Source organism: Pseudomonas sp. GLN_2 (assembly GCF_043106005.1).
Classification (GTDB): domain Bacteria; phylum Pseudomonadota; class Gammaproteobacteria; order Pseudomonadales; family Pseudomonadaceae; genus Aquipseudomonas; species Aquipseudomonas alloputida.
Genome location: NZ_JBICMC010000084.1, coordinates 1 through 105238 on the forward strand (window position 1 = coordinate 1; position 105238 = coordinate 105238).

Genomic DNA, 105238 nt, shown 5'->3' on the forward strand with positions numbered 1-105238 from the left:
GTCGCCTGGACTACTGCGCGCCTTAGAAGCAAGATCAAAAGCGAGAAGCGAATTCGGTGATCGGCCGGCACCGCCGATGCATTCGGTGAGGTTCTGCCCGGTCATCTGGATAAGGATATCGCCGGCATGGCTGCCCTCGGCCTGGTGTACCAGGAAGAACGCTGTTGCTCTTGCTCTTGCTCTTGCTCCTGCTCTTGCTTTGGTTTTTGCTTCTAAGCGCGCGGTAGTTCAGGCGACGCAGATTGCGACTTCAGGAGGCAGAGCGCAGGGCTTGCGGAGGGGGGTGACGGGCATGGATGCCCGTCAAGCGCTGGGCCCCAGGATGGGGCCTGCAGCGCGGTCCTCCCGGGAGCAAGCCCGGAGCGAGGGGACCCCGGAGCGTAGCGTAGGGGCCGGATGATGGGAGCCGACGGTTTTGGTTACTTTGGCCACGACCAAAGTAACCCGCCGGAAGGGCGGAAAGGTGAATAGGCGCCTACATCGTGAATGAATGTCTACTTGATGTGAAAGCGCACAACCCAAAGGCCCAAAGGCTCAAAGGCTCAAAGGCTCAAAGGCTCAAAGGCTCAAAAGCTCAAAAGCTCAAAAGCTCAAAAGCTCAAAAGCTTAAGCGCTGGTTCTGATCGGGCGTACAGTCCGTTTGCGATGGCGACGCCGACTCACCTTTCCGCCCTTACGGCGGGTCCCTTTTTGTCGTGGCAAAAAGGGACCAAAAACCGTCGGCTCCCATCATCCGGCCCCTACGCTGCGCTCCGGGGTCCCCTCGCTCCGGCCTTGCTCCCGGGAGCACGCGCTGCAGGCCCCATCCATGGGGCCTCAGCGCTTGACGGGCATCCATGCCCGTCATCTCCCTCCGCAATGCCTCCACTCGGCCTCCTGAAGTCGCAATCTGCGTCGCCTGGACTACCGCGCGCTTAGAAGCAAGATCAAAAGCGAAAAGCGAAAAGCGAAAAGCGAAAAGCGAAAAGCGCTTAGCGCCGTACCTGCTTGAGGGTTTCGGCAATCAGGAATGCCAACTCCAGCGACTGATCAGCATTCATCCGCGGATCGCAATGGGTGTGATACCGGTCAGACAACGCATCCTCGGTGATCGGCCGGGCACCGCCAATGCATTCGGTGACGTTCTGCCCAGTCATCTCGATATGGATACCGCCAGCATGGCTGCCCTCGGCCTGGTGTACCTGGAAGAACTGCTTCACCTCATCCAGAATCTGCGCAAAATCGCGGGTCTTGTAACCGCTGCTGGCCTTGATGGTGTTGCCGTGCATCGGATCGGAACTCCACAGCACCTTGCGCCCCTCGCGCTCGACAGTGCGGATCAGCCCCGGCAAGTGGTCGCCAACCTTGCCCGCGCCCATGCGCACGATCAGGTTCAAACGCCCCGGGTCGTTGGCCGGGTTGAGCGTGTCGATCAGGCGGATCAGCTCTTCGGGGTTCATGCTCGGCCCAACCTTGACCCCAATCGGGTTGTGCACGCCACGCAGAAACTCCACATGGGCCCCATCGAGCTGGCGGGTGCGGTCACCGATCCACAGCATGTGCGCCGAGCAGTCGTAGTAGTCGCCAGTCAGGCTGTCCTGGCGTACGAAGGCTTCTTCATAGTTCAGCAGCAGCGCTTCGTGGGCCGTGAAGAAGCTTGTTTCGCGCAGCTGCGGCGCACTGTCCAGGCCACAGGCACGCATGAACGCCAGGGTTTCATCGATGCGATTGGCCAACTGGTGGTACTTGTCGGCCAGCGCCGAGTTGGCGATGAAGTCCAGGTTCCACTTGTGCACCTGATGCAGGTCGGCAAACCCGCCCTGGGCGAACGCACGCAGCAAGTTGAGGCTGGCGGTGGCCTGGTGGTAGGCCTGCAGCAGCCGCTCCGGGTCCGGAATGCGGCTTTTGGCGTCGAAACCGATGCCGTTGACGATGTCGCCACGGTAGGCGGGGAGGGTGACGTCGCCGATGGTTTCATCGCCAGATGAGCGCGGTTTGGCGAACTGACCGGCCATACGCCCCACTTTCACCACCGGGCAGCCGGCGGCAAAGGTCATGACAATGGCCATTTGCAGCAGCACCTTGAAGGTGTCACGGATTTTTGCAGCCGAGAACTCGGCGAAGCTCTCGGCGCAATCGCCGCCCTGAAGCAGGAAGGCACGGCCTTCGGTGACCTCGGCGAACTGCCGGCGCAGCTCGCGCGCCTCACCCGCGAACACCAGCGGCGGGTAGCTGGCCAGGGTCTGTTCAACCTTCAGCAGGTGCGCGGCATCGGGGTAGGTCGGTTGCTGCTGGATCGGCAGGGCACGCCAGCTGTCGGGGCTCCACGGTTGGTTCATCTTGGGCTCGGTCTTGTCGGTTGTAGGCTATGGGCCATGGTAACAGTTGGCGCTGCGCTTGTTGCATCAAGGGTGTTGGCGGACAATGCGCGTTTTTGCGCAGGCGGGTGGTGGACATGACGGCGGAACGGCAAGAGCGGCTGCTGGCACGGGTGGAAGATGCGTTTGGCGTCATCAGCGTGTACGAAGTAGACGACTACCGCTTTCTGGAATTCGGCGATGCGATCGAGCAAAGCTGTGTGTTCACCGCCGACCCCAGCTGGCTGGAGTACGACTACACCCGCGCCATGCTGGTGGGGGCGCTGTGCCACGAACTGCCTGAGAGTGCACTGTTTCTGGGCCTGGGCGCCGGCACGCTGACCCAGGCCTGCATGAAGTTCCTGCCGCTGGAAGACATCGAGGCCATCGAGCTGCGCCCGGATGTGCCGCGCCTGGCCATGGATTACCTGGGCCTGGACGACGACCCGCGGCTGTATGTGCGCATCGGCGATGCGCTGGAGCTGCTGCCCACGGCAGAAAAGGCCGACCTGCTGTTCGTTGACTTGTACACCGACCATGGTCCTGGGGTCGGGCACCTGGCGTGGAACTTTCTGGAGAACTGCCAGCAGCACCTGAACCCGGGCGGCTGGCTGGTGATCAACCAGTGGGCCACCGATGATGGCAGGCCGCTGGGCGCGGCGTTGTTGCGCGGGTTGTACCACCGGCATTACTGGGAACTGCCTGTGAAGGAGGGCAATGTGATCCTGCTGGTGCCGGCAGACCTGGAGCAGTCGCTGAACCTGGACGGTTTGAGAGCCAGGGCCGAGGCGCTGGCGCCACGTTTGGGGTACAGCCTCGATGGGCTGATCCGCGAGATTCGGCCGGCTACCTGAGTGGCTGACGCGCGCCGACACCGAGCGCGTAAGGCTTCAGGGGATTATCGATTCAGCCTGTCGTGCGCGATGGCCCGATACTGGCCCTGCCTCCATGAAAATTTTCCTCACGTACGCGACTATTTCAGGTATAGTACGCGCCGGTCTTTTAGCGGACCTCAAAATCAGGTGGTGCAAATCCTCCGAGTCCAGCTTCGGCTGCGCGTCCGCTAGGCGGACCTTCCCAAGTTTTCTTTTTCAATCGTTTTCGCAAATCCCCGCCGCCAAAGCTGCCTGGGTGACCTGACGGTCTTTCAAGGCATGTGCAGCTTTGGAGCATGGGTCTTTGCGGATGCACCTAGAGGCAGACCCATGACCCAGGAAACCGGCGGCTTCGCCGCTCTCGATCTTAACCCGAACATTGTTGCTGCCGTTGTGGCTACCGGCTACGAAGAGCCGTCCGCCATTCAGCAACAATCGATCCCGATCATCCTCGCCGGTCACGACATGATCGGCCAGGCGCAGACTGGCACCGGCAAAACCGCTGCCTTCGCCCTGCCGATCCTGAACAAGATCGATGTGAGCAAGCGCGAACCGCAAGCCCTGATCCTGGCGCCAACCCGTGAGTTGGCGCTGCAAGTTGCTACCGCTTTCGAAACCTACGCCAAGCAGATGCCGGGCGTGAACGTTGTCGCCGTCTACGGTGGTGCCCCGATGGGTCCACAGCTGCGTGCGATCCGCAACGGCGCGCAAATCGTCGTGGCCACCCCGGGCCGTCTGTGCGACCACCTGCGTCGTGACGAAAAAGTCTTGTCGACCGTACAGTACCTGGTACTGGACGAAGCCGACGAGATGCTGAAGCTGGGCTTCATGGACGACCTCGAAGTGATCTTCGACGCAATCCCGGCTACCCGTCAGACCGTACTGTTCTCCGCTACCCTGCCGTCGTCGATCCGTTCGATCGCCGAACGTCACCTGCGTGAACCCAAGCACGTCAAGATCCAGACCAAGACCCAGACCGTTACCGCGATCGAGCAGGCCCACCTGATGGTCCACGCGGACCAGAAGATCCCGGCTGTGCTGCGTCTGCTGGAAGTGGAAGAGTTCGACGCGCTGATCGCCTTCGTGCGTACCAAGCAAGCCACCCTGGACCTGGCCGCCGCGCTGGAAGCCAAAGGCTACAAGGCTGCTGCACTGAACGGCGATATCGCCCAGAACCAGCGTGAGCGCGTGATCGACTCGCTCAAGGATGGCCGCCTGGACATCGTCGTCGCCACCGACGTCGCTGCCCGTGGCCTGGACGTACCGCGCATCACTCACGTGTTCAACGTTGACATGCCGTACGACCCGGAATCCTACGTACACCGTATCGGCCGTACTGGCCGTGCCGGTCGCGATGGCCGTGCACTGTTGCTGGTTACCCCGCGTGAGCGCCGCATGCTGCAGGTGATCGAGCGTGTTACCGGGCAGAAGGTTGCCGAAGCGCGCCTGCCGAATGCCCAGGCCGTGCTGGATGCCCGCATTAAGAAGCTGACCTCGAGCCTGGCTCCGCTGGTAGCCGAAGCAGAAGCCACCCACGGCGAGCTGTTCGACCGCCTGACCACCGACCTGGGTTGCAGCGCGCGTGCTCTGGCTTCGGCCCTGCTCCGCAAGGCCACCAATGGCCAGGCGCTGGACCTGGCGGCGGTAGAGCGCGAGCAGCCACTGGTGCCGAGCTTCGCCCCGCGTGGTGAGCGTACCGAGCGCGGTGAGCGTGGCGAGCGTCCTGACCGTGGTGATCGTGAGCGCCGTGCACCGCTGCCGTTGGCCGAAGGCCGCGTGCGTTGCCGTACCGCCCTGGGTGCCCGTGATGGCATCGCTGCCAAGAACCTGCTGGGGGCGATCCTCAACGAAGGTGGCCTGGCGCGTGACGCTATCGGCCGCATCCAGGTGCGCGACAGCTTCAGCTTGGTCGAGCTGCCGGAAGACGGCCTCGAGAAGCTGCTGTCCAAGCTCAAGGACACCCGCGTGGCTGGCAAGCAGCTGAAGCTGCGTCGCTACCGCGAGGATTGATCCTGGCGTAACGAAAAAATCCCCGGCTTAGGTCGGGGATTTTTTTTGCCTGTACCGGCCCTTTCGCGGGCAAGCCCGCTCCTACAGGTACCCCACAGATTTCAGTACCTGTAGGAGCGGGCTTGCCCGCGAAGAGGCCCTTCAGTCGAACCGATAGATGTCCATCCCCAGCGCGCCCAGGGTAAACCCCTGATGCACCACGCCGAACTTGCTCCCGGCCCCGAGGGCAAAGAACAGCGGCAGCAAATGCTCATCACTGGGATGGTTGCGCACCGCAAACGGCGCCTGCTGCCGGTAATCCAGCAACGCCGCCTGGTCATCCTCCTGCAGCCGGTCTACCACCCAATCCCTGAACGCCAGCGCCCACGGCTCGATCACATCCGGCCCCGCATGCCAGTCCAGCTCACCCAGGTTGTGGGTAATGCTGCCCGACCCCATCAGCAGTACATCCTCGGCACGCAACCCCGCCAGTGCCTGGCCCACTTTTAGCTGCAGCGCCGGCCCCATGTGGCTGGGCAGCGAAACCTGCACCACGGGAATGCTCGCATCCGGGTACATCAGCGACAGCGGCACCCAGGCGCCATGGTCGAATGGGCGTTGCATGTCCAGCCGCGCGGGTAACCCCGCAGCCTTCAACCGCTCACTGACCTGGCCAGCAAGCCCGGGCTCGCCTGGCGCCGGGTACTGCACCGCATACAGGGCCGGTGGGAAGCCGTAGAAGTCATGCCAGGTTTCGGGCTGTGCGCTGCCGGTGACCAGCAGCTCGCGGCTTTCCCAGTGTGCCGACACCACCACGATCGCTTTCGGCCGGGGCAGCGCGTTGGCCAACCCGGACAGTGCCGGCCCGCTGGCGCCGGGTTGCAGGGCAAGCATGGGGGAACCATGGGAAATGAACAGGCTGGGCAGCATGGCGGGGTCCTGAAGGTTAAGATGCAACATCATCGATTAACTACAGATCGAAATCCAAACCAAGTTTTACCGACAAATCATCTAAAAATCGGGAGTAATCATGGAACCAGCGTTCTGGCAGCAGCGGTGGGCCGATAACCAGATCGGCTTTCACCAGGCGCAGGTGAACCCCTATCTGCAGACGTATTGGCCGCAGTTGCAGTTGGCGCCCGGCAGCAGGGTGCTAGTGCCGTTGTGTGGCAAGAGCCTGGACCTGGCCTGGCTGGCCGGCCAGGGCCATCGCGTATTGGGTGTGGAGCTGTCGCGGCGGGCGGTGGAGGATTTTTTCCGTGAGCACCGGCTTGAGGCCGAGGTGCGGCAGCAGGGCGCATTCGAGGTTTGGCGCGGTGGAGATGTGCAGCTGTGGTGTGGCGACTTCTTTGCCTTGCGGGCAGAGGATGTGGCTGACTGCGTGGGGCTGTATGACCGGGCGGCGGTGATTGCGCTGCCGGTGCAGATGCGTGCGCGGTATATGCAGCTGTTGTCGGGGGTGCTGCCGACAAGCTGCCGGGGGTTGGTGGTGACGCTGGACTATGACCAGTCATTGTTGGCGGGGCCGCCGTTTTCGGTCAGGGATGAAGAGCTGAGGCAGGGGTTTGCGGGGTGGCAGGTGGAGCAACTGGAGGCTGTGGAGGTGATTGAGGAGAGCCCGAAGTTTGTGCAGGCCGGGGCGTCGAGTTTGTTGGAGCGGGTGTACCGGCTCAGCCGGTAAGCAGGTAGGGCAGGCTGCCCCGGCCCATGTGGGAGCGGGCGTGCCCACGAACCAGGCGGCGCGATAGATGGCACCGGCTTTGCCGGTGTTCGCGGGCGCGCCCGCTCCCACAGAAGCTGCGTAAGGCCAGGAATAAAAAAGGGCGACCGAAGTCGCCCTTTGTTTTCTCAGGTGGATCAGCCGCGGCGGCGCAGGGCCTCAATGCGTTCTTCCAGCGGTGGGTGGCTCATCAGCAACCCGGCCAGGCCGTGCTTGAGGCCGCCATTGATGCCGAAAGCCTTCATGGTGTCAGGCATGTGCACTGGCAGACCTTGTTCCACGCGCAGGCGCTGCAGGGCGCCGATCATTGCCGCAGTACCGGCCAGGTGCGCACCGGCTTCGTCTGCGCGGAATTCGCGGCGGCGCGAGAACCACATCACGATCATGCTGGCCAGGATGCCAAGGATCAGCTCGGCAACGATGGTTGCTACATAGTAGGCAATGCCTTGGCCCTCTTCGTTCTTGAAGATCACCTTGTCGACGAAGTTGCCAATGATGCGGGCAAAGAACATCACGAAGGTGTTCACCACGCCCTGCACCAGCGCCAGGGTGACCATGTCGCCGTTGGCAACGTGGCCAATTTCGTGGGCCAGTACCGCACGCACTTCATCGGGCGAGAAGCGCTCCAGCAGGCCCTGGGACACTGCGACCAGCGCGTCGTTGCGGTTCCAGCCGGTGGCGAAGGCGTTGGCCTCGTAAGCCGGGAAGATACCCACTTCAGGCATTTTGATGCCCGCTTCGCGGGACAGCTCTTCGACCGTTTGCAGCAGCCACTGCTCGTGGCGGGTGCGCGGCTGGCTGATGATCTGGGTGCCGGTGGTCATCTTCGCCATCCACTTGGAGATGAACAGCGAGACGAGGGAGCCGGCAAAGCCGAACACGGCGCAGAACACCAGCAGGCTGCTGAGGTTCAGGTCGACCCCGTTGGCGGCCATGAACCCGTTGAAACCGAACAGGCTCAGGGTAATGCTTGCAACCAGCACCACCGCGAGGTTGGTGGCTACAAACAACAGAATGCGCATCATGGTTGTTACGTTCTCCTGACGGATGAGTTGTCGCTTACTGCGGGGTATATAAGGGGCCTGCCGCGCCGATTCAATCGGGGGACTATTTCAAACTGTGTACGGCGGAGTATGGCAGAGGATGGCGTGGGGGCTGTGGGATAGAGCGTTGCAGGATGTAAGAAACATTCGGCTTGGGGCTGCGTCAAGGCCGCTGGGTGTTTGCCGCAAGGGGTGTGGCGCCTGTGAGATCGAGCGCCGCGCGGGCGGCGCTCGATCTGCGCCCCACCACCACCCCCGCGTCGAACCTCTCGTGGCCCCCGGCGCCCCCCGTCGAACCCTACTGCGAATAACCCTTCAGGAAATTGCCGATCCGGCCAATGGCTGCTTCCAGGTCGTCCACCCGCGGCAAGGTCACCACGCGGAAGTGGTCCGGCCACGGCCAGTTGAACGCCGTTCCTTGTACGATCAGCAGCTTCTCCGACAGCAGCAGGTCAAGGGCGAACTTCTCGTCGTTGAGGATCGGGCAAACCTTTGGGTCGATCCGCGGGAACGCATACAGCGCGCCCATCGGCTTCACGCAGCTGACACCGGGGATATCGTTGAGCAGTTCGTAGGTGCGGTTGCGCTGCTCCAGCAGGCGCCCCGGTGGCAGCACCAGGTCGTTGATGCTCTGGTAGCCGCCCAGCGCGGTCTGGATGGCATGCTGGGCCGGCACGTTGGCGCACAGGCGCATGTTGGCCAGCATGTCGATGCCTTCGATGTAGCTGTGTGCGTGGTGCTTGGGCCCGGAAATGATCAGCCAGCCAGAGCGGAAGCCCGCCACCCGGTACGACTTGGACAAGCCGTTGAAGGTCAGGCACAGCAGGTCCGGGGCCAGCGAGGCGGTGCTGATGTGCACGGCTTCGTCGTACAGGATCTTGTCGTAGATCTCGTCGGAGAACACCACCAGGTTGTGCTGGCGCGCCAGCTCCAGCATGCCCAGCAGCAGCTCTTTGGAGTAGACGGCGCCGGTCGGGTTGTTCGGGTTGATGATCACCAGCGCCTTGGTGTTTGGGGTGATCTTGGCCTTGATGTCCTCAAGGTCAGGGAACCAGTCAGCCTGCTCGTCGCACAGGTAGTGCACCGGCTTGCCGCCGGCCAGGCTCACGGCGGCTGTCCACAGCGGGTAGTCGGGGGCCGGGATCAGCACTTCGTCGCCGTTGTTGAGCAGCGCCTGCATCGACATGACGATCAGCTCGGACACACCATTACCCAGGTAGATGTCCTCGATGGTGACGCCTTCGATTTCTTTCTGCTGGCAGTACTGCATCACCGCCTTGCGGGCACTGAACAGGCCTTTGGAGTCGCTATAGCCCTGTGCGGTGGACAGGTTGCGGATCACATCCTGAAGGATTTCATCAGGCGCCTCGAAGCCAAACGGCGCCGGGTTGCCGATGTTCAGCTTGAGGATGCGGTGGCCTTCCTCCTCCAGGCGTTTGGCGTGCTTGAGCACTGGGCCGCGAATGTCGTAGCAGACATTGGCGAGCTTGTTCGATTTGCTGAACTGCATGATGGGATCCCGATTGAGAAAACGCGCTACGCCCCGCCGAAAGGTTTGAAAGGGCAGGAAGCGGGTGCCAGACTGAACGCCTGGCACACGAAGCCAACTAATATACGTGCCACCCGCGCCCCGGAAAAGACGGTGTGGGGTGAAATTCAGCCTGCCGAGGTTTCTACATGAAAAAGATCGAAAAAACCCTGGACGAATGGCGGTCGATGCTCGACCCCGAGCAGTACCAGGTCTGCCGCCTCAAGGGCACCGAACGGCCATTCAGCGGCAAGTACAACAGCGAGCGCCGCGATGGCATCTACCATTGCATTTGCTGCGGCCTGGCGCTGTTCGATGCGCAGACCAAGTTCGACGCTGGCTGCGGTTGGCCAAGTTTCTACGCCCCGATCGAGGACAGCGCGATGATCGAGATTCGCGACACCTCCCACGGCATGATCCGCACCGAGGTCACCTGCGCCCGTTGCGATGCGCACCTGGGGCATGTGTTCCCTGACGGCCCGCCACCGACCGGCCTGCGCTACTGCATCAACTCGGTGTGCATCGACCTTCGTCCGCGCGACTGACCGGAGCCCGATCATGGCTGCAACGATGCTGAACATCCCCTGTGTGACCCTGGGTGGCGAGCACAAGACGCTGGGCGACTTCCCGGGCAAGGTGCTGTTGGTGGTCAATACCGCCAGCCAGTGCGGTTTTACCCCGCAGTACAAGGGCCTGGAGCAACTGTGGCAGGCCTACCGCGACCGTGGCCTGGTGGTACTGGGTTTCCCGTGCAACCAGTTCGGCAAGCAGGAACCTGGCGATGCGCGGGACATTGCGCAGTTCTGCGAGCGTAATTTCGGCGTGAGTTTTCCGCTGTTTCGCAAGGTTGAGGTCAACGGCCCAGGCGCTCACCCTCTGTTCGTCGAACTCAAGCAACGCGCCCCGGGTATTTTGGGTAGCCAGAAGATCAAGTGGAATTTCACCAAGTTTCTGGTCGACCCGGCCAGTGGCCAGGTCAAGCGCTATGCCCCCTCCACCAAGCCACAGGCCCTGGAGGCGGACATCGAGCGTTTGCTCAGCCGCTGAAGGGCACCCAATGGTCAACCAGGGCCATTAGCTCTTCGCGGCGGAATGGCTTGGCCAGGTAGTCGTTCATGCCCGCCGCCCGGCAGCGTTCGCGCTCTTCGGGCATGGCGTTGGCGGTGAGGGCGACGATCGGCAACTCGGGCCAGCGGCCGCTTTGGCGGATACGCCGGCTGGCCTCGTAGCCGTCCATCACCGGCATGTTGCAGTCCATCAGCACCAGGTCGAATTCCTCACGCGCCAGCAGCTCAAGGGCCTCCGCGCCCTGGGTGGCCAGTTGCACCTGGCAGCCGAGCTTGGCCAGCATGCCCTTGGCCACCAGCTGGTTCACCGGGTTGTCCTCAACCAGCAGTATCCTCGCACGGCCTTGCTCCTGGGTAATGGCCGGGATGGCCAGCGGGTGTTCGGGTTCATGGCCTTGCAAGGTGCGGCGCAGGGTCTGGTACAGGGCGTTGCGTGCCAATGGTCGGGCCAGCTGGTGCAGCGGGGCCAAGGCCAAGGACTGCTCGTTGGGCAGGAAATTGCCGTAGGCAGTCACCAGCAGGATCGGGGTTTTCAATGCCGGGCGCAGTTCGAACAGGTGCTCGACGTCGTCAGTGATCAACAGGTCGATCACTGCGGCATCCAGCGTGGCGCAACTGTCATGGCGCTGGTAGGTCAGGCCCCAGGCAGGCAGCAAGTGCTGCAACAGTTCATTGAGCCCGCTGCCGGCTGCGCTCAGTGCGGCCACGCGGCCATGCAAGGGTGCTGGCGGGATGGCTTCGGTGTGCACGGTCAGCGGCAATTCGGCGGTGAAACAGCTGCCAAAGCCCGGCTCGGAGCGAATGTGCAGGTGGCCCTGCATGGCCTTGCACAGGTTGCGCGTCAGCGCCAGCCCCAGGCCGGTGCCACCGTACTGGCGGGTGATGCCGGCACCGGCCTGGGTGAAGGGCTGGAAGATGCGCGCCTGGGCGTCTTCGGGGATGCCGATGCCGGTATCCCGTACCTCAAGACGTACACCACCGACAATGGCCATCAAGCGCACATCGACACGGCCGAAGCGGGTGAACTTCAGCGCGTTGGACAGCAGGTTGCTGACGATCTGCCGCACACGCGTGGGGTCGCCGAGTACGCTGCTGGGGAAGTCGCTGGCGATCAGGCAGGTCAGTTCCACGCTTTGCGCGGTGTTCTGCGACAGCAGGTTGGCGGTGTCTTCCACCATCGAGCCCATGTCGAACGCAATGCGTTCCAGTTCCAGCTGGCCGGCATCGAACTTGGACAAGTCGAGAATATCGTTCAGCAGCTCTACCAGCACCTTGCCCGAGTCGTGGGCGATAGCCAGTTGCTGGCGTTGCTCGCTGGGCAGCGGGTTGTCCAGCGCCAGGGCGATCATGCCCAGCATGCCGTTGAGCGGGGTGCGGATTTCATGGCTCATGTTGGCCAGGAAGGCGGCGCGAGCCTGGGCCATGTCCAGCGCTCGGCTGCGGGCTTGTTCCAGCTCCTGGTTGGACAGGCTCAGGCTGCTGTTGCTGGCCTTGAGCTCGTTGGTGCGCGCCGACACGATGTCTTCCAGCTCGTTCAGGTACTGGGTCAGACGGTTTTCCGCAGTGCGCCGCTGTTCGATCTCGGTGGCCATGCTGATGAACTGCTGGTTGGCGACCTTCACCAGCACGCCGATTTCGTCATGCTCGTGTCCGTGTGGGCATTCCAGGCGCGTTTGCCGGGGTTTGCGCGGGTCGCTGCCGCTGAGTGCGCCAATCACCGTCACCAGCGGCTTGGTCAGCATCATGTAGAACAGCGCCAACAGGAGGCCGGTGAGCACCAGGCTGCGGGCAAAGCCATTGAGCAGGGTGATGCCGGCACGGTCGAGAAAGCGGCTGCCGAAGGCGAAGGTGTCGATGTCCAGGTACAGGGTGCCCAGGTATTGCTCCGGCATGTGGGTCAGGTACAGGCGCTCCTTGAACTGGCGTTGCTCGCCGAACAGGAAGTCGCTGAGTGGCCGGGAGCGGTCTTGCAGTTTTGGCCGCTCGACATCGGCCAGCACCGTTTCGTTGTTGTCGATCAGTCGTGCGCGGATGACGGCCGGCGACTGCAGCAGGCCGCGGGTCAGCTCCAGCGCCAGTTCCGAGTCGATGTTGTAGGCGATGCGCGAGGCCGGGTTGTGGCTGATTTGCAGCAACGCGTTCACTTCACGGTTGATGGACGCGTCTTCGCTGGCATAATCGATGCCGATCTGGATGAGACTGAGCAATGTTCCCAGGATGAAGCCGACCAGGACTGTCAACCGGGCTTGCTTGTATGACAGGCGATTGGTGAACTTGATATCCATGAGTCCCGAGCCGGTTTCCCGTTCCTTGCGCTGCGCAAGCATAGCCGAATAGCCCCGGCTGCTGGTGGGTCTGTCTGTTCATTTCAGTTGATCGCCAAGCGGGGGCCGCTTGGCGCCCCTTCGCGGGCTTGTCCGCTCCCACAGGTACAGCTTAGCCCCAGGCTGAAGGCAAGCCCTGAGGGAGCGGGCAAGCCCGCGAAGGGGCGCGCAGCGGCCCCCAAAAAACTGAGATTGTTAGGAGTCGTCATGGACGCTCGCTTGATCGCTTTTCTGGACCGCGCCGAATCGGTACTGGCGCGCCTTGAACCCCTGTTGCCGGCACAACGCCCGCACATCGACTGGGGCACCACACTGGCCGCGCGCTGGCAGCGTGATGGTCGCAGCGGCTACCTGCTGCCGCTGGACGTCAGCCTGGACATCCGCCTGACCGACCTGATCGGCGTCGACAAACAGCGCGACCAGCTGGGCCGCAACACCCACCAGTTCATCAACGGCCTGCCAGCCAACCACGCGCTGCTGTGGGGCTCGCGCGGTACTGGCAAGTCGTCGCTGGTCCGTGCCTTGCTGGCCGAGCACGCCAGCGCCGGCCTGCGCCTGATCGAAATCGAACGTGACCACCTGGCCGACCTGCCGCGGGTGGTCGAGCAACTGCAGAAGTTGCCGCAACGCTTCATCCTGTTCTGCGACGACCTGTCGTTCGAAGCCGGGGAGGGCGACTACCGGGTGCTCAAGAGTGTGCTCGACGGCTCGCTGGAGCAGGCCCCGGACAACGTGCTGCTGTACGCCACCTCCAACCGCCGCCACCTGGTGCCCGAGAAGGAGAGCGACAACGAGAACTGGAAGCGTGTGGACGGCGAACTGCACCCCAGCGAAGCGGTGGAGGACAAGATTGCCCTGTCTGACCGTTTTGGCCTGTGGCTGTCGTTCTACCCGTTTACCCAGGATCACTTCCTGAACGTTGTCGAGCACTGGATTGGCCAGTTGGCACAACCTGCGGGCCTTGTGTGGCAGCGCACCGAAGCACTCGACATCCTCGCCGTGCGCTGGGCCACCGGCCGCGGCAACCGTAATGGCCGTTGTGCCTATCAGTTCGCCCGCTACTGGGTCGGGCTGCAATTGCTGGAGCAAAAGTAAATGATCGACCTCAATGCCAGTGGCGCCGGCCTCGACGGCTATAACCTGCTGGCGGCGCAAGTGCAGGCGCTGTTCGCCGACGAGCGTGACTTCATTGCCAACGCCGCGCAGTTTTCCGCGTTTCTGTATAACCAGGTGGACGACCTGAACTGGGCGGGGTTCTACCTCAACCGCAACGAAGAGCTGGTGCTGGGCCCGTTCCAGGGCCAGGTGGCGTGCGTGCGTATTCCGTTCGGTAAAGGTGTGTGCGGGGCCGCGGCGGCAACGCGGCAGACCCAGCGGGTCGAGGATGTACATGCATTCCCGGGTCACATTGCCTGTGACAGCGCCTCCAACAGCGAGCTGGTGATCCCGTTGGTGAAGGACGGCAGGTTGATTGGCGTGCTGGACCTGGACAGCCCGACGGTCGGGCGGTTCAGCGAGGCGGACCAGGTGGGGCTGGAGCGGTTGGCGGGGATCTTTCTGGCGTTGACTGACTGCTGATCGATGTTGCCTGTGCCGGCCTCTTCGCTTGTAGGAGCGGGTTTACCCGCGAAGAGGCCGGTACAGGTTAACCCATCAGTCGTAGATCACCTTCTTCTTCCAGGTTTCTTCCTCATCGGTCTTGAGCCCATCGGTCAATTCGTTGTGCTCGTCTTCTGCCGGTGCCATGCGGTCCAGCACCTGGGCATTGGCCCGGGCCAACAGTTTCTCAAGATACGTCAGCTGCTCTTCATACACCTTCGGCTCGGGCTGCTTGCGCAAATACTGCACGCCGCGCTCGAAGGCCAGGCGCGCCTGGCCGGGTTGGCCTTTTTGCAGGGCCTGTTGACCAAGGTTGTTGAAAAACTCGATGTGCAGCAGCACCAGGATATGGCGGATTTCCTTGACCCAATGCTTGGCCTCGACAGCGGGCAAGAAGCCCTCATGGGCAGCGCGGGTCACCTGATTGTGCAGCGCCTCCAGCAAGAAGCGTACGTCCTTGGCCTTGATCTCGGTGTGGATCGGGTTGGGTGGGTTGTTGACCGGGATCTTGTCGCCCAGGGCAATCAGCCCCTCCAGTTCGGCGATGCGCGCCTTGAATTCGGCATTGTGCTTGTCCACCGCCAGCAGGCGCTGGTTGAGGTTCAGCTCCAGGCGGGTCAGCAGCAATTTGAGGGCCGGGGTCATGAACTGGCCGGGGAATGTCTCGGTGATTTCGCCACAACGGCGCAGGCGGTCGGCCAGCTCGATCTTCGTCCGGGCGCGTTCTAGCTTGCCATTCTCGACCACGTTGTTGAGGTAGCCGATCACGATCAGCAACGCGATGCCCGCCACGATGAGCAGGGTGATCAGAAGTGGTGTCACCGTTAAAGCCTCATAATAGGTTTGCATGATTGAGTGTAGGAGCGAGCTTGCTCGCGAGAGGCCCTGACAGCCATTCTCTTTTTCTATCGGCAAACTGTGCCATGACTGGATGCTGGCACATTAATGCTGACTTGACGCCAGAAAATCAACGGCAACCCCCTGGAGGCTTGCCGAAACAGCGCTGTGTGTACCCGGAAGTCATTGATTTAAATAAATTTCTACAAAGGGGTTGACGCCTTCCCGAACCATCCATAGAATGCGCGCCACTTGCAGCGTAAAGCACACAGCGAAACGCAGCAGGGAGTGAAAGCAGGCAGTAATGCCAGCAGCGTGTCCCCTTCGTCTAGTGGCCTAGGACACCGCCCTTTCACGGCGGTAACAGGGGTTCGAGTCCCCTAGGGGACGCCAATGCGGGAATAGCTCAGTTGGTAGAGCACGACCTTGCCAAGGTCGGGGTCGCGAGTTCGAGTCTCGTTTCCCGCTCCAGTTTCTCCGGCACTGCTTAGCGGCGGGGCAGGAAAAGAAAATCCAGGCTGAATCGTGAGGTTCATGTTCTGGTGCACTGAAAAGTGTTGTGTGTCCCCTTCGTCTAGTGGCCTAGGACACCGCCCTTTCACGGCGGTAACAGGGGTTCGAGTCCCCTAGGGGACGCCAAATGCGGGAATAGCTCAGTTGGTAGAGCACGACCTTGCCAAGGTCGGGGTCGCGAGTTCGAGTCTCGTTTCCCGCTCCAGTTTAAATACTGTGGCGTCTATGCGGTGCAGTGGTGGTGAAGGCTGTAAAGGCGCTTCACGCCGAACGTGGTAAAGCTTCAAATTGCGGGAATAGCTCAGTTGGTAGAGCACGACCTTGCCAAGGTCGGGGTCGCGAGTTCGAGTCTCGTTTCCCGCTCCAAATCAAGATTTACAGCCCTCTGCGGAAGTCTGTAGATCCTCGAAAATAGACGCTTCGGCGTCTTTTTTCGTTTCAGTCAAAGCCATCGGGATCCATGGTCATCCCGACATTTGGCTTCAACTGCAAAAAACGCCACTCTTTCGGGTGGCGTTTTTTTTGCATCGGGCTACGGCTTGTCTTCCAGTTGGGCTGCCGCATCGGGAAATTTCAACCAGCTCAGCTTATCGTCGAACGACACTTCAACCGACACCCGGAACTGATAGTTGATTGCCAGCCTCAACAGTTCGGTTTTCGTGACGCTACCCAGCACCATCACGCCCGTTTCGCTGGGTACAGGCAGCGCGGTGGCAATCGGCAGCCTGATTTCCCGAGTGACGTTGCCGCTTTCCACCCCGTCGATCCAGGCGTTGACAAATTGCGACGTATGCCGGAACGGCCAGCTTTCCAGGGTAAAGGTGGTGCTTTCGCCCAGTGTGCGCAGGTTCAGTGCGCGGTTGCGGATATCACTGCACTGCACGATTGGCAGTCCTTCGATTTTCCGCACCGTGACATAGTGCGAAGGCGAGGGGGGCACGTCAGGCTTGTCGATTTGGTAATACAGTTCCACCCGGCCGCTCATGTGCGGCGGCACATATAGGCTGGGGATCAGGTATTCAAGTGCGCCTGGCGATATGGGCGTGTTGGTGGAGTAACCGCCGAGCGTCCCGGGTTGGCCCCAGAATACGGTGACAGTCTCATTCGGCCGGATTTCTGCCCCGTCGGGTATGACGAATGTGACGCCGTCGGATGCATTGCCAGGTTCCAGCGTGCTGAAGTAATCGCTGCCCTTCGCCTCCTTGATGTGTGGCGGTGGCAATTCGCGTGGTGCCAGGGAAAGGTCGGATTCCAACGTGACCGCTAGCGCACGCTGGGGGTATGTGCCAGCGCGGTCCTGCACTTCATAACGCACGTAACGCGTGCCGTTGCCAGACTGGCGAATGAAAGCGCCCGGGAAGGTCAGCTCGAGCGGTTTGCTGGTGCCTAGCGGGCTCAGTGTTTCGATGTGCTCCTGGGTCAGTGTCATCATGTCGACCATTTCCTGCCCGGCGCCGTCTTCGCTGTAAAACCACTTCACGACATCGCCTGGCTCCGCACCAATGTACGAGGGGACTGTGCAGACGAGCTTGTCGCCGTTGGCCGCGAGGTAGTCCTCGGTGACACCTTCGCGAATAACGTAGTCGGGAAGCACCAAGCGATCATCTGCGGGGAGCAGCGGCGCGGTCTTGTCGATGTAGATTTCCAGTGGCCGTGAAGACACATGGGTATCGCTGTACAGCGTGACTTCGTAGTGCAGGCGGTGCGGGCCTTCAATAAGCTTGTCGACCGGTACCAATATGAATAGCTCTTCAGGTTCGATAGGCTTGCTGAAGGTCTTCTTGTCGACCAGTACGTCATTCCAGTAGAGGAAAAGGTATTCCTCATCTATTTCCGGGTGCGAATTTGCCCACGGGTGAAACTCTACCCGCAGGGGGGAATAGGTTGCCCGGAACTCGACCGTGTTGGGTTTCCCCCCTTCAACATCGGGTACCACGCTTGGTACGGTTGGGGGGACAAGAGGGGCCGAGTCCAGTTCAGGGGTTGGAGTTCTGCGGTTACCGGAGCGCTTGTTCTGCGTCATCGTCCATCTCCATGTGTCACGCATGAATGCAAAAGGGAAGGCGCATTGGCCTTCCCACGTTTTTTCACCAGCTGTAACGGGCGCCGACGCTCACGCCCCATGGCTGTTCAAGCTTGCTGCCATGGCTGTAATCGAAGTCGGCGTGGGCCTGCCATTTTTCGCCCCAGGCGACCGCCACCCCTGCACCGAGTTCAGCACGCGAACCGGCCAGGTTGCTGCTGAAGCGGTTGTCGTTGACTTTCACCTGGTTGTCGTTGACGAACTCATGAACTGCTGCCACCCGCAGGTAGGGTTGCACGCTACGGCCTGTGCCCGCGCTGAAGGTGCGCCCGACCGAGGTACCCACTTTGCCCAGCAGCGAGTGGGTACTGTTGCTATTGGCGCGCATGCCGTTGTCCAGACTGTAGTCCTTGCCCTGGACCACGAGCCCGGACAGTTGAGCGAACGGTTCGAGGAACCAGTCGTCGGCCAGGTTCAGATGACGCCCCACCTCCAGCGAAACGCCAGCACCCAGGTTGCTGTAGTCACCCTTGGCCTTGCTGCCGTCACTCAGGCGCACGTCGGCCTGGTTGCGGAAACGGTTGATGCGCGCCACGGTGTCGATGTAATAGCCGCTTTCGGGATCGAGCCAGGTGGCGTAGGCACCGGCGTGGTAGCTGTCGACGCTGGCCGAAGAGCCGCGGGCAAGGTTCAGGTCGGAATTGCTGTAGCCGGCCGTGATCCCGACCAGCCAGTTGCCGTCGCCAGCTGCCAGGGGCGCATCTGCGCCGATCGACAGGCCTTGTTGCTGTTGCTGGTACGCCGCGCCAGACGTCGCCGAGACATTGAATTGGTTACCGTAGCTGCGTACCCAGCCACCGGCCTTGCCAGGGTTGCGGCGCACGTCGCCCATGCGGCTACGCAGCACGCCGAGCTCGCCGTACCAGATGGTCGGCACGACGTTGGCCAAGGCCATCACTGTTTGTGTCCCGGGGCTGACCGTACGGGTGGTCGCGTCCAGGTACCAGTCGTTGGCGCCGCGTTGCACCAGGTCGTAGGAATAGGCTCCCAGGTCCACAGAGCCACCTAGCAGTGAGAATTGTGAATCGCCAGCAGCGGTATGCACCACATGCAGGCTGTTGTCTGTCAGCGGATCGTTGCCGCTGGCGCTGATCAGCAACTGGTGGTTGCCGCTGGCGGTGCCCGTCACGTCGAGGAAGTCCGACTGCGAGGTGCTGAAATCGGCCTCCATGATGAAGGTGCCGTTGCCGGTGAGGTTTTCCACGGAAAGGGTAAAGAATTCGCCCGGCCCGCCGAAGCGCACGGCACCGTTATCCAGTGACAGGTCGGTCACCTGGCTGTTGTCGACCAGGGTCCATTCGCCACCGCTGCTGATTTCCAGGCTTGCAACGTTGTCCAGCCGGCCTTTGAGGGTGGCGAAGTTTTCCAGCAGCACGTTGGCGGTGCCGCCGCTGGCGGCGACGATATCGCCGACCAGGTGGCTGTTGTTGACCCGCAGGTTGGCGGCAGCATCCTCCGCCACCTGCAGCAGCATGCCGTTGCCACCCCTGAGGCTGGCACCGTTGATAACGTCGATCTGCGCCGATGCTGCAAAACCGGCCCCTCGGCCGACGGCAATCGCTGGCCCGTTGCGTCCCTCGATCAGGCTGTTGTCGACCACCAGCGTAGAGCCGCGGCCGTCGTCCTCAAGAATGCGCGCGCCATAATTGCCGCCGCTGATGGTGCTGCCGTCCCTGGCAATCAGGGTGCCGGCAACCAGGCGTGCGCCCTCGCTGCTGGCGCCCGTGCCGCGTAGTTCGCTGCGCTGCAGTTCGGCAGAACTGGCATTGAGGGTCGCGCCTTGTACGCCGCCTTCGATCACGCTGTCGTTGATCAAGGCGCGCGAGCCGTTACCCGCCCCTGCAGCACTCAGCGCCAGGCCACGGGCGTCACTGCGGATGGTCGAGCGGTGTACGGTGGCACTGGCACCATTGAGCGCCAGGCCATTGCCATTCGATTCAGCGGTGACCTGGCTATCCGACAGGTTCACGGTGGCGCCCGCCTGGCCGGCGATCTGCAACGTCGTCGCCCCGGTGGCTGTCAGAACGGCCGGGCCGATCACCCGGTAGCTGTCGAGTGTGCTGCCGGCATCCAGCTGAGTATCGGCATCTATGAGGGTTTCTGCCCAGCAGGCACTGGCGAAAAACAACGGGCCTGCCAGCACGAGATGAGCGGGTGTTGAACAGTGGCGAAGGGTGTGAAAAAGGCGGCTCGGCATTCAGGGAAAACCTCGAAGTGAACAAATTTTTGTAAGACCGTTCTGCTTTTCGTTGGAGAACAATCCGCATACCGCGAGGCTAAGCGCGTTAAGTCGCAAAAAATGTAAGGAAATTCCTACTCTTCAATGGAAAATTCCTATAAGTGGATCGGCAGCGGACGATTGCCAAAGCCGCTGCCGAGGCTTGCTCAAGGTTGGCTTACGTCACACGAGCTCCCGGTACCCTGATCGGCGACGCTGATCTTGTTGGCCGTGGTATTGGAGGTAATGGGTGGCTGCGTGTTGATGACGTAGCTCACCTCGGCCCGCCCGCCGGACGGCGCGGCGTCATAGATGGGCTTGATGTGCTGATCGTACGGCTCGACTCGCGTGACGAAGCCGTTCGCGATCTGCTCGGCGTTCAAGGTCACAGTCCAGGTTTTCTCAACGCCATCGATCAGGTTGCCATCCACAATTTGGTCATACACCACCCAGTTCAGTGTCATGGTGGTGTTTGGTGGCACATTGAAGCGGCTGCAGGGCGGTACCTGCACCCTGATCGCCGGGGCGGCGGAGAGGTCATCAGGGTCCCAGAGGGATTGGCAACTCAGCCAGAGCCGGTCCGTTAAACCCAGGAACTCGAGATCGTCGGCCGTCATGTCGATGGCCGATACCTCTACGAACTGTGGAAGCGACTCCTGTTCATTGAGCGCGTTTTCGTCGCCCCTCACGGTGTAATGCACAGGCAGCGCCAGCTTGTTACCAGCTGCCTCGATATAGCTCCACGGGATCGTGACGGACTTGTCGGCACCGGGTGCCTCATCGACAACCCAGCGTGCCGGGGTCACCTGCGTGCCGTCCCAGTAGAAGTCCACTACCTGGGGGGCTGCGGCGCCCTCGAATACCTTGAAGGTCAGCGTGGCGTCTCTGCCGCGGTCGGCCGGGGGAATGAGGTTCGTATCGCCGCTGAAACTGGTGATTGTGGGGGCGAGCATCTTGTCGTTGACCGGGTCCGGCCAGTCGGGGTCGGGGTCAGGGCGTTCCGGGCCAGCAACGGAAAAGTCGACAGCGAAGTCATCGGCCGCCGGTCCGTAGGCGGCGTGGCCACGTAGCACCTGATAGCTGACAGGGGTCGCTACCTCCCCCGAAGCCTTGCCGTATTCGTTTCGCAAGATATCGCTGGGTACGGATATCGATATAGGGAAGGGGCGTGAGCCCACCTGTTCGGCGATCAGGGGCGACGTGCCCCACTTGATCGCGATCTTGTCCTCTTTGCGGTAATTGGTGTAAGCCGGTATGTCCACCTGCACACCCGCCTGTGCATCTTTCAGGCTCAGTACGCCGTCATCTGCCGCTAGCGGCACCTCGGGTGGCAGCAGGTCCTTGGGCTCTGGTGTGAGCACCACATCGACCGTCGCCGGTAACCGGATGCGACTGCGGTTCTGGGCTTTGTCGAACAGGTAGTAGACGATATAGAACCTGCCATCGCCCAGGCTGCGTACCACATCTGCCGGAATGGTTATCTTGCGGTCGTCTGTGACGGTGCCATCGACGACAGGGTTATCGTAGTCCGCATTTTCTTCAGGCCATTCCTTCAGATAGAACGCCTGGTAGGTATCTTTGGATGTACGGTCCGGGTATTCAGGTATACCCAGTTCAATCCCGGCCTGGTGGTTGGTCAGGTAGGCTTCGTTGATGATGTCCGTAGGCGCGGTCAGCGGGGGAGCGGGCTCATCCCCCCAGGGCGGAACACTGTCGCAGATCAGCTCGATGGGATGTGAAACATATTGGTCGCCCTTGTGGTCGACCAGTTCGTAGCGAATCCACAGTTTGCCATTGCGTGGAATGGACGCCTGGGGAAAAGCCAGTGCTAACGGAAAGTCTCCTGGCACGAGGGGCGGGAGAAACTTTTCGACAGGGCCAATGGCCCTGAAGGTGTTTTCGGCGCCAGTCAAGGTGAACTGCAGTTGTAACGTCGAGTAGTCATTTGGATCATTGCCCGGTGGCAGGTCAGACCATGCGGGGATCTCGACGGTCAGGTCGGCTTTCAAGCGGTCTTTGTGCAGCGTGCCATCGTCACTGTCGATGATGCCTTGGACATTGGGGGCGGTCACCGGTAACGGCGCTGTCTTGTCAGGGGCATCTTGCAACTTCAGATACTTGCGCCGGGCTTTGGTGGTGCGGTCATGTTGCTGCGTGCTGAACGTTAGTGGTTTCATTGTTGTCTCCAACAAATATGCCTGCCTGAGGTGTTGAACTGCAGTGACGGGGTTTGTGTTTCGGTTTGTTATTTAGCGTCTGATTTCTGCATACGGTAAATATATTTTATGGCCGACTGGAATATCCTCGGCTATCGGGAAGAAATGCTTGGTTTTTAAGGCTGAGAGGGGGGCTTTGGGGTGGGGGATTTGCCTTGCCATTTTTATGTCGTAAAGGGTTTTCCCGCTGTTAATCAAAGGGTCGTCGGTGATCGATGTGACGGCATAACTGCCAGTGCGGACTGCAATATTTGTTATTCTTGAAAGCAACTGCAATGCGCCCACCGCAAGCCCAAAGATAGCTGCCGAGTAATTCAGGAGTGTCCCAATATTGTTCCGCGTTTCATGCCCCGAAAGTATCCCTTCCGTTTGTAGCGTCGTACCGCTGACTGACAACGTAGCTGTAGCCACCGTGGCCGCCAACTTGATGCCGGTGGCGAGCGATACGCTGGCAATCGCCCCGACGCCTGCCGAAAGTGCCGCACCCGTGCCACTGATGCCGCCACCGGCGGCTGACCAGGCAGCCGCCATTGCCGGCGCAGCTACGCCCCCCGTTATCACGACGGCGGCCACTGTGCCAATGGCGGCGAAGAGTATGCCCAGGCCCATCCCGATCCAGCCGATCGCACCCAAGGCCCTGCCTTGCCAGAGGCTGTAGCTCTTCAGGTCTGCCAGCGATCGGCTCTGCCCGCTATAGCCGATGCTGTAATGCCCGGTCGGGTCGCGGAAGGTTATCGGGTTGCCTTGGCAATAGCCGTAGTAGTTCAGCCCCCCCGCGCCGAAGGGGCTGAGTGCGTCGGGGCTGTGAAAGCGCATCAGCACCGGGTTGTAGGCGCGGTAGCCACTACCGAGCAGATACCAGCCGCTGTCGGGATCGAGCGCTTCGCCGTTGTAGCCCAGGGTGCCGAGCAGTGGATCGTCGGCGTGCCGCTCGCCATAGGCGGTATAACGGACGGCGCGCGTGCTGCCGGCCTGGCTCTCGGCGATCACGCTGTGGCTGGCACTGGTGTGCAGCAGCAGGGGCGATTGCGCACCAGTGCCTTTCTGCTGCTGGCCCAGCGCCTGCTCGTCATGATGCAGGTACAGGGTTTGCAGGCTGTCACGCACGGCCATGCGCAAACGCTGGCCGTCATGCAGCAGCAGCGTGCGCTCGCCGGCCTCGGGCCTGCTGACCAGCAAGCCGCCTGCGTCATAGCCATAGGTGTCCGGGGCGCCGCTGTCGTTAAGGCCCAGCAACCGGTTCTGGCTGTCGTAGCGAATCGGCCGGGCTTGCTCGTCTCGGGTCAGGTTGCCATTGGCATCGTAGCTGAACTCAGGATTGGGCTCGGTGCGCGGCGGTGTGTACTCGATACGCTGCAGCTGGCAGGGGTCGCGTTCGGCATGAATGAACGTGGCGCGTTCAGCGGCCGGCCCACCTGTGAAGGAAGTGACGGTCAACTCGATGTTGTTGTAGGCATCGAAGTTGAACACCTGCATGGCGATGCTGCGGCCCAGCGCATCGCGAGGTTGGTCCGGCCCTGTGCAGTTGTACATGTTCAGGCGTGCATGGCTGTCGTAACCGAACTTTTCGACCAGTCGCGATACTCCGCCGACCTGCAGGGTGCGGCTGAGCAGGAGGTCATCCTTGTCCCAGACGGTTTCCTGTGTACGTTCTGGCTGCCCGGGCTGACGCCAGGTGCGTTTGACTTCACGGTCCTGGTCGTCGTACTCAATCTCGGTTTCCAGGGCCTGTGCGCTGGCTCGGTCATGGCTTGTGATGAATTTGATACGGCCCAGATCATCGTATAGGAACTCGGCCTGCAGCTGCCCCTGAAGGGTTGAGATCAGGCGGCCCTTGGTGTTGTACTCGTGGGTGGTGTCTTCACCGTAGGGTTCGTGGGTGTTCTTCAGACGATCCTGCAAGGTGCTGCTATGAATGCGGCTCCAGGTCTTGCCGTCGCGCTTGTCCTCCCAGTGTTCGGCGGTCAGCTGGTTGGCTTTGTTGTATTCGAAGCGCCGCGCGCATTGCCGGTTGTCGTCGCTCAGCAATCGGGCGCTGACAGGGTCGTAGGCGAAGCTGGCGTGGTCCTCGGGCGCGGTGTTGCTGATCGGCTCATTGGTCAGCTGCAGGTTGTAGTCCAGCTCGATGGTCTCGCCAGCGGGGTTGATGCGTTGGCGCGGTATCGATTCACCGTCGCGGAACAGGAAGTACTCCGTCCGGTCACCGGTGGTGGTCCCTATCAGGCGGTCCAGGCCGTCGAAGTACTGCGCGCCGATCTGGCGGGCGGGCAACTGCACATTCGCCGGGGTCACCACCAGGCGGGTCGGCAGGTCTTCGGCAGAATGTTCGGCGTAGGTGCGGGTGAGCAGGGTTTTATTCGGTTGCTCGGTCGTGAGCATCCGGCCCCAGGCGTCGTAGCTGAATGCAGTGGTGTGGTTGCGCTCATCCGTTTCGGTGAGCGTGCGTCCGAGGCCGTCATAGCTGTAGCGGCGTTCGCCAATCAGCTCCCCCAACGCATCCAGGCGCTTGCGCAGCACCGGCTTGTTGAACAGGTTGAGCCAGGTCTCGGTCTTGCCGCTGATGGCCCGTGCCTGGTGGGTGAATCGGATGTTCCTGCCGTTGCGGTTCTGCACCTGGGACCGTGATCTCACTTTCCCGGCTTCGCGCCAGCTGTAGCGAATGGCGCCCTGGTGATTGGCGTCGCCGATCGGGTCCAGTACGTTGTGCTGCTCCACGTCGTCCGGGCCGATGGTGCAGCATTGCTCACCCCAGTCGTCGTACCGCGTTTTTGTTACCAGGTGCAGGTACTGCTGGGCTTCCAGCCAGTCGGTAACGCTTTCCTTCACCCGGTTGCCGTAGGCATCGTACTGGATGGCCAGGATTTCGTAGAAAGCGCCCGGCCTCGCCTCGAGCACGTTGTCACGGCTCTCCCGGGTCGGCCGTCCGAGGCCGTCCAGCTCGGTTTCGGTGGTGATGCCGCGAGCGTTGGTGACTCGGGCGCGGGCAATGTCGGCATCGCTGGCACAGAGTTGGTAGTCGTAGCGTTTTTTGGCCTCGAACGGTGTCTCTGGCGAAACCCTTTCCTCGGTGACCCGGCGCAGGGCGTCGTACGCCCATTGTGTGTGAACCCCGTTCTCGTTGAGTTCGTAGAGCTTCTCGCCATGCAGCAGCGAGCGCCGTTGAACGGTGGATCGTTGCGCGCCGTCGTAACCAAAGAGGGTCTTGCGGGTTTCCAGTACCTGATGGCCGCCCAGAGGGTCTAGCAGTGAATTGAACTGGTACTGGGTGGTGGTTTCCAGCTTGTTGCGTTTCACCACCTCCTGATAGCGGCGGCCATGCCGCAGGCTGGACTTGGGCGCGTCGAGGTAATAGTAAATTTTCTCTTCCAGGGGGGGCGCCGGATCGTGCGCATGCGTCAGGGTCTCACTGTGCTCGACAATCATGGGGTTGAGGGTGATGGCGTTGCCTGCCAGTGGCGCCAGCGCCTTGTAGCGGTAGTGCTGAGTGAGAACAGGGGCTTGCCCCCGGCCGCTGCTCGCCGGGGTGGTGGTTTTGCTCTTCAGGTGACGAACGAAACCATTGGCATCACCGGGGTAGCCATCTTCCGCTTGCGTGCCATACCACTCTTGGGTCTCGGTCACGCCGTTGGCGAGTTTGCGCCAGATGATGTTGCCCGATGTATCGTAGGTGGTTTCGACGGTTTCAAGTCGGCTGCGCGTGATGTTGTCCGCCAGCGACCAGCGTGTCTGCTCCCTGATCGGCATTTGCAGGGTCGACACCTGTTGATTGAAGGGGACGTCCTTGATGTTGTACTGCATGGTGACTTCATGTACGCAGTTGTTCTGCACGGTTCTGGTCGAGGTCAGCAGATGGAAGCGGTTGAAGGTGCGGGTGATGTCGCGCAGTGCCGTTCCGTCCTCGTCGCGCAAGGTTTCGACCGTTTGATACTCAAAGTCGTACCGTTTCGACTCGTACAGGTTGTCCAGCCCGTTGTCAGACCAACCGATCCCGGCGCCGTAACCCAGAAAGTTGTTCGAGCCCGGGTAGGTATAGGTTCGCTGGAACGCAGGTTGGCCACCGCCCGGTTCGATGACGTGCCGGGTCACGCGCGGCAGGGGGGGCCGGGCGTCACCGGGGAACAGATGGCCACGGTCCTGGTAGTAGAGATATTCACGGGCACCGGTCGGGGGCTCGATCTTGCTCACGCACAACAACCCGTTCACCAGGGCGTAATCCAGGCGCCAGCTGGCCAGCTCACGGGTTGGCAGCACGATTGATGCGACCCAGTCAGTATTGATCAGGTTCATCGCATAAAGGGCAACGGGCTGGCCGTTGTCGCCCTGATAAGGGCGCTCGCGCAATTCGATGCGGCCATCGTCGCGTTCGATTTGCAGCAGGATCTCCTTACGCTCGTCGCTGATCGAGTAGAGCATCATGTAAGACGAGTTGAACGGTTGGTACTCGAGGTCGATCCTGTGCCCCGTGGCCGCGTAGATCTCCACCGGCAGGGCGATACGCCCGTTCGCGCTGCCCATTTCTTCGAGGATCTCCACCAGGCCTGAACGGTGCACCACGCGATAGCGCGCGTTGCCGCCTGGCCCGGCAGGCTCGCGGTACAAGTGAAAGTGCGCCAGCCGTTGCTCCTGCATTTGCAAGCGTGAACCCGAACTACCGGTCACTTTGAATGATTCACCGCTGTATGTGGTGATGACCTGTGTAAGCGGTGCGAACTGCGTCAGTGACAGGTTCCATCCCCGCCCCCAACCCGAATCAATCATATTGAGCGGGTTGAAGTTCAGGCTGAGTTCAAGCTCGGGGCCGGAGAAGTAATTGGCGCCCAACTCGGGAAGTTTGATGGACAGTGTGTATTGTCCGGTGCGGCTATCGACACCGCTCTCCATGAAACTCATGAAGTTAAGGGCGTTGGAATGCAGTGAAGATTCCGTACTCATAATGAACGTTCTCACTCTGCTTGTCAGGGGGGCGGGCGCTGTAAGACAGGGGCTGCGCGTGCCGAATACGTGTCGACAGTAGTGGAAGTTTCGTGTGTTGACACCTATCAGTTTTGCCAGGTGTTCAGGTTCCGGTGCGGTGTTATATCTATGCCAACTCTCGAATCGGACATGTGCAAGGCGGAGATATTCATACATGGACATGCCAGACGTTTCACACCTTAATGAACGTATGAACTCTGTCGACCTGGACGCGCTTGGCAGTGCTGATCTGACGACTTGGATTAGCTATCCCGGCATTGCCGAGCACGACCTGGTATATATCAACTGGCGGGGGTGCAAGGCCGACAACAGTGCCGAGGACCTCTTTGGCGAACGCGAAGTATTGAGCCTGGATGCCGGCCGCGGGGAGATCCTGATCGATAACGCACTCGTCACTGCCTTGCGCGGTGGCCAGGTGTTCTATTCGTTCACGCGTCTGGACAACGCCGGCAATCCTGTGGGGCCTGAGTCCAAGCGTCGTTTCTTCTTCGTTGACCGGCCCGCTGAAGGCATATGGGCTTTGCCGGTTGCCCACTTTCAAGATGCCCATGAGGGGGTGATCGACGTCAACCTGCTCAATCCCGAAGGCATATTGCTGGCAACAGCGCCCTATGCCGCCATGGCCAAAGATGACAAGGTTTTCCTGAGTTGGGAGCCCTGGCTCAACGAGTCCTTGCCAGGTGTGCCGTTCGAGCAAGTACTGGAAGTGCAGGCGTCTGATCCTGGCCGACCACTGCTGTGGCACCTGGATATCGGCGTGGTCTTCATGTATATCGGCGGGTTCGCCTTTTTGCACTATCGCATCGAATTCGCCGATGGCACCAGCAGCCGGTCGCCAGTGCAGCGCTTCGACATCGTTTCGCCCGCCGCCGGCGACCCACCGCCGGCACCTTTGCTGGCGGCGCCACGTATCCCCGGGGCGACGGATGGCGCGCTAGATCCTGATGACGAAACCTATCGCGCAGGCCTTCTGGTGGAGGTGGACCCCTATCCGGAGCTGGAATTGGGCGATTCGCTGGTGCTCTATGCCGTAGGGCCGGAGGTGACGCTGCGCAGCCTGCGTGTGGATGCGAGTTCGGTGGACAGCAAACGCTTGACCTTCCACCTGGAGCGGGAGTGGCTGCAGAGCGAGGTCAACCGCGGCAAGCGGTTCGCGTTCAGCTATGAGTTTTCGCGTCAGGGCGTGCAGAGGCGCTCCCAAGTGCTGGATCTGGTCTTGCAGCGCAAGCTTTACCTGCCGTTACCGATAATCCCGGACGCCACGCAGGAAGACGGTGACGCGTCGTACCAGGGCGTGGTCCATCCAAGCAGGCTGGAGTGTGGCGCCGAAGTGCGCATCCCGGCAGAGGCCGAGCTGGGTGATGGCGCGGAGCCTGCGCCGACCGTCAACCTGCATTGGGAAGGGCACGGCAGCACGGGGGCAGCCATCGTTCCCCGGCCGCCGTCAGGTGACACACTCCTGTTCACGGTGCCGCGGTCGGCCATGGCCGCCAATCTGGGTAGACGTCTGTGGGTGTACTACACCGTCACCCGCGCCGGCGAAACGCCACGCACATCAGAAAAGTTCGAGCTGCGGGTAAGCGATTTCGATCAGCGCAGCTACCCGATAATTCAGGTCAAAGGTGCCGAGAACCGGGAATTGAAACTGCACGAAGTTCCAGTGAATGGCGCTTTGTGCACGCTGCCTTTTTGGACATTTATGGCAGAAGGGCAATTGCTGGGTATCGAGGCGCTAGGCCGTTCGATATCTGGCCAGGATGTCACGCATATTCTGCGTCCCCCCACCGAGGCGGTGACATACGACGAATATTCGGATGGCGTTATTGAAGCCTACCTGCCCAAACAATTTCTTGAAAACCTGGAATTGCGCAAAGATTTCAGGTTGACCGTATCTGCAAGTTTCGATGACGGCGAAACCTGGCGGGCATTTCCAATCGTTGATCTTAAGCTGGTTCCTTAAACAGACGCGCCTGCGTGTGTGTAAATGTGAGGTGATTTATGTCGAGCAATTCGAAACAGGATTTGCTGGAGTGGTTGCAGTCTGACTACCGGATGTTGGGGTGGAATACGATTTTCGCTATGCAGAAGGACAAGGCGGACACTTTGTTGACCCAGGAATATATACGGCGCTTCAAGACCAGCGCTTACCTTGACCCTATCAGCGGTGAGACGGCGCCGGACAATGGTTACAAGGTTTATATGCAGAACTTTGTTCTGGATCACCCGCGGTTGTCATTCGATAATGCCGATATCACCGGTTCGCGTGCCAGCCTGCGTATGAAAATACTCGGCGGCAACCAGGTAGGGCTGAAGCAGGTGGGGGCCCATTGGTACCCACAGCGGATCGATCGGATAGAACCACTGGTCGGGCCAGAGCTGCGCCTGCGTCTGGAACTGTCCGACGTGCCTGGCTATGTCGCTGACAACGGCGCATTGACGCTGGACTTGCACAACAGTGATGACTTTGTGGTGACCTTCTCGGATTCCAGGCGCGTTCGCGAGCTGGGGGGGGACTTCTTCAAGGAGCTGTTCCGCGGGTTGCCGGACCATCAACGTGTCTGGTCATTCGGCAGCATCGAACATGGCGAAAATGACCTGATGCGGCCCGAGTCGTTCATCCTGCGTACTCAGCGTAACCCCTCGGTCGCCCTGGCCCCGATGGAGAGCGATGACGCCGCTGACGTGGACGGTGCGCTCGTGGGGCTGGTCGCCATGGGGCCCAGTAACGGGCCGCAGAATATGCCTGGCCCGGAATACCGTTACTTGATTCCCGATGACAACGGTGATTACTCGGCGACGGTACTGCTTGATAAGGCCTGGGTTGCGTTGGCTACCGTGTTAAGCAAACTGCCATTGGAGTTTTTCACGAATGTTGAATTTAAATTTGAACGTGCAGAAAACGGTGATCTGACAGCGACTGCCATTGCAGGTGTAATACCCTCAGAGACAGCAAGTCATGTTGAGCCTTACCATGAGCAAAACTTGCGCGGTAGTGTTGATTGCCGGGCGTACATCGATTTAATTACCGATGAGCTGCCGCTCAAGGATGTGCTGAAGTTTCGTGTGTCAGGGGAGCGTGTGTCCATGGAACTGGTGACCGTTCATACAGCCACTGCGGATTTTACCCGCTATGAAGAAATCGTCGCCACCCCGCAGTCCTGGACGTGGGGGCACGCGTGCGTGGGGCTCTGGCATGCTGAAATCAATGTGGAAATAACAGCCAGTTGGCAGATACAAGACCTGCAAGGCGCTACGTTGAAACTTGAAGAGTATAAGCACAAAATATACCCCAAAGAGAACAGTTCGTATAAATTTGAAGGGGACCCCTACGAAGATCAGATCAGGGCGTTGAGCCTTTTTCATGTACTGTGGGGAGTTGCAGCGCCGAATGTTTCATTTGTCTCGCTGAGAACCGATCGCGGCCCCCTTGCCGCGGCAAGAGCCGCACTCGCCAAGGACCTTCGTTCAGACCTGTACATGGAGGAATTGATCGATAAGACCATCAAGCTGAACTTTGGTGGCGCGATACTCGCAGGCGAGCGGCACATGCCCCGCGACATTGCCTGTTTTGGCAGCGTCGCTCCACAGCTGACCACGTTCGCCGTCAATCCCCTGGAAAAAATCGTGACCCACGGCAGCACGTTGCAGCTTGCCACCGTCCCGGCGCAAGCCAACGTAACCTGGTCGGCCGAGTCGGTAGAGGGCTCCTCGGATGACCCGGGCCATTTCGACCAAGACACCCATGGCCTGTATCTGGCGCCCGGGGCCACGGGCATCGAAGGTGAATTTACCCGGGTGCGTGTCACTGCCACTGTTCCAGGCTCAAGCGTTGCCAGTTCGGCCCTGCTCACCGTGGTCAAGAACGCGCTGCAGGTCAGCCCATTGCTGTCGGTCTGCCAGGTGGGCGATGAGGGCGTCAGCCTCAAGGCGGACAGTGTCGCTGAAGGACCGCTGCAATGGCGCATCCTCGGCGCTTCACCCCATGGCAGGCTGGCGCAGGAATCGGGCACGGCCAATCGCTATATCCCCGGCGAGAACCTGCCCGACAAGTCATTCATCGTCGAAGAAGTCGAGGTCCGTAACAGCTTGACCGATGAGCACCGGACGCTGTGCATCGTTACCCAGATGACCCTGAAACGTCCCTCTGATGTGGTGGTGGACAAGCGCGATGAACAACACGCCAGGGTGTGGCTGTCGATCCATTTCAGCGAGGCGTCAGGTGTCGACCAGTTGACGGTGGTGCATGGCCCGGGGCAGATCGATATCGATGAAGACGGCAAGCCTTACTACCAGGCCGACGCCGCGAGCCCCGCACATTTCTGCGTGGTTGGTGCGGTCTGGAGGCTCTCCCCCGACTTACCCATCACGCTCGAGGGGTTCATCGTGCTGCCGCTGCCGCTGGGGCAGCACAGCCAAGCCTATCAGGCCCTTGAGCAGGCAGCGCAACGGGCAACGCGCAGGTAGTCAACCGGCGTTCACCTAAACCCATACCTTTCAGCACTCCAGTTGAGCGGGGCCACATCATGCCTACCAATTACCTCTCGGTCATCACGACCTGGATGAAGCATAACCACAAGCACCTGAACTGGGACCTGACGTTCGCCACGCGTCCCGAGGCCATCAACGACCTGCTCGCGTTGGCACATTGCAGCCAACCAGACAGTGCCTTGGGCGATATCGAAGGTGAGATCGCCATGCCCGATTCCGATGTCACCCACATTCTGACGGGCTACCGCATGGGGCCGCCCGCACTGGTGGATATGCAAGCGAACTACACGTCGCCCAAGGTCCGGCAAAGCCTGGCATTGGAAGGCGGCAGCCATCTGGTCATGGACAAGACCGACGGGTTGCTCAGCCTGTCGGTTCATGACCTCCTCGACCCGTTGCCGGTCACTCAGACAGTGCCACTGAGCGCCGATGCCCAGGGCGTGAGCGCCGACCTGCGTGAAGGCACGGACACCGAGCTGGACCTGGGCGGTGGTTTGCCACAGCGGCAGGCCGCCGGGCGATTCTTCAAGGAGGTGCTCAGCGGGTTGGGCAGCGCCCGGCAGGTCTATCCCTTGGCGGACTTCAAGGCGCTGTCTTGCAACCCCTACCTGGCGGTTCGGCACAGTGAAGTACGCACCCACGTCAGCAAAGCCGACGGCAAGTCCGCACTGGTGATATTCGCGGGTATCAACAATGGCTCTGTGGGCAACCTGCCCGGTGAGCAGTCCGATTACCCGTTCCTGCTCCCCGATGATCTTGCGCAACCGGTCGACAGCGCACTGTTGCTGACGTCGCGCTTCCTGCACCGTGCTGCGTACGCCACGGGCCTGGCGCAGATGCTCGAGGGTGGCGCGTTCGATGCCCGGTTCGATGAGGACAATAATTTGCAGCGGCTGGATGCCACGGCCGGCCTGTTGGAGGTGTACCCCAGCACTTACGAGAGCGACAAGTATCAGTTTGCCTGCGAGGGTTTCAAAATTGCCGTGGACGCAGGGGCCCCGGCCAGCGATCAGGCGCGGGCTGCCCTGGCGGATTTTCAGCCCCTTCTGAGTGTCACCTTCGAACACGATGAGGTCCGCCAGCACTGGAAGTCCCATTGCACGCTGACCTTCACCTACAAGCCCAAGCCAACAGGTCCCCTGTACAGCCGAACCGCAACGTTCCAGTTCGACCTGCAAACGGTGTTCACCCTGAATGCACCTGCATCACCTGAGGAAAGCGCTGGCTGTATGTTGCTAGGGCAGGTTTTGTGGCCGTGGCAGGCGGCCGAAGTGACGGAAGTCAGTGGCCTGCCCACCGACACGCCATCGGACCTGCGAGAGGAGATTTATGCGTTTGTCGCCTTCCTGGTCAAGCAGGCGGTACTTGAAGGGCTGGCCAGGGAGTTGACGGCGATGATCCCGGAACAGGTGATGGCCGGTCTGTCGCTGGCAGATGGCAAGCGCCTTGTACCGTTCGACTTCCAGTTACCCGATGGAATGGCCGTGTTCGCCAGCGGCTACGGCACGGCCGGCATGCGCATCGTCGATCGCCCCGTGACGCTGGCACCCGGGCAGCGGCATACGTTCAGCGTTGAACCGCCGCGTGAAGGGCTGACATGGTCCCTGGAGGCTTTGCCAGGCACTGTCGGTGATCTGGGGCGCATCGACCCCGCCAGCGGTGAATACCGGGCACCGCCTGCGCACGCCATGGCGGGGAAGCCCGTGCGGGTCCGGATCATCGCCACCGACCCGGGTAATAGCAAGCAGGCCATCAGCATGGCCTCTGTGGCGCCCGCGACATTGACGGTCAATCCACTGATCCGGGTCTGCTACTTCGACGACACACTGACCCTCACGGCGGGTGCGCAGACCGGAGACCTCGACTGGTCTGTGGTCGATGATGGCGAAGAAGGACGGGGCTCGGTCGTCGCTGAGGGCGATGGCAGGCGTTGCACCTATACCGCAGGCAGTAAGGTGGATGCCAACGTGGCCTACGTGCTCGATCAGGTCAGGGTACAGAACCGGGAGACCAGCGAGTCGCGTTCAATCTATGTGCTGGTACGCCAACGGCGGCCTGAACTGGTGATCGACGTCAAGCAGTTGCCCGATGGCGACCTGCAGTTGACAGGTATGTTCGATGGGGTAGGCCAGCCAGACACCCAGTGGGCATTGCCAATTGCAGGGACTGGCGAGATCGATGAGGCCACTGGCCGCTATTCCCCTGCAGCTGCCGACGCCGATGCGCGTTTCGCGCTGATTACCGCCAAATGGGCGATTCCAGGTTCTGTCTTCATCCTCGAAGGCCACCTCATTCTGCCGCTGCCCCTTTCCTTGCACTTCGACGCCGCACGGCGCGCTGCCAGCCCGACAGGCCAGCGTGTGGCCGCATCACCATCCATTGGAGGCTGAGACCATGTCCAATTCACTGCAAGAACTGCTCGAGCTCATGAAAAAGGGCTCAGTGACGCTAGGCTGGGGGGCGGTTGCTGTCTATAGCCGTGACCGGCTCAACCGCTTGCTGGAGCAGCAATACCTGACGCGCTTCAAGGAAAACCGCTACCTCCCGCCTTTCAGTCACACGTTCGCAGGCGTGGGGGTGAAGGAGGCCGTGAGCGTTGAGGCGCTGGAGTTCGGTACGCCCTTGCTGTCGTTCAGCAATGCGTCGACGAGCGATGCCAAAGCAACCCTGACCATGAACATCATCAAAGGTACGGTGAACAACAGTGGCAAGTTGGTCAGCAGCGTCGAGATCAACGAGGCGTCGGGGTACTGGCTGCAGATGGAGGTCGACCTTGAGACCGTGCGCGGTGAGGTTCACCCGTACGGCCTCGTTGCGCTCAACCTAGCCAAGGGGGGGCGGTTCACCAGCAACCTGTTCGAGGATAAACCCGACCTCGCTCAGCAACTGATCGACGCACTGCAAGCCTGGATGGGCGAGATGCCTGGCCGTTGCGCCAGGTTCGAGCTGGGCACCGTGGACTTTTCCGGTTATGGCCCGCTGACACCTACAGGCTTCATCCTGCGCACCCAGGCGGCACCTGGTGCGCGAGTACGCGATGCCGTCAACTACGGCGATGGCGCAGTGCTGGTGTTCATCCGTCTGCGCGATAGCCTGCTTGATGGTCAGCCGCCAGGTACAAGCTACCCGTATCTGTTGCCCGACGGCGATTACTCGGCGACGCTGGTGCTGAACAAGGACATGCTTGGCCATGCCTCCGACGACGGCCTGGAGCTGCTTGCCCGACTGCTGTTCCCTGAGCTCAATGCCTTTGTCAAGAAAGTGGACAGTACGCCGCTGGACCGCGTCATGTTCGGCAATATCGACCCGTTGCGCACGCAACTGACGGTGAAACCGACCATGGGCACCGTGGTGACGGCCGGCAAGACGCAGCAGTTCCGGTTGTACGACGGCAAGGATCAGCTGATCACTGCCAGCGCCTGGTCGGTGATCAACCCGCAAAGCCATGATGACGCAGGGCATGGTTCGATCGATGGAAATGGCCTTTTCACGGCCCCGTCACCGGAAGTGATCGGGCAAGAAGTGCAGACATTCATCATCAAAGCTGAATACAAGCAGGGTGAGGAGACTTACCATGCCGCCGCCCGCGCGCTGGTGATTTCCGAGCCAGTGCTGGCGATGCCTGCCTTCGGCGCCTATCGCCCGCAAGAGAGTGCGAACGGTATCGACCTGTGGAATGCAGGTAAAGGCAACGTCAGCTTTGAAATGCTCGGGCAGCCGCTGGGCCAGATAGCCAGCCTGGGCAATGGGCGCTCGCGCTTTGTGCCTGATCAGCAAGCCGGCCGGCGGATTCTGGGCGTGCAACGATTGCAGGCCGGTTCAACGGCAAAGGGCTACAACGCGCTTGTCCTGGTGAACAACCAGCCACTGGTTTCGGTTGACCCACCTTTCGTACCCAGGCTCGGCCACGGTGAGGCCACCCAGCTGAGCGAGGTGAACCGTATCATGCCCAACGAAGCGCGGCGTTGGCGGATGCTGGCAGGGCCGGGCAGCGTCTCGCCATCGGGCGATTTCCGGGCTTCTGAGCTTGCTGTTTCGCAACCCAACGTAGTGACCTGTGAAGTGGTGCGCAACGGTGTCGTGTTCGCGGCGGGCTACAGCGTGGTGAAAGAGACCGCGGTCAAAGCCATCAGCGGCTGGGTGGATCTGCAGCGCTTTGCCCTCACGGTCGGCAAGAGCCCTGACGGTGTGATCGGCACTGTGGGTTCCAATGGTTACCAGCAACTGGAACTCGAGGTCACCGTCGAAACCATGCAGGCGAATGGCCAGGACTACAAACTGAGTCTGGACGAGATAGCCTCCATCGCGCTGTTCGACAGGTCGGGGATGAAGATTCCTTTTCTGTGCGGGGATGGGATTGACTCGGGCTCTGGCAATGTCTGGCGCACAAACCTGAAGCCGAACGATTTCATCCGCGCCAATGAAAGTCTCATGGCGACTGAAGGGCAGGGGCCGCAGCCCGCAGCGCCACGAGGTGCGGAGGACCGAACCATCCGCCTGCAGATGTTCTTGCACCGCCGCGGAACCTCTACGTCGGAAGTTTTTTACGCCGGTTTCCAGGCAAGGACCGGGCGATGGTTCTACTCGAACGACACCCGTCATCAGAATGCCGAGATCGAGGTCAGGGTACACACGCCGGACGCCTACAAATCCACAGACTACACGTTAGTTCGCAGGCGAGTGGCGGGGGGCGGCACTAGCGAAGGGACACACCCGGAGCACGAAGATTTCGACCTGCACCCGGAGACCGACGATTACTGGATGTTGAGCTACAACCACGGGACCTTCTATACCGCCGAATTCGTCAAGGCCAAGGAAAGTGATAACGACAGGGATGTGAATACCTCGATGGTGCGCTGGGAAAGTTCTTATTCTTCTGAGTTCTACCGCAGTTATACAGGGTATGTTTTTCAGGAGTACAAAAAGCCAATGCCGGAGTTTGTTTCCTTTGATCCTGACTCGACACCATTGATCAATGGTGTCGGTCGTGAAGTGAGCTCGGTATACGAGCCCGGTCTTTTGGCAATTGTTAATTTCCGTCGACGGGACTTGCCATATTACAGTGCGACCATTAATCCGTCTGTACTTAATAAGCTCAGTAAGCCATTGCGTGTGCAGTTGCGCGATGCTCAAGGCAATTTGCATATTGTCCAGATCGATTATCTGTCCCCTGACACCATCGGTGATCGTAATATTCTGGTCCACACGGTTCCCTCGCGACCGACGGGCAGAGAGACTTCGATTATCCGTCTGAGCAATTACCATGAAGGAGAACGCGTATGAACCGTTATTGCATGGTGGCACTTTTGAGCGGTATATTTGTCGGCGTGGGTCAGGCAGCGCCTGCGCCAAGTAGTGCAGGCACGATTCAGCTCGCCGAGCTTATCGAACCCTCAGGACTGCCCGGTGGCAGGCAGTGTACGATCTCGGTGAAGCCGGGTGAAGTTAAAAACTTCAAAATGGCGGACACCAACTGTAAGAATGATACGATTACCTTCTTCAAATTCAATAATATACCCTCAACGTCAGGGGTAAAATTTAACTCCGAGGAAGACTGCGGAGCACAAGATGACTGGGTGTTTATCGTTAAAGCAATAAAGCAGCCGACCACCACGGGTTGGCTGAGTATCCCAGAACTTGATGGGCATCTCGAGGGCGACATCGTGGCGCCGGGATTGGAGCTTGTGAAACATCACTATGATCATGGCAATATTAAAGGCAAGCTATCTTGTGTGCAGCTTGGTACGCCCTCTCCTTAAATAGTCCTGATTCTTTGATGGAGCTAGGTAATGAGCACATCCACTTCAGTGCATTCCAACGCTTTTAACTTTTCTTCCTATGTTGAAAGCGGCGTTGATCCTCGCACCGGGCAATACACTGTGTCGATCAGGCTGCCCGAATTGCAAGGCAATGATTTGCAAGGCCCAGGTTTCGAACTGGCGTTGTTCTACAGCCCTTTGAATGGCGAGGATTCTGGATTCGGCAAGGGCTGGAACCTGCAACTGACACAAGTACGCAAGCACATCGTGACATTGAGCAGTGGTGAAGCGTACAGGATTACCGGTAAGTCATCGGTTACCGGGCGACTGGAAATGAAAGAACAGAAGCTGCGGCAGTTCGATCTGTATGAGGATCCCCCTGGGCCTGATGGTGCCGCACGTTTTCGCGTGGAGCACCGCTCAGGGTTGGTTGAGGTGTTGCAAGTGATGGGCTCGGAAGAGGGCGAGGTCGCCTTGCCCGTGGAGCTGCATTCACCGCTGGGGCACAGGTTGCACCTGAGTTACCTGCCCTTCGACAAGGGTCACATGCGCTTGAGCGAGGTCCAGGATGAAAGTGACGTGCTGCTGAGGCTGCATCGCAGCGACAACAGCCGTGTCGAACTGCTTTGCTACCCTTCCGGTGGTGATGATGGTGGCCCGCTGGCCCGGTATGCGATGACGTTGCGCGAAAGCGACAACCGGGTCAGTGAGATCATCCTACCCACGGCCAATCAGGCCCGCTGGCGCTTCACTTATGAGGACGTGTTGGGGTACTTGTGCGTACGTGAGTGCACAACACCCTATGGTGGGGTGGAGCGCGTGTTCTACGATGACGCCGGGCATGAGTTCCCACGCAGCGCAGCACGTGACAACAATCTGCCCAGGGTCACCCGCCATGAAATCGATCCACGCTTTGGTCAGGCGGCGAAAGTGGTGCGGTATGAATACCCCGGCACGCACAACTTCATCGGCGGTGGCAGCAGCATCCCGTGGTCTGATGAGGGCCTGGACAACCTCTATGAGGTGCCGGAGGACTATACCTACAAGTCGATTCAGATACAGGAAGTGCGGACTCAGCCGGCGCGTACGATCACGCGTACATTCAACCGCTTCCATTTGCTCACCGAGCAAGCCACCGCTCAGGGTGACAAGCTGTTGCAAGCCTTCACCCGTTACGCTGACAAGGCTGGCAACTTCGAGAGCCAGGAGCCTTATTTCCAGCTGCCCCATGACGAAACCCAGCGTTGGTCGCTGATCAGCAACCCCTCCCGGCAGCGAGAAGAGAAGCGAGTCACCCGCTATGATAGCCACGGCAACGTGTTGACTCGCCTTTTGCCGAATCAGGTACTGGAAACCAATGTCTGGTACTCGGCTGAGGAGGAGGGTGATGAGCATGGTTTCGTGCGCAACCTGAAGACCCGGACCGTGCAACCCGCAGCGACAGGACACGGGGCGGCGGCCACCTTGACCCAGGCGTACCAGTACCGGGCGCTGACCCCGTTGGGTAGCTACCTGAAGCAGCCCTGGCGCTTGCTGGAAAGCGAGACCCTGAGCGAATCAGGTAGCGCGCCTGGTACGTTCCTGGAAAAAATCAGCAAGCTTTACCAGGAGGATTCGGCCGAGCGCTTCAGCTATGGGCGAGTCAGGCAGCAAACCGTCAGTTACCCCGGTGTTGATGGGGGCAGCCCGTTCGACACCCTGACCCATTATGGCTACTCCCTGCCGGACGATGAGCGTGCACTGCAGACGGTGGAAAAGCTGGTGGGTGTTGACGGTGAGTCCAAGACCATCACCTTGCGACATGCCCTGGACACGGGCGAGCCGCTGCTCAACCTCGACGACAACGGTGTCGAAATCCGATACTACTACGACGCCTTGCGTCGGGTAACACGCGAGGTCGTGGCGCCAGGCAAGCCATTCGAGGCGGAGCGCAATTACCAGTACTTCCTCTGCGCATACGACAACGAGCAGGCCCAGCAATGGGCCTATGACGTGAAGCAAGTCGAGACGCACACGCTGCTCGACGGGCTCAGCCGACCCATCTTCGAAGAACGCGCAGACAAGGACAGCGCGACGTATGCTGGTGCTTTGCGGCCTATCTACCGCGCACGTTACGACGAACTGGACCAGCTGGTCGAGGAAACCGAAATCGACTGGCTGGGTGATGGTTTGCTGGAATTGACCAGCCACATCAGTTACGACGACTGGGGCCAGAGGTACGCTGTCCTGAATCCGGATCGCACGACTCAAGTCGAGGAAATCGACCAGGTGGCGAGCAAGGACGGTCCGGTGCATCGCGCCTGGCGTGAGGTGGAGCACTCACGGGTCAGCGGCATCACCGAGACGTGGTACAACCTGTTCGAGAAGCCGGTGCGGATCGAGCGATTTGCCCTGGATGGAAGCACCAGTATCAGCTTGCAGGTCAATGACTATGATGGGCTTGGCCGGCTGAGCAGGGAAGCTCAAGGAAGCGGTACAGGCCAGCGTGTGGTTGAGTATCGTTACGACGCTTTCGACCGTGTCCGCGAGGAACGGCTGGCAGATCGAGTCAATACGGTCTATCGCACCTATGCCGGGCACAGTCGCAATGACCTGCCGGTCAGCATCAAGGTGGGGAATACCGAAAGTGCCGCCGTGTTGTTGGGCGAACAGGTGTTCGATGGCCTTGAGCGGCGAACCGTGGCCAAAACCGGAGGGCGAGAGCAGACATTCGAATATGACCCAGGTGAGCGGCAACCGCATTGGGTGGAGGCGCCGGATGGTACCCGGATCGAGTACCAGTACCGGCCAGCGTTGGGTGAAGAGCCCGTTCTTCGGGTCCTCTCCGGCAAGGAAGCGAAATACCAGTATGACCTGAAAAATGCCAGGCTTACCCATTGCGAAGAACCCGGGGATGACGAGAATTCCGGTTACACATTGGACCGTAGCCATTTTCTGAGCAACGGCGAGGTCAAGCGCGAGTCGCGAACGGTGGATGGTGAAGCGTTCAGCATGACCTACGACTACAGTTTTCGCAGTCGCTTGCGTGCCTATGTGGATGTGCTGGGGCAGACACAGCTCTACGATTTCGACGATGTCGGGCGCCTGGAAAAAACCACGCTGCACGCGCCTGAGCCCAAAAGGACTCGCTACCGGCTGCAGCGTGCGCCAGCCAGGCAAGTGCTGCTGCTGGAGTCGACGTTCGGGTATGACCCCCAAGGACGCATGGCGTCCATTACCACCACCGATGCCAGCACCGGGCATGCTTTGGCAACTCTGCTCGAGTACGATGAATTCGACAGGGAGATCCTGCGGACCTTCGATTTTGGTGACACCGTGCAAACGTTGGCACAGGACTATGATGAGTTCGATTGTTTGAAGTCCCGCATTCTGAAAGAGCGCCCGAAGGGCAGCGACGAAAGCCAGGCCACGCTGTTGCGGCATGAGACTTACCAGTACGATCGGCGCGGGCGGCTGCAGATATACACCTGTGAGGGCCCTGAAGCGCCCGTGGACCCCTCCGGTCAAACCATTGCCAGGCAGATATTCGGCTTCGATGGCCTGGACAACATCCTCTCGGTGATCACCTACCGCCCGGACGGGTCGTGGCAGCGGACCTTGTACGAATTCAAGAATAGCGATCCGGCACAAATGAGCCGGATCATTCCACCTGAAGCGCTACTGGAGAACTATGACGTCGATCACGACCTGGAGGAGTTGTTCAAGATCGTCAAATACGATCCGCAGCTGGCTATCGATTTGCGTTACGACTGCAATGGCAACCTGACCAGGGATGAGCAGGGGCGGGTACTGACGTATGACGGGCTCAACCGTTTGCTCAGGGTCGAGACCCCTGACGGTGAACGCTGTCGCTACAACTATGACCCAGAGAACATTCTGTCCGGCACGGCCCCTGGCTAAGGGCACCGGGGGGGCGACGAGGCCGGTATAGGGACCGGCCTCGTCGCATTCAGCGGTAGCGAATGGTGAAGTTCAAGGCGCCCTTGGCCAAGCCCGGGCGCAGGTTGCTGTTGGGTTCTGTCTGGAAGAAGCGGGCCTGAAAATTCAAAGGCACGTCATCGCTCGTCAGGGGTACCAGGTCGATCTCTTTGTTCAGGGGCATCGATACCCCGTTGTACAGCATCTGAATACCTATGCCACCGGCTGCGGAGTCGTCGGTCAGGCTGAACACGTTTTCATCCGCAGGGCCAATCGGTCGAGAACCATTGATGCCATCGAGTTCGATGGTAGCGAGGGTTTCGTTACCCGGGTCAGGGTCCACCTGGCAGTTGCTCAAACGGACCTGGAATGCTGCAGGGGGCGTGGTGAAGCCTGGGCCGGTGAAGTCGTTGACGCTCCATTCGCCAAGGTCCACCGGGTTGGCACTGACGTCTGCTGAAGCATCGCACTGGGTCTGGATGACCATTGCCCTGAGGGTGTATTCCAGAACTTTGCCAAAGCCTCCCCAGTCCAGATGGCCGGTCACCAGTAAGCCATCCAACTGATGCTCGCCGGGCGGCAGATCGCCGGTCTTGACCAGCGTGATCTTGTGCCTGAACGTGGCTAGCGTGGCCGGGCCCAACTGGGTCTGCTCGTAATAGGCCGTGAACGGCACCCTGGGTGGCCTGCTGTCGGGGATGAACTGGTCGGTGCCACCGAGAAAGGGGTGCAGCAACTCTACGATCGCTCCGATGCCTGGAATGTTGGTCCTGAGGACGGGGGCGTCGAGGAAGCGCCCATCAACCGCAGGCAGGGGAGGATGTACCCCGCGGGCCGCCTGGAAGTTGAAATTTATCCGCTCGCCGTAGGTCCGGCACAGGAGGGCAAGGTTGTTCTGGTCGAGAGTGGCTTCGAACAGCTCTGGGGTGCCGATCGTTGTGCCGATCCGCGCATCGCGTGGCACATAAAGGGTGTTCAGGTCGCGGACATGGACCTTGAGGTTTGCGCTGGCCAGCTGTTGGAACTCGCAGCGGGTCTGGTCTACCGGCATGGCCATGGCGTTTGCAGCCGGCCATGCCAGGGTGGCGAGCAGCGCCTGGAAAAGGGTCTTGTTGATGTTTTTCATGGGGGTCCTGAAAGACGCGGTACGGCCGTGGGTGAGGCGGCACCGCGTGAAGGTTGCTAGATACAGGTCAGGGTTTGCTGGCGATAGCCGTCGACGACGGGAGCGTCCAGTTCATCGAGATGCACCTGGCAGCCGGCGTTGGGCTGTTCGCCCCAACTCACCTGCAGCGGTTGCTCCCGGCTGGGGTTGGTGAGCATTACCAGGCCCGCCTGCCCGACCATGCCGAGTCGGGTACCGTTCTCGGCCAGCACCTGGGCCCCAAAGGGCAGCGGTTGACCCTGGGTATCGTGCAGGGTCAGTACAAGGCGTGAAACGCGGCGTGCCTCGAAGCGGTGCTTGACCACTGCACCCTGGCGAGGCACTACCTGGGCGATGCCGTTGTCGATTTCCACATCAGGATCGAGACGGTCGGTTTCCAGGACGACCGAATTGGTCCGGTACGGTTGCAGGTAGGGCAAAAGGGCATAACCGCGTGAATTGGTGCGCGTACCCGTTGCGTTTTGCAGGCCCACATTGGCCACGCCAGGGACTTCGATCAAGGCCGCGGTATCTCCCAGGTATCGGCCGAACTCCAGCCCGTCAGCATGCAGCAGCACCGCGCCACTGGCATTCAATGACAGGCTGCGGTAGTTGTCGGCTTCGGTATAGCCAGCACTCACGCTGGCATAGGGCGCCTGATGGCCGAGTGACAGTGCCGCTGTTTTGCGGGCGTGTTCGTCACGGCTCAGGCTGGTGCTGTAGCTCAGCGCGCGCGCGCTGTCACTGCCGCTGAGCGTGGCACGCTGGCTGTAGCCGTTGGCATTGTGCTGCAGGTCGAAGGTCGCATTGGCGCGGTGACCGAAATGCAAGGGTACCGTCACGCTCAGGCCGAACTGACGATCACTGCCGTAACGGTCGGTCAACGATTGTGAGGCGAACAGGTTGTAGCCTACACCCCGATGATGGGTATTGAAGTTGAACTGGTATTGCCGTTGGATGGCATTGCTGCGCCAGTAGTCCTGTTGCGACAGCGTCAGGGTCAGCGAGCTGGTCCTGCCCAGGCTCTGGTGGACCGAGGCCTCCAGGCGGCTGCGGCGACTGCCGCTGAACGTAGTGTCTTGGCTGCGCTGGCGCACCACTTCATCGAAGTCACGGTAGCCTTGGGTCGAATAGCGATATCCGGCAAAGCGCAGGTTGGTTTGGGTGGTGAAGGCCTTGGCATACTTGAGGGCGTAACTGGAACCCTGCACCTCGCGCTCATGGGCATTGTCGATTGCGCTGGACGCCTGCGTTACATCGAAGGCCACTGCGCCCAAGTGGCCCAGGTCCTTGCTAAACCCCAGGTTGCCCGCGCGGTAGAATTCGCTGGCCATCAAGCCGCCGTAAACCGTGGTGTCCCAGTAGGAGCCTACGGCCAGCGTGCCTTGCCAGAGCAGAGGGGTCTCGAGGTCGCTGGAGGGGTTGTAGCGCCCGACCGTGGCACTGTAACGCCATACGCCTGGGCGCAGCAGATTGCTCATGGTCGAGTACGGCTGGATGAAGCGGCGGACCTGGCCATCGGCCTCGGTCACGACGACTTCCAGCTCGCCGCTGCCTGCGGTACTCAGGTCGTCGATGGCGTAGGGGCCGGCGCTGACGTACGTCGAGTAGATCGGATAACCATGCTGCCAGATCTCGACTTTCGCCCGGCTCTGGGCCACGCCGCGAATGATCGGGGCATAACCGCGCTGGTTGTCGGCCAGCATGCCCATGTCCGAGGCCACGCGCACGCCTGATATCGGCACCGAACGGAACACGTCCCTGTCCGTGAAGGTTTCGCCGATCGTCAGATTGGCGAGGGTACCCGGTATATCGCGCTGTGCGTAGGTCTGTGCCCGGGTCCATTCAGTCTTGCCCTGGCTGTACTGGCGCCAGGACTGAGTACTGCGCAGGCGCCATTCGCCCAGGTTGATACCGCTGTTCAGGTACAGGTCGTTGCTGGTGTAACGGCCAGAGGAGCGATTGCGGCCGTTCAGGGTGGAGGCCTGATAGTTGATGAAAGCGGCATTGATACCACTGTCCCAGCGGGAAGGGTCGACCTGGTTAGCGGTGTTCCGGCGCATGGCGATCTGCGGAATCGAGATGGCCAGGTGCAGCTCCGCAGGGGTGAAGACGATTTGTGCACCAGGAACGACGGCCAGCAAGTCCAGGCAGGCACTCGCCTGATCCTCTGGATTGGCCAGTGCGTCCAGGCGCATTCCCCATTCGCCAAGCAGCCTGGCTGGCAGGCAAGGCTGCAGCTCGCCATCCGGGCCTGGCTGGAAGTCCAGCTCATGCTGGCCGGCAGGTTCAAGATTGACCTGTACCTCTACCCGGTAGCGGCCAGGCGCGAGACCCTGATCGCTGGTCAACATGCTCAGCGACCAGGCACTCGCTGCTTGCGGTTGGCCAGGCACCTGGCGCAGGAAGCCGCTCTGGAACCCGGAGTCTGCCTGGGAATAGGGCGCTGAGAGCAAGGTGGAGCTACCCAGCAGGCACAGCAATGCGCTGCGCTGGCGGCGCATAATGCGCCAGCGTAGTGGGGGGAGGACCATGATGACGATTCCTGTTTGCGTGCGAGGCAGGCCCTAGTTGGCCAGTTGAATAGGCGCGCTCAGCGGTTCGGTGAAGCCACCGTAGTCATTGACGATGGAAAAACGGGCCTGCAGGCTGGAGGCGCGAGTGATGCCGGTCAGCGGGTAGGCTTTTTCGCCAAAGGGTTCCAGCATGGCGGTGTTTTTCAAGGTGTGTTGCTGGCCTTGGCCATTCACCTCCAGGCGGTTGAAGGTGATGTGGAAAGGTGATGGGTTCTTGACCACCAACTGCTCCACCCCGTTACGTACGCTCAAGGAAAATGTCAGCGAGTTCAGGTGATCGGTCGGCGTACCCTTGAGTGTGTGCGGCCGATAGAACAATTTGATGCGTGTGCGCAAGGCGATGTTGAGTTGATTGCCCGTGTCGCTGCTGACTTGCGGAATCTCCTGCACGTTGAAGAAGAACAGCGACTCGCGGTCGTGCGGCAGTGTATTGGGCAGTCCAATTATCTTTAGAAGTTGTTCACTGTTCGGGTTGATCTTGAACAGCGGTGGGGACGTTGCAAAGGGTACGCTGGTCGTATTGTCGTCGGCCTCCGTATTTATCCAGGCCTGCACGGCATAAATGCTTTTCGATGGGTTTCGAATAACGACGGATGTACTGCGTTTGTCACCGTTGAAAACGAGGCGCGTGTTATTTAATGTCAAGGCGGCATGACTGCTTACCGAAAGGGTAAGCATCCATAAGGTCAGGCAGGCGCAAGCCACGACGCGGGCGGGTATCGTGAATATTGACGGATTGGTCATCGGGTAACTCGCTGCATCCAGACGCACAACTACGCCTGGATGGTTTAACCGTGCAAGGACTGCACAGAATTTATGCGTAATTATTGATAGGCGACGGTGTAACGAATTTGGGCGGATGCAAGGCCGTGCGTCACGGAGCTGGCAGTGGAACGGTAGTAGGCATCGAACCGTAGGTCGGTTGGGCCTGTCGCGTTGAGTGGGTAATCAACCGAGGTTCCACTGGGTTTGATCGAGGCCTTGGACTTATCCCTGATCACAATCGAGATGTTTTGTGCCGTGCCGTCACTGTTGCCAATGCTGAAATAGTCGCCGCTGGCATCAGCGGCACCGTCAAACTTCACGAAGGCATTGTCTTCGCTGATGCCACAGACTGTTTTGTCGGGTACGCGGATGTCAAAAGATGCGCCACGGACTTCAACGTTGGCACCGGGGAATCGCCCCATGGGAATTTCGCCCATGGCGACGCGGTCACTGACATTGCCGTCACCGGGATTGACGATCTCGATAGGGCACGTTTCGGGCGTGATGCGGCCTTCAAAGAATATCGAGCCGGAAGCGAAAGCAGCATTGCTTGCCAGGCCAGTAAGCAGGCCGAGGGATAGTACTAAGGACTTCTTCATGACATAACCTGATTGGGTAAATGGGTCAAGTTTCAGTGCGGGGGTGGGCTGGGTCTTTCCCGTTTCCCGTTTTCGCCCCGGCGCTGATTCTATTTGTCATGAGATTTATCGGGCTGTAGGAGTAAGCCGGATAACTTTGCGATTTTTCGCTTTGTTACAAGATCTTGAGGGGTAGGCTTCCACAGGTGCCCTGGCGTTACCAAGGCACCTGAAATCAGGTTAATGGGTACTGCTTGGGCCACTCTGGCTCAGCAGTTGCTTTTCCAGGTTCCAGTCGAATGGCTCTGCGTTCAACTCGGCTTCGTGGCGACGCTCTTCAAGCTGCTGATAAAGCGCCAGCTCCTCGTCTGGCATGAAGTGCAGGCAATCGCCAGCGAAGAACCACAGCAAGTCACGCGGCACCAGATGAGCGATCTGTGGGTAACGCTGGATCACCTGACACATCAGGTCCTGGCCCAGGTACTGGCTCTCAAGCGGATCCTGCGGCAATAGCGTCAGCAGTTCGTCGAAGCGTTCGAGGAACAGGGCGTGGCTTTCTTCTGGCACCTGCTCTGCTTCACCCAGCGCCACCAGAATGGTGCGCAGGTGCTGAAGCAGTTGCAGGTGATATTCCAGGTAGGGGTTGGCCATGGAATGGGTCCTCGGTATGGCTGAAACGGGGGGCGGAGTATACGCCGCCCCCCGTTTCTCGCGAAGGGTCAGCGCACCTTGCCCGGTTCGGCGAGCAACTGCGCCTTGTCGAAGGCATCGACATCGATCACCTTGCGCCGAGCCTGTTCGGCCTCGTGCAGCCGCTGGCCCTCGCCGGGTTGCAGCACGCCTGCCTCGACGGCGGCGTCGATACCGGACTGGCCGGGGGCTGGCTGGACTTTGCCTTCCTTGACGGCTTGGTACAGGGCCTTGCTCAACTGTGCCGTGTCTTCGAGCAGGTCACTGGCCCGTTGCAGATCCGCGACCGGGTCGTGTTGTGCCTGCGGGCGGTAGCAGCCGGCCAGCAGTTCCTCCAGTGCCGGATCGCCCTTGCGCCGGCCGATCAGCTCGGCCACCTCGGCATCCAGTTCATCACCGGGGCCCTTATGGCGGCGGCCGAAGGGGAATACCAGTACCCGCAGCGCGCAGCCGACGAAGCGGTTGGGGAAATTGTCGAGCAGGCGGTCCAGCGCACGCTCCGTCTGGCCCAGGCTTTCTTCCATGGCCCAGCGCAGCAGCGGCTGCAGGTATTCGGGCGAGCCCTGATCGTGATAGCGCTTCAGGGCGGCGCTGGCGAGGTACAGGTAGCTCAGCACATCGCCAAGCCGGGCGCTGAGGCGCTCGCGGCGCTTGAGCGCCCCACCCAGCAGCAGCATCGAAAGGTCGGCCATCATGGCAAACGCCGCCGCCTGGCGGTTCAGGGCGCGGAAGTAGCCTTGGCTCAGGGCATCGCCCGGCACCCGCTCAAAGCGACCCAGCCCCAGGCCGTAGACCAGGGTGCTGGCCGCATTGCCGGCGGCGAACAGGATGTGTTTCATCAGCAGGTCATCGAATTCCTGAAGCGCCTGATCGTGGTCTTCACGCCCGGCCAATGCCATTTCCTTGAGCACGAACGGATGGCAGCGAATGGCGCCCTGGCCGAAGATCATCAGGTTGCGCGAAAGGATGTTGGCACCTTCGACCGTGATGAAGATCGGCGCACCTTGCCAGTTGCGGCCCAGGTAGTTGTTCGGGCCCATGATGATGCCCTTGCCACCGTGCACGTCCATGGCGTGCTGGATGCATTCGCGGCCACGCTCGGTCAGGTGGTACTTGAGGATCGCCGACAGCACCGAGGGCTTTTCGCCCAGGTCCACCGCCTTGGCGGTCAGCAGGCGGGCACTGTCCATCAGCCAGGCGTTGCCGCCAATACGTGCCAGCGACTCCTGGATACCTTCGAAGGCAGCCAGTGGCACGTTGAATTGCTCGCGGATATTGGCGTACTGGCCGGTGACCAGGCTGGTGTACTTGGCAGCCCCTGTACCCACGGCAGGCAGTGAGATGGAGCGGCCCACCGACAGGCAGTTCATCAGCATCATCCAGCCTTTGCCGAGCATGGCTTGGCCGCCAATGAGAAAGTCCAGCGGGACGAACACGTCCTTGCCGCTGTTGGGGCCGTTCATGAAGGCAGCGCCCAGCGGCAGGTGACGTCTGCCGATTTCCACACCCGGTGTGTCGGTGGGGATAAGCGCCAGGCTGATGCCCAGTTCTTCCTCATCGCCCAACAGATGGTCCGGGTCGTAAGCCTTGAACGCCAGGCCCAGCAGGGTGGCGACCGGGCCGAGGGTGATGTAGCGTTTTTCCCAGTTCAGGCGCAGGCCGATGACTTCTTCGCCTTGCCACTGGCCTTTGCAGATGATCCCGGTGTCGGGCATGGCGCCAGCGTCGGAGCCGGCCAGAGGGCCGGTGAGGGCGAAGCAGGGGATTTCCTCGCCTCGGGCCAGGCGCGGCAGGTAGTGGTTGCGTTGTTCGTCGGTGCCGTAGTGCAGCAGCAGTTCGGCAGGGCCGAGGGAGTTGGGCACCATCACCGTGGAGGCCAGATCACCGCTGCGGGTGGCCAGTTTCATCGCCACCTGGGAGTGGGCGTAGGCGGAGAAGCCCTTGCCGCCGTATTCCTTGGGGATGATCAGGGCGAAAAAGCCATGCTGCTTGATATGTGCCCAGGCTTCGGACGGCAGGTCCAGGTCCTGGCCGATCTGCCAGTCGCTGACCATGGCGCACAGTGCTTCGGTCGGGCCATCGATGAAGGCCTGTTCTTCTTCGGTCAGTTTCGGTGCCGGGTAGGCCAGCAAGGTGCGCCAGTCGGGGCGGCCACTGAACAGTTCGCCGTCCCACCACACGGTGCCGGCGTCGATGGCTTCGCGCTCGGTCTGGGACATGGGCGGCAGGGTGCGCTGGAACCAGCGGAATACAGGGGCGGTAAAGACTTTGCGTCGCCACTGCGGCAGCGCAACCAGGGCGATCTTCAGGGCCAGCACCACCCAGATCAGGGCCAGCAGCCAGCCGGGGGCACTGCTGAAAATGCCCATCAACAGCACATAGGCCGCCAGGATGCCGAGAATCTGCAAGGGCGCCAGGCGCCGGTGCGTGAGGTACGCCGCGCCGATCACCAGCACCACCAACCACAACAGCAACATAATCGGTCCTCCTTGGAACCAAGGGCTTGAGCCGTCCCAGACAGCTTAGACGCAATGCTGTGAACGGCATGTTCAGAACAGTGACAGGGTGTGGCGGTGGGAGTTTCAGTTCATTTGTTCGCCTGTACCGGCCTATTCGCGGGTGAACCCGCTCCTACAGCGGAAGGTGGCGATGGCAGCGATTGGCGAATGCGGGGGCGGCCGCGATGGTGAATGGCTGGCAGGCTCGGCCTATGTGTGGGTAAAACCCACGCAGGAATACCGGTGACGTGAAGACGGTGGTGAGCCTGTGGGAGCGGGCTTGCCCGCGAAGAGGCCCGTACAGGCGGCGAAGGTCTGGAGTAGACTGTGCCACCTCCGCACTCAAAAGGATGTTGCCATGCTGAAGATCTGGGGCCGCAAGAATTCGAGCAATGTGCGCAAGGCGCTGTGGATCGCCCACGAGCTGGGCCTGGACTTCGAATCCATCGACGCCGGCGGCGCCTTCGGCGTGGTCAACGAGCCGCACTACCGCGCCCGCAACCCCAACGGCCTGGTGCCGATGCTGGAAGACGGCGACCTGACTTTGTGGGAATCCAACACCATCGTTCGCTACCTGTGCGCGGAGTACGGCACGGAGCAGGGCTGGTATCTGGCAGACCCACGGCAGCGCGCCCTGGCCGACAAATGGATGGACTGGACCACATCGTCCTTCGCCGCACCCTTCCGCCCGCTGTTCTGGGGCCTGCTGCGCACGCCGGAAGACCAGCGCGACTGGGTGGCGATCAACGCCGCGCACAAGCAGTGCGCGCAATTACTGGCCATTGCCGACGAAACCCTGGCCAATCAGCCGTACCTGTCCGGTGACCAGATCGGCATGGGCGACATCCCACTGGGTAGCTTCATCTATGCCTGGTTCGAACTGCCCATCGAACGCCCGGACATGTACCACCTTCAAGCCTGGTATGAGCGCCTCAAACAACGCCCGGCCTACCAGGCCGCAGTGATGACCGCGCTCACTTGAACCCGCTTCGATAGTCATTATCAATAGATGTGACTGTACTTGTGCAGCCTGGCCTTGCACCATGGCTGCACTCACTGCGCCAGTGACTTTACCTGGCGTGTCCTGCACCTTTTTCTTCGGTAAGTGACCCGCTATGAGTTCCGCCCTGTCCATCCGACAGCTGACCAAGACCTACGGCAATGGCTTTCAGGCCCTCAAAGGCATCGACCTCGATGTTGCCGAAGGCGACTTCTTCGCCTTGCTCGGCCCCAACGGCGCCGGCAAATCCACCACCATCGGCATTCTCTCGACCCTGGTGAACAAGACCAGCGGCACAGTGAGCGTGTTCGGTCACGACCTGGATCGCGAGCCCTCCGCGCTCAAGCGTTGCCTGGGCGTGGTGCCGCAAGAGTTCAACTTCAACCAGTTCGAGAAGACCTTCGACATCGTCGTGACCCAGGCCGGGTACTACGGCATCCCGCCCAAGCTGGCCAAGGAGCGCGCCGAGCAGTACCTCACCCAGCTGGGCCTGTGGGACAAACGTGATGTGCAGTCGCGTTCGTTGTCCGGCGGCATGAAGCGGCGTCTGATGATTGCCCGTGCATTGATCCACGAACCGCGTCTGCTGATCCTGGACGAACCCACCGCCGGGGTGGATATCGAGCTGCGCCGCTCGATGTGGAGCTTCCTCACCGAGCTGAACCAGAAGGGCATCACCATCATCCTCACCACCCACTACCTGGAAGAGGCTGAACAGCTGTGCCGTAACATCGGCATCATCGACCATGGCACCATCGTCGAGAACACCAGCATGCGCCAGTTGCTGGGCAAGCTGCATGTCGAAACCTTCGTGCTCGACCTCAAGCAGGACCTGGCCACGACGCCGGTACTGCAGGGCTACCCGTGCCGGCTGCTGACCCCGCATACCCTCGAAGTGCAGGTGGAGAAGGACATCGGCATCACCGCGCTGTTCGGCCAGCTGGCGCTACAGAACATCGAGGTACAGAGCCTGCGCAACAAGACCAACCGACTTGAGGAGCTGTTCGTGTCCCTGGTGGAAAAAAACCTGTCGAAGGTGGCCGTATGAGTGTGGAACTGCGCACCAACTGGGTCGCCCTGAACACCATCGTCTACCGCGAAGTGCGGCGCTTCCTGCGCATCTGGCCGCAGACGTTGCTGCCACCAGCGATCACCATGGTCCTGTACTTCGTCATCTTCGGTAACCTGATTGGCCGGCAGATCGGCGACATGGGTGGCTTCACCTACATGCAGTACATCGTGCCGGGGCTGATCATGATGTCGGTGATCACCAACTCCTACGGCAACGTGGTGTCGAGCTTTTTCGGCAGCAAGTTTCAGCGCTCGATCGAAGAGCTGATGGTGTCGCCGGTGTCACCGCACACCATTCTCGTCGGCTATGTGCTGGGTGGGGTGCTGCGTGGTTTGGCGGTGGGGGTGATCGTGACCATCCTGTCGATGTTCTTCACCGACCTGCAGGTGCACCACCTGGGCGTGACCGTGGTGGTGGTGCTGCTGACGGCCACCATCTTTTCGCTGCTTGGCTTCGTCAACGCAGTGTTCGCGCGCAACTTCGACGATATCTCGATCATCCCGACCTTTGTGCTGACGCCGCTGACCTACCTGGGCGGGGTGTTCTACTCGATCAACCTGCTGCCGCCGTTCTGGCAGACCGTGTCGTTGGCCAACCCGGTGCTGCACATGGTCAACTCGTTCCGCTACGGCATTCTAGGGGTGTCGGATATCAGCATTGGCACGGCGATCACCTTCATGCTGGTGGCCACTGCGGTGCTCTACGTTGTTTGCGTTCGCTTGCTGGTCAGCGGCCGTGGTATGCGGGCCTGAAGCCTTGCACCGGCATTGGCGACGACGCCACTGCCGGCCCACCCACCAGCGCCAGTAGAACATGGTGGAGAAGTAGGCAAGGATGCCCAGCACCACGCCGCACACCACCGAGCCGAGCAGGAAGGGTTGCCACAGCGTCGACAGCTGGTCGGTGATCCACTGGAAGGTCAGCTCGTCGGGCAGGGTGCGCGGCGGTACCTGCATCAGCCAGGCACCGGTCATGTAGGTGACGAAGAACACCGGCGGCATGGTCAACGGGTTGGTCAGCCACACCAGGCTGACGGCGACCGGCAGGTTGCCGCGCACCGGGATCGCCAGGGCCGCCGCCAGCAGCATCTGCATTGGGATGGGAATAAGCGCCGCGAACAGGCCCACACCCATGGCTCTGGCCACCGAATGGCGGTTCAGGTGCCAGAGGTTGGGGTCGTGCAGCAATTTGCCGAAAAAGCGTAAGGACTTGTGTTCCCGAATGCTGGTCGGGTCCGGCATGTAGCGTTTGAAAAGTCGGCGCGGCATGTAGGCTCCCGGAGCGTTGACCCTGGCAGTATGCCCTTAATCCTGCTCCGCCTCGTTTAGAGTTTGTGACAATTGTTGAGCAAGCGATGCCGGCAATTGAGCTATGCCTCAGGAGGTGACTCGCCTTCTGGAGCTCTACCTCATGCGCACAGGGATGTTTGCGCTCGCGCTCGGGCTGTTGTGCCTGGGCTTTCTGCCCGCATTGCCATCGGTCGGATGGTTGATAACCCTGGCAGCCTGCGCTGTCGGCAGCCTGTTTACCCGCGTCTGGCCGTTGGGTTGGTTTCTGCTGGGCTTGTGTTGGGCGTGCGGGTCTGCTCAGCAGGCCCTTGATGATCGTCTGGCTGCTGGCCTGGAGGGGCGCACCTTATGGCTGGAGGGGCGGGTGGCGGGTTTGCCGGCCCGCACTGCACAAGGCGTGCGTTTCGAGCTGGAAGCGCCACGCTCGCGGCGGGCCGAACTGCCTCAGCGTTTGCAACTGAGCTGGTTCGATGGGCCGCCGCTGCGGGCGGGCGAGCAGTGGCGGCTGGCGGTGACCTTGCAGCGCCCGGCCGGGCTGCTGAACCCGCACGGGCCTGACCGGGAAGCGCAGTTGCTGGCGCGACGGGTGGGGGCTACGGGTACGGTCAAGGCGGGGCAGTTGCTGGCGCCAGTCGCCGGTGGTTGGCGCGATGCGCTGCGTCAGCGTTTGCTGATGGTCGAAGCCAATGGCCGACAGGCAGCGCTGGTGGCACTGGTGCTTGGCGATGGTGCGGGCATGGCCCGGCAGGACTGGCAGACGTTGCAGGCCACCGGCACGGTGCACCTGCTGGTGATTTCCGGCCAGCACATCGGCCTGGTCGCCGGTTTGCTCTATGGCCTGGTCGCCGGGCTGGCGCGTTGGGGGCTATGGCCGGCAAGGCTACCGTGGTTACCCTGGGCCTGCGGGCTGGCCATGGCCGCAGCGCTGGCCTACGGCTGGCTGGCTGGCGGTGGGGTGCCAGTGCAGCGTGCCTGCCTGATGCTGGCCGTGGTGCTGCTCTGGCGTCTGCGCTTTCGCCACCTTGGCGCTTTTTTTCCGTTGCTGGTTGCACTGGTCGCTGTGCTTGTCTTCGAGCCACTGGCGGCGTTGCTGCCTGGGTTCTGGCTGTCGTTCGCCGCCGTGGCCACGCTCATCTACTGCTTCAGTGCCCGGTTGGGTGGTTGGCGGCCCTGGCAGGCCTGGACACGAGCGCAATGGGTGATCGCTGTCGGCTTGCTGCCGGTGTTGCTGGCCACCGGCTTGCCGGTGAGCCTCAGTGCGCCGCTGGCCAACCTTGTGGCGGTGCCGTGGGTCAGCCTGGCGGTCTTGCCGTTGGCGTTGTTGGGCACGCTGATGTTGCCGCTGGCGGGCGTTGGCGAGGCGTTGCTCTGGCTGGCAGGTGGCCTGCTGGATGTGCTGTTCCGCGGGCTGGCGCTGGTGGCGAAGCAGCGCCCGGCATGGGTGCCGCCGGCCCTGCCGTGGTGGGCCTGGCTGCTGGTATGTCTGGGTGCGCTGTTGCTTTTGCTGCCTCGTGGTGTGCCGCTGCGCGGGTTGGGAGGGGTGATGCTGCTGGCGCTGTGGGTACCCAGGGAGCCGGTGCCGTTCGGCCAAATCGAGGTCTGGCAGCTGGATGTCGGCCAGGGGCTGGCGGTGCTATTGCGCACGCGGCATCACAGCCTGCTCTACGATGCCGGGCCGGCCAGGGGGGAAAGCGACTTGGGGGAACGCGTGGTGCTGCCAACCTTGCGCAAGCTGGGGGTGGGCGGCCTTGATGTGATGGTGATCAGCCATGCGCATGCCGATCATGCGGGCGGGGCCGTGGCCATTGCGCGTGGTTTGCCGATCAAGCGGATAATCGGTGGGGAAGCGCTGGTTGATGTTCCGTTGCAGCCTTGTGCCAGTGGCGAGCAATGGGACTGGGATGGCGTGCGTTTTTCGTTGTGGCGCTGGGTGGACGGGCAGAGCAGTAATGACCGTTCCTGTGTGCTGTTGGTCGAGGCGCAGGGCGAGCGCTTGCTGCTGGCGGGGGATATGGAAGCTGCTGCCGAACGGGCCTGGCTGGCGGACACTGAAGTGCCGCGTATCGACTGGCTGCAGGCGCCGCATCATGGCAGCCGCAGTTCGTCCACCGAGGCGTTCGTCCGGGCTACCGCACCGCGCGGGGTATTGATTTCGCGGGGGCGCAACAACAGCTTCGGGCACCCGCACGTGCAGGTGGTCGAGCGGTATAAGCGGCATGGGGTGGTGATGCATGATACGGCGGTGGAGGGGGCATTGCGGTTGGTGCTGGGGCGGCATGGGGAGGTTGAGGGTGTGCGCCGACAGCGGCGATTCTGGCGTGATGTGGGGGGGCTGATCTGGCCCTTTCGCGGGTAAAGCCGCTGCCACAGGTACTGCACGGCCCAGAGGGCCGACCCGGTAGCCCGACAGGCTAATTCCCTGACCTCCGGCAGATGAGCCCTCGGCGCGCCTATGGTAGAGTGGCGGCCTTTTTCCGAAGGGGCGTTTACTGTGTGGGAATTGGTCAAGTCCGGTGGTTGGATGATGCTGCCGATCATTCTGAGTTCCATCGTTGCCATGGCTATCGTCGTCGAGCGCCTGTGGACCCTGCGTGCCAGCCGCGTCACCCCGCCCCACCTGCTGGGCCAGGTGTGGATGTGGATCAAGGACAAGCAACTGACCAGTGACAAGCTCAAGGCGCTGCGGGCCGATTCGCCACTGGGCGAAATCCTGGCAGCGGGCCTCGCCAACTCGCGCCATGGTCGCGAAATCATGAAAGAGTGCATCGAGGAGGCCGCCTCGCGCGTCATCCACGAACTGGAACGCTACATCAGCACCCTCGGCACCATTGCCGCCATGGCGCCTCTGCTGGGCCTGCTGGGCACCGTGCTGGGCATGATCGACATTTTCAGCGCCTTCATGGGCTCGCAGATGACTGCCAACGCCGCCGTGCTGGCCGGTGGTATCTCCAAGGCCCTGGTCACCACTGCGGCAGGCCTGATGGTCGGTATCCCGGCGGTGTTCTTCCACCGCTTCCTGCTGCGCCGCATCGATGAGCTGGTGGTCGGCATGGAGCAGGAGGCGATCAAGCTGGTGGAAGTGATCCAGGGCGACCGTGAAGTGGAAGTGGCCGGAGGCAAGGCGTGAAGTTCCGGCGCAATCGCCAGCGGGAGAACGTCGACATCAACCTGGCGTCGCTGATCGACGTGGTGTTCGTCCTGCTGCTGTTCTTCGTGGTTACCACCACCTTCACCCGCGAAACGCAACTGCGCGTCGAGTTGCCCGAAGCCACCAGCGCCGAGCCGGCGCCGGCCGACCCGGGCAAGCTGGTGGAAATCACCATCAGCGCCGAAGGCGTGTATTCGGTGAACAACCACCTGCTGCCCAAAAGCGACCTGGCCACCCTGAGCGAGGCCATAGCGCGCGAGTCGGGCGGCGACAACACGCTGCCGCTGGCCATCAGCGCCGACGGCAAGACCCCGCACCAGGCTGTGGTCACCGCAATGGATGCTGCCGGCAAGCTCGGTTTCAGCCAGTTGCGCATGACCACCGTCGAGGCGGCCCAGGGCACGCCTTGATGGCTTTCGCCGACCGCTTGCTCGCTGCCTGGTACGCCGGGCATCCGGCGCTGGCGCTGCTGCGTCCGCTGGAGGCCTTGTATCGCCGCGTGGTCACGCGCAAGCGGGCACGTTTTCTAAGGGGGGACAGTGCCAGCTACCGGGCACCGGTACCGGTCATTGTGGTGGGCAACATCACCGTCGGTGGCACCGGCAAGACGCCGATGATTCTCTGGTTGATCGAACACTGTCGCCAGCAAGGGCTGAAGGTGGGCGTAGTCAGCCGCGGTTATGGTGCCAGGCCTCCACGGCTGCCCTGGCGGGTGCAGGCCGATCAACCGGCCGATGAGGCGGGCGACGAACCGCTGCTGATCGTGCAACGCACCGGCGTGCCACTGATGATCGACCCGGATCGCTCCCGTGCCGTGCAGGCATTGCTGGCCAGCGAACCCCTCGACCTGATCCTGTGCGACGACGGTATGCAACATTACCGCCTGGCCCGTGACCTGGAACTGGTGCTGATCGACGCTGCCCGCGGCCTGGGCAATGGCCGCTGCCTGCCGGCGGGGCCGTTGCGTGAGCCGGCCGACCGCTTGCGTGAGGCTGACGCGGTGCTGTTCAACGGCGCCAGCGAAGACCGCACCGAGGGTTTTGGTTTCCGCCTGCAGCCGTCGGCCCTGGTCAACGTGCGCACTGGCGAGCGCCGTGCGCTCGACCATTTCCCCGCCGGCCAGCGCCTGCATGCGGTGGCCGGTATCGGCAACCCGCAACGTTTCTTCAACACCCTGCTGGGGCTAAACTGGCAGCCGGTGCCGCATCCCTTCGCCGACCATGCGCAGTTCAGTGCCCGGAGCCTGGCTTTCAGCCCGCCACTGCCGCTGGTCATGACCGAGAAGGACGCGGTGAAATGCCGGGCCTTTGCCGCTGACGACTGGTGGTACCTGGCCGTCGAAGCGCAGCCTACGCCGGCTTTCAACGCCTGGTTCGACAACCAGCTGCAACGCTTGTTGCGCAAACCCTGAGCCCGTTTTCAATTTCCGGCCACCTGGCCTAAAGGAAGCCTCCAATGGACACCAAACTGCTCGATATCCTGGCCTGCCCGATCACCAAGGGGCCACTCAAGCTGAGCGCCGACAAGACCGAGCTGATCAGCAAAGGCGCTGGCCTGGCCTACCCGATTCGCGACGGTATCCCGGTCATGCTGGAAAGCGAGGCACGCACCCTGACCGACGACGAGCGTCTTGACAAATGAGCCTGGAATTTACGGTAGTGATCCCCGCCCGGCTGCGCTCCACCCGCCTGCCAGGCAAACCGCTGCTGCTGATTGCCGGCAAGCCGATGGTGCAACATGTGTGGGAGCAGGCCCGCAAGAGCGGTGCAAGCCGTGTGGTCATCGCCACCGACGACACCAGCATCTTTGAAGCCTGCCAGGCCTTCGGCGCCGAAGTGCTGATGACCCGTGCCGATCATGAATCGGGCACTGACCGCCTGGCCGAAGTGGCCGCGTACCTCGGCTTGCCGGCTGACGCCATCGTGGTCAACGTGCAGGGCGACGAACCGCTGATCCCACCGGTGATCATCGACCAGGTGGCGGCCAACCTGGCTGCGCATCCGGAAGCCGGTATCGCCACCCTGGCCGAGCCGATCCATGAGCCGGAAACCGTGTTCAACCCGAACGCGGTCAAGGTGGTGAGTGACAAGAACGGCCTGGCCCTGACGTTCAGCCGAGCGCCGCTGCCCTGGGCCCGCGATACCTTTGCCAAGGCCCGCGACGTGCTGCCGGAAGGGGTACCCTATCGCCGTCATATTGGCATGTACGCCTACCGTGTCGGCTTCCTGCACGACTTCGTCAGCTGGGGCCCATGCTGGCTCGAGCAGGCTGAAGCGCTGGAGCAGCTGCGTGCCCTGTGGCACGGTGTACGCATTCACATCGAGGACGCCATCGAGGCGCCTGCCGTGGGTGTCGACACCCCTGAGGATCTGGAGCGCGTACGGCGCTTGCTGGAGGCCTGATGCGCGTCCTGTTCGTGTGCCTGGGCAACATCTGCCGCTCGCCCACCGCCGAAGGCGTGCTGCGCCATCAATTGCACGCCGCCGGGCTCGCTGACAAGGTGCAGGTGGCTTCTGCCGGCACCGGCGATTGGCATGTCGGCAAGGCGCCAGACAGCCGCACCTGCAAGGCGGCGCTGGCGCGCGGTTACGACCTGTCGCAGCAACGTGCCCAACAGGTCAAGGCATCGCACTTCGCCGAATACGACCTGGTGTTGGCCATGGATGAGCACAACCTGCGCGATCTGCGCGCCCTGCGCCCGTCAACGGCAGTGGGCGAACTCGACCTGTTCCTGCGCCGCTACGGTGCAGCCCTGGATGAAGTGCCAGACCCGTACTACGGTGGCGCCGACGGCTTCGAGCAGGTGCTGGATCTGGTGGAAGCGGCTTGCCAGGCGCTGGTACTGGAAATCAAGGGGCGTCTATGACAGTACAGTGGCAGGAGCAGGTATCGCTCAAGCCTTACAATACCTTCGGCATCGACGTGAAGGCGCGCTATTTCAGCCAGGTGCAGGACGACCAGCAGGTGCGTCAGGCGCTGGGCCAGGCACAGCAAAGGGGCTTGCCGGTACTGGTGATCGGGGGTGGCAGCAACCTGCTGCTGACCCGCGATATCAATGCACTGGTGCTGCACATGGCCAGCCGCGGTCGGCGTGTGCTCAGTGACGATGGCGAGCGTATCGTGGTCGAAGCCGAGGCCGGTGAGCCGTGGCACGCGTTTGTGCAGTGGACGCTGGCGCAGGGCTATTGCGGGCTGGAGAACCTCAGCCTGATCCCCGGCACCGTGGGTGCTGCGCCAATGCAGAACGTGGGCGCTTACGGGGTGGAGATCAAGGACGTATTTGCCGGGCTGACAGCCCTGGACCGTGAGACGGGCGCGCTGCGTGACTTCAGTTTGGCGGAATGTGCTTTCGGCTATCGCGACAGCCTTTTCAAGCGCAATCCCGGTCGCTGGCTGATCCTGCGTGTGCGCTTTGCCTTGACCCGCACCCTGCACGCTCATCTGGATTACGGCCCAGTGCGTCAACGCCTGTCTGAGCGGGGTGTGACCGAGCTGACCGCGCAAGCGATCAGTGATGCAATCTGCAGCATTCGCCGCGAGAAGCTGCCAGATCCGGCGGAGCTGGGCAATGCCGGGAGCTTCTTCAAGAACCCGGTGGTAACGGCTGATCTGGTTGAGCGTATTCGTGCGCGGTATCCCGGTGTCGTGGCATACCCACAGGCTGATGGTCAGGTGAAACTGGCGGCGGGCTGGTTAATTGAGCAGGCGGGCTGGAAGGGCCATCGCGAGGGTGATGCTGGCGTGCATCGCTTGCAGTCGCTGGTGCTGGTCAACTATGGCCAGGCGAGCGGAGCGCAGATGCATGCGCTGGCGCGCAAGATTCAGGCGGATATCTTCGAGCGGTTTGGGGTTGAGCTGGAGATGGAGCCTAATCTTTACTGATTTGCCGGCTGTGAACCCCCGTAGGAGCGGGTTTACCCGCGAAAGGGCCGGGCCTGGTGGCCAATTTCCACCTGCTGTTCACCGTTGCCACCACCACCGTATTCGCGGGTAAACCCGCTCCTACACGCTGATCGGTGGTGAACACACATCGGGGGTTGGACACAGGCCATTGTAGGAGCGGGTTTACCCGCGAAAGGGCCCGTCAGGCAAACTAAAAAAAGCCCCGCCAGTTCGCACTGGCGGGGCTTTTTCATTCAGCTTTGGTTATCAGCCGTGATGAGGTTTGTGCTCATCGGCGGTTTCCAAGGCTGGTTCCTGGGAGGCTGCAGCAGCTTCCTGTGCCGCTTTGGCAGCAGCCTCGGCCTCACGCTTGCGGCGGCGCACTTCACGTGGGTCGTTCGGTGCACGGCCGTTGGCCAGCATGACAGTGGCAGGTTCGACCACTGCAGGTGCAGGCTCGGCCACCACTTCTGGCTGGGCTTCGACAACCGGGGCAGGCTGCACGGCAACTGGAGCGACTTCGACCACGGCCGGGGCCTGTTCGATTTCACCGGCTTCTACCGCTGGGGCTTCTGCCGGGGTTTCAGTGACCGCGGTTTCTGCAACCACGACCGGCTCAACAGCAGGTGCATCTTCAGCGACAGGCTGCGGGGCCACTTCGACCACAGGCTCGGCAGTTGCCTCGGCTGCGACCACTGGCTCGGTGACCGGCTGCTCGACCGCTGGGGCCACGGACGCTTCTTCAGCTTTGGTGGCTGCTTCGACCTGCTCGACCGGTTGGGCGGCTTCGCTGTTGTCGGTTTCTGCAACGGCAGCGACTTCGGCGGTAGCACGCTCGGCCTGCTGGTTGGCCTGGGCTTCTGCGTCGGAGCTGATGTTGCTGCTGGCGACAGCAGCTGTCACGGCAAGGCCGGCAGCCAGTTCGGCACCCAGCTCGGTGGCCTGGTGCTGTTGTGGCTGCTCTTCACTGCCTTCTTCTTCACTGCCGTCGATCAGCTCGCCATTGGCATTGCGCTGACGCTCACGACGGTTGCTGCGACGACGCTGGCCACGGGAGCGGCGGCGCGGGCGCTCGCCATCGGTGCCTTCCTGCTCGTCTTGCAGCAGCTCTTCGCCTGGCAGTTGCTCTTCGGCCAGTTCGGCAGCCTGCTCGGTTGCTTCTTCGGCAGCGCGTGGTTGGCGCTCTTCGCGTGGTGGGCGCGGGGCGCGTTCTTCGCGTGGAGCGCGTTCTTCCCGAGGTGCGCGTTCTTCACGTGGAGCACGTTCTTCACGCGGTGCGCGCTCTTCACGTGGAGCACGTTCTTCACGCGGTGCGCGTTCTTCACGCGGTGCGCGTTCTTCACGTGGAGCACGTTCTTCGCGAGGTGCGCGTTCTTCGCGTGGAGCACGCTCTTCGCGGGCTACACGTTCTTCACGCGGCTGGCGCTCTTCGCGTTCGGCTGGCGGGGTGACGTCCAGCGGTTCGCGCAGCTCGCGAACGCGTTCTTCGCCGCGGTTGCTACGGCGGTCTTCGCGTGGCTGGCGCGGAGTACGTTCTTCACGCGGGGCGCGTTCCTCACGCGGCGCACGTTCTTCGCGTGGGGCACGTTCCTCACGCGGTGCACGTTCTTCGCGTGGGGCGCGTTCCTCGCGCGGTGCGCGCTCGGCACGCTCTTCACGCGGTTTGCGTTCTTCGTCGCGGCGGCCGTTGCGGTTGCGGCTTTGCTGGCGGCCGTTGCGGCGTTCTTCGTTGCGCGGGCTGCGCTCGGCAGCCGGTTTTTCGGCGGCGGGAGCCACTGGCGCGGCGGCAGGCTCGTCCTTGCCGGCGAACAGGCTCACCAGCGACTTCACCAGGCCTTTGAACAGGCTTGGCTCTGGAGCGCTCGGGGCAGGGGCGACCGGCGCGGCAGCCTGGGGCTCTTCAGCGGCGGCCGGTACCGGTGCGTTGGTGCGGGCCGGGGCCGTCTTCACTGCGGCTTCCTGGCGTACCAGGGTGCGGGTGGCGGTCGGTTGCGGCGCTTCTTCGGCTTCGGCGGCGGCGATTTCGTAGCTGGACTGGTTGTTCAGCACTTCAGGGTTGTCGTCGCGCAGGCGCTGGACTTCGAAGTGCGGGGTCTCCAGGTGGTCGTTCGGCAGGATGATGATGCGCGCACGGGTGCGCAGCTCGATCTTGGTGATCGAGTTACGCTTTTCGTTCAGCAGGAAAGCGGCTACCGGGATCGGCACTTGAGCACGTACTTCGGCGGTGCGGTCCTTCAGGGCTTCTTCTTCGATCAGGCGCAGGATGGCCAGCGACAGCGATTCGACGTCGCGGATGATGCCGGTGCCGGAGCAGCGTGGGCAGACGATGCCGCTGCTTTCGCCCAGCGATGGGCGCAGGCGCTGACGGGACATTTCCAGCAGGCCGAAGCGCGAGATGCGGCCAACCTGCACGCGGGCGCGGTCGGCTTCCAGGCATTCACGCACGCGCTCTTCAACAGCGCGCTGGTTCTTCGCCGGGGTCATGTCGATGAAGTCGATGACGATCAGGCCGCCGATGTCACGCAGGCGCAGCTGGCGGGCGATTTCCTCGGCCGCTTCCAGGTTGGTCTGCAGGGCGGTTTCTTCGATGTCGCTGCCTTTGGTGGCGCGCGCCGAGTTGATGTCGATGGACACCAGGGCTTCGGTCGGGTCGATCACGATCGAGCCACCCGATGGCAGGTCGACCACGCGCTGGAAGGCGGTCTCGATCTGGCTTTCGATCTGGAAGCGGTTGAACAGCGGCACGCTGTCTTCGTACAGCTTGACCTTGCTGGCGTACTGCGGCATCACCTGGCGGATGAAGGTCAGCGCTTCTTCCTGGGCGTCGATGCTGTCGATAAGCACTTCGCCGATGTCCTGGCGCAGGTAGTCGCGGATGGCGCGGATGATGACGTTGCTTTCCTGGTAGATCAGGAATGGCGCGGCGCGGTCCAGGGACGCTTCCTTGATGGCGGTCCACAGCTGCAGCAGGTAATCCAGGTCCCACTGCATTTCTTCGCTGCTGCGGCCAAGGCCGGCAGTGCGCACGATCAGGCCCATGTCGCCCGGTACAGTCAGGCCGTTCAGGGCTTCGCGCAGTTCGTTGCGCTCTTCGCCTTCGATGCGGCGCGAGATGCCACCGGCACGCGGGTTGTTGGGCATCAGCACCAGGTAGCGGCCGGCCAGGCTGATGAAGGTGGTGAGGGCGGCGCCTTTGTTGCCGCGCTCTTCCTTCTCGACCTGAACGATGACTTCCTGGCCTTCGCTGAGCACTTCCTTGATGTTGACCCGGCCTTCTGGGGCCTTCTTGAAGTACTCGCGGGAGATTTCTTTCAGCGGCAGGAAGCCGTGACGTTCGGAACCGAAGTCGACGAAGGCGGCTTCGAGGCTGGGTTCGATGCGGGTGATCTTGCCTTTGTAGATGTTGGCCTTTTTCTGCTCGCGCGCGCCGGACTCGATGTCCAGGTCGTAGAGACGTTGGCCGTCCACCAGGGCTACACGCAACTCTTCGGGTTGAGTCGCGTTAATCAGCATTCTTTTCATGTTGTACCGTCGGTTTCCGGGCTGCCGGAAACGGCGTTCGGCACACACGACGTCTCATGGTCGGTGCCAAGGTGCGCAAAGGGTGGCCGGGCCACCCCCGTGTCGAGCGACGTTCGGCACCAGCCGGTTGCCCAGCCTGCCGTTGTCGCGACGACGCGTCCTGTTTGCTGCGGTGCCAACAAGGCCCCGGTGGCTTCGAATAGGTATCCGAATCAACCAAGCGGGCCTTGTGCACTCAGTCAGGAGGAGGAATCAACCGTCAGCCGTGGACGCCCGGAAGGCATCTGTTCAGGACCTTATCCGCTCACCAGCCGTCAGTGGGCTGGTGGCCGGACGCGGTGCTACACGGTCCGAGGGCTGTGCATCTCCACCCTGCACGTATCCCTGATAATTCGGGTGCTGCCGCGCGCTGAATCCGCAACGGGTTGCATTTTTCGCCAGCGCTGGTTCTGCGCTGGCGCCATTCATGTCCAAGGCAGGTATTTCCGAAGCATTCGCCGGGCGTTGCGTGGAAGCGACTCGCGGGCAGAGGTGCAGCGAAAAGAATCGGGTAAGCAGGTGAAACACCGCACTTGTCGTTTTTTTTCGGTCTTCTCTACACGGCGCTGGTGGCGATTCCAGGCATTTCGGTAAACTGGCGAAAACCCCGTAGGACGGCCTCGCGTCCTGGAGAATTGCGAAGGTCAGGGACCGGCAAAGAGCCTGGTGCCGCTGGCCTGCCGCTTTTGGCGGCGTTCGCGACTATAGCAGCAATGATTAAGTGCTTCAATTCCATAAAAAATTGTTATGATCCCGTAATGACGACCAATACCCCTCCGACTTCCGGCGTTCAGCTGATCGAAGTCGCGCCGGAGCTTGCCGGCCAACGCATTGATAATTTCCTCATCACGGCCCTCAAGGGCGTGCCCAAGACACTGGTCTACCGCATCCTGCGCAAGGGTGAGGTGAGGGTCAACAAGGGCCGTGTCAAGCCGGAGTACAAGATCCAGGCCGGCGACATCGTGCGGGTTCCGCCCGTCCGCTTGCCGGAACGAGACGAGCCGGCGCCGGTGGCCCAAGGCCTGCTGCAGCGTCTGGAAGCCGCCATTGTCTACGAGGATAAGGCGCTTATCGTGATGAACAAGCCGGCCGGCATCGCCGTGCACGGTGGCAGTGGCCTGAGCTTCGGGGTGATCGAGGCGCTGCGCCAGTTGCGCCCGGACGCCAAGGAGCTGGAGCTGGTGCACCGCCTGGATCGCGACACGTCTGGCCTGTTGATGATCGCCAAGAAGCGCAGCATGCTGCGCCACCTGCATGCCGCCCTGCGCGGCGATGGTGTCGACAAGCGCTACATGGCGCTGGTGCGCGGCCACTGGCCAACCTCGAAAAAGCAGGTCAACGCGCCGTTGCTCAAGAGCAACCTGCGTTCCGGCGAGCGCATGGTCGAAGTGAACGATGAAGGCAAGGAGGCGCTGACCCTGTTTCGCGTGCTGCGCCGCTTTGGCGACTTTGCCACCATTGTCGAGGCGCGCCCGATCACCGGTCGTACCCATCAGATTCGCGTGCACACCTTGCATGCCGGGCACATGATCGCTGGCGACAGCAAATACGGCGACGAAGACTTCAGCCGGGAAATTCGCGAGTTGGGTGGCAAGCGCCTGTTCCTGCATGCCTACGCGTTGACTGTACCGCTGCCCGACGGTGGCGAGTTGAAGCTCGAGGCGCCTGTGGATGAGGTCTGGGCGAAGACCGTTGAACGTTTGAGTGCATCCTGACCCATGAAAAAAGGCTATGAGCTACTGATCTTCGACTGGGACGGCACCCTGGCCGATTCCATTGGTCGTATCGTCGAGGCCATGAATGTCGCCGCAGAGCGTGCCGGCGAGGCACAGAGCAGCGACGATGCGGTCAAGGGCATCATCGGTCTGGCCTTGGACGAGGCGATCCACACCTTGTACCCGCACCTGGTGCCTGCAGAGGTTGTCAGCTTCCGCCAGCACTATGCCGATGTCTACGTTGCACTGGATCAGCAACCTTCGCCGCTGTTCGATGGCGTGGTCGAGTCGCTGGATGCCTTTCGCGCCGAGGGTTACCGCCTGGCGGTGGCCACCGGCAAGGCCCGTCGCGGGTTGGATCGGGTGCTCAAGGCCAATGGCTGGGAGCGTTTCTTCGACATCACCCGTGCCGCTGACGAGACCCGTGGCAAGCCACACCCGCTGATGCTTGAGGAAATCCTCGGGCATTGTGGCGTCGAACCGTCGCGGGCGCTGATGGTCGGAGATTCGGCATTCGACCTGCAGATGGCCAGCAATGCCGGCATGCATTCGGTGGCGGTTGGTTATGGTGCCATGTCGCTGCAGGCGCTGGCCGAGTTTGGCCCGCAGGTATGTATCGATCACTTTTCCCAGTTGCGCGAGTGGCTGGGTGGTTCCGCAATTCCATTTCCAAGGTAGGTAAGCATGGCAGACGAATGGAAAGCCCCTGAGGCCGAGCCCGGGGAGCGCGAAGAGCGCAGCAGCTGGAAGCTGCTGGAAAAGACCTTGCTGGCCAGCGTGCAGGAGCAGCGACGGTCGCGGCGCTGGGGGATCTTCTTCAAGCTGCTGACCTTCGTCTACCTGTTTGGCATTCTGGCGTTGTTCTCGCCGCTAATGGACATGGACAAGGCCGCTTCGCGCAGTGCCAGTCATACCGCGTTGGTCGAGGTGCGGGGGGTGATTGCCGATCAGGAGGCTGCCAGCGCCGATAACATCGTCAAGAGCCTGCGCGAAGCGTTCAAGGACGACAAGACCAAGGCTGTGGTGATGCGCATCAACAGCCCGGGTGGCAGCCCGGTGCAGGCGGGTTACGTGTATGACGAAATCCGTCGCCTGCGTGCCGAATATCCCGCTATCAAGCTGTATGCGGTGATCGCTGATCTTGGGGCGTCCGGAGCCTATTACATCGCCAGTGCGGCGGACGAGATCTATGCCGACAAGGCCAGCCTGGTGGGTTCCATTGGTGTGACGGCGGCGGGTTATGGCTTTGTTGGTACCATGGAGAAGCTAGGGGTCGAGCGGCGTGCCTATACATCGGGTGAGCACAAGGCGTTCCTTGATCCGTTTTCGCCGGAAAAACCAGAAGAGACCCGGTTCTGGCAGGGTGTGCTGGACACCACGCACCAGCAGTTCATCGCCATGGTCAAGCAGGGGCGGGGCGAGCGCCTGAAGGACAAGGAGCACCCGGAGTTGTTCAGCGGCCTGATCTGGTCGGGTGAGCAGGCCAAGGCGCTGGGGCTGGTGGATGGCTTGGGCAGTGCCAGCTATGTGGCGCGCGAGATCGTGGGCGAGAAGGAGTTGGTGGACTTCACCGTTCAGGAGTCGCCTTTCGATCGCTTCTCCAAACGCGTGGGTGCCAGCGTGGCTGAGCACCTGGCGATGTGGATGGGGTTCCAGGGGCCGCAGTTGCGTTGAGTTCGTCGCAGTTCTTGTGGTGCCTGGCAGATCAAGCGCCGCCCGCGCGGCGCATTGCGCGCAGGCCCGCTCATCGAGCGGGCTGCCCGCCGGTGCGTTGTAGGAGCGGGTTTGCCCGCGAATAGGCCGGACCCGCCGTCCAATATCTCCGATCGTTCACCCTCTCGGGCGGCGCTCGATCTGTCGGTCGCCAAAATCTCCAGCCAGGTTACGGAACCATCACCCCTTCCTTGGTCAGCATATCCACCAGCCGAATCAGCGGCAGCCCGATCAGGCTGGTTGCATCGCACCCATGGGTGCTCTGGAACAGGCTCACCCCCAACCCCTCCGCCTTGAAGCTCCCTGCGCAATCCAGCGGCTGTTCCGCCGCGACGTAGCGCTCCACGCGCTCGCGGCTCAATTCGCGCATCGTGACGGTAAACGGCACGCAATCCACCTGGCATTGCCCGGTGGCGCTGTTCAGCAGTGCCAGCCCAGTCAGAAAGCTCACCTGCTGCCCGCTACACTCCAGCAGTTGCTCGCAAGCCCGCTCGAAGGTGTGCGGCTTACCCAGCACCTGTTCGCCCAGCACAGCTACCTGGTCCGACCCAATAATCAGGTGCCCGGGATGGCTGCCCGCCAAGGCCTCGGCTTTTTGCCTGGCAAGGCGGCGTACCAGTTCAACGGCTGGCTCGTCTTGCCGGCGCTGCTCGTCTATATCGGGGCTTGCCCAGGTGAAGGGCAGGTGCAGGCGTGCGAGCAGTTCGCGGCGATAGGCAGAGCTGGAAGCCAGTAACAAAGGAAGCATGGTAGACTCCGGGTTCGGTTGAACCAATTCTATCACGCACGATGCCGCCTAATTTCCTTTGACAGGGGCGGGGGGCATCCCTAGAATGCTGCGCCTATGTTGAATGACCCGATTCCACCTCACGTTGACCCGCGCAAATTAGCCGATCGTGGCGTAACCCTTAACGGTTCGCTGCAACTCGCTGATTTGGAAAGACTCTGCGACCCGCTTTCCGACAATGTCGGTACGGTGCAGGCGAAGTTCGATTTTGAACGAGATGAACAGCACGTGGTGGTTATCCACAGCGAGCTGGACGTCGAAGTCAAGATGGTTTGCCAGCGTTGTCTTGAGCTGGTCACCCTACCGGTCCACAGCGAATGTACATACGCCGTGGTGAAGGAGGGTGCGAATACCCAGTCGTTGCCGAAAGGCTATGACGTGCTGGAACTGGGCGAAGATCCTTTGGATCTGCAGGCATTGGTCGAGGAGGAGCTTTTGCTCGCCTTGCCAATCGTGCCTGCTCATCATCCGGAAGAATGCCAGCAGCCGGCGGGCGCAGACGAGCCCGAATCGAGCAAGGACGAGGTATCGCGGTCCAACCCGTTCAGTGTTTTGGCGCAGTTAAAGCGTGACCCAAACGTTTAGGAGTTAATCAATTATGGCTGTTCAGCAGAACAAAAAATCCCGCTCTGCCCGTGACATGCGCCGTTCGCACGACGCTCTGTCGGAAAACGCGCTGTCGGTAGAGAAAACCACCGGTGAAGTTCACCTGCGTCACCACGTTTCGCCAGAAGGCGTATACCGTGGTCGTAAAGTGGTCGACAAGGGCGCTGACGAGTAATCCTTGTCCGCTCAGGTCATCGCGATCGACGCAATGGGCGGGGACTTCGGTCCCCGCAGCATTGTCCAGGCTAGCATTGCCTGCCTTTCGGCTACCCCCTCGCTCCACCTGACCCTCGTCGGTCAACCCTCCCTCCTTGAAGATCTTGTCAGTGGCTTGCCAGCTGCGGATCGCGCGCGCCTGCAGATTGTGGCCGCCAGTGAGGTGGTCGGCATGGACGAGCGGCCATCCCAGGCGTTGCGCGGCAAGCCGGATTCGTCGATGCGCATCGCCCTCGAACTGGTGCGCGACGGAAAAGCCCAGGCCTGTGTCAGTGCCGGCAATACCGGGGCGCTGATGGCGTTGTCGCGCTTCGTGCTCAAGACCTTGCCGGGTATCGACCGGCCGGCCATGGTGGCGGCGATCCCGACCCAGACAGGTTACTGTCAACTGCTCGATCTGGGCGCCAATGTCGACTGCAGTGCCGAAAACCTCTACCAGTTCGCGGTAATGGGCTCGGTGGCCGCTCAGGCCCTGGGTGTGCATCGGCCACGCGTGGCGCTGTTGAACATCGGTACCGAGGACATCAAGGGTAACCAGCAGGTCAAGCTGGCTGCCACGCTGTTGCAGAGCGCCCGCGGGCTCAACTATGTCGGTTTCGTCGAAGGGGATGGCCTGTACCGGGGTGAGGCAGACGTGGTGGTGTGCGACGGTTTTGTCGGCAACATACTGCTCAAGTCCAGCGAGGGCCTGGCGACGATGATCGGTGCGCGCATCGAAAAACTGTTCAAGGGCGGTGCTTTTGCCCGCGTTGCCGGTGCCGTTGCCATGCCGCTGCTCAAGCGTTTGCAGGCCGACCTGGCGCCGGCGCGGCACAATGGGGCGAGCTTCCTGGGGCTGCAGGGTATCGTCATCAAGAGTCATGGCTCGGCGGGCGTGCAGGGGTTTCAGAGTGCCATCCAGCGGGCGCTGATCGAAATTCAGGAAAACCTGCCGCAGCGGCTGCACGGCCGCCTTGAAGACCTGTTGCCTTAGGCATTTCGCCGATGAAGTGCTTAAATGTGACCGCTTGGTCTATGTTTCCATCCAAGTTTTCAGATTCCGCGCCTGGCCTCGGGCCTGGCGCACACTATCCGACGACAAGATCATAAGGGCTTGTTCAATGTCTGCATCCCTCGCATTCGTCTTTCCCGGTCAAGGTTCCCAGTCGCTGGGCATGCTCGCCGAGCTCGGCGCCGAGAAGCCAGTGATCATCGAAACCTTCAAGGAAGCGTCCGAAGCGCTCGGCTACGACCTGTGGAAGCTGGTCCAGGACGGCCCGGAAGAGCAACTTAACCAGACCGACAAGACCCAGCCGGCGATCCTTACTGCGTCCATCGCACTGTGGCGCCTGTGGCTGGAAGAGGGCGGTGCCAAGCCGGCCTTCGTTTCCGGTCACAGCCTGGGCGAATACAGCGCCCTGGTCGCCGCCGGCAGCATCAGCCTGAAAGATGCCGTTCGCCTGGTCGAGCGCCGCGGTCAGCTGATGCAGGAAGCCGTACCGGCCGGTCACGGCGCCATGGCTGCCATTCTCGGCCTGGACGATGCTGTGGTCGTGGAAATCTGCGCCGAAGCCGCTGAGGATGAAGTGGTCAGCGCCGTGAACTTCAACTCGCCTGGTCAGGTGGTCATCGCCGGTAACAAGGCAGCGGTAGATCGCGCCATGGAACTGTGCAAGGCCAAAGGTGCCAAGCGCGCCCTGCCACTGGCGGTGAGCGTCCCGTCGCACTGCGCCCTGATGAAGCCCGCCGCCGAGCGCTTTGCCGATTCGGTCAATGCCATCGAATGGAAGGCCCCGCAGATTCCGGTGGTGCAGAACGTCACTGCCGCCGTCGCCGCCGACCTCGATGCCCTCAAGCACGACCTGCTGGCACAGCTGTACCAGCCGGTACGCTGGGTCGAGTGCGTGCAGACCCTGGCCGCCAACGGTGCGGTCAACCTGGTCGAGTGTGGCCCGGGCAAGGTCCTGGCTGGCCTTAACAAGCGTTGCGCCGACGGCGTGACCACCTACAACCTCAACACCCCTGACGCCGTTGCTGCCACCCGCGCGGCACTGGCCTGATTTGGAGAAGCTTGCATGAGCCTGCAAGGTAAAGTTGCACTGGTTACCGGCGCCAGCCGTGGTATTGGTCAGGCCATCGCCCTCGAGCTGGGCCGCCAGGGCGCGACCGTGATCGGTACCGCCACGTCGGCGTCCGGTGCCGAGCGCATCGCTGCCACCCTGAAAGAACACGGCATTACCGGCACTGGCATGGAGCTGAACGTGACCAGCGCCGAATCGGTTGAAGCCGTACTGGGCGCCATTGGCGAGCAGTTCGGCGCGCCGGCCATCTTGGTCAACAATGCCGGTATCACCCGCGACAACCTCATGCTGCGCATGAAAGACGACGAGTGGTTTGATGTCATCGACACCAACCTGAACAGCCTCTACCGTCTGTCCAAGGGCGTGCTGCGTGGCATGACCAAGGCGCGTTGGGGTCGTATCATCAGCATCGGCTCGGTCGTTGGTGCCATGGGTAACGCAGGTCAGGCCAACTACGCGGCTGCCAAGGCCGGTCTGGAAGGTTTCAGCCGCGCCCTGGCGCGTGAAGTGGGTTCGCGTGGTATCACCGTCAACTCGGTGACCCCAGGCTTCATCGATACCGACATGACCCGCGAGCTGCCAGAAGCTCAGCGCGAAGCCCTGCAGACCCAGATTCCGCTGGGCCGCCTGGGCCAGGCTGACGAAATTGCCAAGGTGGTTTCGTTCCTGGCGTCCGACGGCGCCGCCTACGTGACCGGCGCTACCGTGCCGGTCAACGGCGGGATGTACATGTAATACTGCAACTCAATGTGACGGGTTTCGTAAAAAAAGAGTCATACTGCGAGCCTAAAATCCGTTATAAAGCTGCAACCAGATTCCAGGCAGCGGGTGTGGTGACTAGCCTGAAGGTGCGTTTTGCTTGAAAAGCGAACGTCTTTCTATAAAATTAGCCACCGGCCAGCTGCCTGACATATATCCATTAGGAGTGAAAACTAGGTATGAGCACCATCGAAGAACGCGTCAAGAAAATCGTCGCCGAGCAACTGGGCGTCAAGGAAGAAGAAGTGACTATTGAGAAGTCCTTCGTCGATGACCTGGGTGCCGATTCGCTTGACACCGTTGAACTGGTGATGGCTCTGGAAGAGGAATTCGAGACCGAAATCCCTGACGAAGAAGCCGAGAAGATCACTACCGTTCAAGCTGCCATCGACTACGTCAAAGCCCACCAGGCCTAAGACGCTACAGTCGACGTTTCTTGTCGGGGAAAACCGCACTGCCTTCGCCGGCGTGCGGTTTTTTCTTTGCGAGCGCCTCGCATTTTTCAGGCGGCTTCGTTCACCGCGCACCAAGAGCCTGTTGCCATTTCATTCCAGCACTTGAATGCAATGGCAAGAGACTCTGTTATTAGAAAAGGAGAGTACTGTGTCGCGTAGACGCGTCGTGGTCACCGGTATGGGTATGCTGTCGCCACTGGGTACCGATGTACCGAGCACCTGGCAGGGCATTCTGGCTGGCCGCAGTGGCATCGGTCCGATCGAACACACGGACCTGTCTGCCTACTCCACCCGTTTTGGCGGCTCGGTGAAAGGCTTCGAGGTTGAGCAGTACCTGTCGGCCAAAGAGGCCCGCAAGCTCGACCTGTTCATCCAGTACGGCCTGGCGGCGGGTTTCCAGGCCGTGCGTAATGCCGGCCTGGAGGTCACCGATGCCAACCGCGAGCGTATTGGCGTGGCCATGGGCTCGGGTATCGGTGGTCTGACCAACATCGAAGAAACCAGCCGCACCCTGCACGATTCAGGGCCGCGCCGCATTTCGCCGTTCTTCGTGCCGGGTTCGATCATCAACATGATCTCCGGTTTCCTGTCGATCCACCTGGGCCTGCAAGGGCCGAACTATGCCATCGCCACTGCGTGCACCACCGGCACCCATTGCATCGGCATGGCCGCGCGCAATATCGCCTACGGTGAAGCTGACGTGATGATCGCCGGTGGCGCCGAAATGGCCGCTTGTGGTCTAGGCATGGGCGGTTTTGGCGCTTCGCGCGCACTGTCTACCCGCAACGATGAGCCAAGCCGGGCCAGCCGCCCGTGGGACAAGGGCCGTGACGGCTTTGTGTTGTCCGACGGCGCTGGAGCCCTGGTGCTCGAGGAGCTGGAGCACGCCAAGGCCCGCGGGGCGACTATCTATGCCGAGCTGGTTGGCTTTGGCATGAGCGGCGACGCCTACCACATGACGTCGCCGCCCGACTCTGGCGAAGGCGCTGCCCGCTGCATGGCCAACGCCTTGCGCGATGCCGGTATCCAGCCGGAAGACGTCAGCTACATCAACGCCCACGGCACTTCTACCCCAGCGGGCGATGTGGCCGAAGTGGCGGCGATCAAGCGCGTGTTCGGCGAACATGCCTACAAGCTGGCGGTGAGCTCGACCAAGTCGATGACGGGCCACTTGCTGGGCGCCGCAGGCGCGGTGGAAGCGATCTTCAGCGTGCTGGCAATCAATAGCCAGATGGCCCCGCCGACCATCAACCTGGACGAGCCGGACGAAGGATGTGACCTCGACTTCGTTCCCCACCAGGCGCGCAGCATGCCGATCGACGTGGTGCTGTCCAACTCGTTCGGCTTTGGCGGCACCAACGGCTCGCTGGTATTCCGCCGGTTTGCCGACTGATGCACAGCTGGATCGACGGCCAGCCGGCGACTGCACTCAACCTGCAGAACCGCGGCCTGGCCTACGGCGATGGCCTGTTCGAAACCATCGCCGTGCGAGGTGCCCGGCCCAGCTTGCTGGACGGCCACCTTGCACGCCTGGCGCTGGGCTGCCAGCGTTTGGCGATCAACACCGATCTGGCGCTGGTGCGCGACGAGCTGCTGCGTTACGCCAGCCAGCTGGGTGAGGGTGTCGTCAAACTCATCCTTACCCGTGGCGATAGCCAGCGTGGCTATGCGCCAGCTGTCGATGCAGCGCCGCGGCGTATCCTGCAAGGCAGTCCATTACCCCGTTATCCTGTCGAGCATGCCGAGCATGGCGTGCGTTTGTTCCCTTGCCAGACCCGGCTTGGGGAACAACCACTGTTGGCCGGTCTCAAACACCTTAACCGCCTGGAGCAGGTGCTGGCCCGTGCCGAATGGCAGGACAGCGTCCATGCCGAAGGCCTGATGCGTGACGCGCAGGGCAGGGTGATCGAAGGGGTATACAGCAATCTGTTTCTGGTGCGTGATGGCGTGCTGCTTACCGCCGACCTTAGCCGTTGTGGCGTGGCGGGCGTGATGCGTGCCGCACTGCTGGAACAGGCCCCGCTGCTGGGTATTGCGGCACACGTCTGCGACCTGTCGTTCGAGGCGCTTGAGCAAGCGGATGAAGTATTTGTTTGCAATAGCGTTTACGGCATTTGGCCCGTGTGTGGCGTAGCCGCGCTAAACTGGTCGCCGGGCCCGCTCACTCGTAAACTGCAGGCCGTTGCCCGTACGTTACTGGAAACCTGAATTCGTGAGACGTAAATTCCTGCTGTTGCTGGAAATGGGCTTGATCCTTGCCGGCCTGGCGTTTGGCTGGTCGGCCTGGAAGGTCAACTCGGTCCTGGAGCAGCCCCTGCACGTCACGCAGGAACGCCTGCTGGATGTGCCCAATGGCACTAACCCCAACCGCATGTTCTACAGCATGCAACGAGAAGGGTTGCTCGACGATGCCGTCTGGTTGCGTTTGTACTGGCGCTTCAACATGGCCGGCACCCCTTTGCACACTGGCGAGTACCGTCTTACCCCTGGCATGACCGTCGAGCAGTTGTTCGACGCTTGGCGCCGTGCCGACGTGGTGCAGTACAACCTCACCCTGGTCGAAGGCTGGACCTTCCGCCAGGTGCGTGCGGCCGTGGCCAAGCATGAAAAGATCAAGCACACCCTGGACGGCTTGTCGGATGCCGAGGTCATGGACAAGCTCGGCCATACCGGTGTATTCCCCGAAGGCCGCTTCTTCCCCGACACTTACCGCTTTGTGCGGGGTATGACCGATGTCGAGTTGCTGCAGCAGGCCTACATGCGTCTGGACGAAGTGCTGGCCAAGGAGTGGGCCGAGCGCTCCACCGACCTGCCGTATCGTGACCCGTACCAGGCGCTGATCATGGCCTCCCTGGTCGAAAAGGAAACCGGCATTCCGCAGGAGCGCGGGCAGATCGCCGGTGTGTTCGTGCGGCGCATGCGCCTGGGTATGATGCTGCAGACCGACCCGACGGTTATCTATGGCATGGGTGAACGCTACAACGGCAAGATCACCCGCGCCGACCTGCGCGAGCCAACGCCCTACAACACTTACACCATGACTGGGCTGCCACCGACCCCGATCGCCATGGTCGGCCGCGAGGCGATTCACGCGGCGCTGAACCCGTCCAATGGCACCAGCCTTTACTTCGTCGCCCGCGGCGATGGCAGCCATGTGTTTTCCGACGACCTCGACGACCACAATTCGGCAGTGCGCGAGTTCCAGCTCAAGCGCCGGTCGGACTACCGCTCCAGTCCTGCGCCGCAGCAAGAGGCCAAGCCAGGGGCCGATGATGCCGAACAGGCGTCGGGCGCCGACGATGCGCAGCACCCTGAGCCCCCAGCAGCGGACGAGCCAACTGCGCAGCCAGCCCCCGATGAAGCGCCCGCGCAGGATGCCCCTGCTGGCGGTGCACAAGCGGCCGAGCGGCCGACGCCTGACGAACAACATTAAGGACTGCCTGTGAGCGGCTTGTTTATTACTTTGGAAGGCCCCGAAGGCGCGGGCAAGAGCACCAATCGCGACTACCTGGCCGCGCGCCTGCGCGAACACGGCCTGGACGTGGTGCTGACCCGTGAGCCAGGCGGTACGCCGCTGGCGGAAAAGGTGCGTGAACTGTTGCTGACGCCCAGCGACGAAGGCATGGCGGCCGACACCGAGCTGCTGCTGGTGTTCGCCGCTCGCGCCCAGCACCTGGCGCAGGTCATCCGCCCGGCGCTGGCACGCGGGGCTGTGGTGCTGTGTGACCGTTTCACGGACGCCACCTATGCCTATCAGGGCGGCGGTCGTGGTTTGTCGGTAGAGCGTATCGCGGTTCTGGAGCAATTCGTCCAGGGCGACCTGCGCCCGGACCTGACCCTGGTCTTCGACCTGCCGGTAGAAGTGGGCCTTGCCCGCGCCGCCGCCCGTGGCCGCCTGGACCGATTCGAGCAGGAAGGGCAGGCGTTCTTCGAAGCAGTGCGCCAGGCGTACCTGCAGCGCGCCCAAGGCGCGCCACAGCGCTACAGCCTGCTTGATGCGGCACAATCCCTGGAGGCTGTTCAGCGTGACATCGACGCTCTGCTGCCAGGCATTCTGGAGCGTTGCCGTGGCTGAGGCCTACCCTTGGCAGCAGGCGCTGTGGCAGCAACTGGCCGGTCGCAGCCGCCACGCCCACGCTTATCTGCTGCATGGGCCGCAGGGTATTGGCAAGCGGGCCATGGCCGAGCGCCTGATGGCGCGCCTGTTGTGCCAGCAGCCGCAGGGCCTGGACGCTTGTGGGGCGTGTAAGTCGTGCCTGTTGCTCAAGGCCGGCAGCCACCCGGACAACTTCGTCCTCGAGCCGGAGGAGGCTGACAAGCCGATCAAGGTCGACCAGGTACGGGAGCTGGTGGCCTTTGTGGTGCAGACCGCGCAGTTGGGCGGGCGCAAGGTGGTGTTGATCGAGCCAGTGGAGGCGATGAATGTAAACGCCTCAAACGCCCTGCTCAAAAGCCTTGAGGAACCTTCCGGTGACACCGTGTTGTTGCTGGTGACGCACCAGCCCAGCCGTCTGTTGCCGACGATCAAGAGCCGCTGCCAGCAGGTGGCCTGCCCGCAGCCCAGCCTGGCCCAGAGCCAGGCATGGCTGGCTGGCGCGTTACCCGACTGCGACGAGGTCGAGCGCGATGAGCTGCTGACGCTGGCAGCGGGCTCGCCATTGATGGCGGTCAGCCTGCAGGCGCAGGGTGTGCGCGAGCAACGCGCGCTGGTGGCCGATGGGGTGAAGAAGCTGCTCAAGCAGCAGCAATCGCCCAGCCAGCTGGCCGATGCCTGGAGCGGTGTGCCGTTGTTGCTGCTGTTCGACTGGTTCTGCGATTGGTCGCACCTGATCCTGCGCTATCAGTTGACCCAGGACGAGGAAGGGTTAGGCTTGGCCGATATGCGCAAGGTCGTGCAATACCTGGCGCAGAAGAGCCGCCAGGCCAAGGTGCTGGAAGTGCAGGCCTGGATCCTCGAGCAGCGCCAGAAGGTGCTGGGCAAGGCCAACCTCAACCGTGCCTTGTTGCTTGAATCGCTGCTGGCTCACTGGCTGCAACTGCCGGGTGCCCGCTGATTTCCCATTTTTCATGTGTGCCGTTATCCCATGCTCGTAGATTCCCATTGCCACCTCGACCGTCTTGATCTCACTGCCCACCAGGGCTCCCTCGATGCTGCCCTGCAGGCGGCGCGTGAGCGTGGGGTCGGGCATTTCCTGTGCATTGGCGTCAGTGCCGAGAATGCGGGTGCAGTGAAGGCGCTGAGCGAGCAGTATGCTGACGTCGACTGCTCGGTGGGCGTGCACCCGCTGGACCTGGCCCCTGGCGAAACCCCGGCGTTGGAGTGGCTGTTGCGCGAATTGGCCCACCCGCATGTGGTGGCGATTGGTGAAACCGGGCTGGATTACCACTACGAGCCAGAGGCGGCAGAGCTGCAGCAGGCCTCGTTCCGCTTGCACCTTGAGGCCTCCAGGCAGACCGGCAAGCCGGTGATCGTGCATACCCGGGCGGCGCGCGCCGATACCCTGGCGCTGCTGCGTGAGGCGAGCCTGCCGCAAGCGGGCGTGCTGCACTGCTTCACCGAAGACTGGGACATGGCCAAGGCCGCGCTGGACCTGGGTTATTACATCTCGCTGTCGGGCATCGTGACCTTCCGCAATGCAGAGGCGTTGCGTGAAGTGGCGCGGCAGGTGCCGGTCGATCGCTTGCTGGTGGAGACCGATTCGCCCTACCTGGCGCCGATTCCCCATCGCGGCAAGCCGAACCTGCCGCAGTATGTTCGGGAGGTGGCGGAGTATGTGGCTTCGTTGCGCGGGGCCAGTTATGAGCAACTGGCCGTGCAGACTACCGCCAACTTCAAGCGGCTGTTCCCGTTGGCGCGGGTGGCTTGATTTACCGGGGTTAAAGATTGTGTGAGGGGCACAAGGTGCCTGCCACAATCCTTGCAGCGCCTGACAGCCGTCACGCCATCCTTCCCACAAGAACACAAAAAAAACCCGGGTTCTGGGGGAGGAATCCGGGTTAAGACCATTAGGAGTAAAACAAAGGTACGCGGTCCCTGAGCACCTTTATCGGCGCGCCACTGGGGGGGATGCGCCGCGCCAACACTTCAAGTATTGGTCAGGTTTGGCGCAGTGCCAGTGCATATTGGACGTTTTTTAAACAGATTTGGAATACGCCAACGTTTCATTCCTCCCGCAGCGCATGGCTGTATGCATCGTGAAACACAGACATGCGTGGATGATCCGTGCAATTTCCCGCAAGTTAGGCATAATAAACCGCTTCGATTGTCATCCAGTCCTTCCCATGCAGAAAGAACCTCGTAAGGTCCGTGAGTTTCGCCGTCGCGAACAGGAAATCCTCGATACCGCGCTCAAGCTGTTTCTCGAGCAAGGTGAAGACAGCGTCACCGTCGAGATGATCGCCGACGCCGTGGGCATCGGCAAAGGTACGATCTACAAGCACTTCAAGTCCAAGGCGGAGATCTACCTTCGCCTGATGCTCGATTACGAGCGTGACCTGAATGAGCTGTTGCACTCGGCCGACGTCGACCGTGACAAGGAAGCGCTGTCGCGCGCCTACTTCGAGTTCCGCATGCGCGATCCGCAACGCTACCGGCTGTTCGACCGCCTTGAAGAAAAGGTGGTCAAGGGCAATCAGGTGCCGGAAATGGTTGAGCAGCTGCACAGCATCCGTGCCTCCAACTTCGACCGCCTGACCCAGCTGATCAAGGGTCGTATCAGCGAAGGCAAGCTCGAAGACGTGCCGCCGTATTTCCACTACTGCGCTGCCTGGGCGCTGGTGCACGGCGCTGTGGCGCTGTACCACTCACCGTTCTGGAGCAACGTGCTGGAAGACCAGGAAGGCTTCTTCCAGTTCCTGATGGACATTGGCGTGCGTATGGGCAACAAGCGCAAGCGCGACCCGGAACCCTCAAGCTGAGCATCAGCCCGAAGCGTTGACTATCGTTTGGAAATTCGGCATTGCGTATTGGGGCTTGCAAAAACCTGATTTATGAGTCAGGTTTTGCCGGCCCCTTCATCCATGCCGGAGTCATTCATGATCGTCGATCGTCAAGGCAGGCGCTTTCGCAACCTGCGCGTCAGCCTGACGGCTGCCTGCAACTACGCTTGCACCTACTGCGTACCCGACGGCAAGCGGCTGGTGGCGGCGCAGGACGAGCTGTCTGCGGATGCCCTGGCCCGTGGCGTGGCCTATCTGATCGAAGCCGCCGGCATCGAGCGCCTGCGGATTACTGGCGGTGAGCCACTGGTCAGCCCGCGCCTGGATGCCTTTCTGGCTGCCGTGGCCAAACTCGACCTTGACGACGTCTCGCTGACCACCAACGGCCAGTTGCTGGCGCGCAAGTTGCCGCAACTGCAGGCGGCTGGGATTCGTCGGCTGAACGTTTCCCTCGACACCCTCGACCCGCTGGCGTTCCGCCAGATTGCCCGTGGCGGCGACCTGGGTACTGTGCTGGATGCAATGGGGCAGGCCAGCGCTCTGGGTATGCGAATCAAGGTCAACATGGTGCCGATGCGCGGGAAAAACCTTGATCAGGTACTGCCGCTGCTGGATTACTGCCTCGCGCGCGGCTTCGAGCTGCGCTTCATCGAGCTGATGCGCATGGGTCACCTCTCTCACGATCGCAACGCCTTCCTCCAACAGTTCGTAGGCCTCGACCAGCTGCTTGCGCTGATCGGCGGCCAGCATACCTACGCCCAGGTGAATGCGCCGCTGGACGCCACAGCCATGCGTTACCACATCCCTGGCAGGGGCTACTTCGGCGTCATTGCCAACGAAAGCGTGCCGTTTTGCCGGACCTGCTCGCGGCTGCGCCTGTCTTCTACGGGCTGGCTGCATGGCTGCCTGTCGTCAGGTAACCGGCACTTCGTCGGCGATCTGCTGGAAAAGCCGCGTCATCAGGCGCTGCCGGCCTTGCAGCGGTTGTTGGTCAAGGCTTTGGCTGACAAGCAGGACGTAGCCTTTTCTGGCGGCGTGACAGTCATGAAAGTGATCGGTGGCTGAAGCTGGCGCAAAAGCTGCATCCGCCGGCTATTCGCCGGTTTTTCGTCGCCGGCCACTGGAGGAAAGATGCGTAGCCTGGTCTTGCTGCTGGCGCTGATGGCGCTGGGCGGCTGCATGAATGTCAGCGATATGGGCGAAGGCGTCCGCTATCACATGAGCGATGCCGGTCTGCTGGACCACAGCGAAACCCGTCGCACCTTGTCGATCCGCCTGCAGCCTGATTCGTTCATCTTCATTGGCCAGGGTGCGTTCGTGCCGCCGGGCGAGGGGCCGGTGCCTCGGCAGAATGCAGTGGCCCAGCAGGCCTACAAGAGTTTCGTCGAATACTTCCCGATGGTGCGTCGCGCCCAAGGCCCGCTCGGCCTGGAAGAAGCCATTGCACAGGCGCGCTCGGTAGGCGCCGACTATGTGTTGTACACGCGCTTTGCCCGTACTGACGATCGCATCGGCAATGGTGACGAGTGGTATGACGAACAGGCCGTCGACCGCTTGGGCTGGGACACCGGCGTGGTGCAGATGATGCTGATCGAAACCAATACCCGCTACCTGATCGACACCGCGCGCATCAAGAGCCGTGGCGGTTTGTTGACGTTCCACGACAACACCCCGGAGGATTTGCTTGGTGCGCCGATGCGCGAGTACGCTCGTAGCCTCCTGGGCATGAGTGAATGAGGCAAGCGTGATGAGCGACTCCGGCAAGGCCAATGACCTTCTGGCGCAGATCCCCAAGGCCAAGGGGCTGCCGCCGGTGCACCTGTGGAACCCGGATTTCTGTGGTGACATCGACATGCGCATCGCCCGCGATGGTACCTGGTACTACCTGGGCACGCCGATCGGGCGCAAGCCGATGGTGCGGCTGTTCTCTAGCATCATTCGCCGCGACGGCGATGACTACTTCCTGATTACCCCGGTAGAGAAGGTTGGTATTCGTGTCGACGATGCGCCATTTGTGGCCGTGTTGCTGGACGTGCAGGGCGAAGGCGAACAGCAGGTGCTGCGCTTTACCAGCAATGTCGAGGACCAGGTCGAAGCGGGGCCGGATAACCCCCTCCGGGTAGTGATCGACCCGGTGACGCAGGAGCCATCACCGTATGTGCTGATGCGCAGCAACCTGGAGGCGCTGATACATCGCAATGTGTTTTACCAGCTGGTGGAGCTGGCGGTGCCGCATGTGATCGACGGGGAGGAATGGCTTGGGGTGTGGAGTCGGGGGGCGTTTTACCCGATCGGGCGCGGCTGAGGCCTGTGTTAGCGATGCCGGCCTCTTCGCGGGTAAACCCGCTCCTACACACGCATCGAGGGCGGCACAGGCCGGAGCGGGTTCACCCGCGAATGGGCCGGTACAGGCGAAAATCGGCCCCCTGCTTTTCTCCCGGATTGGCCATTTGTCTTCAGCCAGTCAGGGTCTAACCTGCAGGCACTTGTCCTTCAGGAAAGCTCATGAATCCATTAGCCATCATCCTCTTCGCGCTGCTCGCCGCCCAAACGCCCGCTTGGGCCCACGGTGATGTCGCCGACCAGGTCAAGGTCCTGCAACAACAGCAGCCCTCTAATGCCCCCGGCAAAACCGCCGTCATGCTCACCGTCAGCTACGCCCCGGGCGAGGCATCACCCGCGCATCAGCATCCGGGCGCAGTCATGGCTTACGTCCTGGAAGGGGCGGTGGCATCGAAGCTCAACAGCGAGCAGGAAAAGACCTACAAGGCCGGCGATTATTGGTACGAGGCGCCGGGCACCGTGCACCGCGTTTCACGCAATGCCAGCAAAACCCAGCCGGCCAGTTTGCTGGTCTGGAGCCTGGTGGACGAGGGCAAGCCAGTGACCGAGGTGCTTGGCCAATAATTCCAGCGCAACGAAAAAGCCCCCGGTTGCTTGCGCATCCGGGGGCTTCTTCAATGTCTGGCTCCGCGACCTGGACTCGAACCAGGGACCCAATGATTAACAGTCATTTGCTCTACCGACTGAGCTATCGCGGAATCTGCGCGTATCTTACTGATTGCCTGGGAGAAGTCAACCCACCCCCAGGCAAAACAATGAGTTACAGCACTTCCACGATCGCTTTGGTCACCACGTGGATGTTGCTCTGGTTCAGCGCGGCCACCGCGATACGGCCGGTGTCCAGGGCATAGATGCCGAAGTCGTTTTTCAGGCGGGCGACCTGTTCAACGGTCAGGCCCGAGTAGGAGAACATGCCGACCTGGCGGCCAACGAAGCTGAAGTCGCGGTTGGCACCGTATTCGGCCAGCAGCGATACCATCTGCTTGCGCATGCCATGGATGCGTTCACGCATTTCGGCCAATTCGGTTTCCCACATCTGGCGCAGTTCTGCGCTGTTCAGCACGGTGGCAACAATGGTTGCGCCGTGGGTCGGCGGGTTGGAGTAGGTGGTGCGAATCACGCGCTTGACCTGCGACAGCACGCGGGTGCTCTCGTCCTTGGAGGCGGTGACGATCGACAGTGCGCCGACGCGCTCGCCGTACAGCGAGAACGATTTGGAGAACGAGCTGGAAACAAAGAACTCCAGGCCCGACTCGGCGAACAGGCGCACGGCGAAGGCGTCTTCGGCGATACCGTCACCAAAGCCCTGGTAGGCCATGTCGAGGAACGGCACGTGGCCCTTGGCCTTGACCACTTCCAGGACGTTCTTCCAGTCGTCCAGGTTCAGGTCGACACCGGTCGGGTTGTGGCAGCAGGCGTGCAGGACCACGATCGAGCCGGACGGCAGGGCGTTGAGGTCTTCGAGCATGCCGGCGCGGTTGACGTCGTTGGTTGGCGCATCGTAGTAGCGGTAGGTCTGCACCGGGAAGCCGGCCGATTCGAACAGCGCACGGTGGTTTTCCCAGCTAGGGTCGCTGATGGCAACCACGGCGTTGGGCGAGAGGCGCTTGAGGAAGTCGGCACCGATCTTCAGTGCGCCGGTACCACCGACGGCCTGCACGGTGACCACGCGGCCGGCGGCCAGCAGTGGCGACTCGGCGCCGAACAGCAGCTTCTGCACAGCCTGGTCGTAGGTGGCGATGCCGTCGATCGGCAGGTAGCCGCGCGAAGCGTGCTGGGCGGCACGCTGGGTTTCGGCTTCGATCACGGCGCGCAGCAGCGGAATGCGGCCTTCCTCATTGCAGTACACGCCTACGCCCAGGTTGACCTTGTCGGTACGTGGGTCGGCGTTGAATGCTTCGTTGAGGCCCAGAATAGGGTCGCGGGGTGCCAGCTCGACAGCGGAAAACAGGCTCATTGTTACCTTGGCTCTGATTGGAGTGTGATAGGGCGTACACGCTCCAGCCGAATGCACTGAAGCGGTGCACAAACGGGGAGTCAGTATAGTGATACCGACCGGTCACCGCGACACTCTGGCGCAGCTTTTGGGGCTATTTGCGCAAATATTTTTCGACCATTGGTCTAAATGCCGTGTCCACCGTTGCATGCGCCCACACCTGTGCCTTGAAAGCGCCCCCGAACGGGCGCATTTGGGTATAGACTACTGGCTAAATTTACAGCTGCTGCACCGCGAGGTCCTTCATGTCCGAGTTCCAGCTCGTCACACGTTTCCAGCCGGCTGGCGACCAGCCCGAGGCTATCCGCCAGTTGGTCGAAGGCATCGAGGCGGGGCTGTCGCACCAGACGTTGCTCGGGGTGACCGGTTCGGGCAAGACCTTCAGCATTGCCAACGTCATCCAGCAGGTGCAGCGCCCGACGCTGGTGCTGGCGCCCAACAAGACGCTGGCCGCCCAGTTGTACGGGGAGTTCAAGGCATTCTTCCCCAACAACGCGGTGGAGTACTTCGTTTCCTATTACGACTACTACCAGCCGGAAGCCTACGTCCCTTCGTCAGACACCTTCATCGAGAAGGACGCCTCGATCAACGACCACATCGAGCAGATGCGCCTGTCGGCGACCAAGGCGCTGCTGGAGCGGCGTGACGCGATCATCGTGACCACCGTGTCGTGCATCTACGGCCTGGGCAGCCCCGAGACCTACCTGAAAATGGTTCTGCACGTGGACCGTGGCGACAAGCTCGACCAGCGCGCGCTGCTGCGCCGGTTGGCCGACCTGCAGTACACCCGCAACGAAATGGACTTTGCCCGCGCGACCTTCCGGGTACGCGGTGACGTGATCGACATCTTCCCGGCCGAATCGGATCTGGAAGCCATCCGCATCGAGCTGTTCGATGATGAAGTGGAGAACATCGCCGCCTTCGATCCGTTGACCGGCGAGGTTTTCCGCAAGCTGCCACGTTTCACGTTCTACCCCAAGAGCCACTACGTCACCCCGCGGGAAACGCTGCTGGAAGCAGTGGAGGGCATCAAGGAAGAACTGAAGGAGCGTCTGGAGTACCTGCACAAGGCCAACAAGCTGGTCGAAGCGCAGCGTCTGGAGCAACGTACCCGCTTCGATCTGGAGATGATCCTCGAGCTGGGCTACTGCAACGGCATCGAAAACTACTCGCGCTACCTGTCCGGGCGCCCGGCCGGGGCGCCGCCGCCCACCCTGTACGATTACCTGCCGCCTGATGCGCTGCTGGTGATCGACGAATCACACGTCAGCGTTCCGCAGGTCGGCGCCATGTACAAGGGCGACCGTTCACGCAAGGAGACCCTGGTCGAGTACGGCTTCCGCATGCCTTCAGCGCTGGACAACCGGCCGATGCGTTTCGACGAGTGGGAGGATGTCAGCCCGCAGACCATTTTCGTTTCGGCCACTCCGGGGCCCTACGAGGCTGAGCATGCCGGGCGCGTGGTGGAGCAGGTGGTGCGCCCGACCGGGCTGGTCGACCCGCAGGTAGAGGTGCGCCCGGCGCTGACCCAGGTCGACGACCTGCTGTCCGAGATCCGCAAGCGTGTCGCGGCAGGCGAGCGAGTGCTGGCGACCACATTGACCAAACGCATGGCCGAGGACCTCAGCGATTACCTGGCCGACCACGACGTGCGGGTACGCTACCTGCACTCGGACATCGACACGGTGGAGCGGGTGGAGATTATCCGTGACCTGCGCCTGGGCACCTTCGACGTGCTGGTGGGCATCAACCTGCTGCGCGAGGGCCTGGACATGCCCGAGGTGTCGCTGGTGGCTATCCTCGATGCGGACAAGGAAGGTTTTCTGCGTTCCGAGCGCTCCCTGATCCAGACCATTGGCCGCGCGGCACGTAACCTTAATGGCCGGGCCATTCTGTACGCCGATAACGTAACAGGTTCGATGCAGCGGGCCATTGACGAAACCGAGCGCCGCCGCGAGAAGCAGATCGCCTTCAACGAAGCCAACGGCATCGTGCCCAAGGGCGTGGTCAAGGACATCACCGACATCATGGAGGGTGCCGCCGTGCCTGGTGCGCGCAGCAAGAAGCGCAAGGGCATGGCCAAGGCGGCGGAGGAGAGCGCCCGTTACGAGGCCGAACTGCGTACGCCGGGCGAGATCACCAAGCGCATCAAGCAGTTGGAAGAAAAAATGATGCAGTTCGCCCGCGACCTGGAGTTCGAAGCTGCGGCGCAGTTGCGTGACGAGATTGCGCAGCTGCGGGAGCGGTTGATTAGCAGCTGACCCTGTGGGAGCGGGCGTGCCCGCGAAGAATTCAACGCGGTGGCTGGCACCGGCTGCGCCGGTGTTCGCGGGCATGCTCGCTCCCACAGGGACCGCATCTGATCTGTAATAGCCTCAATGGGCTTCCCCAGCCTTCAACCCCTCCGGCAACTTGCGGGTCAGCAACACCGCCACCATGCTCACCGCCAACCCGATCCCGACAAAGTGGAAGGCATCGTTGTAAGCCATGATCAGTGCCTGCTGGTGGGTAATCTCGCTAAGTTTGCCCAGCGCCGCATTGTCATTGCCCAAGCGCTCCGCCAATTGCGCCAGCCGCTCAGCCACCTGCGGGTTGCTCGGCACCACCGATTCGCGCAGGTAGTCGAAGTACACCTTGGTGCGCGCATCCAGCAGGGTGGCCAGCAAGGCAATACCAATCGCGCCACCGAGGTTACGCAGAATATTGAACAGGCTCGACGCGGACCCTGCATCCTGTTGTTGGATATACGCGGTGGCAATCAGCGAGATGGTCACCATGATCATCGGTTGACCCAGGGCGCGGATGATCTGGATATGGTTGAACTGCGGCCCGGCAAAGTCCGGGTTGAGCACCCCCGAACCGAAACTGGCAGCGCCGAACAGGCAAAACCCCAGCGCGCATAGTACCTTGGGCGATATCACCTTCATCAGTTGCGGCACCAGCGGGATCAGGAACAGCTGCGGAATACCCATCCACATGATCACCTCGCCAATCTGCAAGGCGTTGTAACCCTGTACCTGCGCCAGGTACAGCGGTAGCAGATAGATCGACCCGTACAGGCCCACGCCCATGCCCAGGCTGGCGATGCTCGACAGGCCAAAGTTGCGGTTGCCGAGGATGCGCAGGTTGATCAGTGGGTGCGGCTTGGAAAACTGCAGGATGACGAAGGTGATCAGGCTGACCAGGGCAACGCTGCCCAGGCCGACGATCAGGTGCGACTCCAGCCAGTCCTTGCGATGGCCTTCCTCGAGAAACACCTGCAGGCAGCCCAACCCAAGGCCGAGCGTGACGATGCCGGCGTAATCGGTACTTTTCAGCAGCTCCCAGTGCGCCTCCTTCTTCTCAAGCCCGTATAACAAGCCGGCGATCATTAGCAGGCCCGGTGGGATATTGATGTAGAAGATGTATTCCCAGCCCCAGTTCTCGGTCAGCCAGCCGCCCAGGGTGGGGCCGATGGAGGGGGCAAAAGTGGCGGTCATGGCGAACATCGCCATGCCTTTGGCGCGGTGGTGCTCGGGCAGCTTGATCAGCGTCAGGGTGAAGGCCAGCGGGATCAGCGCGCCACCGGTGAAACCCTGCAAGGCGCGAAACAGGATCATGCTCTCCAGGTTCCAGGCCATCGAGCACAGCAGCGACGACAGCAGAAAACCGCTGGATACCCACACCGCCAGGCGCCGCGCCGACAGCAGCTGCACCAGCCAGGCCGTTAGCGGGATCATGATGATTTCCGCCACCAGGTAGGAGGTTGAAATCCATGAGCCTTCTTCCAGGGTCGCCGACAGAGCGCCCTGGATGTCCTTCAACGAGGAATTGGTGATCTGGATATCCAGCACTGCCATGAAGGCACCGAGCATCACGCTCATCACCGCGATCCAGTCGCGTCGGGTTGGCTCCGCCGTGGGGCGCAGCAGTTGGTCACCGGCCATTGTGGCCTTCGTCTGCGCTGCGCAGGTCGACGGTGGCGGTCACCGACATGCCGGGGCGAATACGCCCGTGCAACGGGTTGTCGGCGCTGAACGTGAGCTTTATCGGGATGCGCTGCACAACTTTGGTGAAGTTGCCGGTGGCGTTGTCCGGTGGCAGCAGGCTGAACTGCGCACCGGACGCGGCGAACAGGCTGTCCACCCGGCCTTCGATCGGTGTTTCGGGGTAGCTGTCGAACAACAGCTCCGCGCGCTGGCCGGGGTGCATGCGGCCGATCTGGGTTTCCTTGAAGTTGGCCTGCACCCAGATGTCTTCATCCGGCACGATCGACAGCAGGTAGGCGCCGGCCTGCACCACCTGGCCATTGCGCGCATTGCGCTGGCCGATGGTGCCGCTGATCGGGGCATGGATTTCGCAGCGGGTCAGGTTCAGTTCGGCCTGGGCCAGGTCGGTGCGGGCATTGGCGATTTGCGCATCGAGGCGCTTGAGTTCGGCGTTCAGGGCGGTGACCTGCTGGCGCTGGCTTTGCAGGTCGGCGCGGGCCTTGTCGACCTGGGAGCCGGCGACATGGCTGTCCGCCGACAGGGTAGTGACCCGCTCCTCAGAGACAAAACCCGGCTTGCGCAGCTTCTCGGCACGGCTCAGGTCCAGCCGTGAACGGTCGAACGTGGCCTGGGTGGCCGCCAACTGGGCCTGGCCGGCGGCAATCAGGCTGCCTTGTTGGGTGAGGCGGCTTTGCGCTTGTGCGTACTCGGCTTCGCGGGTGGCCAGGGCGGCACGGGCGCGTTCGACCGCCAGCTCGAAGTCGGCGGCTTCCAGACGCACCAGCAGGTCGCCCTTGCTGACGTGCTGGTTGTCCTCGACCGGCACCGTTTCGATACGGGCGCCAAGCTGGCTGGAGATACGGGTGATCTCACCCTGCACGTAAGCGTTGTCGGTGCTCTCGTAGAAGCGGCCCTTGAAGTACCAGTGGCCCAGGAAGGCGAGGGCGATGATGGCCACCAGGGCGAAGAAGAGCGTCAGGCGGCGTTTGAGTTGGGCAGGCATGGGGACTATCGTTCCAGAAATGTAAACAAATTTAACAGCGGCACAGGGCCTGTCGACAAGTGACGTTCGCGCCATTGCTGGAGCCCGGTGCCCGCCTCCTGCTAACATCCCGCCTTTGTTTCATCTTTCGTTCGAGACTCTCCATGACCACCGTACGCACGCGTATTGCGCCATCGCCTACCGGCGACCCCCATGTCGGCACTGCCTACATCGCCCTGTTCAACTACTGCTTCGCCAAGCAGCACGGCGGTGAGTTCATCCTGCGCATCGAAGACACCGATCAGCTGCGCTCCACGCGTGAGTCGGAGCAACAGATCTTCGACGCCCTGCGCTGGCTTGGCATCGAATGGAACGAAGGCCCGGATGTCGGCGGCCCGCACGGCCCTTACCGGCAGAGCGAGCGTGGCGAAATCTACGCCAAATACGCTAAGGAACTGGTAGACGCCGGCCACGCCTTCTACTGCTTCTGCACTGCCGAAGAGCTGGAGCAGATGCGTGCCGAGCAGCAGGCTCGCGGCGAAACCCCGCGTTACGATGGCCGTGCATTGCTGCTGAGCGCCGAAGAAGTGCAGCGCCGCCTGGACGCTGGCGAGCCGCACGTGATCCGCATGAAAGTGCCGAGCGAGGGTATCTGCGTGGTGCCGGACATGCTGCGCGGCGATGTCGAGATCCCGTGGGACCGCATGGACATGCAGGTACTGATGAAGAACGACGGCCTGCCGACGTACTTCCTGGCCAACGTGGTCGACGACCACCTGATGGGCATCACCCACGTGCTGCGTGGTGAAGAGTGGCTGCCATCGGCGCCCAAACTCATCAAGCTGTACGAGTACTTCGGCTGGGAGCAGCCCAAGCTGTGCTACATGCCGCTGCTGCGCAACCCGGACAAATCCAAACTGTCCAAGCGCAAGAACCCGACCTCGGTCACCTTCTACGAGCGCATGGGCTTCATGCCTGAAGCGATGCTCAACTACCTTGGCCGCATGGGCTGGTCGATGCCTGACGAGCGCGAGAAGTTCTCGCTGGCCGAAATGGTCGAGCACTTCGACCTGTCGCGTATCTCGCTGGGCGGCCCGATCTTTGACATCGAGAAGCTGTCCTGGCTCAACGGCCAGTGGCTGCGCGAGCTGCCGGTAGAGGAATTCGCCGCACGCCTGCAGAAATGGGCATTCAACAGCGACTACATGATGAAGATTGCCCCGCATGTGCAGGGCAGGGTCGAAACCTTCAGCCAGGTTGCCCCTTTGGGCGGGTTCTTCTTCGAAGGCGCGCTTAAGCTGGACGCCAAGCTGTTCGAAAGCAAGAAACTGTCGGCCGACCAGGTGCGCCAGGTGATCCAGTTGATCCTGTGGAAGCTTGAAAGCCTGCGTCAGTGGGAAAAAGAGCGCATCACCGGTTGCATCCAGGCCGTGGTCGAAGCGCTGGAGCTGAAGCTGCGTGACGCCATGCCGCTGATGTTCGCCGCTATCACGGGCCAGGCCAGCTCGGTTTCGGTGCTGGACGCCATGGAAATCCTCGGCCCCGACCTGACGCGCTACCGCCTGCGCCAGGCCCTGGACCTGTTGGGTGGAGTGTCGAAGAAAGAAAACAAAGAGTGGGAAAAGCTGTTGGCCTCCATCGGCTGACCGTTTCCCGAACACCGCTGTTGAGCACTGTGGGAGCGGCCTTGTGTCGCGAAAGGACTGCAACGCGGCTCCACAATCTTTGACTCGACGCAAATCCGTCGGGGCCGCTTTGCGGCCCTTTCGCGACACAAGGCCGCTCCCACAGGCATTTCCCTGAGCACCAAGTAGCCGGATTGAGTGGAGCAGGGCGGTAAGTGATTGTTATCTGTGAAAAAATTTTTGGATATTTTTGAAAATTAGTTTGACAGCCCTGCAATCCGAACTTAATATGCGCCCCGTCCACAGCGATGAACGAAAACGAAACGCCAGGCGCCCAGCCAGCGGTTCAGTTCAAAGCGACATTGTGGGGCTATAGCTCAGCTGGGAGAGCGCCTGCATGGCATGCAGGAGGTCAGCGGTTCGATCCCGCTTAGCTCCACCAAATTCCGCTTAGCAGCCAAGGCTGATAAGCAAGACCGGGTCCAGCAACCAGGTCTTGAAGGTAAGAAGGTTCGTCCCCTTCGTCTAGTGGCCTAGGACACCGCCCTTTCACGGCGGTAACAGGGGTTCGAGTCCCCTAGGGGACGCCAGTTTTACACAAGCGATGTTGTTATGTCGCTGGGCCGCGAGGCTAGAAATCCGGGGCTATAGCTCAGCTGGGAGAGCGCCTGCATGGCATGCAGGAGGTCAGCGGTTCGATCCCGCTTAGCTCCACCAATTTTGCCGCGGTTCGCGTTAGCGGATCGGCACGAAGGTTACGTCCCCTTCGTCTAGTGGCCTAGGACACCGCCCTTTCACGGCGGTAACAGGGGTTCGAGTCCCCTAGGGGACGCCACTTTTCCTGCGTTTTGCAGGGCTTTAAAAGGCTCGTCGATTATTGATGAGCCTTTTGTTTCGGGGCTATAGCTCAGCTGGGAGAGCGCCTGCATGGCATGCAGGAGGTCAGCGGTTCGATCCCGCTTAGCTCCACCATTTCTGCCAGGGTTCACGCAAGTGGATCTTCGCGAAGGTTACGTCCCCTTCGTCTAGTGGCCTAGGACACCGCCCTTTCACGGCGGTAACAGGGGTTCGAGTCCCCTAGGGGACGCCACGTTTACCCGCGTTTTGCGGGACTTTAAAGGCTCATTCGCTTATTGAATGGGCCTTTTGTTTTTTCCCTTCTCAATAATTTGCCCCCGACAAACGGCCGCACATTTTGCTTGCCAAAAAATATGATGAGAATAATATTTCGATCATCATATTTTGTGTGGTGTGTGCCAGATGAGCGACAAGAAGAGCAAAACCCGCGAACGCATTCTGGAAGCTGCGCGCAGTGCGCTGATCCAGCACGGCCCGGCTGAGCCCAGCGTCAGCCAGGTGATGGGTGCGGCAGGCCTGACCGTCGGGGGCTTCTATGCGCACTTCGACAGCAAGGATGAGCTGATGCTCGAGGCGTTCCGCCAGTTGTTGGGTGAGCGCCGTGCCTTGCTCGCCCAGGTCGACCCCAATCTCGATGGCGCCGGGCGGCGAGCGCTGGCCGGGGCCTTCTACCTCTCGCGCAAGCACCGGGACTGCGAAGTACATGCTTGCCCGCTGCCTAACGCGTTGGGCGAAATGCAGCGCCTGCCGGAGGTCTTCCGCGAGGTGCTGGCCGAGCACATCGAGTTGATGACTGCCGCGATGGTCGACCGCCCTGAGGATGCCGACAAAGCATTGGCCGACCTGGCCCTGATGGTGGGGGGGCTGGCGCTGGCCCGCGCCTTGGGGGCCAGTGACCTGTCTGATCGTATTTTGCGCGCCGCCAAGTCGGCGGTGCTTTAACCCTGGAGCATGGCGATGACCACCCTGAGCTGGATTCGCGGTGTCAATGGCACCTTGGGCCGCCTGGCCCCCGAGCATGTCGCGGGCAAGATGCGCCGTGCCTTCATGACCCCGCGCAACCTGCCGCCGCGGGATTGGGAGCTGCCCGTGCTGGCCAGCGCCGAGCGCATTACACTGCGCTTCGGTCTGTCTGCCTTGCGCTGGGGTCAAGGGCCGACCGTGCTGCTGATGCACGGTTGGGAAGGGCGCCCGACGCAATTTGCCGCCTTGATCGAGACCTTGGTTCAGGCAGGGCATACGGTGGTGTCGCTGGAAGGGCCTGGGCATGGTCGTTCGCCTGGCGAGCAAGCGAATGTGGTGCTGTTTGCCCGGGCGCTGCTTGAGGCTGCGGCTGAGTTGCCGCCCTTGCGTGCAGTCATTGGCCATTCCATGGGTGGGGCAAGCGTGCTGCTGGCTTTGCAGATGGGGCTGCGTACAGAGGCGGCTGTCAGCATTGCAGCGCCGGCGCGGTTGCTCGGTGTGTTGCGTGGTTTTGCCCATCGCCTGGGGCTGCCAGCCCGGGCACGGGCAGCGTTCATTCGCCAGATCGAGCGCGATGTGGGCATGCAGATTGCGCGGCTGGATGTCACGGGTTACCAGCTGGAACTGCCGGGGCTGGTGGTGCATGCTGCCGATGATGCTCTTGTGCCCGCAGATGAGGCACATGTGATCCACAAGACCTGGTTCGACAGCCGGCTGATGCTGCTGGAAGAGGGTGGGCATCAGCGGGTGCTGGCCGACCCGCGGCTGAGTGAAGCCGTGCTCGAATTGCTGGCTCGGGCTGAAGCGGTCAGTGTCGGGGCGGCTTCAGCCGCGAACATCGGCCTCGCCGGTACTGTCCACCGCGGTGTCTGATTCGCGGGCAAGCCCGCCCCCATAACGACCGCCTCAGGCTCGCAGGGGCTGGACATTGCCCCGCAGATCGCTGCTAAATCGCCTTTTGCGCCAAGGAAGCGAAAATGAGCTGGGACCTGGCAACACCCTTCGTCATCGACCTGCGCGTCGGCAGCGAGGACATCGACGGCCTTGGCCACGCCAACAATGCCGTCTACGTCACCTGGCTTGAGCGCTGCGCCTGGCGCCACTCCCAGCGTCTGGGGCTGGACCTGGCCGAGTACCGGCGCCTTGACCGGGCGATGGCTGTGGTGCGCCACGAAATCGACTACCTGGCCGCCGCCTATGAAGACGATGAACTGCAGCTGGCCACCTGGATCATTGACTGGGACCAGCGCCTGCGCATGACGCGGCGGTTTCAGCTCAAGCGCCCGCGCGATGGTGTGACGCTGCTGCGCGCGCAAACCACCTTTGCCTGCATCGAGCTGTCCAGCGGCAAGCCCAGGCGCATGCCGGCGGAATTCGTCGAAGGTTACGGTCCGGCGCTGATCGGCGCCTGAGTCGCCGGCATTTTTTGTTAAACTGCCGGCTTTTTCCGCTGAGACCCCGACATGCAAATTGCCCTGGCCCCGATGGAGGGGCTGGTCGACAACATCCTGCGCGACGTATTGACCCGTGTGGGCGGTATCGACTGGTGCGTCACCGAGTTCATTCGCGTGTGCGATCGCCTGCTGCCGGCGTCCTCGTTCGACAAGCTGGCGCCTGAACTGCGCCAGGGCGCGCGCACGGCTGCCGGTGTGCCCATGCGCGTGCAATTGCTGGGTTCGGACCCGGTATGCCTGGCGGAAAACGCCGCACTGGCTTGCGAGCTTGGGGCGCCGGTGATCGACCTGAACTTCGGTTGCCCGGCAAAAACGGTGAACAAGTCGCGCGGTGGTGCGGTACTGCTCAAAGAGCCGGAGTTGCTGCACGCCATTGTCCGTGAAGTGCGGCGTGCGGTGCCGGCGAACATTCCGGTGACCTCGAAGATGCGTCTGGGCTTCGACAGCCCCGATGGGGCACTGGAGTGCGCCACGGCGCTGGCCGAGGGCGGTTCGGCACACCTGGTGGTGCATGCGCGGACCAAGGTTGAGGGCTACAAGCCGCCAGCGCACTGGGAGTGGGTGGCGCGGGTGCAGGATGTGGTCAAGGTCCCGGTATTCGCCAATGGCGAGATCTGGACGGTCGATGACTGGCGGCGTTGCCGCCAGGTCAGTGGCGCTGAAGACATCATGCTCGGGCGTGGGCTGGTATCGCGCCCGGACCTGGGCCTGCAGATTGCAGCGGCGCGGGACGGGCGCGACTATCAGCCGATGAGCTGGCATGACTTGTTGCCACTGTTGCGTGAGTTCTGGCGCCAGGCCCAGGCCAAATTGTCGCCGCGTTATGCGCCGGGGCGGATGAAGCAGTGGCTGGCGATGCTGACTCGCAGTTACCCCGAAGCGGTGGTGTTGTTTGCCGAGTTGCGCCGGGAAGATGACTGCGCGCGGATCAGCCGGTTGCTGGGGGTTGAGGCGCAAGCGTTGGAGGCTTGCGTCGCCTGAGCAGGCCTCTCCGCGGGTACGGCACCTGTAGGCGCGGGGTCACCCGCGAAAGGGTCGGGCCTGCTGGCCAATTACCACCCGCCGATCACCGTTGCCGCCACCACCGTATTCGCGGGTAAACCCGCTCCTACACACACACTCGCATCGGTGGTTCGGCGCAGGTCGTCGTAGGGGCGGATTTACCGGCAAATAGGCCATCAGGCCCTGTGCAAAAATCAAATTTTTTCTGTTTGCCCCTTGAAAGCGTTTCCCTCGGCCATATCTTTTGAGTACGCGATGCCGAAGCCGGGTCGCGTAATGACTTACTTGCTGAATCTCAGGAGTTTATGACCATGACTACTGCTTTCTCTCTTGCTCCACTGTTCCGTCATTCCGTTGGTTTCGACCGTTTCAACGACCTGTTCGAATCCGCGGCACGTAACGAGGCCGGTAGCAGCTACCCGCCCTATAACGTGGAAAAGCATGGCGATGACCACTACCGCATCGTGGTTGCTGCAGCCGGTTTCCAGGAAGAGGACCTCGACCTGCAGGTCGAAAAAGGTGTCCTGACCGTGACCGGTGGCAAGCGCGACAATAGCGCCGCTGAAGTGACCTACCTGCACCAGGGTATCGCACAACGCGCCTTCAAGCTGTCGTTCCGCCTGGCAGATCACATCGAAGTGAAGGCTGCCGGCCTGGCCAATGGCCTGCTCAGCATCGACCTGCTGCGCATCGTGCCTGAAGAAGCCAAGGCCAAGCGCATTCCGATCAATGGCGAAAAACCAGCGCTGAACTGATCGCGCAGCACTGAAAAAAGGGCACCTCCAGAGGTGCCCTTTTTCGTGCTTCTCACGCGGTCCCGTGCAGGCGCGCGGCCGTCATGCGATCAGTAATCTGCCGGCGCCTCCAGCAACATCTGCCGAAATTCCAGCAACGGCAATGGCCGGCTGTGCAGATAACCCTGGTACAGATGGCACCCCAGCCGCTCGAGAAACGCCAGCTGTTCGGTCAGCTCTACCCCTTCGGCAATCACCGCCAGGTCCAGGCTGCGCGCCATGGCGACAATGGCGCGGACAATTTCTGCGTCGTTGGGGTCGACCGGTGCATCGCGCACGAAGCTCTGGTCGATCTTCAGCGCATCGACCGGCAGGCGCTTCAGGTAAGTCAGCGAGGAATAGCCGGTGCCGAAGTCATCCATGGCAAAACTCACCCCGTAGCGCTTCAGCTCGCGCATCTTGCTGATGGTGTCTTCCAGGTTCTGGATGACGATGCCTTCCGTGATTTCCAGCGTCAGCATCTGCCGCGGCAGGCGGTAATCGTCCAGGCTGCGCAGCACCCGCCCGACAAAGTCGTTCTGGCGGAACTGTCGCGGGCTTATGTTCACGCACAGGCTGAAATCATCAGCGTCGATCAACCCGTCGGTGAGCATGCGGGCGCAGGCGTCGCAGGCTTCGTCGAGAATCCAGCTGCCAACTTCAAGAATCAGGCCGCTTTCTTCCAGTACCTGAATGAACTGCGAGGGCGGTTGCTGGCCCAGTAGCGGGTGGTGCCAGCGCAGCAGTACTTCAGCACCGACGATGCGGTTGTCGCGGGCATCCACCTGCGGCTGGAAGTGCAGCGCCAGTTCGCCACGGGCCAGGGCCAGGCGCAGGTCGTTTTCCATGCGCAGGCGCTCGCTGGCGGCCTTCTGCATGGTGGTGTGGAACAGCTGTGTGGTGTTGCGACCGGAGTCCTTGGCCCGGTACAGGGCGATATCGGCACGCTTGAGCAGGTCGGCCGGTGTGGTGCCGTGGTCGGGGATCAGCGCCACGCCGATGCTGGGCGTTACCTGCAGGCGCTGGCCATCCAGTGACATTGGCTCGGCCAGCAGTTCGCGCAGGGTGTCGGCCAGCTCGCGCACTTTCTCTTCCACGTGTTCGCGGCTACCTTCCAGGCCGCTGAGCAGCACCACGAATTCGTCGCCCCCCAGGCGCGCCACGGTGTCCTCCAGGCGCACGCTGGCCTCAAGGCGGGCGGTGATGATCTTCAGCACGGTGTCGCCCACCGGGTGGCCCAGCGAGTCGTTGATGTGCTTGAAGTGGTCGAGGTCGAGGAACAGCAGGGCGCCACGCAGGTTATGGCGCTTGAGCAGGGCGATCTGCTGGCTCAGGCGGTCCATCAGCAAGGCGCGGTTGGGCAGGTTGGTCAACGGGTCGTGATAGGCCAGGTGGCGTATCTGCGCCTGGGCGTTCTTCAGCTGGCTGACATCGCGGGCGGTCAGCAGCAGGCAATCCACTTCGTTGAGGGTGATCGGTTCCACCGAAACCTCGACCGTGAGGATATCGCCACGCTTGTTGCGCCCGAGCATCTCGCGGTGGTGTACCCGGCCGCGCTCGTGCAATTCGGCCAGCAGCGCGCTGCGCTGCTTGTCGTCGGCCCAGATGCCGATCTCATATACCGTGTGGCCGATCACTTCGGCAGTGCTGTAGCCGGTCAGGCGGCAGAAGCCGTCGTTGATTTCCAGGTAACGGCCGCTGTGGCGTTCGGTGATGGTGATGGCGTCGGGGCTGGAGTGGAAGGCCTTGGCGAACTTCTCCTCGCTGGACTTCAGCGCTGCTTCGGCGCGTTGTTGCTGGGTGATGTCGCGCAGGGTGGTCACGCTGCAGGGCTGGTCGTCGACGGTGATCAGGCGGCTGGAAATCACACAGGTCATCGGGGCGCCATTGCGGTGGTTGAGTACCACGGCGACGTTGCTCAAGGCCTGTTCGCGGATCACCTGCTCGATACGTTTGGCGCGCTCGACGGACTCGGCCCACAGGCCGATTTGCTCTGCGGTACGCCCAAGCACCTGCTCGCTGCTCCAGCCGAAGGTCTGGGTGAACGCCGGATTGATCTCGATGAACTGGCCAGTGTCCTGGCGGGTGACGCAGATCGGGTCGGGGCTGACCTGGAACAGGCTGGCAAACTTCTCTTCCGAGGCGCTCAGGCGCTGTTCGCGCTCCACCTGATCGGTGATGTCGAGCAAGGTGCCCGCCATGCGCAGGGGGATGCCCTGGTCGTCGCGGTACAGCCGCGCGCGGCTTTCGATGTAGCGTGAAGTGCCGTTTTCCAACTGCACCCGGTAGGTGATCTGATAGTTGCCGGCAGGCCCTTCGCGCAGGCTGCGGTAGGCCTGTCGCATCGAGTTGCGCTCTTGCTCCGGCACCCCTTCGAAGAACGCATCGAACGATTCATGAAAAGGGATGGGCGGCAAGCCATGCAGCTGCGCCGCGCGGGCCGAGCCGTAGAGCATGCCGCTTGGGATGTGCCAGTCCCAGGTGCCCAGTTGCGCCGAGTCCAGGGCCAGGTCCAGCCGCTCCTGGCTGTCCTTCAGGGCCTGCTCGGCACGCTTGCGTTCGGTGGTGTCGACGAATGTACTGATCAGGAAGGTCACGCCTTCCAGCTCGATGCCCTGGGTGCACAGGATGCCGTCATGTACCTTGCCGCTGGTCGCGCGAAATTGCACCTCCATGATCAACGGGCCGCCGTTGGCGCGGGTCGACTCGATGATCTGGTGGCGCTGTTCGGGGTTGACCCACAGGCCCAGTTCCAGGCTGGTCTTGCCGATCACCTGACTGCCGGGCCAGCCGAACATGTTTTCGAAGTGCTGGTTGACCTCGAAGATCATGCCATCGTGGCGACGGGTCAGCAAAATGGCGTTGGGGCTCAGGTGGAACAGCGTGGCGAAGCGCTTTTCCGAATTGATCAGTGCTGTTTCCCGTTCGCGCTGGCGGGTGATCTCGCGGATCACACCGATCATCTGCGGTCGGCCGTGCGGGTCGTGGGTCAGGCTGCCGTTGATCTCCAGCCAGTGCAGGCTGCCGTCCGGCCAGCGGATACGGTGGCGCATGGCTTGCTCCACCGGCTCGCCATTGACCACCGCCTGGAACACCTGGCGCGTGCGGGCGCGGTCCTCCTCGGGCAGCAGGTCGAGGTAATCGATATCGGCGGGCAGTGGCCGTTGTGGATCGAAACCGAACAGGGCCTGGGTGCCCCGCGACCAACTGACCCTGCCGCTTTCGATATCCCACAGCCAGGCACCCAGGCGCGCACCGTTGAGCGCTGCCAGCAGTTGCGGGGCGTTCTGCCAGGCCTGCTCGGACTCCTGGGGATCAGCTGCAGGTATGCGCGGCAGGCGCAAAAAGCGGTTTGCTGATTTGGGCATCGGTACCAGACCTTTGGCGTATGACGTGTCCTTGGAATCGGAATAGCTGGCTGACAGCCAGTCATGCGGGCCCTGAGTGACTGTCGAGCAGGGCCATGAATGCCCTGGCCGCATTCGATAGCGTACGCTCCGTGTGCAGAATGTAGCCTAGCTGGCGCGACAGCTGTATGCCGGGCAAAGCGATGGGTGAAACCTGTTCGTCGAGCATGGTGCGTGGCAGCACGCTCCAGGCCAGGCCGATCGATACCATCATCTTGATAGTTTCCAGGTAGTTGGTGCTCATGGCGATGTTCGGCGTCAGCCCCTGGCTTTCGAACAGACGCTGGACAATATGGTGGGTAAAGGTATTGCCGCCGGGAAATACCGCCGGGTGGCGGGCGACGTCAGCCAGGCTGACCGCCTGGTTGTTGGCCAGCGGGTGCTCGGGGGCGGCGACAAAGTCCAGGGCGTCATCCCACACCGGCACGGCCTTGACCAAGTGGTGTGGCTCGGGCGCCAGGGTGATCACGGCGATTTCGGCGCGGCCATGCAAAATCTCGTCGTAGGCCTGTTCCGAATCCATGAATTGAATATCCAGTGCCACTGCGGGGTACTGGCGGGTGAAAATCCGTAGCAACGGGGGCAGGCGGTGCAGGCCGATGTGGTGGCTGGTGGCCAGGGTCAGGCGACCGCTCACGGTCCCGGTCAGATTGGTCAGCGCCCGTCGGGTATCATCCAGGACGTTGAGGATCTGGTAGGCCCGCGGCAGCAGTGCGCGCCCGGCTTCAGTCAGGGTTACCTCGCGGCCCAGGCGGTCGAACAGGCGCACGTCCAGTTGCTGCTCCAGGCCGGCGATGCGTTTGCTGATGGCCGGCTGGGTCAGGAACAGGCGTTCGGCTGCGCCGGAAAAGCTGCCGGTTTCGGCAATGGCGATGAAGGCACTGAGGTTGGCCAGGTCCATGGTGTTGTATTCCTTTGGGTTATCCAAAGCATAAAAATTATGAATTTGAGTTATTCAATCTAACCCCCTAGCATCGTCCGTACAAGCCAAGGGGTCTTTGGCATAGAAAGACGCTGATGAGGAACAGTCTGATGGCTGGCAAAACGCTCTACGACAAACTCTGGGAAGCCCATGAGGTCAAGCGCCGTGATGACGGCTCATCCTTGATCTACATCGACCGCCACATCATCCACGAAGTGACGTCGCCCCAGGCCTTCGAAGGCCTGCGCCTGGCCAACCGCAAACCGTGGCGTATCGACGCCAACATCGCCACGCCGGACCACAACGTGCCGACCACGCCAGAGCGCAAGGGCGGTATCGAGGCGATCGTCGACCAGGTTTCGCGCCTGCAGGTGCAGACCCTCGACGAGAACTGTGACGAATACGGCATCGTCGAATTCAAGATGAATGACGAGCGCCAGGGCATCGTCCACGTCATCAGCCCGGAGCAGGGCGCCACCTTGCCGGGCATGACCGTGGTCTGCGGTGACTCGCACACCTCCACCCACGGCGCTTTCGGTGCCCTGGCCCACGGCATCGGCACCTCCGAGGTCGAGCACGTGCTCGCCACCCAGTGCCTGGTCGCCAAGAAGATGAAGAACATGCTGGTGCGCGTGGAAGGCCAATTGCCGGCCGGCGTCACCGCCAAGGATATCGTCCTGGCCGTGATCGGCAAGATCGGCACTGCCGGTGGCAACGGTCACGCCATGGAATTCGCTGGCAGTGCCATTCGCGAATTGTCGATGGAAGGCCGCATGACCATCTGCAACATGTCCATCGAAGCCGGTGCCCGCGTTGGCTTGGTGGCAACCGATGCCACTACCGTTGCCTACGTCGAAGGGCGCCCGTACGCGCCGAAGGGCGAGCAGTGGAAGCAAGCGGTCGAATCGTGGAAAGACCTGGTGTCGGATGACGATGCCGTATTCGACACCGTGGTCGAGCTGGATGCCAGCCAGATCAAGCCACAGGTCAGCTGGGGCACTTCGCCCGAGATGGTTCTGGCCGTCGACCAGCGCGTACCGGATCCGGCGGCCGAAGCCGACCTGGTCAAGCGTGGTTCGATCGAGCGTGCCTTGAAGTACATGGGGCTGACCGCCAACCAGGCGATCACCGACATCAAGCTGGACCGTGTGTTCATCGGCTCGTGCACCAACTCGCGAATCGAGGACCTGCGCGCTGCGGCGGAAATCGCCAAGGGTCGCAAGGTGGCCGCCAGCGTCAAGCAAGCCATCGTCGTGCCGGGTTCGGGTCTGGTCAAGGCCCAGGCCGAGCGTGAAGGCCTGGACAAGATCTTCCTCGAAGCCGGTTTCGAATGGCGTGAACCAGGCTGCTCGATGTGCCTGGCGATGAACCCGGACCGCCTGGAAAGCGGCGAGCATTGCGCGTCCACCTCCAACCGCAACTTCGAAGGCCGTCAGGGCGCCGGTGGCCGTACCCACCTGGTCAGTCCGGCCATGGCCGCCGCTGCCGCGGTAGCCGGCCACTTCATCGATGTCCGCGAGTTGATCCAAGGGAGCGCAGCATGAAAGCCTTTACCCAGCACACTGGCCTCGTCGCACCGTTGGACCGTGCCAACGTCGACACCGACCAGATCATCCCAAAGCAGTTCTTGAAGTCGATCAAGCGCACCGGCTTCGGCCCGAACCTGTTCGACGAGTGGCGTTACCTGGACGTGGGTCAGCCCTACCAGGACAACAGCAAGCGCCCGGTCAACGAAGAGTTCGTGCTCAACCACGCGCGCTACCAGGGCGCCAGCGTGTTGCTGGCGCGGGAGAACTTTGGTTGCGGCTCCAGCCGTGAACATGCCCCTTGGGCGCTGGACGAGTACGGCTTCCGCAGCATCATTGCGCCAAGCTTTGCCGACATCTTCTTCAACAACAGCTTCAAGAACGGCTTGCTGCCGATCATTCTGAGCGATGAGGAAGTCGACGAGCTGTTCAAGCAGGTCGAAGCCAACCCGGGCTACCAGCTGACCATCGACCTGCAGGCGCAGGCGGTGACCCGCCCGGATGGCAAGGTGCTGCACTTCGAAATCGATGCGTTCCGCAAGCACTGCCTGCTCAACGGTCTGGACGATATCGGCCTGACCCTGCAGGACAGCGACGCGATCAAGGCCTTCGAAAGCAAGCACCGCGCCAGCCAGCCTTGGCTGTTCCGTGATGCCTGAAGTTCGTAGGTGACAGTGCGGGCCTCTTCGATCCTACAGACAGTTACGCGGTCGTTGTAGGCGCGGGTTTACCCGCGAAGAGGCCGGCACAGGCAACAAAAATCTAAAGGAACGAGACATGACCAGCACCCAGCACATCGATGTGGTCCAACGCCAGTTCGGCGAGCAGGCCAGCGCCTACCTCAGCAGTGCCGTGCACGCCCAAGGCAGTGAATTCGCCCTGCTGCAGGCTGAGCTGGCAGGGCAGGCCCATGCCCGCGTGCTGGACCTGGGCTGCGGTGCCGGTCATGTCAGCTTCCACGTCGCCCCGCTGGTTGCCGAAGTGGTCGCCTACGACCTCTCGCAGTCCATGCTCGACGTGGTCGCCAGCGCCGCCGCCGAGCGTGGCCTGGCCAATATCACGACCGAACGCGGCGCTGCCGAACGCCTGCCGTTCGCCGATGCTTCGTTCGACTTTGTCTTCAGCCGTTATTCGGCCCACCACTGGAGCGACCTGGGCCTGGCCCTGCGCGAGGTGCGCCGGGTGCTCAAGCCCGGTGGTGTGGCGGCGTTCATCGATGTGATGTCGCCGGGCAGCCCGCTGCTCGACACTTACCTGCAAACGGTCGAAGTGTTGCGCGACACCAGCCACGTGCGCGACTACTCCGCCGCCGAGTGGCAACGCCAGGTCAGCGAAGCCGGCCTGCACGTGCGCAGCCACACCCGCCAACCGTTGCGCCTGGAGTGGAGCACCTGGGTTGAGCGCATGCGCACCCCCGAGCCGATGCGCGTGGCCATCCGCCAGTTGCAGCAAGCCATGGGCGAAGAAGTACGGCAGTATTACCAGATCGAGGCCGACGGCTCATTCAGCACGGATGTGCTGGTGTTGTGGGCCGAGCGTTAAGCACTTTTCGGTGGGGCCCGCTTGGCCGCACCGCGTGAATGGATAGAGGAAAGCATGAGCAAGCAGATTCTGATTCTCCCAGGTGACGGTATCGGCCCGGAAATCATGGCCGAAGCGGTCAAGGTACTGGAGCTGGCCAACGACAAGTTCCAGCTCGGCTTCAGCCTGGCTCACGATGTGATCGGCGGCGCCGCCATCGACAAGCACGGTGTGCCGCTGGCCGACGAAACCCTGGAGCGTGCGCGCAAGGCCGATGCGGTGCTGCTGGGGGCTGTTGGCGGGCCGAAGTGGGACAAGATCGAGCGAGACATTCGCCCGGAGCGCGGCCTGCTGAAGATCCGTTCGCAACTGGGCCTGTTCGCCAACCTGCGCCCAGCCATCCTTTACCCGCAACTGGCCGATGCCTCGTCGCTGAAGCCGGAAATCGTGTCGGGCCTGGACATTCTCATCGTCCGTGAACTGACCGGCGGCATCTACTTCGGTGCCCCGCGTGGTCAGCGCGAGCTGGAAGGTGGCGAACGCCAGGCCTACGACACCCTGCCGTACAGCGAAAGCGAAGTGCGCCGCATTGCCCGTGTCGGTTTCGACATGGCCCGTGTGCGCGGCAAGAAGCTGTGCTCGGTGGACAAGGCCAACGTTCTGGCCTCCAGCCAGCTGTGGCGTGAAGTGGTCGAAGACGTGGCCAAGGACTACCCGGACGTGGAACTGAGCCACATGTACGTCGACAACGCTGCCATGCAGCTGGTGCGTGCACCCAAACAGTTCGACGTGATGGTGACCGACAACATGTTCGGTGACATTCTGTCGGATGAAGCTTCCATGTTGACCGGTTCCATCGGCATGCTGCCTTCGGCGTCTCTGGATGCCGACAACAAAGGCATGTACGAGCCTTGCCACGGCTCGGCACCGGACATCGCGGGCCTTGGTATCGCCAACCCACTGGCGACCATTCTGTCGGTGTCGATGATGTTGCGTTACAGCTTCAATCAGTCGGCTGCCGCCGAGGCGATCGAGAAGGCCGTGAGCCTGGTTCTGGACCAGGGGCTGCGTACCGGCGACATCTTCTCGGAAGGCTGCCGCAAAGTTGGTACGCAGGAAATGGGCGACGCAGTAGTCGCAGCGCTGCGGAATCTGTAATCTCTCTGGCCCGCCCCCCAAAATTCCCGGTGGCGGCCCACTTTTAGCAAAGGTGTAGTTGCGATGAAACGTGTAGGTCTGATCGGTTGGCGCGGTATGGTCGGTTCCGTGCTCATGCAGCGGATGCTGGAGGAGCAGGATTTCGACCTTATCGAGCCGGTGTTCTTCACTACCTCCAATGTTGGTGGCCAGGGTCCGAACGTGGGCAAGGATACAGCGCCCCTCAAGGACGCTTATTCGATTGAAGAACTCAAGACCCTCGACGTGATCCTGACCTGCCAGGGCGGCGACTACACCAACGAGGTCTTCCCCAAGCTGCGTGAAGCCGGCTGGCAGGGTTACTGGATCGACGCCGCTTCGTCCCTGCGCATGCAGGATGACGCGGTGATCATCCTTGACCCGGTCAACCGCAAGGTCATCGACCAGCAGCTGGACGCCGGTACCAAGAACTACATCGGTGGCAACTGCACTGTCAGCCTGATGCTGATGGGCTTGGGTGGCCTGTTCGAGGCCGGTCTGGTCGAGTGGATGAGCGCCATGACCTACCAGGCGGCTTCGGGTGCCGGTGCGCAGAACATGCGCGAGCTGATCAAGCAGATGGGTGCTACCCACGCGGCAGTGGCCGATGACCTGGCCAACCCGGCCAGCGCCATCCTCGATATCGACCGCAAGGTTGCCGAGACCATGCGCAGCGAAGCGTTCCCGACCGAGAACTTCGGCGTGCCGCTGGCGGGCAGCCTGATCCCGTGGATCGACAAGGAACTGCCGAACGGTCAGAGCCGCGAAGAGTGGAAGGCCCAGGCCGAAACCAACAAGATCCTCGGTCGCTTCAAGAGCCCGATCCCGGTCGACGGTATCTGCGTGCGCATCGGCGCCATGCGCTGCCACAGCCAGGCGCTGACAATCAAGCTGAACAAGGACGTGCCGATCGCCGACATCGAAGGCATGATCAGCCAGCACAACCCTTGGGTGAAGCTGGTGCCGAACCAGCGTGAAATCAGCATGCAGGAGCTGACCCCGACCAAGGTCACCGGCACCCTGAACATCCCGGTTGGTCGCCTGCGCAAGCTGAACATGGGTTCGCAGTACCTGGGCGCGTTCACCGTGGGTGACCAGCTGCTGTGGGGCGCCGCCGAACCGCTGCGCCGCATGTTGCGGATTCTGCTGGAGCGTTGATCGTTCAGGCTTTACCTGAAAAATACCGCACTGGTAACAGTGCGGTATTTTTTTATGCCTGAAGGTATGCATTTGGGTCGCGGGCCTAATCGCCGGATAATTCATGCCGCTGTTTAATGGCGAAATGTCTGCTCTGACAGAGTCGTTGCCGTTGCCGTTGCCGTTGCCGTTGCCGTTGCCGTTGCTTTTGCTTCTAAGTGCGCGGTAGTTCAGGCGACGCAGATTGCGACTTCAGGAGGCCGAGCGCAGGGCTTGCGGAGGGAGGTGACGGGCATGGATGCCCGTCAAGCGCTGGGCCCCAGGATGGGGCCTGCAGCGCGGTCCTCCCGGGAGCAAGCCCGGAGCGAGGGGACCCCGGAGCGTAGCGCAGGGGCCGGATGATGGGAGCCGACGGTTTTTGGTTCCTTTTTGCCACGACAAAAAGGGACCCGCCGTAAGGGCGGAAAGGTGACTATGCGCCACCTGCGTGAATGAATACCTACTCGGTGTGAATGCCCACATCCAAGAAGCAAGAAGCAAGAAGCAAGAAGCAAGAAGCAAATTCGTCTGTTTTGACTCAGCGAACAGTCCATTCACGATGGCGACACATACTCACCTTTTCGCCCTTACGGCGAGTCACTTTTT

78 protein-coding genes, 12 tRNA genes and 3 pseudogenes are annotated in these 105238 nt (G+C 61.8%); 67 read left to right on the forward strand and 26 right to left on the reverse strand.

Features of this window, described 5'->3' with window-relative positions:
• Nucleotides 1–66: 66 nt before the first annotated feature.
• Nucleotides 67–162, reverse strand: a pseudogene (locus ACF8Q6_RS20175) (3-deoxy-7-phosphoheptulonate synthase); the annotation flags it as partial.
• Between the two features lie 809 nt (nt 163–971).
• A complete protein-coding gene (locus ACF8Q6_RS20180) occupies nt 972–2318 on the reverse strand; it encodes a class II 3-deoxy-7-phosphoheptulonate synthase (protein WP_010952895.1) in 1347 nt (448 codons plus the stop codon).
• Between the two features lie 116 nt (nt 2319–2434).
• On the opposite strand from ACF8Q6_RS20180, the gene ACF8Q6_RS20185 reads away from it, so the two are divergent.
• Nucleotides 2435–3190, forward strand: a complete 756-nt coding sequence (locus ACF8Q6_RS20185) for a spermidine synthase (protein WP_392491198.1) — start codon at nt 2435–2437, stop codon at nt 3188–3190.
• Between the two features lie 317 nt (nt 3191–3507).
• Nucleotides 3508–5221: pseudogene (locus ACF8Q6_RS20190) on the forward strand (DEAD/DEAH box helicase).
• A gap of 141 nt (nt 5222–5362) precedes the next feature.
• Here the strand turns inward: ACF8Q6_RS20190 and ACF8Q6_RS20195 are convergent.
• The gene (locus tag ACF8Q6_RS20195) at nt 5363–6130 is read right to left on the reverse strand and encodes a DODA-type extradiol aromatic ring-opening family dioxygenase (protein WP_392490215.1); all 768 of its coding nucleotides are present in this window, start codon (nt 6128–6130) and stop codon (nt 5363–5365) included.
• Between the two features lie 100 nt (nt 6131–6230).
• On the opposite strand from ACF8Q6_RS20195, the gene ACF8Q6_RS20200 reads away from it, so the two are divergent.
• Nucleotides 6231–6881, forward strand: coding sequence for a thiopurine S-methyltransferase (locus ACF8Q6_RS20200; RefSeq protein ID WP_392490214.1), 651 nt, complete (start codon nt 6231–6233; stop codon nt 6879–6881).
• A gap of 176 nt (nt 6882–7057) precedes the next feature.
• On the opposite strand, the gene htpX is transcribed toward ACF8Q6_RS20200, so the two are convergent.
• A complete protein-coding gene (htpX, locus tag ACF8Q6_RS20205) occupies nt 7058–7945 on the reverse strand; it encodes a protease HtpX (RefSeq protein WP_392490213.1) in 888 nt (295 codons plus the stop codon).
• A 316-nt stretch (nt 7946–8261) separates the two neighbouring features.
• Nucleotides 8262–9473: a pyridoxal phosphate-dependent aminotransferase gene (locus tag ACF8Q6_RS20210; protein WP_392499367.1), complete on the reverse strand. Its 1212-nt coding sequence runs from the start codon at nt 9471–9473 to the stop codon at nt 8262–8264.
• A gap of 167 nt (nt 9474–9640) precedes the next feature.
• Here ACF8Q6_RS20210 and msrB point away from each other — a divergent pair, with 167 nt between their 5' ends.
• Both msrB and ACF8Q6_RS20220 read left to right on the forward strand, forming a co-directional pair.
• Complete coding sequence (msrB, locus tag ACF8Q6_RS20215) at nt 9641–10036, forward strand: peptide-methionine (R)-S-oxide reductase MsrB (RefSeq protein WP_003247101.1); 396 nt, start codon at nt 9641–9643, stop codon at nt 10034–10036.
• A 13-nt stretch (nt 10037–10049) separates the two neighbouring features.
• Complete coding sequence (locus tag ACF8Q6_RS20220) at nt 10050–10538, forward strand: glutathione peroxidase (RefSeq protein WP_161775411.1); 489 nt, start codon at nt 10050–10052, stop codon at nt 10536–10538.
• Here ACF8Q6_RS20220 and ACF8Q6_RS20225 read toward each other — a convergent pair.
• Nucleotides 10528–12885: a response regulator gene (locus ACF8Q6_RS20225; RefSeq protein ID WP_392493858.1), complete on the reverse strand. Its 2358-nt coding sequence runs from the start codon at nt 12883–12885 to the stop codon at nt 10528–10530. The genes ACF8Q6_RS20220 and ACF8Q6_RS20225 overlap by 11 nt on opposite strands.
• Nucleotides 12886–13089: 204 nt before the next feature.
• Here ACF8Q6_RS20225 and ACF8Q6_RS20230 point away from each other — a divergent pair, with 204 nt between their 5' ends.
• Both ACF8Q6_RS20230 and ACF8Q6_RS20235 read left to right on the forward strand, forming a co-directional pair.
• Nucleotides 13090–13977: an ATP-binding protein gene (locus ACF8Q6_RS20230; protein WP_003247104.1), complete on the forward strand. Its 888-nt coding sequence runs from the start codon at nt 13090–13092 to the stop codon at nt 13975–13977.
• Nucleotides 13978–14460, forward strand: coding sequence for a GAF domain-containing protein (locus tag ACF8Q6_RS20235; protein WP_392490914.1), 483 nt, complete (start codon nt 13978–13980; stop codon nt 14458–14460). It abuts the gene before it with no gap.
• Nucleotides 14461–14535: 75 nt separating this feature from the next.
• On the opposite strand, the gene ACF8Q6_RS20240 is transcribed toward ACF8Q6_RS20235, so the two are convergent.
• Nucleotides 14536–15303, reverse strand: a complete 768-nt coding sequence (locus ACF8Q6_RS20240) for a hypothetical protein (protein WP_121783881.1) — start codon at nt 15301–15303, stop codon at nt 14536–14538.
• 332 nt (nt 15304–15635) lie between these two features.
• On the opposite strand from ACF8Q6_RS20240, the gene ACF8Q6_RS20245 reads away from it, so the two are divergent.
• The 5 genes from ACF8Q6_RS20245 (at nt 15636) to ACF8Q6_RS20265 (ending at nt 16197) form a co-directional block, all read left to right on the forward strand.
• Nucleotides 15636–15711: transfer RNA gene (locus ACF8Q6_RS20245), tRNA-Glu, on the forward strand.
• Nucleotides 15712–15713: 2 nt separating this feature from the next.
• Nucleotides 15714–15789: transfer RNA gene (locus ACF8Q6_RS20250), tRNA-Gly, on the forward strand.
• 92 nt (nt 15790–15881) lie between these two features.
• Nucleotides 15882–15957 (forward strand) — tRNA-Glu (locus ACF8Q6_RS20255).
• A 3-nt stretch (nt 15958–15960) separates the two neighbouring features.
• Nucleotides 15961–16036, forward strand: a tRNA-Gly gene (locus ACF8Q6_RS20260).
• An 85-nt stretch (nt 16037–16121) separates the two neighbouring features.
• A tRNA-Gly gene (locus ACF8Q6_RS20265) sits at nt 16122–16197 on the forward strand.
• Nucleotides 16198–16363: 166 nt separating this feature from the next.
• Here ACF8Q6_RS20265 and ACF8Q6_RS20270 read toward each other — a convergent pair.
• The 4 genes from ACF8Q6_RS20270 to ACF8Q6_RS20285 form a co-directional block, all read right to left on the reverse strand.
• Nucleotides 16364–17854: a hypothetical protein gene (locus ACF8Q6_RS20270; RefSeq protein WP_392493748.1), complete on the reverse strand. Its 1491-nt coding sequence runs from the start codon at nt 17852–17854 to the stop codon at nt 16364–16366.
• 64 nt (nt 17855–17918) lie between these two features.
• Nucleotides 17919–20111, reverse strand: coding sequence for an autotransporter outer membrane beta-barrel domain-containing protein (locus ACF8Q6_RS20275; RefSeq protein WP_392493747.1), 2193 nt, complete (start codon nt 20109–20111; stop codon nt 17919–17921).
• A 188-nt stretch (nt 20112–20299) separates the two neighbouring features.
• A complete protein-coding gene (locus tag ACF8Q6_RS20280; protein ID WP_392493746.1) occupies nt 20300–22309 on the reverse strand; it encodes a hypothetical protein in 2010 nt (669 codons plus the stop codon).
• A gap of 72 nt (nt 22310–22381) precedes the next feature.
• Complete coding sequence (locus ACF8Q6_RS20285) at nt 22382–27280, reverse strand: RHS repeat-associated core domain-containing protein (protein ID WP_392499372.1); 4899 nt, start codon at nt 27278–27280, stop codon at nt 22382–22384.
• A 196-nt stretch (nt 27281–27476) separates the two neighbouring features.
• Here ACF8Q6_RS20285 and ACF8Q6_RS20290 point away from each other — a divergent pair, with 196 nt between their 5' ends.
• From ACF8Q6_RS20290 to ACF8Q6_RS20315, 6 genes are all read left to right on the forward strand, one after another.
• Complete coding sequence (locus ACF8Q6_RS20290) at nt 27477–29282, forward strand: hypothetical protein (RefSeq protein WP_392493744.1); 1806 nt, start codon at nt 27477–27479, stop codon at nt 29280–29282.
• Between the two features lie 38 nt (nt 29283–29320).
• Nucleotides 29321–31786 (forward strand): hypothetical protein, encoded by a 2466-nt coding sequence (locus ACF8Q6_RS20295; protein WP_392493743.1) that lies wholly within the window; start codon nt 29321–29323, stop codon nt 31784–31786.
• 59 nt (nt 31787–31845) lie between these two features.
• A complete protein-coding gene (locus ACF8Q6_RS20300; protein WP_392493742.1) occupies nt 31846–34200 on the forward strand; it encodes a hypothetical protein in 2355 nt (784 codons plus the stop codon).
• Nucleotides 34201–34204: 4 nt separating this feature from the next.
• Nucleotides 34205–37093 carry a hypothetical protein gene (locus tag ACF8Q6_RS20305; RefSeq protein WP_392493741.1) on the forward strand — a complete coding sequence of 963 codons (2889 nt, stop codon included), beginning with the start codon at nt 34205–34207 and terminating at the stop codon, nt 37091–37093.
• Nucleotides 37090–37569: a hypothetical protein gene (locus ACF8Q6_RS20310; RefSeq protein WP_392493740.1), complete on the forward strand. Its 480-nt coding sequence runs from the start codon at nt 37090–37092 to the stop codon at nt 37567–37569. Before ACF8Q6_RS20305 ends, ACF8Q6_RS20310 begins: the two co-directional genes overlap by 4 nt.
• A 141-nt stretch (nt 37570–37710) precedes the next feature.
• Nucleotides 37711–41469, forward strand: coding sequence for an RHS repeat domain-containing protein (locus ACF8Q6_RS20315; RefSeq protein WP_392499375.1), 3759 nt, complete (start codon nt 37711–37713; stop codon nt 41467–41469).
• Nucleotides 41470–41518: 49 nt separating this feature from the next.
• On the opposite strand, the gene ACF8Q6_RS20320 is transcribed toward ACF8Q6_RS20315, so the two are convergent.
• The 6 genes from ACF8Q6_RS20320 to ACF8Q6_RS20345 form a co-directional block, all read right to left on the reverse strand.
• The gene (locus ACF8Q6_RS20320; protein ID WP_392493738.1) at nt 41519–42613 is read right to left on the reverse strand and encodes a fimbrial protein; all 1095 of its coding nucleotides are present in this window, start codon (nt 42611–42613) and stop codon (nt 41519–41521) included.
• Between the two features lie 56 nt (nt 42614–42669).
• Nucleotides 42670–45165 (reverse strand): fimbria/pilus outer membrane usher protein, encoded by a 2496-nt coding sequence (locus ACF8Q6_RS20325; RefSeq protein WP_392493737.1) that lies wholly within the window; start codon nt 45163–45165, stop codon nt 42670–42672.
• A 33-nt stretch (nt 45166–45198) separates the two neighbouring features.
• Nucleotides 45199–45951, reverse strand: a complete 753-nt coding sequence (locus tag ACF8Q6_RS20330) for a molecular chaperone (protein ID WP_392493736.1) — start codon at nt 45949–45951, stop codon at nt 45199–45201.
• 80 nt (nt 45952–46031) lie between these two features.
• Nucleotides 46032–46571, reverse strand: a complete 540-nt coding sequence (locus tag ACF8Q6_RS20335; RefSeq protein WP_392493735.1) for a fimbrial protein — start codon at nt 46569–46571, stop codon at nt 46032–46034.
• Between the two features lie 219 nt (nt 46572–46790).
• Entirely contained in the window at nt 46791–47201 is a 411-nt protein-coding gene (locus ACF8Q6_RS20340; protein WP_010952919.1) for a PA2817 family protein, read from the reverse strand.
• Nucleotides 47202–47269: 68 nt separating this feature from the next.
• Nucleotides 47270–49717 (reverse strand): acyl-CoA dehydrogenase, encoded by a 2448-nt coding sequence (locus tag ACF8Q6_RS20345; RefSeq protein WP_392493734.1) that lies wholly within the window; start codon nt 49715–49717, stop codon nt 47270–47272.
• Nucleotides 49718–50096: 379 nt separating this feature from the next.
• On the opposite strand from ACF8Q6_RS20345, the gene ACF8Q6_RS20350 reads away from it, so the two are divergent.
• The 3 genes from ACF8Q6_RS20350 to ACF8Q6_RS20360 all read left to right on the forward strand — a co-directional run bounded on the left by ACF8Q6_RS20350 (nt 50097) and on the right by ACF8Q6_RS20360 (nt 52562).
• Entirely contained in the window at nt 50097–50720 is a 624-nt protein-coding gene (locus ACF8Q6_RS20350; protein WP_003247126.1) for a glutathione S-transferase, read from the forward strand.
• Between the two features lie 133 nt (nt 50721–50853).
• Nucleotides 50854–51786 (forward strand): ABC transporter ATP-binding protein, encoded by a 933-nt coding sequence (locus ACF8Q6_RS20355; RefSeq protein ID WP_012053305.1) that lies wholly within the window; start codon nt 50854–50856, stop codon nt 51784–51786.
• Complete coding sequence (locus ACF8Q6_RS20360; protein WP_003247128.1) at nt 51783–52562, forward strand: ABC transporter permease; 780 nt, start codon at nt 51783–51785, stop codon at nt 52560–52562. The genes ACF8Q6_RS20355 and ACF8Q6_RS20360 overlap by 4 nt, the downstream gene beginning before the upstream one ends.
• Before the next feature lie 9 nt (nt 52563–52571).
• Here the strand turns inward: ACF8Q6_RS20360 and ACF8Q6_RS20365 are convergent.
• Nucleotides 52572–53078 (reverse strand): annotated as a pseudogene (locus ACF8Q6_RS20365) (DUF2062 domain-containing protein); the annotation flags it as partial.
• 142 nt (nt 53079–53220) lie between these two features.
• Between ACF8Q6_RS20365 and ACF8Q6_RS20370 the strand changes: the two are divergent.
• From ACF8Q6_RS20370 to murB, 8 genes are all read left to right on the forward strand, one after another.
• Nucleotides 53221–55455, forward strand: a complete 2235-nt coding sequence (locus ACF8Q6_RS20370) for a DNA internalization-related competence protein ComEC/Rec2 (RefSeq protein WP_392493733.1) — start codon at nt 53221–53223, stop codon at nt 55453–55455.
• Between the two features lie 135 nt (nt 55456–55590).
• Nucleotides 55591–56226 carry a MotA/TolQ/ExbB proton channel family protein gene (locus ACF8Q6_RS20375; protein ID WP_003247132.1) on the forward strand — a complete coding sequence of 212 codons (636 nt, stop codon included), beginning with the start codon at nt 55591–55593 and terminating at the stop codon, nt 56224–56226.
• Nucleotides 56223–56657, forward strand: a complete 435-nt coding sequence (locus tag ACF8Q6_RS20380; protein WP_014859651.1) for a biopolymer transporter ExbD — start codon at nt 56223–56225, stop codon at nt 56655–56657. The genes ACF8Q6_RS20375 and ACF8Q6_RS20380 overlap by 4 nt, the downstream gene beginning before the upstream one ends.
• The gene (gene lpxK / locus ACF8Q6_RS20385; RefSeq protein WP_392493732.1) at nt 56657–57658 is read left to right on the forward strand and encodes a tetraacyldisaccharide 4'-kinase; all 1002 of its coding nucleotides are present in this window, start codon (nt 56657–56659) and stop codon (nt 57656–57658) included. Before ACF8Q6_RS20380 ends, lpxK begins: the two co-directional genes overlap by 1 nt.
• A 44-nt stretch (nt 57659–57702) precedes the next feature.
• The gene (locus ACF8Q6_RS20390) at nt 57703–57888 is read left to right on the forward strand and encodes a Trm112 family protein (RefSeq protein WP_003247142.1); all 186 of its coding nucleotides are present in this window, start codon (nt 57703–57705) and stop codon (nt 57886–57888) included.
• Nucleotides 57885–58649 (forward strand): 3-deoxy-manno-octulosonate cytidylyltransferase, encoded by a 765-nt coding sequence (gene kdsB / locus ACF8Q6_RS20395; protein WP_392493731.1) that lies wholly within the window; start codon nt 57885–57887, stop codon nt 58647–58649. Before ACF8Q6_RS20390 ends, kdsB begins: the two co-directional genes overlap by 4 nt.
• Complete coding sequence (locus ACF8Q6_RS20400) at nt 58649–59113, forward strand: low molecular weight protein-tyrosine-phosphatase (protein WP_004575950.1); 465 nt, start codon at nt 58649–58651, stop codon at nt 59111–59113. Before kdsB ends, ACF8Q6_RS20400 begins: the two co-directional genes overlap by 1 nt.
• Entirely contained in the window at nt 59110–60129 is a 1020-nt protein-coding gene (gene murB, locus ACF8Q6_RS20405; protein ID WP_392493730.1) for a UDP-N-acetylmuramate dehydrogenase, read from the forward strand. The genes ACF8Q6_RS20400 and murB overlap by 4 nt, the downstream gene beginning before the upstream one ends.
• A gap of 267 nt (nt 60130–60396) precedes the next feature.
• Here murB and rne read toward each other — a convergent pair whose 3' ends face one another.
• Nucleotides 60397–63651 (reverse strand): ribonuclease E, encoded by a 3255-nt coding sequence (gene rne, locus ACF8Q6_RS20410; RefSeq protein WP_392499382.1) that lies wholly within the window; start codon nt 63649–63651, stop codon nt 60397–60399.
• 797 nt (nt 63652–64448) lie between these two features.
• On the opposite strand from rne, the gene rluC reads away from it, so the two are divergent.
• The 3 genes from rluC to ACF8Q6_RS20425 are packed head-to-tail and all read left to right on the forward strand — an operon-like array spanning nt 64449 to nt 67079.
• Nucleotides 64449–65405, forward strand: a complete 957-nt coding sequence (gene rluC, locus ACF8Q6_RS20415; protein WP_003247149.1) for a 23S rRNA pseudouridine(955/2504/2580) synthase RluC — start codon at nt 64449–64451, stop codon at nt 65403–65405.
• A gap of 3 nt (nt 65406–65408) precedes the next feature.
• A complete protein-coding gene (locus tag ACF8Q6_RS20420; protein ID WP_392490792.1) occupies nt 65409–66083 on the forward strand; it encodes an HAD family hydrolase in 675 nt (224 codons plus the stop codon).
• A gap of 6 nt (nt 66084–66089) precedes the next feature.
• Nucleotides 66090–67079 (forward strand): S49 family peptidase, encoded by a 990-nt coding sequence (locus ACF8Q6_RS20425; protein WP_392490793.1) that lies wholly within the window; start codon nt 66090–66092, stop codon nt 67077–67079.
• A gap of 208 nt (nt 67080–67287) precedes the next feature.
• Here ACF8Q6_RS20425 and ACF8Q6_RS20430 read toward each other — a convergent pair whose 3' ends face one another.
• Nucleotides 67288–67866: a Maf family protein gene (locus tag ACF8Q6_RS20430; protein ID WP_392490794.1), complete on the reverse strand. Its 579-nt coding sequence runs from the start codon at nt 67864–67866 to the stop codon at nt 67288–67290.
• A gap of 96 nt (nt 67867–67962) precedes the next feature.
• Here ACF8Q6_RS20430 and ACF8Q6_RS20435 point away from each other — a divergent pair, with 96 nt between their 5' ends.
• The 17 genes from ACF8Q6_RS20435 (at nt 67963) to ACF8Q6_RS20515 (ending at nt 81847) form a co-directional block, all read left to right on the forward strand.
• Complete coding sequence (locus ACF8Q6_RS20435) at nt 67963–68490, forward strand: YceD family protein (protein WP_003247153.1); 528 nt, start codon at nt 67963–67965, stop codon at nt 68488–68490.
• 13 nt (nt 68491–68503) lie between these two features.
• On the forward strand, nt 68504–68686 hold the full coding sequence (rpmF, locus tag ACF8Q6_RS20440) for a 50S ribosomal protein L32 (RefSeq protein WP_003247154.1): 183 nt from the start codon (nt 68504–68506) through the stop codon (nt 68684–68686).
• Between the two features lie 3 nt (nt 68687–68689).
• Nucleotides 68690–69700, forward strand: a complete 1011-nt coding sequence (gene plsX / locus ACF8Q6_RS20445) for a phosphate acyltransferase PlsX (protein ID WP_392489627.1) — start codon at nt 68690–68692, stop codon at nt 69698–69700.
• A 127-nt stretch (nt 69701–69827) separates the two neighbouring features.
• Nucleotides 69828–70766 carry an ACP S-malonyltransferase gene (fabD, locus tag ACF8Q6_RS20450; RefSeq protein ID WP_012053294.1) on the forward strand — a complete coding sequence of 313 codons (939 nt, stop codon included), beginning with the start codon at nt 69828–69830 and terminating at the stop codon, nt 70764–70766.
• Nucleotides 70767–70781: 15 nt separating this feature from the next.
• Entirely contained in the window at nt 70782–71522 is a 741-nt protein-coding gene (fabG, locus tag ACF8Q6_RS20455) for a 3-oxoacyl-ACP reductase FabG (protein ID WP_012053293.1), read from the forward strand.
• 203 nt (nt 71523–71725) lie between these two features.
• Nucleotides 71726–71962: an acyl carrier protein gene (gene acpP / locus ACF8Q6_RS20460; protein ID WP_012053292.1), complete on the forward strand. Its 237-nt coding sequence runs from the start codon at nt 71726–71728 to the stop codon at nt 71960–71962.
• Nucleotides 71963–72149: 187 nt separating this feature from the next.
• Complete coding sequence (gene fabF / locus ACF8Q6_RS20465; protein WP_003247162.1) at nt 72150–73394, forward strand: beta-ketoacyl-ACP synthase II; 1245 nt, start codon at nt 72150–72152, stop codon at nt 73392–73394.
• On the forward strand, nt 73394–74209 hold the full coding sequence (gene pabC, locus ACF8Q6_RS20470; protein WP_012053291.1) for an aminodeoxychorismate lyase: 816 nt from the start codon (nt 73394–73396) through the stop codon (nt 74207–74209). Before fabF ends, pabC begins: the two co-directional genes overlap by 1 nt.
• 4 nt (nt 74210–74213) lie before the next feature.
• Nucleotides 74214–75434 carry an endolytic transglycosylase MltG gene (gene mltG, locus ACF8Q6_RS20475; RefSeq protein ID WP_392489628.1) on the forward strand — a complete coding sequence of 407 codons (1221 nt, stop codon included), beginning with the start codon at nt 74214–74216 and terminating at the stop codon, nt 75432–75434.
• Nucleotides 75435–75443: 9 nt separating this feature from the next.
• A complete protein-coding gene (gene tmk, locus ACF8Q6_RS20480; RefSeq protein WP_012053289.1) occupies nt 75444–76076 on the forward strand; it encodes a dTMP kinase in 633 nt (210 codons plus the stop codon).
• A complete protein-coding gene (locus tag ACF8Q6_RS20485) occupies nt 76069–77055 on the forward strand; it encodes a DNA polymerase III subunit delta' (RefSeq protein WP_003247167.1) in 987 nt (328 codons plus the stop codon). The genes tmk and ACF8Q6_RS20485 overlap by 8 nt, the downstream gene beginning before the upstream one ends.
• A gap of 30 nt (nt 77056–77085) precedes the next feature.
• On the forward strand, nt 77086–77868 hold the full coding sequence (locus ACF8Q6_RS20490) for a TatD family hydrolase (RefSeq protein ID WP_392489629.1): 783 nt from the start codon (nt 77086–77088) through the stop codon (nt 77866–77868).
• Nucleotides 77869–78283: 415 nt separating this feature from the next.
• A complete protein-coding gene (locus tag ACF8Q6_RS20495) occupies nt 78284–78919 on the forward strand; it encodes a TetR/AcrR family transcriptional regulator (protein WP_014591919.1) in 636 nt (211 codons plus the stop codon).
• A 117-nt stretch (nt 78920–79036) separates the two neighbouring features.
• Entirely contained in the window at nt 79037–80005 is a 969-nt protein-coding gene (locus ACF8Q6_RS20500) for a GTP 3',8-cyclase MoaA (protein WP_392489630.1), read from the forward strand.
• A gap of 66 nt (nt 80006–80071) precedes the next feature.
• On the forward strand, nt 80072–80677 hold the full coding sequence (locus ACF8Q6_RS20505) for a DUF4823 domain-containing protein (RefSeq protein WP_392489631.1): 606 nt from the start codon (nt 80072–80074) through the stop codon (nt 80675–80677).
• 10 nt (nt 80678–80687) lie between these two features.
• Nucleotides 80688–81245, forward strand: a complete 558-nt coding sequence (locus ACF8Q6_RS20510; RefSeq protein WP_392489632.1) for a DUF1285 domain-containing protein — start codon at nt 80688–80690, stop codon at nt 81243–81245.
• Between the two features lie 200 nt (nt 81246–81445).
• Entirely contained in the window at nt 81446–81847 is a 402-nt protein-coding gene (locus tag ACF8Q6_RS20515) for a cupin domain-containing protein (protein ID WP_392489810.1), read from the forward strand.
• A 58-nt stretch (nt 81848–81905) separates the two neighbouring features.
• Here ACF8Q6_RS20515 and ACF8Q6_RS20520 read toward each other — a convergent pair.
• Together ACF8Q6_RS20520 and ACF8Q6_RS20525 are read right to left on the reverse strand one after the other, a co-directional pair.
• Nucleotides 81906–81981: transfer RNA gene (locus ACF8Q6_RS20520), tRNA-Asn, on the reverse strand.
• A 62-nt stretch (nt 81982–82043) separates the two neighbouring features.
• Nucleotides 82044–83240, reverse strand: a complete 1197-nt coding sequence (locus ACF8Q6_RS20525) for an amino acid aminotransferase (protein ID WP_003247178.1) — start codon at nt 83238–83240, stop codon at nt 82044–82046.
• 284 nt (nt 83241–83524) lie between these two features.
• On the opposite strand from ACF8Q6_RS20525, the gene uvrB reads away from it, so the two are divergent.
• A complete protein-coding gene (uvrB, locus tag ACF8Q6_RS20530) occupies nt 83525–85540 on the forward strand; it encodes an excinuclease ABC subunit UvrB (protein ID WP_003247179.1) in 2016 nt (671 codons plus the stop codon).
• 114 nt (nt 85541–85654) lie between these two features.
• Here uvrB and ACF8Q6_RS20535 read toward each other — a convergent pair whose 3' ends face one another.
• The gene (locus tag ACF8Q6_RS20535) at nt 85655–87145 is read right to left on the reverse strand and encodes an MDR family MFS transporter (RefSeq protein WP_172830958.1); all 1491 of its coding nucleotides are present in this window, start codon (nt 87143–87145) and stop codon (nt 85655–85657) included.
• 49 nt (nt 87146–87194) lie between these two features.
• Nucleotides 87195–88250 carry an HlyD family secretion protein gene (locus ACF8Q6_RS20540; protein ID WP_392491279.1) on the reverse strand — a complete coding sequence of 352 codons (1056 nt, stop codon included), beginning with the start codon at nt 88248–88250 and terminating at the stop codon, nt 87195–87197.
• Between the two features lie 143 nt (nt 88251–88393).
• Here ACF8Q6_RS20540 and gltX point away from each other — a divergent pair, with 143 nt between their 5' ends.
• The 12 genes from gltX (at nt 88394) to ACF8Q6_RS20600 (ending at nt 94886) form a co-directional block, all read left to right on the forward strand.
• Entirely contained in the window at nt 88394–89875 is a 1482-nt protein-coding gene (gltX, locus tag ACF8Q6_RS20545) for a glutamate--tRNA ligase (protein WP_012053281.1), read from the forward strand.
• A 345-nt stretch (nt 89876–90220) separates the two neighbouring features.
• Nucleotides 90221–90296, forward strand: a tRNA-Ala gene (locus ACF8Q6_RS20550).
• Between the two features lie 72 nt (nt 90297–90368).
• Nucleotides 90369–90444: transfer RNA gene (locus ACF8Q6_RS20555), tRNA-Glu, on the forward strand.
• Nucleotides 90445–90495: 51 nt separating this feature from the next.
• A tRNA-Ala gene (locus ACF8Q6_RS20560) sits at nt 90496–90571 on the forward strand.
• Between the two features lie 42 nt (nt 90572–90613).
• Nucleotides 90614–90689: transfer RNA gene (locus ACF8Q6_RS20565), tRNA-Glu, on the forward strand.
• A 61-nt stretch (nt 90690–90750) separates the two neighbouring features.
• Nucleotides 90751–90826 (forward strand) — tRNA-Ala (locus ACF8Q6_RS20570).
• A gap of 42 nt (nt 90827–90868) precedes the next feature.
• Nucleotides 90869–90944, forward strand: a tRNA-Glu gene (locus tag ACF8Q6_RS20575).
• Nucleotides 90945–91114: 170 nt separating this feature from the next.
• The gene (locus ACF8Q6_RS20580; protein WP_019752215.1) at nt 91115–91654 is read left to right on the forward strand and encodes a TetR/AcrR family transcriptional regulator; all 540 of its coding nucleotides are present in this window, start codon (nt 91115–91117) and stop codon (nt 91652–91654) included.
• 15 nt (nt 91655–91669) lie between these two features.
• Nucleotides 91670–92548 (forward strand): alpha/beta fold hydrolase, encoded by an 879-nt coding sequence (locus ACF8Q6_RS20585; protein ID WP_392491350.1) that lies wholly within the window; start codon nt 91670–91672, stop codon nt 92546–92548.
• Between the two features lie 104 nt (nt 92549–92652).
• Nucleotides 92653–93087 (forward strand): thioesterase family protein, encoded by a 435-nt coding sequence (locus ACF8Q6_RS20590; protein WP_003247186.1) that lies wholly within the window; start codon nt 92653–92655, stop codon nt 93085–93087.
• A 51-nt stretch (nt 93088–93138) separates the two neighbouring features.
• Nucleotides 93139–94110 (forward strand): tRNA dihydrouridine synthase, encoded by a 972-nt coding sequence (locus ACF8Q6_RS20595; protein WP_392491349.1) that lies wholly within the window; start codon nt 93139–93141, stop codon nt 94108–94110.
• A 332-nt stretch (nt 94111–94442) separates the two neighbouring features.
• A complete protein-coding gene (locus ACF8Q6_RS20600) occupies nt 94443–94886 on the forward strand; it encodes an Hsp20 family protein (protein ID WP_019437397.1) in 444 nt (147 codons plus the stop codon).
• An 89-nt stretch (nt 94887–94975) separates the two neighbouring features.
• Here the strand turns inward: ACF8Q6_RS20600 and ACF8Q6_RS20605 are convergent, their stop codons facing one another.
• Both ACF8Q6_RS20605 and ACF8Q6_RS20610 read right to left on the reverse strand, forming a co-directional pair.
• The gene (locus ACF8Q6_RS20605) at nt 94976–98272 is read right to left on the reverse strand and encodes a PAS domain S-box protein (RefSeq protein WP_392491348.1); all 3297 of its coding nucleotides are present in this window, start codon (nt 98270–98272) and stop codon (nt 94976–94978) included.
• Nucleotides 98273–98333: 61 nt separating this feature from the next.
• On the reverse strand, nt 98334–99212 hold the full coding sequence (locus ACF8Q6_RS20610) for a LysR family transcriptional regulator (RefSeq protein WP_392491347.1): 879 nt from the start codon (nt 99210–99212) through the stop codon (nt 98334–98336).
• A gap of 131 nt (nt 99213–99343) precedes the next feature.
• On the opposite strand from ACF8Q6_RS20610, the gene leuC reads away from it, so the two are divergent.
• From leuC to asd, 5 genes are all read left to right on the forward strand, one after another.
• The gene (gene leuC, locus ACF8Q6_RS20615; RefSeq protein WP_003247191.1) at nt 99344–100777 is read left to right on the forward strand and encodes a 3-isopropylmalate dehydratase large subunit; all 1434 of its coding nucleotides are present in this window, start codon (nt 99344–99346) and stop codon (nt 100775–100777) included.
• Complete coding sequence (gene leuD, locus ACF8Q6_RS20620) at nt 100774–101418, forward strand: 3-isopropylmalate dehydratase small subunit (protein WP_004576935.1); 645 nt, start codon at nt 100774–100776, stop codon at nt 101416–101418. Before leuC ends, leuD begins: the two co-directional genes overlap by 4 nt.
• 118 nt (nt 101419–101536) lie before the next feature.
• Entirely contained in the window at nt 101537–102301 is a 765-nt protein-coding gene (locus ACF8Q6_RS20625) for a class I SAM-dependent methyltransferase (protein ID WP_014754047.1), read from the forward strand.
• Between the two features lie 54 nt (nt 102302–102355).
• Nucleotides 102356–103438, forward strand: a complete 1083-nt coding sequence (gene leuB / locus ACF8Q6_RS20630) for a 3-isopropylmalate dehydrogenase (RefSeq protein ID WP_003247194.1) — start codon at nt 102356–102358, stop codon at nt 103436–103438.
• 63 nt (nt 103439–103501) lie between these two features.
• Nucleotides 103502–104614 carry an aspartate-semialdehyde dehydrogenase gene (asd, locus tag ACF8Q6_RS20635; protein ID WP_003247195.1) on the forward strand — a complete coding sequence of 371 codons (1113 nt, stop codon included), beginning with the start codon at nt 103502–103504 and terminating at the stop codon, nt 104612–104614.
• Nucleotides 104615–105238: the final 624 nt, after the last annotated feature.

What these genes read in the sequence shown, in the direction of transcription:
- ACF8Q6_RS20180 (WP_010952895.1), bottom strand. Translation starts at nt 2,318, where the DNA reads ATGAACCAACCGTGGAGCCCCGACAGCTGGCGTGCCCTGCCGATCCAG.
- ACF8Q6_RS20185 (WP_392491198.1), top strand. Translation starts at nt 2,435, where the DNA reads ATGACGGCGGAACGGCAAGAGCGGCTGCTGGCACGGGTGGAAGATGCG.
- ACF8Q6_RS20195 (WP_392490215.1), bottom strand. Translation starts at nt 6,130, where the DNA reads ATGCTGCCCAGCCTGTTCATTTCCCATGGTTCCCCCATGCTTGCCCTG.
- ACF8Q6_RS20200 (WP_392490214.1), top strand. Translation starts at nt 6,231, where the DNA reads ATGGAACCAGCGTTCTGGCAGCAGCGGTGGGCCGATAACCAGATCGGC.
- htpX (WP_392490213.1), bottom strand. Translation starts at nt 7,945, where the DNA reads ATGATGCGCATTCTGTTGTTTGTAGCCACCAACCTCGCGGTGGTGCTG.
- ACF8Q6_RS20210 (WP_392499367.1), bottom strand. Translation starts at nt 9,473, where the DNA reads ATGCAGTTCAGCAAATCGAACAAGCTCGCCAATGTCTGCTACGACATT.
- msrB (WP_003247101.1), top strand. Translation starts at nt 9,641, where the DNA reads ATGAAAAAGATCGAAAAAACCCTGGACGAATGGCGGTCGATGCTCGAC.
- ACF8Q6_RS20220 (WP_161775411.1), top strand. Translation starts at nt 10,050, where the DNA reads ATGGCTGCAACGATGCTGAACATCCCCTGTGTGACCCTGGGTGGCGAG.
- ACF8Q6_RS20225 (WP_392493858.1), bottom strand. Translation starts at nt 12,885, where the DNA reads ATGCTTGCGCAGCGCAAGGAACGGGAAACCGGCTCGGGACTCATGGAT.
- ACF8Q6_RS20230 (WP_003247104.1), top strand. Translation starts at nt 13,090, where the DNA reads ATGGACGCTCGCTTGATCGCTTTTCTGGACCGCGCCGAATCGGTACTG.
- ACF8Q6_RS20235 (WP_392490914.1), top strand. Translation starts at nt 13,978, where the DNA reads ATGATCGACCTCAATGCCAGTGGCGCCGGCCTCGACGGCTATAACCTG.
- ACF8Q6_RS20270 (WP_392493748.1), bottom strand. Translation starts at nt 17,854, where the DNA reads ATGACGCAGAACAAGCGCTCCGGTAACCGCAGAACTCCAACCCCTGAA.
- ACF8Q6_RS20275 (WP_392493747.1), bottom strand. Translation starts at nt 20,111, where the DNA reads ATGCCGAGCCGCCTTTTTCACACCCTTCGCCACTGTTCAACACCCGCT.
- ACF8Q6_RS20280 (WP_392493746.1), bottom strand. Translation starts at nt 22,309, where the DNA reads ATGAAACCACTAACGTTCAGCACGCAGCAACATGACCGCACCACCAAA.
- ACF8Q6_RS20285 (WP_392499372.1), bottom strand. Translation starts at nt 27,280, where the DNA reads ATGAGTACGGAATCTTCACTGCATTCCAACGCCCTTAACTTCATGAGT.
- ACF8Q6_RS20290 (WP_392493744.1), top strand. Translation starts at nt 27,477, where the DNA reads ATGGACATGCCAGACGTTTCACACCTTAATGAACGTATGAACTCTGTC.
- ACF8Q6_RS20295 (WP_392493743.1), top strand. Translation starts at nt 29,321, where the DNA reads ATGTCGAGCAATTCGAAACAGGATTTGCTGGAGTGGTTGCAGTCTGAC.
- ACF8Q6_RS20300 (WP_392493742.1), top strand. Translation starts at nt 31,846, where the DNA reads ATGCCTACCAATTACCTCTCGGTCATCACGACCTGGATGAAGCATAAC.
- ACF8Q6_RS20305 (WP_392493741.1), top strand. Translation starts at nt 34,205, where the DNA reads ATGTCCAATTCACTGCAAGAACTGCTCGAGCTCATGAAAAAGGGCTCA.
- ACF8Q6_RS20310 (WP_392493740.1), top strand. Translation starts at nt 37,090, where the DNA reads ATGAACCGTTATTGCATGGTGGCACTTTTGAGCGGTATATTTGTCGGC.
- ACF8Q6_RS20320 (WP_392493738.1), bottom strand. Translation starts at nt 42,613, where the DNA reads ATGAAAAACATCAACAAGACCCTTTTCCAGGCGCTGCTCGCCACCCTG.
- ACF8Q6_RS20325 (WP_392493737.1), bottom strand. Translation starts at nt 45,165, where the DNA reads ATGGTCCTCCCCCCACTACGCTGGCGCATTATGCGCCGCCAGCGCAGC.
- ACF8Q6_RS20330 (WP_392493736.1), bottom strand. Translation starts at nt 45,951, where the DNA reads ATGACCAATCCGTCAATATTCACGATACCCGCCCGCGTCGTGGCTTGC.
- ACF8Q6_RS20335 (WP_392493735.1), bottom strand. Translation starts at nt 46,571, where the DNA reads ATGAAGAAGTCCTTAGTACTATCCCTCGGCCTGCTTACTGGCCTGGCA.
- ACF8Q6_RS20340 (WP_010952919.1), bottom strand. Translation starts at nt 47,201, where the DNA reads ATGGCCAACCCCTACCTGGAATATCACCTGCAACTGCTTCAGCACCTG.
- ACF8Q6_RS20345 (WP_392493734.1), bottom strand. Translation starts at nt 49,717, where the DNA reads ATGTTGCTGTTGTGGTTGGTGGTGCTGGTGATCGGCGCGGCGTACCTC.
- ACF8Q6_RS20350 (WP_003247126.1), top strand. Translation starts at nt 50,097, where the DNA reads ATGCTGAAGATCTGGGGCCGCAAGAATTCGAGCAATGTGCGCAAGGCG.
- ACF8Q6_RS20355 (WP_012053305.1), top strand. Translation starts at nt 50,854, where the DNA reads ATGAGTTCCGCCCTGTCCATCCGACAGCTGACCAAGACCTACGGCAAT.
- ACF8Q6_RS20360 (WP_003247128.1), top strand. Translation starts at nt 51,783, where the DNA reads ATGAGTGTGGAACTGCGCACCAACTGGGTCGCCCTGAACACCATCGTC.
- ACF8Q6_RS20370 (WP_392493733.1), top strand. Translation starts at nt 53,221, where the DNA reads ATGCGCACAGGGATGTTTGCGCTCGCGCTCGGGCTGTTGTGCCTGGGC.
- lpxK (WP_392493732.1), top strand. Translation starts at nt 56,657, where the DNA reads ATGGCTTTCGCCGACCGCTTGCTCGCTGCCTGGTACGCCGGGCATCCG.
- ACF8Q6_RS20390 (WP_003247142.1), top strand. Translation starts at nt 57,703, where the DNA reads ATGGACACCAAACTGCTCGATATCCTGGCCTGCCCGATCACCAAGGGG.
- kdsB (WP_392493731.1), top strand. Translation starts at nt 57,885, where the DNA reads ATGAGCCTGGAATTTACGGTAGTGATCCCCGCCCGGCTGCGCTCCACC.
- ACF8Q6_RS20400 (WP_004575950.1), top strand. Translation starts at nt 58,649, where the DNA reads ATGCGCGTCCTGTTCGTGTGCCTGGGCAACATCTGCCGCTCGCCCACC.
- murB (WP_392493730.1), top strand. Translation starts at nt 59,110, where the DNA reads ATGACAGTACAGTGGCAGGAGCAGGTATCGCTCAAGCCTTACAATACC.
- rne (WP_392499382.1), bottom strand. Translation starts at nt 63,651, where the DNA reads ATGAAAAGAATGCTGATTAACGCGACTCAACCCGAAGAGTTGCGTGTA.
- rluC (WP_003247149.1), top strand. Translation starts at nt 64,449, where the DNA reads ATGACGACCAATACCCCTCCGACTTCCGGCGTTCAGCTGATCGAAGTC.
- ACF8Q6_RS20420 (WP_392490792.1), top strand. Translation starts at nt 65,409, where the DNA reads ATGAAAAAAGGCTATGAGCTACTGATCTTCGACTGGGACGGCACCCTG.
- ACF8Q6_RS20425 (WP_392490793.1), top strand. Translation starts at nt 66,090, where the DNA reads ATGGCAGACGAATGGAAAGCCCCTGAGGCCGAGCCCGGGGAGCGCGAA.
- ACF8Q6_RS20430 (WP_392490794.1), bottom strand. Translation starts at nt 67,866, where the DNA reads ATGCTTCCTTTGTTACTGGCTTCCAGCTCTGCCTATCGCCGCGAACTG.
- ACF8Q6_RS20435 (WP_003247153.1), top strand. Translation starts at nt 67,963, where the DNA reads ATGTTGAATGACCCGATTCCACCTCACGTTGACCCGCGCAAATTAGCC.
- rpmF (WP_003247154.1), top strand. Translation starts at nt 68,504, where the DNA reads ATGGCTGTTCAGCAGAACAAAAAATCCCGCTCTGCCCGTGACATGCGC.
- fabD (WP_012053294.1), top strand. Translation starts at nt 69,828, where the DNA reads ATGTCTGCATCCCTCGCATTCGTCTTTCCCGGTCAAGGTTCCCAGTCG.
- fabG (WP_012053293.1), top strand. Translation starts at nt 70,782, where the DNA reads ATGAGCCTGCAAGGTAAAGTTGCACTGGTTACCGGCGCCAGCCGTGGT.
- acpP (WP_012053292.1), top strand. Translation starts at nt 71,726, where the DNA reads ATGAGCACCATCGAAGAACGCGTCAAGAAAATCGTCGCCGAGCAACTG.
- pabC (WP_012053291.1), top strand. Translation starts at nt 73,394, where the DNA reads ATGCACAGCTGGATCGACGGCCAGCCGGCGACTGCACTCAACCTGCAG.
- ACF8Q6_RS20490 (WP_392489629.1), top strand. Translation starts at nt 77,086, where the DNA reads ATGCTCGTAGATTCCCATTGCCACCTCGACCGTCTTGATCTCACTGCC.
- ACF8Q6_RS20495 (WP_014591919.1), top strand. Translation starts at nt 78,284, where the DNA reads ATGCAGAAAGAACCTCGTAAGGTCCGTGAGTTTCGCCGTCGCGAACAG.
- ACF8Q6_RS20500 (WP_392489630.1), top strand. Translation starts at nt 79,037, where the DNA reads ATGATCGTCGATCGTCAAGGCAGGCGCTTTCGCAACCTGCGCGTCAGC.
- ACF8Q6_RS20505 (WP_392489631.1), top strand. Translation starts at nt 80,072, where the DNA reads ATGCGTAGCCTGGTCTTGCTGCTGGCGCTGATGGCGCTGGGCGGCTGC.
- ACF8Q6_RS20510 (WP_392489632.1), top strand. Translation starts at nt 80,688, where the DNA reads ATGAGCGACTCCGGCAAGGCCAATGACCTTCTGGCGCAGATCCCCAAG.
- ACF8Q6_RS20515 (WP_392489810.1), top strand. Translation starts at nt 81,446, where the DNA reads ATGAATCCATTAGCCATCATCCTCTTCGCGCTGCTCGCCGCCCAAACG.
- ACF8Q6_RS20525 (WP_003247178.1), bottom strand. Translation starts at nt 83,240, where the DNA reads ATGAGCCTGTTTTCCGCTGTCGAGCTGGCACCCCGCGACCCTATTCTG.
- uvrB (WP_003247179.1), top strand. Translation starts at nt 83,525, where the DNA reads ATGTCCGAGTTCCAGCTCGTCACACGTTTCCAGCCGGCTGGCGACCAG.
- ACF8Q6_RS20540 (WP_392491279.1), bottom strand. Translation starts at nt 88,250, where the DNA reads ATGCCTGCCCAACTCAAACGCCGCCTGACGCTCTTCTTCGCCCTGGTG.
- gltX (WP_012053281.1), top strand. Translation starts at nt 88,394, where the DNA reads ATGACCACCGTACGCACGCGTATTGCGCCATCGCCTACCGGCGACCCC.
- ACF8Q6_RS20580 (WP_019752215.1), top strand. Translation starts at nt 91,115, where the DNA reads ATGAGCGACAAGAAGAGCAAAACCCGCGAACGCATTCTGGAAGCTGCG.
- ACF8Q6_RS20585 (WP_392491350.1), top strand. Translation starts at nt 91,670, where the DNA reads ATGACCACCCTGAGCTGGATTCGCGGTGTCAATGGCACCTTGGGCCGC.
- ACF8Q6_RS20590 (WP_003247186.1), top strand. Translation starts at nt 92,653, where the DNA reads ATGAGCTGGGACCTGGCAACACCCTTCGTCATCGACCTGCGCGTCGGC.
- ACF8Q6_RS20595 (WP_392491349.1), top strand. Translation starts at nt 93,139, where the DNA reads ATGCAAATTGCCCTGGCCCCGATGGAGGGGCTGGTCGACAACATCCTG.
- ACF8Q6_RS20600 (WP_019437397.1), top strand. Translation starts at nt 94,443, where the DNA reads ATGACTACTGCTTTCTCTCTTGCTCCACTGTTCCGTCATTCCGTTGGT.
- ACF8Q6_RS20605 (WP_392491348.1), bottom strand. Translation starts at nt 98,272, where the DNA reads ATGCCCAAATCAGCAAACCGCTTTTTGCGCCTGCCGCGCATACCTGCA.
- ACF8Q6_RS20610 (WP_392491347.1), bottom strand. Translation starts at nt 99,212, where the DNA reads ATGGACCTGGCCAACCTCAGTGCCTTCATCGCCATTGCCGAAACCGGC.
- leuC (WP_003247191.1), top strand. Translation starts at nt 99,344, where the DNA reads ATGGCTGGCAAAACGCTCTACGACAAACTCTGGGAAGCCCATGAGGTC.
- leuD (WP_004576935.1), top strand. Translation starts at nt 100,774, where the DNA reads ATGAAAGCCTTTACCCAGCACACTGGCCTCGTCGCACCGTTGGACCGT.
- ACF8Q6_RS20625 (WP_014754047.1), top strand. Translation starts at nt 101,537, where the DNA reads ATGACCAGCACCCAGCACATCGATGTGGTCCAACGCCAGTTCGGCGAG.
- leuB (WP_003247194.1), top strand. Translation starts at nt 102,356, where the DNA reads ATGAGCAAGCAGATTCTGATTCTCCCAGGTGACGGTATCGGCCCGGAA.
- asd (WP_003247195.1), top strand. Translation starts at nt 103,502, where the DNA reads ATGAAACGTGTAGGTCTGATCGGTTGGCGCGGTATGGTCGGTTCCGTG.